This window comes from Gordonia sp. J1A (assembly GCF_055393515.1).
The window spans coordinates 3,080,828-3,196,170 of sequence record NZ_AP041607.1; the positions used below are offsets into that span (position 1 = coordinate 3,080,828).

The 115,343-nt window shown below is 66.4% G+C and carries 94 protein-coding genes, 9 pseudogenes and 2 other annotated features (2 of these 105 running past the window's edge); of the genes and pseudogenes, 36 read left to right on the forward strand and 67 right to left on the reverse strand.

Going from position 1 to position 115,343, the window contains the following annotated elements:
• The 10 genes from ACZ5QD_RS14385 to ACZ5QD_RS14430 form a co-directional block, all read right to left on the reverse strand.
• On the reverse strand, positions 1-85 hold the beginning of the coding sequence (locus tag ACZ5QD_RS14385; protein WP_003937322.1) for an integrase core domain-containing protein. It extends 476 nt beyond the left edge of the window; only the first 85 of its 561 coding nucleotides appear in the window; the start codon lies at positions 83-85; the stop codon falls past the left edge of the window.
• Between the two features lie 531 nt (positions 86-616).
• Positions 617-2,248: a long-chain fatty acid--CoA ligase gene (locus ACZ5QD_RS14390; protein ID WP_003937321.1), complete on the reverse strand. Its 1,632-nt coding sequence runs from the start codon at positions 2,246-2,248 to the stop codon at positions 617-619.
• A gap of 74 nt (positions 2,249-2,322) precedes the next feature.
• Positions 2,323-3,390: a BtrH N-terminal domain-containing protein gene (locus ACZ5QD_RS14395; RefSeq protein WP_003937320.1), complete on the reverse strand. Its 1,068-nt coding sequence runs from the start codon at positions 3,388-3,390 to the stop codon at positions 2,323-2,325.
• Between the two features lie 49 nt (positions 3,391-3,439).
• Positions 3,440-4,276, reverse strand: coding sequence for an SDR family oxidoreductase (locus ACZ5QD_RS14400; protein ID WP_003937319.1), 837 nt, complete (start codon positions 4,274-4,276; stop codon positions 3,440-3,442).
• The gene (locus ACZ5QD_RS14405) at positions 4,273-5,802 is read right to left on the reverse strand and encodes an aldehyde dehydrogenase family protein (protein ID WP_003937318.1); all 1,530 of its coding nucleotides are present in this window, start codon (positions 5,800-5,802) and stop codon (positions 4,273-4,275) included. Before ACZ5QD_RS14405 ends, ACZ5QD_RS14400 begins: the two co-directional genes overlap by 4 nt.
• The gene (locus ACZ5QD_RS14410; protein ID WP_003937317.1) at positions 5,799-6,524 is read right to left on the reverse strand and encodes a transglutaminase-like domain-containing protein; all 726 of its coding nucleotides are present in this window, start codon (positions 6,522-6,524) and stop codon (positions 5,799-5,801) included. Before ACZ5QD_RS14410 ends, ACZ5QD_RS14405 begins: the two co-directional genes overlap by 4 nt.
• Positions 6,521-7,981 carry a cytochrome P450 gene (locus ACZ5QD_RS14415; protein ID WP_003937316.1) on the reverse strand — a complete coding sequence of 487 codons (1,461 nt, stop codon included), beginning with the start codon at positions 7,979-7,981 and terminating at the stop codon, positions 6,521-6,523. The genes ACZ5QD_RS14410 and ACZ5QD_RS14415 overlap by 4 nt, the downstream gene beginning before the upstream one ends.
• Positions 7,982-8,052: 71 nt before the next feature.
• A complete protein-coding gene (locus tag ACZ5QD_RS14420; protein ID WP_003937315.1) occupies positions 8,053-9,255 on the reverse strand; it encodes an NAD(P)/FAD-dependent oxidoreductase in 1,203 nt (400 codons plus the stop codon).
• The gene (locus ACZ5QD_RS14425; RefSeq protein WP_003937314.1) at positions 9,252-10,640 is read right to left on the reverse strand and encodes a cytochrome P450; all 1,389 of its coding nucleotides are present in this window, start codon (positions 10,638-10,640) and stop codon (positions 9,252-9,254) included. The genes ACZ5QD_RS14420 and ACZ5QD_RS14425 overlap by 4 nt, the downstream gene beginning before the upstream one ends.
• Before the next feature lie 23 nt (positions 10,641-10,663).
• Positions 10,664-10,984: a 2Fe-2S iron-sulfur cluster-binding protein gene (locus ACZ5QD_RS14430; RefSeq protein WP_003937313.1), complete on the reverse strand. Its 321-nt coding sequence runs from the start codon at positions 10,982-10,984 to the stop codon at positions 10,664-10,666.
• Positions 10,985-11,104: 120 nt separating this feature from the next.
• Here ACZ5QD_RS14430 and ACZ5QD_RS14435 point away from each other — a divergent pair, with 120 nt between their 5' ends.
• Positions 11,105-12,106 (forward strand): helix-turn-helix domain-containing protein, encoded by a 1,002-nt coding sequence (locus ACZ5QD_RS14435; protein WP_008382041.1) that lies wholly within the window; start codon positions 11,105-11,107, stop codon positions 12,104-12,106.
• Positions 12,107-12,232: 126 nt separating this feature from the next.
• Here ACZ5QD_RS14435 and ACZ5QD_RS14440 read toward each other — a convergent pair whose 3' ends face one another.
• The 5 genes and pseudogenes from ACZ5QD_RS14440 to ACZ5QD_RS14460 form a co-directional block, all read right to left on the reverse strand.
• Positions 12,233-12,988, reverse strand: a complete 756-nt coding sequence (locus ACZ5QD_RS14440; protein ID WP_003937311.1) for an ATP-binding protein — start codon at positions 12,986-12,988, stop codon at positions 12,233-12,235.
• A complete protein-coding gene (locus ACZ5QD_RS14445; protein ID WP_008382042.1) occupies positions 12,985-13,323 on the reverse strand; it encodes a hypothetical protein in 339 nt (112 codons plus the stop codon). Before ACZ5QD_RS14445 ends, ACZ5QD_RS14440 begins: the two co-directional genes overlap by 4 nt.
• Before the next feature lie 60 nt (positions 13,324-13,383).
• Positions 13,384-13,773 (reverse strand): annotated as a pseudogene (locus ACZ5QD_RS14450) (ATP-binding protein); the annotation flags it as partial.
• A 32-nt stretch (positions 13,774-13,805) separates the two neighbouring features.
• Positions 13,806-15,028 (reverse strand): IS3 family transposase gene (locus ACZ5QD_RS14455; RefSeq protein WP_233500136.1). Its coding sequence is split into 2 segments (ribosomal slippage): positions 13,806-14,749 and positions 14,749-15,028, totalling 1,224 coding nucleotides; the frame shifts between segments, so codons are not numbered across the junction.
• Positions 14,626-14,759, reverse strand: a sequence feature (AL1L pseudoknot). (Overlaps the previous gene by 134 nt.)
• Positions 15,029-15,077: 49 nt before the next feature.
• Positions 15,078-16,124, reverse strand: a pseudogene (locus ACZ5QD_RS14460) (IS256 family transposase); the annotation flags it as partial.
• 25 nt (positions 16,125-16,149) lie between these two features.
• Here ACZ5QD_RS14460 and ACZ5QD_RS14465 point away from each other — a divergent pair.
• Together ACZ5QD_RS14465 and ACZ5QD_RS14470 are read left to right on the forward strand one after the other, a co-directional pair.
• A pseudogene (locus ACZ5QD_RS14465) lies at positions 16,150-16,416 on the forward strand (transposase); the annotation flags it as partial.
• A 69-nt stretch (positions 16,417-16,485) separates the two neighbouring features.
• A protein-coding gene (locus tag ACZ5QD_RS14470) for an IS3 family transposase (protein WP_371308121.1) occupies positions 16,486-17,651 on the forward strand; the annotation gives its coding sequence in 2 pieces (ribosomal slippage) (positions 16,486-16,770 and positions 16,773-17,651; 1,164 coding nt in all).
• Between the two features lie 40 nt (positions 17,652-17,691).
• Here ACZ5QD_RS14470 and ACZ5QD_RS14475 read toward each other — a convergent pair.
• A complete protein-coding gene (locus ACZ5QD_RS14475) occupies positions 17,692-20,733 on the reverse strand; it encodes an MMPL/RND family transporter (RefSeq protein WP_006896682.1) in 3,042 nt (1,013 codons plus the stop codon).
• A gap of 121 nt (positions 20,734-20,854) precedes the next feature.
• A pseudogene (locus ACZ5QD_RS14480) lies at positions 20,855-21,289 on the reverse strand (TetR-like C-terminal domain-containing protein); the annotation flags it as partial.
• Between the two features lie 53 nt (positions 21,290-21,342).
• On the opposite strand from ACZ5QD_RS14480, the gene ACZ5QD_RS14485 reads away from it, so the two are divergent.
• A protein-coding gene (locus tag ACZ5QD_RS14485; protein WP_464367261.1) for an IS3 family transposase occupies positions 21,343-22,589 on the forward strand; the annotation gives its coding sequence in 2 pieces (ribosomal slippage) (positions 21,343-21,625 and positions 21,625-22,589; 1,248 coding nt in all).
• Between the two features lie 28 nt (positions 22,590-22,617).
• Here ACZ5QD_RS14485 and ACZ5QD_RS14490 read toward each other — a convergent pair.
• Positions 22,618-22,812 (reverse strand): annotated as a pseudogene (locus ACZ5QD_RS14490) (TetR/AcrR family transcriptional regulator); the annotation flags it as partial.
• Between the two features lie 353 nt (positions 22,813-23,165).
• On the opposite strand from ACZ5QD_RS14490, the pseudogene ACZ5QD_RS14495 reads away from it, so the two are divergent.
• Positions 23,166-23,378: pseudogene (locus ACZ5QD_RS14495) on the forward strand (transposase); the annotation flags it as partial.
• Positions 23,379-23,384: 6 nt separating this feature from the next.
• On the opposite strand, the gene ACZ5QD_RS14500 reads toward ACZ5QD_RS14495, so the two are convergent.
• Positions 23,385-24,542: an IS30 family transposase gene (locus ACZ5QD_RS14500; RefSeq protein ID WP_006896665.1), complete on the reverse strand. Its 1,158-nt coding sequence runs from the start codon at positions 24,540-24,542 to the stop codon at positions 23,385-23,387.
• Between the two features lie 87 nt (positions 24,543-24,629).
• Positions 24,630-24,758: a sequence feature (AL1L pseudoknot), on the forward strand.
• On the opposite strand from ACZ5QD_RS14500, the gene ACZ5QD_RS14505 reads away from it, so the two are divergent.
• Positions 24,672-25,598, forward strand: a complete 927-nt coding sequence (locus tag ACZ5QD_RS14505; RefSeq protein ID WP_006896685.1) for an IS3 family transposase — start codon at positions 24,672-24,674, stop codon at positions 25,596-25,598. Its footprint overlaps the feature before it by 87 nt.
• 15 nt (positions 25,599-25,613) lie before the next feature.
• On the opposite strand, the gene ACZ5QD_RS14510 is transcribed toward ACZ5QD_RS14505, so the two are convergent.
• The 8 genes and pseudogenes from ACZ5QD_RS14510 to ACZ5QD_RS14545 all read right to left on the reverse strand — a co-directional run bounded on the left by ACZ5QD_RS14510 (position 25,614) and on the right by ACZ5QD_RS14545 (position 36,823).
• The gene (locus ACZ5QD_RS14510) at positions 25,614-26,015 is read right to left on the reverse strand and encodes a hypothetical protein (protein ID WP_006896686.1); all 402 of its coding nucleotides are present in this window, start codon (positions 26,013-26,015) and stop codon (positions 25,614-25,616) included.
• A complete protein-coding gene (locus ACZ5QD_RS14515; protein ID WP_006896687.1) occupies positions 26,015-29,425 on the reverse strand; it encodes a helicase-related protein in 3,411 nt (1,136 codons plus the stop codon). Before ACZ5QD_RS14515 ends, ACZ5QD_RS14510 begins: the two co-directional genes overlap by 1 nt.
• A 1,443-nt stretch (positions 29,426-30,868) precedes the next feature.
• Positions 30,869-31,246, reverse strand: a pseudogene (locus tag ACZ5QD_RS14520) (TniQ family protein); the annotation flags it as partial.
• A 63-nt stretch (positions 31,247-31,309) separates the two neighbouring features.
• Positions 31,310-32,020: a hypothetical protein gene (locus tag ACZ5QD_RS14525; RefSeq protein ID WP_223291355.1), complete on the reverse strand. Its 711-nt coding sequence runs from the start codon at positions 32,018-32,020 to the stop codon at positions 31,310-31,312.
• A gap of 480 nt (positions 32,021-32,500) precedes the next feature.
• A pseudogene (locus ACZ5QD_RS14530) lies at positions 32,501-32,872 on the reverse strand (TniQ family protein); the annotation flags it as partial.
• A complete protein-coding gene (locus tag ACZ5QD_RS14535) occupies positions 32,872-33,843 on the reverse strand; it encodes a TniB family NTP-binding protein (RefSeq protein ID WP_223259049.1) in 972 nt (323 codons plus the stop codon). The pseudogene ACZ5QD_RS14530 and the gene ACZ5QD_RS14535, both read right to left, overlap by 1 nt.
• 83 nt (positions 33,844-33,926) lie before the next feature.
• Positions 33,927-35,741 carry a DDE-type integrase/transposase/recombinase gene (locus tag ACZ5QD_RS14540; RefSeq protein WP_020173033.1) on the reverse strand — a complete coding sequence of 605 codons (1,815 nt, stop codon included), beginning with the start codon at positions 35,739-35,741 and terminating at the stop codon, positions 33,927-33,929.
• 377 nt (positions 35,742-36,118) lie between these two features.
• Positions 36,119-36,823, reverse strand: coding sequence for a TnsA-like heteromeric transposase endonuclease subunit (locus ACZ5QD_RS14545; RefSeq protein WP_306302654.1), 705 nt, complete (start codon positions 36,821-36,823; stop codon positions 36,119-36,121).
• Between the two features lie 196 nt (positions 36,824-37,019).
• Here ACZ5QD_RS14545 and ACZ5QD_RS14550 point away from each other — a divergent pair, with 196 nt between their 5' ends.
• Complete coding sequence (locus ACZ5QD_RS14550; protein WP_006896694.1) at positions 37,020-37,838, forward strand: hypothetical protein; 819 nt, start codon at positions 37,020-37,022, stop codon at positions 37,836-37,838.
• Positions 37,839-38,110: 272 nt separating this feature from the next.
• On the opposite strand, the gene dnaB is transcribed toward ACZ5QD_RS14550, so the two are convergent.
• Entirely contained in the window at positions 38,111-40,324 is a 2,214-nt protein-coding gene (gene dnaB, locus ACZ5QD_RS14555) for a replicative DNA helicase (protein WP_006896695.1), read from the reverse strand.
• A 397-nt stretch (positions 40,325-40,721) separates the two neighbouring features.
• Between dnaB and ACZ5QD_RS14560 the strand changes: the two genes are divergently transcribed.
• Positions 40,722-41,300: a hypothetical protein gene (locus ACZ5QD_RS14560; RefSeq protein WP_260868157.1), complete on the forward strand. Its 579-nt coding sequence runs from the start codon at positions 40,722-40,724 to the stop codon at positions 41,298-41,300.
• Positions 41,301-41,387: 87 nt separating this feature from the next.
• Here ACZ5QD_RS14560 and rplI read toward each other — a convergent pair whose 3' ends face one another.
• The 4 genes from rplI to rpsF all read right to left on the reverse strand — a co-directional run bounded on the left by rplI (position 41,388) and on the right by rpsF (position 43,099).
• Positions 41,388-41,837 (reverse strand): 50S ribosomal protein L9, encoded by a 450-nt coding sequence (rplI, locus tag ACZ5QD_RS14565; protein WP_006896697.1) that lies wholly within the window; start codon positions 41,835-41,837, stop codon positions 41,388-41,390.
• 20 nt (positions 41,838-41,857) lie between these two features.
• Complete coding sequence (rpsR, locus tag ACZ5QD_RS14570) at positions 41,858-42,112, reverse strand: 30S ribosomal protein S18 (protein ID WP_006896698.1); 255 nt, start codon at positions 42,110-42,112, stop codon at positions 41,858-41,860.
• Positions 42,113-42,152: 40 nt separating this feature from the next.
• Entirely contained in the window at positions 42,153-42,707 is a 555-nt protein-coding gene (locus tag ACZ5QD_RS14575) for a single-stranded DNA-binding protein (RefSeq protein WP_006896699.1), read from the reverse strand.
• 110 nt (positions 42,708-42,817) lie between these two features.
• Complete coding sequence (gene rpsF, locus ACZ5QD_RS14580; protein ID WP_006896700.1) at positions 42,818-43,099, reverse strand: 30S ribosomal protein S6; 282 nt, start codon at positions 43,097-43,099, stop codon at positions 42,818-42,820.
• A gap of 161 nt (positions 43,100-43,260) precedes the next feature.
• Here rpsF and ACZ5QD_RS14585 point away from each other — a divergent pair, with 161 nt between their 5' ends.
• Positions 43,261-45,264, forward strand: coding sequence for a GNAT family N-acetyltransferase (locus tag ACZ5QD_RS14585; RefSeq protein ID WP_006896701.1), 2,004 nt, complete (start codon positions 43,261-43,263; stop codon positions 45,262-45,264).
• Here the strand turns inward: ACZ5QD_RS14585 and ACZ5QD_RS14590 are convergent.
• From ACZ5QD_RS14590 to ACZ5QD_RS14600, 3 genes are all read right to left on the reverse strand, one after another.
• Positions 45,250-46,758: a glycosyltransferase family 87 protein gene (locus ACZ5QD_RS14590; protein WP_045539790.1), complete on the reverse strand. Its 1,509-nt coding sequence runs from the start codon at positions 46,756-46,758 to the stop codon at positions 45,250-45,252. The two genes, ACZ5QD_RS14585 and ACZ5QD_RS14590, sit on opposite strands and share 15 nt — an antisense overlap.
• Positions 46,758-49,016, reverse strand: a complete 2,259-nt coding sequence (locus ACZ5QD_RS14595; protein WP_006896703.1) for a transglycosylase domain-containing protein — start codon at positions 49,014-49,016, stop codon at positions 46,758-46,760. The genes ACZ5QD_RS14590 and ACZ5QD_RS14595 overlap by 1 nt, the downstream gene beginning before the upstream one ends.
• Positions 49,017-49,105: 89 nt before the next feature.
• Positions 49,106-49,498: a DUF5318 family protein gene (locus ACZ5QD_RS14600; RefSeq protein ID WP_045539792.1), complete on the reverse strand. Its 393-nt coding sequence runs from the start codon at positions 49,496-49,498 to the stop codon at positions 49,106-49,108.
• Between the two features lie 149 nt (positions 49,499-49,647).
• Here ACZ5QD_RS14600 and ACZ5QD_RS14605 point away from each other — a divergent pair, with 149 nt between their 5' ends.
• The gene (locus ACZ5QD_RS14605; protein ID WP_006896705.1) at positions 49,648-50,301 is read left to right on the forward strand and encodes a PadR family transcriptional regulator; all 654 of its coding nucleotides are present in this window, start codon (positions 49,648-49,650) and stop codon (positions 50,299-50,301) included.
• Positions 50,294-51,388, forward strand: coding sequence for an inositol-3-phosphate synthase (locus ACZ5QD_RS14610; RefSeq protein WP_006896706.1), 1,095 nt, complete (start codon positions 50,294-50,296; stop codon positions 51,386-51,388). Before ACZ5QD_RS14605 ends, ACZ5QD_RS14610 begins: the two co-directional genes overlap by 8 nt.
• Positions 51,389-51,617: 229 nt before the next feature.
• On the opposite strand, the gene ACZ5QD_RS14615 is transcribed toward ACZ5QD_RS14610, so the two are convergent.
• The 7 genes from ACZ5QD_RS14615 to ACZ5QD_RS14645 are packed head-to-tail and all read right to left on the reverse strand — an operon-like array spanning position 51,618 to position 58,675.
• Positions 51,618-51,890, reverse strand: a complete 273-nt coding sequence (locus tag ACZ5QD_RS14615) for a hypothetical protein (RefSeq protein WP_045539794.1) — start codon at positions 51,888-51,890, stop codon at positions 51,618-51,620.
• Complete coding sequence (locus ACZ5QD_RS14620) at positions 51,890-52,150, reverse strand: hypothetical protein (protein WP_006896708.1); 261 nt, start codon at positions 52,148-52,150, stop codon at positions 51,890-51,892. The genes ACZ5QD_RS14615 and ACZ5QD_RS14620 overlap by 1 nt, the downstream gene beginning before the upstream one ends.
• A gap of 16 nt (positions 52,151-52,166) precedes the next feature.
• Entirely contained in the window at positions 52,167-52,784 is a 618-nt protein-coding gene (locus tag ACZ5QD_RS14625; RefSeq protein WP_006896709.1) for a hypothetical protein, read from the reverse strand.
• On the reverse strand, positions 52,781-55,513 hold the full coding sequence (locus ACZ5QD_RS14630; protein ID WP_464367273.1) for an FtsK/SpoIIIE domain-containing protein: 2,733 nt from the start codon (positions 55,511-55,513) through the stop codon (positions 52,781-52,783). Before ACZ5QD_RS14630 ends, ACZ5QD_RS14625 begins: the two co-directional genes overlap by 4 nt.
• On the reverse strand, positions 55,506-55,985 hold the full coding sequence (locus ACZ5QD_RS14635; RefSeq protein WP_006896711.1) for a nucleotide exchange factor GrpE: 480 nt from the start codon (positions 55,983-55,985) through the stop codon (positions 55,506-55,508). Before ACZ5QD_RS14635 ends, ACZ5QD_RS14630 begins: the two co-directional genes overlap by 8 nt.
• Positions 55,986-55,996: 11 nt before the next feature.
• Positions 55,997-57,517 (reverse strand): Hsp70 family protein, encoded by a 1,521-nt coding sequence (locus tag ACZ5QD_RS14640; RefSeq protein WP_039867584.1) that lies wholly within the window; start codon positions 57,515-57,517, stop codon positions 55,997-55,999.
• A gap of 42 nt (positions 57,518-57,559) precedes the next feature.
• The gene (locus ACZ5QD_RS14645; RefSeq protein ID WP_006896713.1) at positions 57,560-58,675 is read right to left on the reverse strand and encodes a DnaJ domain-containing protein; all 1,116 of its coding nucleotides are present in this window, start codon (positions 58,673-58,675) and stop codon (positions 57,560-57,562) included.
• A 765-nt stretch (positions 58,676-59,440) separates the two neighbouring features.
• Here ACZ5QD_RS14645 and ACZ5QD_RS14650 point away from each other — a divergent pair.
• Together ACZ5QD_RS14650 and ACZ5QD_RS14655 are read left to right on the forward strand one after the other, a co-directional pair.
• Positions 59,441-60,496, forward strand: coding sequence for a DUF475 domain-containing protein (locus ACZ5QD_RS14650; RefSeq protein WP_045538198.1), 1,056 nt, complete (start codon positions 59,441-59,443; stop codon positions 60,494-60,496).
• A 58-nt stretch (positions 60,497-60,554) separates the two neighbouring features.
• On the forward strand, positions 60,555-61,754 hold the full coding sequence (locus ACZ5QD_RS14655; protein ID WP_222110765.1) for a cation:proton antiporter: 1,200 nt from the start codon (positions 60,555-60,557) through the stop codon (positions 61,752-61,754).
• 83 nt (positions 61,755-61,837) lie between these two features.
• Here the strand turns inward: ACZ5QD_RS14655 and ACZ5QD_RS14660 are convergent, their stop codons facing one another.
• The 7 genes from ACZ5QD_RS14660 to ACZ5QD_RS14690 form a co-directional block, all read right to left on the reverse strand.
• Positions 61,838-62,464 (reverse strand): helix-turn-helix transcriptional regulator, encoded by a 627-nt coding sequence (locus ACZ5QD_RS14660; RefSeq protein ID WP_375003304.1) that lies wholly within the window; start codon positions 62,462-62,464, stop codon positions 61,838-61,840.
• A gap of 132 nt (positions 62,465-62,596) precedes the next feature.
• Positions 62,597-63,637, reverse strand: a complete 1,041-nt coding sequence (locus tag ACZ5QD_RS14665; RefSeq protein WP_006896717.1) for a hypothetical protein — start codon at positions 63,635-63,637, stop codon at positions 62,597-62,599.
• Positions 63,637-64,842 carry a sensor histidine kinase gene (locus tag ACZ5QD_RS14670; RefSeq protein ID WP_006896718.1) on the reverse strand — a complete coding sequence of 402 codons (1,206 nt, stop codon included), beginning with the start codon at positions 64,840-64,842 and terminating at the stop codon, positions 63,637-63,639. The genes ACZ5QD_RS14665 and ACZ5QD_RS14670 overlap by 1 nt, the downstream gene beginning before the upstream one ends.
• A complete protein-coding gene (locus ACZ5QD_RS14675) occupies positions 64,839-65,486 on the reverse strand; it encodes a response regulator transcription factor (protein ID WP_006896719.1) in 648 nt (215 codons plus the stop codon). The genes ACZ5QD_RS14670 and ACZ5QD_RS14675 overlap by 4 nt, the downstream gene beginning before the upstream one ends.
• A gap of 5 nt (positions 65,487-65,491) precedes the next feature.
• On the reverse strand, positions 65,492-66,907 hold the full coding sequence (gene argG / locus ACZ5QD_RS14680; protein ID WP_006896720.1) for an argininosuccinate synthase: 1,416 nt from the start codon (positions 66,905-66,907) through the stop codon (positions 65,492-65,494).
• 322 nt (positions 66,908-67,229) lie between these two features.
• Entirely contained in the window at positions 67,230-68,678 is a 1,449-nt protein-coding gene (gndA, locus tag ACZ5QD_RS14685; RefSeq protein WP_006896721.1) for an NADP-dependent phosphogluconate dehydrogenase, read from the reverse strand.
• A 171-nt stretch (positions 68,679-68,849) separates the two neighbouring features.
• Positions 68,850-70,151 (reverse strand): TrpB-like pyridoxal phosphate-dependent enzyme, encoded by a 1,302-nt coding sequence (locus ACZ5QD_RS14690; protein WP_006896722.1) that lies wholly within the window; start codon positions 70,149-70,151, stop codon positions 68,850-68,852.
• A 36-nt stretch (positions 70,152-70,187) separates the two neighbouring features.
• On the opposite strand from ACZ5QD_RS14690, the gene ACZ5QD_RS14695 reads away from it, so the two are divergent.
• Positions 70,188-71,126 carry a quinone oxidoreductase family protein gene (locus ACZ5QD_RS14695; RefSeq protein ID WP_006896723.1) on the forward strand — a complete coding sequence of 313 codons (939 nt, stop codon included), beginning with the start codon at positions 70,188-70,190 and terminating at the stop codon, positions 71,124-71,126.
• Positions 71,127-71,161: 35 nt separating this feature from the next.
• On the opposite strand, the gene dinB is transcribed toward ACZ5QD_RS14695, so the two are convergent.
• Positions 71,162-72,373, reverse strand: a complete 1,212-nt coding sequence (gene dinB / locus ACZ5QD_RS14700; protein ID WP_464366900.1) for a DNA polymerase IV — start codon at positions 72,371-72,373, stop codon at positions 71,162-71,164.
• Positions 72,374-72,436: 63 nt separating this feature from the next.
• On the reverse strand, positions 72,437-73,063 hold the full coding sequence (locus tag ACZ5QD_RS14705) for a class I SAM-dependent methyltransferase (RefSeq protein ID WP_006896725.1): 627 nt from the start codon (positions 73,061-73,063) through the stop codon (positions 72,437-72,439).
• Positions 73,064-73,159: 96 nt separating this feature from the next.
• Between ACZ5QD_RS14705 and ACZ5QD_RS14710 the strand changes: the two genes are divergently transcribed.
• Both ACZ5QD_RS14710 and ACZ5QD_RS14715 read left to right on the forward strand, forming a co-directional pair.
• Positions 73,160-73,954, forward strand: a complete 795-nt coding sequence (locus tag ACZ5QD_RS14710) for an LLM class F420-dependent oxidoreductase (RefSeq protein ID WP_006896726.1) — start codon at positions 73,160-73,162, stop codon at positions 73,952-73,954.
• 64 nt (positions 73,955-74,018) lie between these two features.
• Positions 74,019-75,671, forward strand: a complete 1,653-nt coding sequence (locus ACZ5QD_RS14715) for a hypothetical protein (RefSeq protein WP_375003297.1) — start codon at positions 74,019-74,021, stop codon at positions 75,669-75,671.
• A gap of 27 nt (positions 75,672-75,698) precedes the next feature.
• Here ACZ5QD_RS14715 and ACZ5QD_RS14720 read toward each other — a convergent pair whose 3' ends face one another.
• Positions 75,699-77,108, reverse strand: coding sequence for a phytoene desaturase family protein (locus ACZ5QD_RS14720; RefSeq protein ID WP_375003295.1), 1,410 nt, complete (start codon positions 77,106-77,108; stop codon positions 75,699-75,701).
• Positions 77,109-77,161: 53 nt separating this feature from the next.
• Between ACZ5QD_RS14720 and ACZ5QD_RS14725 the strand changes: the two genes are divergently transcribed.
• From ACZ5QD_RS14725 to ACZ5QD_RS14740, 4 genes are all read left to right on the forward strand, one after another.
• Positions 77,162-79,183 carry a TPM domain-containing protein gene (locus ACZ5QD_RS14725; RefSeq protein WP_464366901.1) on the forward strand — a complete coding sequence of 674 codons (2,022 nt, stop codon included), beginning with the start codon at positions 77,162-77,164 and terminating at the stop codon, positions 79,181-79,183.
• A 147-nt stretch (positions 79,184-79,330) separates the two neighbouring features.
• Positions 79,331-79,771, forward strand: coding sequence for a MarR family winged helix-turn-helix transcriptional regulator (locus ACZ5QD_RS14730; protein WP_045538193.1), 441 nt, complete (start codon positions 79,331-79,333; stop codon positions 79,769-79,771).
• Positions 79,768-81,006, forward strand: a complete 1,239-nt coding sequence (locus ACZ5QD_RS14735) for an MFS transporter (RefSeq protein ID WP_045538192.1) — start codon at positions 79,768-79,770, stop codon at positions 81,004-81,006. The genes ACZ5QD_RS14730 and ACZ5QD_RS14735 overlap by 4 nt, the downstream gene beginning before the upstream one ends.
• A 45-nt stretch (positions 81,007-81,051) precedes the next feature.
• Positions 81,052-81,738, forward strand: a complete 687-nt coding sequence (locus tag ACZ5QD_RS14740) for an SDR family oxidoreductase (protein WP_062367440.1) — start codon at positions 81,052-81,054, stop codon at positions 81,736-81,738.
• 23 nt (positions 81,739-81,761) lie between these two features.
• Here the strand turns inward: ACZ5QD_RS14740 and ACZ5QD_RS14745 are convergent, their stop codons facing one another.
• A complete protein-coding gene (locus tag ACZ5QD_RS14745) occupies positions 81,762-82,157 on the reverse strand; it encodes a nuclear transport factor 2 family protein (protein ID WP_062367441.1) in 396 nt (131 codons plus the stop codon).
• A gap of 134 nt (positions 82,158-82,291) precedes the next feature.
• On the opposite strand from ACZ5QD_RS14745, the gene ACZ5QD_RS14750 reads away from it, so the two are divergent.
• Positions 82,292-82,633: a YnfA family protein gene (locus ACZ5QD_RS14750; RefSeq protein WP_006896734.1), complete on the forward strand. Its 342-nt coding sequence runs from the start codon at positions 82,292-82,294 to the stop codon at positions 82,631-82,633.
• 23 nt (positions 82,634-82,656) lie between these two features.
• Here the strand turns inward: ACZ5QD_RS14750 and ACZ5QD_RS14755 are convergent, their stop codons facing one another.
• Positions 82,657-83,847, reverse strand: coding sequence for an acyl-CoA dehydrogenase family protein (locus ACZ5QD_RS14755; RefSeq protein WP_062367442.1), 1,191 nt, complete (start codon positions 83,845-83,847; stop codon positions 82,657-82,659).
• Between the two features lie 71 nt (positions 83,848-83,918).
• Here ACZ5QD_RS14755 and ACZ5QD_RS14760 point away from each other — a divergent pair, with 71 nt between their 5' ends.
• Positions 83,919-86,072, forward strand: a complete 2,154-nt coding sequence (locus ACZ5QD_RS14760; RefSeq protein WP_464366902.1) for an FUSC family protein — start codon at positions 83,919-83,921, stop codon at positions 86,070-86,072.
• A 67-nt stretch (positions 86,073-86,139) separates the two neighbouring features.
• Entirely contained in the window at positions 86,140-87,195 is a 1,056-nt protein-coding gene (locus ACZ5QD_RS14765; protein ID WP_045537080.1) for a DUF2804 family protein, read from the forward strand.
• Positions 87,196-87,208: 13 nt separating this feature from the next.
• Here ACZ5QD_RS14765 and leuS read toward each other — a convergent pair whose 3' ends face one another.
• A complete protein-coding gene (leuS, locus tag ACZ5QD_RS14770) occupies positions 87,209-90,076 on the reverse strand; it encodes a leucine--tRNA ligase (RefSeq protein WP_045537082.1) in 2,868 nt (955 codons plus the stop codon).
• A gap of 128 nt (positions 90,077-90,204) precedes the next feature.
• On the opposite strand from leuS, the gene ACZ5QD_RS14775 reads away from it, so the two are divergent.
• The 3 genes from ACZ5QD_RS14775 to ACZ5QD_RS14785 are packed head-to-tail and all read left to right on the forward strand — an operon-like array spanning position 90,205 to position 92,223.
• Positions 90,205-90,723: an SdpI family protein gene (locus ACZ5QD_RS14775; RefSeq protein ID WP_006896739.1), complete on the forward strand. Its 519-nt coding sequence runs from the start codon at positions 90,205-90,207 to the stop codon at positions 90,721-90,723.
• Positions 90,724-90,727: 4 nt separating this feature from the next.
• A complete protein-coding gene (locus tag ACZ5QD_RS14780) occupies positions 90,728-91,714 on the forward strand; it encodes a bile acid:sodium symporter family protein (protein ID WP_006896740.1) in 987 nt (328 codons plus the stop codon).
• Positions 91,715-91,761: 47 nt separating this feature from the next.
• Complete coding sequence (locus ACZ5QD_RS14785) at positions 91,762-92,223, forward strand: hypothetical protein (RefSeq protein ID WP_464366903.1); 462 nt, start codon at positions 91,762-91,764, stop codon at positions 92,221-92,223.
• On the opposite strand, the gene ACZ5QD_RS14790 is transcribed toward ACZ5QD_RS14785, so the two are convergent.
• Positions 92,166-93,464: an MFS transporter gene (locus ACZ5QD_RS14790; RefSeq protein WP_101841505.1), complete on the reverse strand. Its 1,299-nt coding sequence runs from the start codon at positions 93,462-93,464 to the stop codon at positions 92,166-92,168. The two genes, ACZ5QD_RS14785 and ACZ5QD_RS14790, sit on opposite strands and share 58 nt — an antisense overlap.
• A 70-nt stretch (positions 93,465-93,534) precedes the next feature.
• On the opposite strand from ACZ5QD_RS14790, the gene ACZ5QD_RS14795 reads away from it, so the two are divergent.
• Positions 93,535-94,125 carry a YqgE/AlgH family protein gene (locus ACZ5QD_RS14795; protein ID WP_045537089.1) on the forward strand — a complete coding sequence of 197 codons (591 nt, stop codon included), beginning with the start codon at positions 93,535-93,537 and terminating at the stop codon, positions 94,123-94,125.
• Positions 94,126-94,138: 13 nt separating this feature from the next.
• Here the strand turns inward: ACZ5QD_RS14795 and ACZ5QD_RS14800 are convergent, their stop codons facing one another.
• The 5 genes and pseudogenes from ACZ5QD_RS14800 to ACZ5QD_RS14820 form a co-directional block, all read right to left on the reverse strand.
• A complete protein-coding gene (locus ACZ5QD_RS14800) occupies positions 94,139-94,546 on the reverse strand; it encodes an MBL fold metallo-hydrolase (protein WP_464367290.1) in 408 nt (135 codons plus the stop codon).
• 421 nt (positions 94,547-94,967) lie between these two features.
• Positions 94,968-95,321 (reverse strand): annotated as a pseudogene (locus tag ACZ5QD_RS14805) (MBL fold metallo-hydrolase); the annotation flags it as partial.
• A 254-nt stretch (positions 95,322-95,575) separates the two neighbouring features.
• Positions 95,576-96,211 carry a DedA family protein gene (locus tag ACZ5QD_RS14810; protein ID WP_464366904.1) on the reverse strand — a complete coding sequence of 212 codons (636 nt, stop codon included), beginning with the start codon at positions 96,209-96,211 and terminating at the stop codon, positions 95,576-95,578.
• Positions 96,212-96,267: 56 nt separating this feature from the next.
• Entirely contained in the window at positions 96,268-97,359 is a 1,092-nt protein-coding gene (locus tag ACZ5QD_RS14815; protein WP_006896746.1) for an aminotransferase class V-fold PLP-dependent enzyme, read from the reverse strand.
• A 32-nt stretch (positions 97,360-97,391) separates the two neighbouring features.
• Entirely contained in the window at positions 97,392-98,843 is a 1,452-nt protein-coding gene (locus ACZ5QD_RS14820; RefSeq protein WP_464367274.1) for a CCA tRNA nucleotidyltransferase, read from the reverse strand.
• 104 nt (positions 98,844-98,947) lie between these two features.
• Here ACZ5QD_RS14820 and ACZ5QD_RS14825 point away from each other — a divergent pair, with 104 nt between their 5' ends.
• From ACZ5QD_RS14825 to murJ, 3 genes are read left to right on the forward strand one after another with little or no spacing between them, the layout of a single operon-like run.
• The gene (locus ACZ5QD_RS14825) at positions 98,948-100,042 is read left to right on the forward strand and encodes an NUDIX hydrolase (protein ID WP_006896748.1); all 1,095 of its coding nucleotides are present in this window, start codon (positions 98,948-98,950) and stop codon (positions 100,040-100,042) included.
• 34 nt (positions 100,043-100,076) lie between these two features.
• Positions 100,077-102,662: a DUF6049 family protein gene (locus ACZ5QD_RS14830; RefSeq protein WP_062367476.1), complete on the forward strand. Its 2,586-nt coding sequence runs from the start codon at positions 100,077-100,079 to the stop codon at positions 102,660-102,662.
• Complete coding sequence (murJ, locus tag ACZ5QD_RS14835) at positions 102,659-106,309, forward strand: murein biosynthesis integral membrane protein MurJ (protein ID WP_062367448.1); 3,651 nt, start codon at positions 102,659-102,661, stop codon at positions 106,307-106,309. The genes ACZ5QD_RS14830 and murJ overlap by 4 nt, the downstream gene beginning before the upstream one ends.
• A gap of 4 nt (positions 106,310-106,313) precedes the next feature.
• On the opposite strand, the gene ACZ5QD_RS14840 is transcribed toward murJ, so the two are convergent.
• Positions 106,314-107,201 (reverse strand): sterol desaturase family protein, encoded by an 888-nt coding sequence (locus ACZ5QD_RS14840; protein WP_006896751.1) that lies wholly within the window; start codon positions 107,199-107,201, stop codon positions 106,314-106,316.
• A 121-nt stretch (positions 107,202-107,322) separates the two neighbouring features.
• Between ACZ5QD_RS14840 and ACZ5QD_RS14845 the strand changes: the two genes are divergently transcribed.
• Complete coding sequence (locus ACZ5QD_RS14845; protein ID WP_006896752.1) at positions 107,323-108,012, forward strand: TetR/AcrR family transcriptional regulator; 690 nt, start codon at positions 107,323-107,325, stop codon at positions 108,010-108,012.
• 27 nt (positions 108,013-108,039) lie between these two features.
• Here the strand turns inward: ACZ5QD_RS14845 and ACZ5QD_RS14850 are convergent, their stop codons facing one another.
• The gene (locus ACZ5QD_RS14850; protein WP_006896753.1) at positions 108,040-108,360 is read right to left on the reverse strand and encodes a hypothetical protein; all 321 of its coding nucleotides are present in this window, start codon (positions 108,358-108,360) and stop codon (positions 108,040-108,042) included.
• Positions 108,361-108,539: 179 nt separating this feature from the next.
• Between ACZ5QD_RS14850 and sigM the strand changes: the two genes are divergently transcribed.
• From sigM to ACZ5QD_RS14875, 5 genes are all read left to right on the forward strand, one after another.
• A complete protein-coding gene (gene sigM / locus ACZ5QD_RS14855) occupies positions 108,540-109,103 on the forward strand; it encodes an RNA polymerase sigma factor SigM (protein WP_006896754.1) in 564 nt (187 codons plus the stop codon).
• Between the two features lie 105 nt (positions 109,104-109,208).
• A complete protein-coding gene (locus ACZ5QD_RS14860) occupies positions 109,209-109,484 on the forward strand; it encodes a hypothetical protein (RefSeq protein ID WP_101841504.1) in 276 nt (91 codons plus the stop codon).
• Positions 109,485-109,638: 154 nt separating this feature from the next.
• Complete coding sequence (gene trxB, locus ACZ5QD_RS14865) at positions 109,639-110,583, forward strand: thioredoxin-disulfide reductase (RefSeq protein WP_006896756.1); 945 nt, start codon at positions 109,639-109,641, stop codon at positions 110,581-110,583.
• A gap of 48 nt (positions 110,584-110,631) precedes the next feature.
• On the forward strand, positions 110,632-110,967 hold the full coding sequence (trxA, locus tag ACZ5QD_RS14870) for a thioredoxin (RefSeq protein WP_006896757.1): 336 nt from the start codon (positions 110,632-110,634) through the stop codon (positions 110,965-110,967).
• A gap of 163 nt (positions 110,968-111,130) precedes the next feature.
• Positions 111,131-112,282: an N-acetylmuramoyl-L-alanine amidase gene (locus ACZ5QD_RS14875; protein ID WP_006896758.1), complete on the forward strand. Its 1,152-nt coding sequence runs from the start codon at positions 111,131-111,133 to the stop codon at positions 112,280-112,282.
• On the opposite strand, the gene ACZ5QD_RS14880 is transcribed toward ACZ5QD_RS14875, so the two are convergent.
• From ACZ5QD_RS14880 to rsmG, 4 genes are all read right to left on the reverse strand, one after another.
• Positions 112,237-112,998, reverse strand: coding sequence for a hypothetical protein (locus ACZ5QD_RS14880; RefSeq protein ID WP_006896759.1), 762 nt, complete (start codon positions 112,996-112,998; stop codon positions 112,237-112,239). The genes ACZ5QD_RS14875 and ACZ5QD_RS14880 overlap by 46 nt on opposite strands.
• Positions 112,999-113,109: 111 nt before the next feature.
• Positions 113,110-114,195 carry a ParB/RepB/Spo0J family partition protein gene (locus ACZ5QD_RS14885; protein ID WP_006896760.1) on the reverse strand — a complete coding sequence of 362 codons (1,086 nt, stop codon included), beginning with the start codon at positions 114,193-114,195 and terminating at the stop codon, positions 113,110-113,112.
• Positions 114,192-115,136, reverse strand: a complete 945-nt coding sequence (locus ACZ5QD_RS14890) for a ParA family protein (RefSeq protein WP_081598115.1) — start codon at positions 115,134-115,136, stop codon at positions 114,192-114,194. Before ACZ5QD_RS14890 ends, ACZ5QD_RS14885 begins: the two co-directional genes overlap by 4 nt.
• 71 nt (positions 115,137-115,207) lie before the next feature.
• Positions 115,208-115,343, reverse strand: partial view of a 16S rRNA (guanine(527)-N(7))-methyltransferase RsmG gene (gene rsmG / locus ACZ5QD_RS14895; protein WP_062367449.1) — the 3' end only. It continues 569 nt past the right edge of the window; only the last 136 of its 705 coding nucleotides appear in the window; its start codon lies off the right edge, out of view; it ends in the stop codon at positions 115,208-115,210.

Here is a 115,343-nt window from a genome sequence, read left to right on the forward strand (position 1 = left end):
GGTGGTCGTACGACTGCTCGTAGTCGGCCAAAGCGCGCTCGATCGCGGTGATCGCGTTCGTGCTGGTTCGCCGTCGGCGACACATGCCAGGGATGCTCGTATTTGCTCCAGTAGTCCCGGCAATCCGCGATACGCCACGTCCCGCCAGCGGTGGTCTCGAACTCACTGAAGTCCAAACGCTACACCTGATTCGGGCCGGTGGGCTCGGCGGCGAACGCAGCCTTGCGGCTGGCGGCAGCAGACCCTCGTCTCGCAGGCACCGCAGCACGGTCGCCTGCGACACCGGGTGCCCGTCGCAACGGCACATCGCCCACACCTTGCGATGGTCGAACCGGACCGCCGCCAGCACTGCAGGTGGGAATTTTCGCAGGTACCAGCAGGAAGTATCCAGGGCCGCCAAGTGGCCGCGATCGCGCGGCAGTCGAGGTTTGGCCTGCGAGGTTCTCGGCTGACTCAGCGTGGGGTATGTCGCACCACCCGGTCTGCGTTCGCGGCGTGACTGAAGAGAGGCGTGACCACTAAGGCCGGGCAAGGTACTCGAAGTCGGACTGTCCGCCGCGGATCCTAACCCCACGATGTGAGCAGGGACCCGTGCTCGATGATCTAGAGAGGATTCCTAGATTTCGACGACGGCAAGCTCTCCTTCGGCATGCAGGGAGCGCAGGCGCTTCTTGTCGAACTTGCCGACCGAGGTCTTGGGCACCTCGGAGACGAAGCACCAACGCTCGGGCAGCCACCATTTGGCGACCTTGCCAACGAGGAAGTCACGCAGATGGGCAGGTGTGGGCTCGCGCCCGTCACGTACGACGATCACCGCGAGGGGACGTTCCTGCCACTTCTCGTCCGGCACCCCGATCACAGATGCCTCGAGCACATCGGGGTGTCCGGCGAGCAGCAGTTCGAGCTCGACCGAGGAGATCCACTCCCCGCCAGACTTGATCACGTCCTTTGTGCGGTCGGTCAGCGTGACGAAACTGCGTTCATCGATCCGACCGACGTCGCCGGTGCGCAACCAACCGTCCTGAAACTTCTCCCCGTCATCCTCTTCGCCGATGTACGAGCCGGTGATCCAAGGTCCGCGCACCTGCAGCTCGCCGACGGCTTCGCCGTCGTGCGGGAGCTCATTGCCCGCGTCGCCGACGATCCTCAATTCCACACCTGGAACCGGACGGCCTTGAGTGGCTCGCAGGCGCCACCGCTCCTGCGTGTCGAGCGATGCCGGCGGACGCGCGACGGTGGCCAGCGGCGAGGTCTCGGTCATTCCCCACGCCTGGACAACCTGTACGCCGTACTTCTCCTCGAAGATCTCCATCAGGTGAACGGGCACGGCGGAGCCACCGCAGGCAACCAGGCCGAGAGAGGAGATGTCGTAGCTGGGGTTGGCCTCCACGAAGTTCAGCACGTCGTTCCAGATCGTCGGGACCGCGCCTGCGACGGTTGGCTTCTGGGCATCGATGAGCCGTACCAGCGGCTCGGCCTGCAGGAACCGGTCAGGCATGAGAAGGTCGGCACCTGCCATGAGGGCGGCATAGACCAGTCCCCAGGCGTTGGCATGGAACATCGGCACAATAGCGAGGATCCGGTCATCGCAGCCGACTCGCAGTCCGTCGGCGGCGCAGGCCGCCATCGAATGCAGGTAGGTCGACCGGTGGCTGTAGGCGACGCCTTTGGGGGTCCCGGTGGTACCGGAGGTGTAACACATGGCGGCTGCTGACTGCTCATCGAGGTCAGGCCAGTCGAACGTCTCGGGCTGAGCGGAGATGAACTCCTCGTAACCCACGACTGTGAGCCCGTCACGGTGCAGCGGGGTGAGGTCCACCCCCCCGGTCACGACGACGGTGTGCACACTGGTGATGTGCGGCAGCACGGGGGCCAGCAGCGGGACCAGGCTTCCGTCGAGAATCACGACCCGGTCCTCGGCGTGGTTGCCTATGTAGACGAGTTGATCTGAGGCGAGGCGTAGATTGAGAGTGTGCAGTACCGCGCCCATCGAGGGCACCGCACAGTAGGCTTCCACATGTTCCTGGTTGTTCCACATAAAGGTTGCGACGCGCTCATCGCCTGTGATCCCGCAACCGCGCAACGCGTTGGCCAACTGGGCGGACCGCCGTCCGATCTCGGCGAACGAGGCGACCTTCACGCTCCCGTCGGGCTGCAAGGTCCGCACGGTTGCCGAGCCATGCACACTCGAGCCGTGGCGCAGAATCGCCGCAGTTGTCAACGGGACGTTCATCATCGTGCTCTGCATAGCATTCCTTGTTGAGAGAGTTGCCTTCGAACACAGCGATCCGGAGACCGAGCGTCCGGGGAAAAGTGGGGCTGTCAGCGATCTGCAGCCATAAGCGAGCTTGAAGCAGACTCCAGGGACTCGACCAGGTCCAACTCCAGCTCTGGCAGCCGGCTAGCCGCCAAAGACATCCCGGCCGCGCGCGCTCGCACATCAACGTCGCGCCGGATACCGGCACGTGCAGTCTCGGTCCATGCCTGCGCACAACGGCTGGCGGAGACGGCGAGTTGAGCGGTGGCGAAGTCGCCGGTCAGGCGTGCGACATCCGCGCAGCCATCGGCGAGCAATCGGCGGAACAGCCCGCCGCCGGTACCTGCCTTCTCGATAAAAGCGCTCAGGCTGAACAGGAGGATCTCGAGGTCGTCTATCGGAAGATCGGCCCAGGTCCGAACGTCGGCCGCCAGCTGTACGACCGCAGCTAGGCCCTCGGCCCCGGCCGCCGCTGTCGTGAGATCGACGATCCCGGGCTGCGACGGGCGGCGCATACTGGCCGCGGACTGGCGAAATGCCTCTGCCGCTACTTCCGCCACGTCTGGCAGCGCGTCCGGCCAGATGATGCGGTAGGTGCAGTGGCGCGTCGGTTCCGGGAAAGACTTCGAGGACCGCGCCCGAGCCAGCGCATCGAGCGGGACCTCCTGCACCTCGGCGCGGTCATTGTCCACGACAAAAGCGATCCCCTCGGCCTCGTCGTGACCGATCACGACGATATCGTGGCGACTCATCCGCAACTGGACCCGCAGGTACGGCAACTCACCGATGTCGCCCCACACCAGACTGGGTCTGCCTGCTTCGATCTCGTCGAGAACCCATGACCATCCCTCGCGAGGATCGTCGGTCGTGAGAACGTGGACCTGTCCGCCGAGTCGGCGGGGTAGATCGACTTCGAAGTCGGCACCTCGTCCCACCAGGTACAGCGGTGGGACGAGGTCGCTCGACCGGAGGTAGGATAGCCCCACCGCGCCACCGAGCGCGAACACCAGACCTTCGTCGGGCGGTCCATCCCACCCCAGACCATGCCAGTGCAGAAGATCGCGCATCGCGCCAGAGCCGCAATGCCCCGCCATCCGATGCGGGTAGTCCTTGATCAGGGTTCTGCGGGGCATAGGAGTTCCTCTTCGGTGGATCGGCGCACGACGGGGTTCGAAGACTGGATCAGTTGCTCCGGATTCTGTCCAGGTAGGCCTGGCGTATCCTCATGTCGACGTCGTCGAGGAACACCGAGTCCGTGCCCAGGGCCGATCCGAGCCAGGTAGCCAACCGACCGGGGACGAACTTCATCGCGGCGACCATGCCGCCGGCGAGGCGGGTGACACGCACGAAAGAACGCGGATTCTCGATCAGATCGGCTGTCGCTCGAGCGATCTCCTCGGGCTCGGCGTTGCGCAGTCCCTTGGCCCCAGCCGTCCCAGCGACGAGCTCGGTGTTGGTGAACGTAGGCCGGACCGTGGACAGCTGGACCCCGGACTTGCGGTATTCCTGTCGTGCTGCCTCAGTGAACCCGATGACCGCGAACTTGGTGCCGCAATAGGTCGCCAGACCGGGTACGGCGAGCTCACCGGCCAGTGATGCGGTGTTGATGATGTGCCCGGCACGCCGCGGCAGCATCCGTTGGAGGGCGAGTTTGGTCCCGAAGATGACTCCCAGGACGTTGATCTCGACCTGCCGCCGGGTCACCGCGTCGGCTTCCTCGTGGGCGTGCCCGGTGGGCATGATGCCCGCGTTGTTGATCAGCACGTCGAGGGGGCCGAGGCCCCCCTCGACCAGGTCGAGAAATTCGCGGAACGAGTCGGGATCGGTGACATCGAGGCGGGTGACGACCTTCACCCCGAGCTCGACGGCGGCCTCTTTGGCACGTGCCTCGTCGACGTCGCCGATGGCGACGCGGTGGCCTCGTCGGATCAGCTCCTTCGCGGTCTGGTAGCCGATGCCGCGGGCTCCGCCGGTGATCGCCACAGTCTTGGCGGCAGTGTGGGGGATGTGCGTCGTCACTTGCTGTTCTCCTTGTTCAGGCCGAGGCGTTGCCACAGGCCGCGGCCGGCTGCCGCGCGCAATACTCTTTCGGCGATGGCCGCACGCCGGGAGGTGTACGGGTACCACGTGAGTTCTCGTGCCGGGACAGGAATCCGCGGCTCGGTCACCGCCTGGACCCGGCAGTACTTGTGCAGCCCGTAGGCACCGCCGAGCCGCGCACCGATACCCGATGCCTTCCATCCACTGTGCGGCAGTGTGGTGGCGAAGAGGTTGCTGAAGACGTCGTTGATGTTGACCGCACCCGCGTCCAGGCGTTTCGCAATGCGCTGTGCCCGAGCGTGGTCGCGGGTCCACACCGTCGCAGACAGGCCGTACGCCGAGTCGTTGGCCAGACGGATGGCCTCGTCTTCATCCGCGACCAGCATCACCGGGATCGTGGGGCCGAAGGTCTCCTCGGTCATGCAAGCCATCGTGTGGTCGACACCGACCAGGACGGTCGGAGCGTAGTAGTTCCCGACCGCACTCCGGGTTCCGCCGGCCAGGACCCGCGCACCCGCCGCCACCGCCTGGCTGACGTGGCGATCGGCGATCTCGACCTGCCTCGCAGTGACCATCGCACCCACGTCGTCACCTGTCGCCGCACCCTGGGCCAGGGAGCGCACCCTCTGCGTCAGCCGGGCCACGAACTCGTCGTAGATCTCAGCTACCACGTATACCCGCTCGACGGAGATGCAGACCTGCCCTGCGTTGAACAGACCGCCCCACGCGATCCCCTCCACCGCACGAGCAAGGTCGGCGTCCTCCAGCACTATCGCCGGATCCTTACCGCCCAGCTCCAGGCTCACCGGCTTCAGGTGCTCGGCGCAGCGGATCGCGACCGCACGCCCGGTGGCTGTCGAGCCGGTGAACTGCACGAAGTCAGCGGCGTCCACCACCGACGCACCCGCTTCGCCGGCACCCACAACATGGGCCAAGACCGGAGGGGCGCCGATCTCGTGCCAGCCCTCGACGACCCGCGCACACGTCAGTGGCGTCTCCTCCGAGGACTTCGCCAGGACCGCGCATCCGGCAGCCAACGCGGGCGCTGCATCCATGAGGAAGAGGGTGATCGGGAAGTTCCAGGGCGTGATGAGCCCGACAACCGGATATGGGTGGTAGGTCTTGGACAGCCGCTTCGGCAGACTCAACAGACTCGAGGACCTGACCTGCTCGCCAGCGAGAAACCTCTCGGCGTTGTCAGCGTAGTAGGTGATGAATTCGCACGACGCGGTCGTCTCCACGAGGGCATCTGGGCGCACCTTGCCCGTTTCGGCTTGCAGCAGATCGGTGAGCTCGTCGGTGTGAGCCAGGATCCAGTCCCGCCAGCGATGCAACCATCTGGCGCGTTGCCGCGGGCCAGCCTCGACCCACCCGACCTGGGCGCAGCGGAGGTCAGCCGCGACACCGTTCACGGTCTCGCGATCATCCACAGGGACGGTTGCGATCAGCCGGCCATCGGCTGGGTTGCACACGTCCAAGGCGTCCGCTGCGGTCGCCGTGCTCATCGGTCCTCCAGGGGTGAGTGGAACCCACCGGAGATCCCGTCGGGCTGGGTGCGGCTGGTGGGTGTGTCGGTGAAAGCGTCAGCGATCACGTCAGCGCGCTTGAACATCAACGGTCCATAGGTATGCCGAAGCTCGGTCAGGATCGCGTTCAAAGGCAGATCGTCGAAGATGCCGCGCTCGCGGACGTACTCCATATGCTGGGCTCCGTCGGCGGTGAAGGCGTGCAGGAGTGCGTCGCGATCACCGTCGAAATCCACCGGCGGCACACCGAAACGCGCACACAACTCGGTGTTGAACGCAGGCGTCGCCTTCAACCACCGGCCGTCGATGTAGAGACGGCTGTAGCCGTGATAGACGAACAGGTCTGTGCCGCCCATGAGCGCTCGCAGCGCTTCGGTCTGCAGGTGATTGCGGACGTCAGCGAAACCCAGCAGCGCCGGAATCCCTGCCGCTCGGCACACCGCGGTCAAGAGCACCGCCTTCGGGACGCAATAGGCGCGCCCGGACTCGAGGACGAAGCTGGCTCGATAGTGGGCGGGATTGTCCGACACCGTGTAGGGGTCGTACCAGATCTGGTCACGGACGGCGGTGAAGAGGCGATTGGCCTTGTCCCGGTCGGTGCTCGCATCCCCAACCGCGGCGGCGGTGAATGCCCGGACGGACTCGTGCTCGATGTCGAGGAAGTCGGTCGCCCCCAAGAACGCCACCGGTGCCGGATTCATCTGCGCTCCAGGGTGATCGGCAACCCGTCGACAGGAATGGGGAGCGAGGTGTTGTCCCATCTCACTTCATACTGGTCGGGGACCGACCAGGTGTAAGTGCGCAGCATGTGGTGCAGGATCGCCTTGACCTCGAGGGTGCCGAAGTGCAGACCAATGCACTTGTGCACTCCTCCGCCGAAGGGGATCCACCCGAAACGGTGATTCTGGTCCTCATGGCGCGGCTCGCTGAAACGGTCGGGGTCGAAGGTGTCGGGCTCGGTCCAGCACGACTCGTCGAAGTGGTTCACCGCAGGAGCCACGGCCACCAGGGTGTCCGCCGGGATGTGGCGTCCGGCAATCTCCACGTTCTCGATCGTCTTGCGCATCACGATCGGCACGGGCGCCACGAGGCGCAGCGTCTCCTTGATCACCAGGTCGAGAGTCGCCATCGAGTCCAGGTCGTCGATGTCGGGGCGGCGTTCACCGAGTCGGTCGGACTCGGCCCGAGCCCGTTCCTGCCAGGCTGGGTGCTTGGCGAGGAAGTAGGCGGCAGCGGTGGTGGTGATGGTCGAGGTATCGTGGGCCGCCATCATCAAGAAGATCATGTGGTTGACGACGTCCTCATCAGTGAACGCCTCACCGTCGGCCGTGCGCGCATGGCACAGCCCCGCAAAGAGGTCGTCTCCCTGGGCACTTCGAGCCGTCGGCAGATGCCGGGTGAAGTAGTCCTCCAGGAGCGTGCGCCCATGGACTCCGGCGCGCCACCGAGTCCCCGGCAGCGGGAAACGGATGATCGAGCTGGCTGCGCGCACGGTGGCCACGAAGGCGTCGTTGATGGCGTCAGTGTCCTCGCTCCCTCCCCGACCTGCCATGAAGACCTCCGTTGCGACGTCGAGAGTCAGGGCCTTCAACAGTGGGTAGATGCGCGTGGACCGGCCCGCTGTCCACCTGCGGATGCTGGTCTCCAGCGTCGGGCCGAGCTGGTCGACGTAGCCGGCGAGCCGGTCGCGGGTGAACGCCTCCTGCATGATCCGCCGATGCATCCTGTGCTCGTCGAAGCTCATCAGCATCAGGCCCCGGTGAAAGAAAGCATCGATGAGATAGGTCCACCCGTCCTGGGAGAACGACTTCGCCTTGGTCGTCAGCGCCTCCTGTGTGGCATCCGCGCCCGCCACCATCACGATTCTCGTGCCGAAGGCGCCCATCCACCAGACCGGTCCGAAGCGTTGGTACCTGGCCCGGGTGAAGTTGGAGCCGAACCTGATGTAGTCCAGGGTGTGACCGAGCAGAGGCATGCCCGCGGTCCCTCGGACGGGCTCGAGCCCCGACCCCGCCGGGGGCGGGGCGAGCTCACGAACAGGCCACTGGTCGCTGACCCCTAGCAGGGTCGCGTCGGCCCGACTCGGCAATGGTGCCAGGAATACCGACGAGAGCCGCTCACGACCCTTCGCCAGCGGGAGCTGGATGATGTTCGTCACTGACGTTCCTTTCCGAAATGTGGGCCCGTACTCGCTGTTGTCGTACCATCGCCGCCAAGGGACCGATCACCTCAGACAGAGCCTGCGAGCACCAGTTCGGTCCGGCCAATGGGGAGTCGCTGCGTGATGACCCGCTTGCTGAACATGAAGTGACGGGGCCGGTTGATGCAGTCGGCGGCGATGAGCTCGCCCGCACGCAGGTAGAAGCAGGTGAAGTCGCGGTCCCGGGTCGGGTCGCCGCTGAGGACGACTTCGTCGTACCCGGTGTTGAGACCGGCGATCTGGAGCTTGAGATCGTATTGATCCGACCAGAACCATGGAAGCGCCGCGATCATCTTGGACTTGCCGCAGACGGTCGCGGCCGCCACCTTGGCCTGCTCACCCGCACTCGGCACGGACTCCAGGCGTATGCGACGGCCGTAACGGGCCATGTCATGGCTGGCGCAGTCCCCAGCCGCCACGATGTCGGGGTCGCTGGTCCGGGTCTGGTCGTCGATCACGACGCCGTTGTCGACGACCAGACCCGCGGCGGCGGCGAGCTCGGTGTTCGGCTCAACGCCGATACCGACAATGACGAGGTCGGTGGGAATTGATTCGCCACTGGACAGGAACACCTCGCGGACCCTGCCGTCACCTGATAGAGCTTCGACCAGCGCGCCCGTCCGGATGTTCACGCCCTCCTCCCGGTGGATCCGGTCGAAGAACGCCGATACAGCGGGGGCGGTGACCCGTTCGAGGACGCGCTCGGTCGCCTCGAGTACAGTGACCTCCAGACCGAGCGCACGCAATGAGGCGGCCGTCTCCAGTCCGATGTAGCCGCCGCCGATGATCACAGCCCGACACCCGGGGCTGGTGGCCTCTCGGATCATCTCGACGTCCGCAGCGGTGCGTAGGTAGTAGACGCCGACCAGGTCGGCCCCCGGGATGGAAAGCCGTCGAGGGCGGGCCCCAGTGCACAGCGCGAGCTTGTCGTAGGGCAGCGCGTCGCCGGTGCTCAACACGAGATGACCAGCCGAGCGGTCGATCGCCTCCACCTTCGCATTCAGGAGTTGGATCCCCTGCTCGGTGTAGAATTTGGCGCTGCGGATCGCGAGTTCGTCGAGCGTGCTCTTCCCCGCCAGGTAACCCTTCGACAGCGGCGGGCGTTGATAGGGCAGCGCCGACTCCTCGCCGATGAGGACGATCTCACCGGTCCACCCTTCCTGGCGCAGACTGGCCGCGAGTTGGGCCCCGGCATGGCCGGCCCCGACGATGAGGGCCCGCTGCGAGGTCATGCGCTGGATTTCGGGGTGAGGCGGACCATCATCTTGCTGATGCCCCTCACGAAATTGGACTGCACGTACTCTGGCTCGCCGACGACCTCGATATTGTCGAAACGGGGAAGCAACTCCTCCCACAGGATCCGCAGCTGGAGCTCGGCCAGCCGGTTGCCCATACAACGATGGACGCCGAAGCCGAAGGAGATGTGGTTGCGGGCGTTGGCCCGGTCGATGATGAACTCATCGGGCCGTTCGAACACGCGCTCGTCGCGGTTGCCCGAGGCGTACCACATCACTACTTTGTCGCCCTTGCGGATGAACTGCCCGTTCAGAATGGTGTCGGCCTTGGCGACCCGGCGCATATAAGCCAGCGGGGTTTGCCACCGGATGATCTCCGAGCCCATGTTGGGGATCAGGTCGGGGTTTGCCTTCAGCTTCTCGAACTGATCGGGGAAGCGGTTCAGCGCAAGAACACCGCCGCTCATCGAGTTGCGGGTCGTGTCGTTGCCTCCGACGATCAGCAGCACGAGGTTGCCCAAGAATTCCATCGGGCGGTCGATCAGGTCCTTGGTGTTCTCGTTGCTCTGCAACATGGTGATCAGATCGAAGCCGGGTTCCTCCCCGGCAGCCATCCGCGCTGCCTTGTCGTGCCAGAGAGCGCTGAGACCTCGCGCCATGTCGCGCATGCCGGGGAACACCTCGTCGTTGTCCGAGGGCCCGCCGTTGGCTTGCTCCAGCGACGTCGCGAGATCTGACCAGTAGACGAGCTTGCGACGCTGCTCGTACGGGAAGTCCAGAAGGGTGGCAAGCATCCGAGCGGTCAACTCGATCGAGACGTTCTGCACCCAGTCGAACGGCTGATCCACGGGCAGGTCGTCCAGCACCTCCTGCACACGCGATCGAATCAGCCCCTCCATCTCACGCAGGTTCTTCGGCGCAACAACGCCTTGGACAGCGGCCCGCTGCGCGTCGTGGCGTGGCGGATCCATCGCGATGAACATCGCGATATCAAGGAAACGAGGCGGGGCCCCGATGACAATGAACGGCTCGGCGGAGAAGAGCTCGTGGTTCTTGTCCACGGCCACGATGTCGGCATGCCGCGTGACAGACCAGAACGGACCGAACGCACTGTTGGGCTGGTAGTGGACCGGCGCCTCGTTGCGCAAGCGCTCGAAGTAGGACTGCCAGCGCCCCTGGCGATAGAGAAAAGGGTTGCTGAGGTCGATGTCGGCGAGCTCGACGTCCTCGACCGGCGGGATAGGACTCTCGACGAAGAGCTTCTCTCCGTTCGTCCCGGTCACCCATCGCCGGGTCTTGTCATACAGATGCGCGCCCTGGATCTGCAGATCCATCGGGATGGTCGACTGAACCTTGGCGGTGATTGCTTCAGGAATCTTCATCAGGTCTTAACCGTTTCTCGCCGTCACATCTGGAATTCGGGTAGTTCGACGATCAAGCCGTCCCACGCCGCCGACGCCGCCATCTGGCAGGACAGCCGGGAGGTCGGCTGGCGCTCGGGGTTCATCGCGAGCATCTCCTCCTCCTCGGGACCCGAGAGGCCGACCTGCTCGGACCATTGCGGATCGACGATCACATGACAGGTACCGCACGCGGCTTCGCCTCCGCAGTCGCCGTCGATGCCGGGCACCGCGTTGTTGGTCGCGACCTGCATCAGCGACTGCCCTTCCTCGATGGGCGCCTCGTGCTTCTGGCCATCGTGGGAGACAAAGGTGACAACTGCCATAGCCAACTCCTGGATACGTCGTCTTCAATGTGAACTTGGTCAAAGTGTTGTCGAAGACGAGCGCGGCGGCTATGTTCGGCAGAGTCAGAAACTTGTGAATTCGGCTCAAAGGGGACCAGGGTGAACCTCAACGAGGAGGGTGTGCCTCCACTCATGTTCGCGCAATTGCTCGAGAGCCAAGCACTCGACTCAGACGCTGTCGCGCGGCTTCGCAACATCATGGCTCGCGAAGGAATCGACGAGACGACGTTGATCCAGCGGAACATCCAGGCCCCGATACGGTGGTTTCGCGAGGTGTACCCCGCACTCGATGTCGACCAGGCAACTACGCTCGGCTTCGCGTTCGCCGAGCAGGCTCAGTTGACGTCCTTTGGCCCGTTGAGCTTTCCTCTGGTCAGTGCAGGTTCGGTAGCCGAGATCGTCGAGCTGCTCACCTATCTGCCTTTGATCTCGACGGCCCTCAGCCCACAGTTCCACCCAAGAGACGAGGGGCTTACTGTGGGGCTCAGCGCACATACAGGCGATCCGGCCCTGAACTGCCTGGTCGTCGCGTACAGCGGGTCGGCGCTCCTGCGCCTGCTTGACATGCTCGCTGGCGATGTGCCGACCGTCACCCTCCATCTGAGCTGGTCGGCGCCGAACTTTCTGGCCAATCATGAGGACGCCCTAGCTGGGCGCCTGTACTTCGACGCTCCGACGTCATTCCTTCGTGTCCCCGCGGATACCCTCAACGAGGTATGTAGGTTCTCCGATCCCGTCGCCTATCGCCTCGCCATCGTTGATCTGCAGCAAACCCTCGAACAGCGAAGCAGAACCACGTCTTTCTCGGAGAAGGTGCGACGGCTCCTGGAGGAGGATCCCGGCAAACGAAGTAACGACTGGGTCGCACACGAGCTCTCGATATCCCGTAGCACACTCAAGCGGCGCCTGTCCGAGGAGGGGACCACCTTTCGCGAGTTGCGCGAATCATTCCTGCGTGATCGTGCGATGCTGCGGCTGCTCGACCGATCGATGTCGGTGAGTGAGATCGCTGCGGATCTCGGATACAGCGACCTCGCCAACTTCTCTCACGCCTTCAAGCGGTGGACTGGTCGCTCTCCACGCGAATTTCGGCACGAATAACCTACCCGTCCCGCCGCTGGTATAAAAAAGGCTGCGCGAAGTGGTGGACTTCGGATCAGCCTCGAACATGCACAGTGATCAGCGAGTCATATTGAGAATACTAGCTTGCCCGACCGCGGCGCCCAACTATCGGCTGTCCGCCAGATGTCGGCGCATGTTCGGCCCGTCCAGGGCGATGATCTCGGCGCCGGCGACGATCCGGTTGAGGATCGATTCGGCGATGACCGCGTCCTGGAGCGACTTGTACCAGTCCGGCGGATCGAACTGCGAGGTCACCAGAGTCGAACCTCGACCTTCACGAGCGGCCAGGATGTTGAGCAACTCGGCCGCGGTGTGCGCAGCCACCGGCGTCGTCAGGAAGTCATCCAGGACCAGCAGGTCACAGTTGTGCAGATCCGTCAGGAAATCCAACCGCCGCTGCGAGGTCGGTTCCAACACGGCGAGCCGGTTGGCCAGATCGTCGAGCCGGAAGAACCTCGCGCTGTAGTACTTTCGGCACGCGGCATTGAGCAGTGCCAGAGCCACATAGGTCTTGCCCACGCTGGACTGACCGAGCACGACAAGATTGCGGGTCGACTCGATCCATTGACAGCTGGAAAGCCGTGCGATTAGCTCCCGATTGAGGTTGCGGTCAGCCAGATAACGGATCTCTTCTACGCAGGCATCAGGGTTTGGCGTTCTGGAGGCCTTGAGTAGTTTCTGGGTCCGACGTTCCTGTCTGGCCGTGATCTCCTTATCCAGCGCGTGGAAGATCTTCTGGGAGAAGGTCCACTCGTCGCAGGCGGGATCGTTGGCCAGCTCGATGACGGTCTGCCCGAACGCGGTCATACGCAGCTGCGTGAACAACGGCATGTCCGCGTCGGTGAGGTGACGATCGATCACTTGGCCCCTCCCTCATCCGTCAAGTCGGCTCCGGTGGCTCCGGTCAAGGCAGAAAGGCTGAACTGCTCGGGCCCGGCCAGATGCGCCCCGGTGGTGTCGCGCTGTCCCGCCGGTGGCGCTACCGACGCAGCAGTCGCTGGTTCCGCCGCGGTGGTCGGTCGTGCGGCGGCCTGGGCCCGCAGCGCCGCCAGGCGTTGCTTGACCGCGGTGTAGGAGATCGCCCGTCGGGTCTGTTCGGAGACAAGTTGCCCGCAAGCCCGCTCGAGGAGTTGTTTGTCGCTCTTCCCCAGGGCGAGGATGTTCTGGCACGAGCGGTAGCCCTGGGCCTCTGTCAACGGCCAGTTTGATGTCCCCGCTGGTGGCCAGGTAAAAGTCCCCACCCTGTGCGGGATGTTCTAGGTGGGTGGTACCTCCGTTCGGTGTGTCATGCGGTAGGAATCGCCGTCGGTGATGACGATGGTGGCGTGGTGTAGGAGCCGGTCGAGGATGCTGGCGGCGGTGGTGTGTTCGGGCAGGAATCGTCCCCATTGTTCGAAGGGCCAGTGACTGGCGATCGCGAGGGAGCGGCGTTCGTAGGCGCCGGCGACGAGCCGGAACAGCAGTTGGGTGCCGGTGTCGTCGAGCGGGGCGAATCCGATCTCGTCGAGGATGAGCAGGTCTTGGCGTAGCAGGGTGTCGATGGTTTTGCCGACGGTGTTGTCAGCCAGTCCGCGATACAGGGTCTCCACGAGGTCGGCGGCGGTGAAGTACCGCACTTTGTGCCCGGCGTGCACTGCGGCGATCCCCAGCCTGAAGCGCCCTGGGTTTCGTTCCGTGGTTACACGGTCGCGGGCGCGGTCGTCGTGGTGTGAGTGTAGGTCGCTCCGACGTTCGCCGGGGTGCGGTAGCCGAGAGCTTCGTGGAGCCGGGAGGTGTTCCACCAGTGGACCCAGCCCATCGTGGCGAGCTCAACCTCGCTGACTGACTCCCAGATCCGCTTGGAGTAGATCAACTCCGCCTTGTATAGGCCGTTCACTGTCTCGGCCAGCGCGTTATCGTAGCTATCGCCGACGGTACCTACTGAAGCCGTAACTCCCGCGGCGAGCAGAGCGTCCGAATAGGCGAGCGAAACGTATTGACTACCCCTGTCGGAATGGTGGATCAATCCGCTTTCGTTCCTGCTCACCCCGGTGGACTGCAGTGCATGCTCCAGTGCGAGCAATGGCAGAGACTCCGTGTGGAGCGTGGGCGCGACCGCCCAGCCGACAATTCTGCGACTGAAGACATCGGTAACGAATGCGACGTAGCAGAACCCGGAGAGCATCCGGACGTAGGTGATGTCGGCGACCCAAAGCTGCTGCGGTCGATCCGCGACGAACCGCCGTTCAACGAGGTCCGGGCGCTGGTCATCTCCGTCTGCGGAGCAGGTGGTGACGGGCTTTCGACCTCGGCGAACGCCCTGCAGGCCGGCGATCTTCATCAGCCTCGCGACCTGGTCGCGACCGACGTTCCATCCTGCGTGGCGCATTGCGTGCCACATCTTCCGGACCCCATAGACGCTGTAGTTCGCCTGATGAATCCGCTGCACCTCCTCCGCCAGCATCTCGTCCCGAACGCTGCGAGCGGAGGCCGGCCTGTTCTTGGCAGCGCGGTATCCGCGGGAGGTGATGAACCCACATTCTGTCGCACTGAGGATGCGGCAGATGGCCTCGACCCCGAACTTCTCGCGATGCATGTCGACGAACGCGATCATTTCGTCGTGGGGCGGTCGAGTTCCGCTGCGAAAAACGCTGAGGCGGCCTTCAGGATCTCGTTCGCACGTCGCGCCTCGGCGAGCTCCCGCCGGAGACGGCGATTCTCCTCCTCGAGCGGCTCTCCCGGTCCGACCGGCTCGGTGGCGCCGTAGCGATTGCACCAGATCCGCAGCGTCTCTGTGCCGACACCGAGCTGCGGCGCGACGGCACGGATCGATGCTGCGCGAGGGCCGCCCTCGCGGGCTTGGCGGTCGTAGACCATGCGCACGGCACGCTCACGCAGCTCTGGACTGAACTTCTTGGGCATACTCCGATTCTCCTTGCTGAGACTCGGAACGGAACCCAGGGCGCTTCACGTTGACGGCTCGCCATTTCACTTGTGCGGCTTCGATGAGCTTGTAGGCCATCGCCAGTCCCGCGGCTCGGGAGCCGGGTCCCTTGGTCACCTTGGTCCGTAACCGCACGGTGGCGAAGGTCAACTCGATCGGGTTGGTCGTGCGCAGGTGGGTCCAGTGCTCGGCCGGGTAGTGGTAGAACTCCAGCAGCACATCAGCGTCGTCGACGATCTTGGCGACCGCTTTGGGATACTTCGCCCCGTAGGTCTTCTCGAAGGCGGCGATGGCCTTACGGGCGTAGCCGATGTCCTCGGCGTTGTAGATCTCCTGCATCGCTTTGATCGCATTCGGATGGGCCGACTTGGGCAGTGCGGCAAGCACATTGCCCTGTTTATGAAACCAGCACCGCTGCTCTCGGGTGTCCGGGAACACCTCGCGCAGCGCAGCCCAGAACCCCAGCGCCCCGTCCCCGACGGCCAGGTTCGGGGCCGCCATGCCGCGGCGTCGGCACGACCGCAATAGATCGGCCCATGATTCGGTGGATTCGCGGTACCCATCGGCCAGGGCGACGAGCTCTTTACGGCCGTCGGCACGCACGCCGATCATCACCAGCAGACACAGCTTCTCCTGCTCGAGCCGGACTTTGAGGTGGATGCCGTCGACCCAGAGGTAGACATAATCGCTGGTGATGTCGCGGTCGTCGAAGGCGGCCGCTTCCTTCTGCCACTGGCTGGCCAGTCGAGTGATCGTGGCCGCCGATAACCCCGCACCCGAGCCAAGAAACTGCTCCAGCGCCGGCCCAAAATCTCCCGACGACAACCCGTGCAGGTACAGCAGCGGCAACACCGCGCTGACCTCGGGGCTTTTACGTGCCCAGGCCGGGATGATCCCCGACGAGAACCGTTGGCGTTCACCAGTTTCAGGGTCGACCCGTTTGTCGTTGACCCTTGGTGCCCGCACCGGAACCGCACCGGCGGCGGTCATCACCTCCCGCGGGTTGTGGTAGCCGTTACGCACCACCAGCCGGCGCCCATCCTCATCGTGAATCGCCCCGGCGTGTCCGGAGACTCTGTTCGTTGGGAAGGATGGAGTCATGTCAGGAAGTGGGACGAAGAGGTACCCGGCCGAGATGCGTGAGCGGGCGATCCGGATGGTCGCTGAGATTCGGGCTGAGGATGACTCGGAGTGGGCAGCGATGGGCAAGGTCGCTGAGCTACTCGGGATAGGTACGCCAGAAACGGTCCGCAAGTGGTGTCGTCGGGCCGAGGTCGATGCTGGCCAGCGGCCGGGAACAACGACTGAGGAATCGGCCGAACTCAAGCGACTCAGACGCGAGAACACTGAATTGAAGCGGGCTAACGGGACTGCTGCACGTATAGGTGACATCTGATCTGGCTTGCCCGAGGGTGGGCCTGGAAGGATGACTATCGTGCCTAAGCCTTATCCGCAGGAGTTCCGCGACGATGTGGTCCGGGTAGCCCGAGACCGTGAACCTGGCGTGACACTCGCGCAGGTCGCGAAAGACTTCGGGATCCATGAGATGACCCTGGCCAAGTGGATGCGCCGCGTCGCCATCGACGACGGACACAAGCCTGGAACAACGTCGACCGAATCTGCCGAACTGAGAGAGCTTCGGAAGCGGAATCGGTTGTTGGAGCAGGAGAACGAGGTCCTGCGACGGGCTGCGGCATATCTGTCGCAGGCGAACCTTCCGGGAAAAGGCTCTACCCGCTCGTGAAAGAGCTCGCCGCCGACGGAATCCCCGTCACGGTGACGTGCCGGGTACTCAAGCTCTCCAGACAGCCCTACTACCGGTGGCTCAGGGACGCGGTCACCGCGGCAGACTGGGTCGAAGCGGAGCGGGCGAACGCCCTGTTCGACGCGCATCGTGATGACCCGGAATTCGGGTACCGCTTCCTCGCCGATGAAGCCGAAGCTGCTGGTCAGCCGATGAGCGGGCGGACGGCATGGCGGATCTGCTCGGCCAACCAGTGGTGGTCGAGCTTCGGCAAGAAACGTGGGAAGAACGGTAAGAAGCCGGGCCCGCCTGTGCACGACGACCTGGTCGAACGCGACTTCACCGCCGACACACCGGACCAAGTGTGGCTCACTGATATCACCGAGCATTGGACCGACGAGGGCAAGCTCTACCTCTGCGCGATCAAAGACGCCTGCTCGGGGCGGATCGTCGGCTACAGCATCGACTCCAGGATGAAGTCCCGTCTCGCCGTGACCGCTCTGGACAACGCTGTTGCCCGCCGAGAGGACGATGTTTCGGGTTGTATTGTCCATTCGGACAGGGGCTCTCAATTCCGGTCGCGGAAGTTCGTGTCCGCGCTCAACCGACACGGCCTGGTTGGGTCCATGGGCAGAGTCGGTGCCGCCGGCGACAACGCAGCGATGGAATCGTTCTTCGCGCTCCTCCAGAAGGACGTCCTGGACCGGCACCGCTGGAGCACCCGCGAGCAGTTGCGGATCGCGATCGTCACCTGGATCGAACGGACCTACCACCGACGCCGTCGTCAGGCCCGCCTCGGCCGGTTGACCCCGATCGAATACGAGACGATCATCAACACAGCCGCCTCAGCGGCATGACACCGAAACTGTCACCTGGTCGTGCAGCAGTCCCCCGGCTTTATGTTTGCTTTGCGGGGTGGGGTCGGTGGCGGCGTTGGGTGGGAGGGGTCGTTGGCTTTTGGGGCCACCAGCTTGCGTTGCCGAGGAGTGTGGCGATGGCTGGTACCACGATGGTGCGGACGATGAAGGTGTCGATGAGAAGGCCTACGCCGATGATGAGTCCGACTTGGGTCATGATGCCGATGGAACCGGCGATGAGGCCGAACATGCTGGCGGCGAAGATGAGGCCTGCTGAGGTGATAACTGAGCCGGTGTTGGTGACGGTGCGGAGCACTCCGACTCGGACGTTGTGATGTGATTCTTCGCGCAATCGTGAGACCAGCAGCATGTTGTAGTCGGCGCCGACGGCTACCAGGACGATGAACGCTAATAGGGGCACAGGCCAAGCGATGTCGGTGTGGAGTATGTGCTGAAAGATCAGGACGCCTATGCCCAATGCTGCGGTGTAGTTGAGTACGACGGTGCCGAGTAGGTAGATGGGTGCGACCAGTGAGCGCAGCAGGATGATCAGGATGATGCCGACGATGGCCAGGGTGGCCAGGGCCAGGAGGCGGAAGTCGTTGGTGAGCAGTCGTTGCAGGTCGGCGTTGATAGCGGGGAAGCCGGCGACGGAGACGGTGGAGTCGGTCAGGGTGGTGTTGGGTTTTGCGTCGTTGGCGACGGTGGCGATGGTGCTGGCCAGGCGCATGGCGTCCGCGCTGTAGGGGTCGAAGCTTGTCTGGACGGCGTAGCGCACGGTGTGTCCGTCCGGGGAGATGAATTGGCGCGCAACGTCGGCGAATTGCTGGTCAGCGAAAGCATCTTTGGGTAAGTAGAAGCCGGTGGCCGAGTCCGAGCCGCGGGTTTCGCGCGCGGTGGTCTGTAGTTGGGCGGCGAGCGTGGCCATGCCGGCGAGTTGTTGAAGGTTGCTGTCGACGAGTGCAGATACGCCTTCGGCGAGTGTTCGCGAGCCGGCGGCGAGTTGGGAGACCCCGGTCTGCAGTTGGGCGAGTTTGGTTGGCAGGTCTTGGGCCCCGATGGTTCCCAGCGTGGTCTCGAGGGTGGCGACGGTGGCGTTGAGTTGGTTGGTGACCGCGGTGAGGGGGGTGTCCATCTGCGCGAGCTGGGTGGACAGTGTCGTGATCTGGGTGAAGAACCCGCTGTCGCGGAGTGCGGCGAGATCGCGGGCTTGTTGGCGCAGGGTGCTGCATTGGGGTAGTTGAGTGCACAGCGCTGAGTTATCCAGTAACGGGAGCACTGAGGTGATTGTGGCTATGGCGGCTGATGACTGTTCGGCCAGGGCTGCTAGCTGAGGGGCGTTCTGCGCGGCTTGGTCGAGTTGGGGTGCGGCGGCGGTCAGTGTTTGTAGAAGTGGTTGGTATTGACCTATTTCGGCCCCGATGGTGGTGACTTGGTTAAGAATGCCAGCCAGTGGGGTGAGATTGGTGCGGATCTGTATGTCGAGTTGTTCGAGGCCGTCGGCGAGTTGGTCTGCACCAGAACGCAATTGTTCGAGGTCACCTTTGCGGGCTTGGCCCTCACCCACTGAGCCGGCCACCCGATCGCCGATCTGCCCGTTCTGCCAGGAGAGTTGGGCTTGTTCGAGTTTGGCTCCGGTCGGGCGAGTGACACCGACCACACGGGTGACGCCGGGGATCTGCGCAATCCGAGCTGCCATCTGATCAAGGTCGGCAAGTCCGTTGGTTGTTCTCAGATCGGTGGGCGAATCCACGACGACAAATTCCGCGATGGTGATGTCTTGCGGGAAGTGCCGGTTGAGCAGTGCGTAACCTTCGTTGCTGTCGGTGGTTGTGGGTTGACCGTCTCGGTCGTCGTAGGTGATCTGAATGCCCAGCGCGGTGACGCTCAGGATCGTCAATCCGACGAGGCTGACGGCCAGCAACGGCGCCGGGCGGCGTACGACGAGGACCGCGATGCGGTTCCAGTAGCGCCGCGTGAGGTCTTTGCGCGGGGCACCCCACCCCCATCGCGCAGCCCACAGCAGCACTGGCGGCAACAACGTGACGGTGGCGAGGAATCCGATGAGGATCGCCACTGCGCAGGCGGGGCCGAGGGTGGCGAAGACGCTGAGCTGCCCGAAGACCATGGCTAAGAACGCGAGAGCAACAGTGCTTGCCGACGCAAGGATCACCCGTCCGATGGTGGCGGTGGCATCGATGAGAGCGTCGGACGCGGCGGCGCCTTGGCGCAGCCTTTCGTGGTATCTGCTGATCACAAAGACCGAATAGTCCACACCGGCGCCGAGCAAGATGACGGTCATGAACGCAACGGTGAATTGCGAGACTGGCATGCCCAGTTCGCCTAACGCAGACATGACTCCGCGGGCTACGGCGAGACTGATACCGATGACCAGAAGCGGTAGCAACGCAGTGAACACCGACCGATAGACGATCAGCAAGATTATGGCGATCAGCACGACGGTGGCGATGGTGATGACCACCAGATCCTTTTCAGCGGTGACGATTTGGTCGCTGAAGGTCGCTGTTGGTCCGGTCACGTGGACTGTCGTGCTGGTGCCGGTAAAGACCTCTGCTGCGGTCTCGCGGATCGATTCCACAGCGTGGGCCGCCGTCGGCCCGCCGAGGCTGCCGCTGACCCCGACGGGCAAGTACCAGGCTTTGCCGTCTTCGCTGAGCGCTTGTCGGGCAGTGATCGGGTCGGCGAGCAGGTCGCGTACGGCCTGCACATCATCGCGGTCGGCGCGGAGCCGGACCACGAGGTCGTCATAGCGTTGGCGGGCGGGCTCGGTGAGTCCGGCCGGATCTTCCATTGCCACGAACACCGTGGTCTTCGCGCCCTTTTCGTCGAACGCCTCGCCCATGCGATCGAGCGCCTGAAACGACGGCACGCCCTTAGGAATTGGGTCCACCGATTGCTGGCGCACAACTGTTTCCAACTGGGGAAACAGCACAGCCAACACCACGGCAACAGCCACCCAGACGCCCGCTACCAGCGCTTTGTGCGACAAGACGAAGCGTCCCACCTGCCCCAGCGACCGGCTGTACTCACCGCGACCGGTCGATCGCCGAAGCTTCACCACTGCTCACGCATCCATCGCTGCGTTGGCATCGCACACCCTTCGACAAATGAATCAATCGGTATCACTACGCTACAGCATGTAGCGAAAGGAATGGATTGTTCGGCGACGCGGGACTATCGGATCAGCGGCGGTGGGCGGCGAGAAAGTCGTCGACAAGCTGTTCGCAGTCCGCGCCACTCATCGAGCGAAGGCCGGACAGCCGCGCGAAGACCAGCGGGCCCACGAGCTGGGTGATGGCCACGCCGGGATCGAACTCGTCGAGTTCCTTCTGGGCGGCGGCGCTCTGCAACACCTGATCGAACGGTTCCCGGTACTGCGCGATGACACGAGCGCGCAGCGGCGCGAGGGTGTTCTGCTGCTCCCCGGGCTCCTCCGGCACCATCGCCAGCCACGCCAAGGCGGTCAATTGCAGTGGCGCCTGCTCGATCAACGCAGCCTGAGCACGGACCAACCGCACCAAACTGTCGCGGATTGGTCCGTGCGCGTCAGGGACGTCGGCGTGGGGCAACAATCGTTCGAACGCCGCAGCCAACAAATCGGTGGTGCCGTCGAAATTGAATCGTCCCGGGTTTGATGGAGGCAGGTTTGACCGGAAGGGACACTTGTTTCATGCCTCGCCCATCGAAGTACTCGAAGGAGTTGCGGGACCGTGCCACGCGGATGGCCATCGATGCCCGTAGCGATCCTGCGACCGCGCCGGGTGCGTTGGCGCGGATCGCCAAGCAACTCGATATCCACCCCGAGACTCTGCGGAACTGGGTCCGCCGCGTCGAGAAGGGCCAAGCCGAAACCCCTGGCGTGGAGACGGTCTCCGATATCGAGAGGATCCGTCAGCTCGAGCGTGAGAACGCGGAGTTGCGGCGGGCGAACGAGATCTTGAAGACCGCGTCGGCTTTCTTCGCGGCCGAGCTCGACCGGCCACGCCGCTGATCGTCGATTTCATCGACCAGTACCGCCGTCGATGGCCCGTCGAGGCGATCTGCACCGCCCTCACCGAGGCCGGATGCGCGATCGCGCCATCGACCTACTACGCCGCCCGAGGCCGCGGTCCATCGGCCCGCGCCCTGCGCGACGAGGAACTCAAAGAACAGATCATGGACGTCTACGAAGACTCCGGCGGTATCTATGGGCGCCGCAAGATCCGCGCCGCACTCGCCCGCAAAGGGATAACGGTCGCGAAGTGCACGGTCGAACGATTGTGCGGTGACCTGGGAATCCGTGGGGTGGTGCGCGGGAAGTTCCCGCGCACCACGAAACCAGCGGCCGAGACCGAACACCCCGGTGATCTCGTTGACCGCGCATTCGCCGCGACAGCGCCGAATCAGCTGTGGGTTGCCGACATCACCTACGTCCGCACCGATGCCGGCTGGGTCTACGTGGCATTCGTCTTGGACGTGTTCTCGCGGATGATCGTCGGCTGGCAGACCTCGACCCGCATGTTCGCCGACCTGGCGATCGACGCCCTCGCGATGGGCTTGTGGCTGCGGCGTCGGACCGGCCAGGACATCACTGGCCTGATTCATCATTCCGACCGCGGAGTCCAGTATCGAGCGGTGCGCTACACCCAGGCCCTCGACGAGGCCGGCGCCGTCGCCTCAGTCGGCTCGCGCGGGGACTCCTACGACAACGCGATGGCCGAAGCCCTGAACTCGCTGTACAAGCACGAGCTGATTTACCGGAAGGGCCCGTGGCGATCGACGAACGCCGTCGAGATCGCGACTGCCGAATGGGTCCATTGGTACAACACCGCCCGACTGCACGGCGAACTCGATCACCGGCCACCGACAGAGATCGAGGACCTCTACTGGCAGCAGCACGCTGCTGCCGAGACTGAACCTGCACTACAGAACAAATGATCGGTCTCTAACAAACCCGGGACTTGACAAAATGCCGGTAAAACGTCGTTCGAGCCACCCGCGACATCCGGGAGACCGCCCCGACCGTGACTGCATCAACCCCGCCGGTCTTCAACAGGGCAGATGCCGCATCAACCAACCGGTTGCGTGAACGAACCAAACGCGGGTCTTTGTCATCCATCACGTCCTTGGACCGAGGACCCGCGTCGCGCCTGGCCGCCATCACCGCACCCACACTCCCATCCCCGAGACTGCTCTCGGGCGCCTGGCGATCTTGGTTCGCACGAAGTGCTACTGATAATAGCGAAAGTCGAGGAGTGTCCGCCGGGCTAGTCGTGCAATTCACCTGTTCGACACCCCGACCCGGCAGGAAGGTCGGCGCCACGGTGCCCGCCTCCGGGGTACCTTCGGCGAAGGGTTGGTAGATCAATTCGGGGCTTGGCGGCAGGGCTGGGGTGGGTACTGCTGAAGGGTGAATCGCCCCGGGTCTGGTGGAGGCTCTGAATCCACGGGAGGATGAGGAGCATGGCAGCACCGAGGAAGTACCCCGACGAGCTTCGGGAGAGAGTCACGAGGATGGCTGTTCAGTCACGGCGCGATCCATCGACGAGGTCGGGCACGTTCCGCCGTGTGGGCGAGCAACTGGGGATCAATCCCGAGACTTTGAGGAACTGGGTTGTGCAGGCCGAGGTCGACGAGGGGCACCGTCCCGGGACCACGACCAGCGAGTCCCAGCGCCTGGTCGAGCTGGAGAAGGAAGTGCGTGAGCTGCGCAGGGCGAACTCGATGGCGGATTCAAGCGGTGGGCGCAAGAAGCTCTGCGAGCTTCTCTGATGGTGTCAGATAGCCCAGAGTCTTGCGCGGTCGGCTGTTGAGGCTGTCCTGGATCGCGTCCAACTCCTCGCGGGTGACGGCGCTCAGGTCGGTGCCCTTGGGCAGGTACTGACGCAACAGGCCGTTGGTGTTCTCGTTGCTCCCGCGCTGCCAGGGCGAGTGGGGATCGCAGAAGTAGATCGGGATACCCGTGGCAGTGGTGAACGCCGCGTGCTGCGACATCTCCGCGCCCTGGTCCCAGGTGATCGTTCTGGCCAACGAGGACGGTAGTTTGCTGATCGCGGCGCGCATCGCTGCCTCGACCTGCTCGGCTGTCTTGCCATCTGGGAGGTGCAACAGCAGCGTCATCCGCGTCGATCGCTCGACGAGCGTCCCGACCGCGCTGCGGCTGCCCTCGCCAAGGATGAGGTCGCCTTCCCAGTGTCCGGGCACGGCGCGGTCGTCGGCTTCTGCGGGGCGTTCGCTGAGCATCACCATGCCGGGGATCCGGCCGCGGCCGTCAGTGGTGCCGCGGGGCTTTCGGGCCGCTCTTCCGGACCGTAGACACCGCGCCAACTCGCGGCGCAACTCGCCTCGGCCCTGGACAAACAGGGACTGGTAGATCGTCTCGTGGCTCACGCGCATCTCCGGATCATCGGCGTGATCCAACCGTAGGCGCGCCGCGATCTCCTCGGGGGACCACAACTGCTCCAGCCGGCTGGAGACCTCCTCGAGCAACCGGCCTGACGCGAGCTTGAAAGACTTCGGCCGACGAGCTTGATCGCGAGCGCGTTCGTGCGCATGCCATGCCGAGTAGCCGCAGCGACCACCGCCGCGCTTCACCTCGCGGCTGATGGTCGACACCGCGCGCCCCAGGTGCTCGGCGATCGCGGTGAAGGTGTCGCCACGATTGATCCCCACCAGGATCTGCTCGCGCTCGTCAATCGTCAGGCAGCCCTGGCGTGGCTCCCAGCCGAACGGCTTGGCGTCGGCGTGCCTGCCGGTGCGGGCCATGATCCCGACCATCGGCGCGCTGCAGCCGATCTCCTTGGCGATGTCGACCAGCCGCCAACCCCTCGCATGCAGCCTGAGTGCCAGCCGCTTCTGCTCCCGACTGAGATGACCGTGCTTGCCCTGCATCCGGATCCTCCTGTGATCAGTGACTGCCTCATCTCACAGGACTCGTTGCACTGACCGCTTGAATCCGCCGATCCTGAGGTCGGCCTCGGCTTTTTTCGCGGCGGAGCTCGACCGCCCACAGCGTTGATCGTGGAATACATCGACCAGTACAAGCATGAGTTCGGCGTCGAGCCGATCTGTCGGACGCTGACCGCAGCGGGCACGCAGATCGCGCCGAGCACGTACTACGCGTTCAAGACCCGACCACCCTCGAAGCGAGCACTGCGCGACGAGGAACTGCTGATCGAGATCCACCGCGTCCACTCGGCGAACTTTGGCGTCTACGGGGCGAAGAAGGTCCACGCCCAACTGCGTCGCGAGGGCGTCGTCGTCGCGCGCTGCACGGTCGAGCGGCTCATGCGCGTTGCGGGGTTACGAGGGATTAGCCGAGCCAAGGGCCCGCGCACCACGATCTCCGGTCGCGGCCCGGATAGTCGGCCTGACCTGGTCGATCGCGACTTCACTGCAACCGCTCCGAACCAGTTGTGGGTCGCGGACATCACCTACTGCCGCACCTTCGTCGGCTGGGTGTATGCCGCGTTCGTCATCGACGTGTTCTCTCGCCGCGTGGTCGGCTGGCAGCTCTCGAAGTCGCTACGGACCGACCTTGCGCTGGACGCGTTGGAGATGGGCATCTGGACCCGCGATCGCGCAGGCCAGTCGGTCACCGGGCTCACGCACCACAGCGACAAGGGCGTTCAATACGTCGCCATCCGCTACACCGAGCGTCTTGCCGAGGCTGGCGCGGCCGCCTCGGTCGGTTCCACCGGCGACTCATACGACAATGCCCTGGCCGAGGCCTTCAACTCGCTGTTCAAGGCCGAGCTGGTCCGCAACCGCGGGCCCTGGAAGAATATCGACGACCTCGAGATCGCGACCGCGGAATACATCGACTGGTTCAATCACCGGCGATTGCACGGCGAGATCGGCATGATCCCGCCCATCGAGCTCGAGGACACCTATCATCACAACCACCCCGCACCGGTACCCGCCGACGCGGCACTTGCGAGCCTCTGACAAACCCGGGGCGATTCAGTCTTGATCGACCCGCTTGGGTTCGACACCGGAATCCATCTCTGACTCCGCACACCGGAGCACAACGGCCAAGACCTCTGCGACAGCGGGGCCGCTCTGCGCGCTGGCGGGCGGCGAGACGCCCGCCGGGGCGAACGGCAACGTCATCATGCGAATGGCCTCAAGCGTTCCCAGAGGGTCGTAGCCAGCGAACCCCTCGACGAACTGCGTCGCCGCATCATCGATGCGCCGCTCAACCTCCGCTGCAGGGTCGGTCGCTTTCGAGACGTCTGAAAGCAACCCAGCAGTATCGAAGGCGCGCTCCAGCACTACCTGAACGTGTTGGTCGGCGTGCCCGGCTTTAGTAGCGTCCTGGCGGCGCTTCTTGTTCCGCCGTTTTCGGGAGGACTTGGATGCCATCAAAACGGCGCCTTCCCTTTTGCCCACTGCTTGGACCAATCGCCTCGGATGCCGGTGGCGTTGAAGTCACCGAGGTCGGTGGTGGCGAATGGGTTGTCGAGGTAGCGGACCTCGTCGTGCTGGGCGCCACGCGGGTCGACGCGGACGAGAGCGAGGCGGTAACGCGGGGCGGCGTTCTTACCAACCATCACCTCGTTGTGGGTGACGAAGAAGTCGGTCGCTCCTTCGATACGCGCTTTGACCTCGATGCGGTAGGTGTCGCCTTTGGCGTCTGTGGAGAGGATGTCGAAACCGGGATTGTTGAAGGCCTGCTCGACGGGCTTGCGTCCGAGTTCACGTTCACGGGCCATCACCAAGTCGACACCGCGGCGTTCGACCTCTTTGGTCTCCTTCGCGTGGATGGGCGCGGTCGCGGGTAGGTCGGTCTCCAGTATCCCGACGGGGAGCACCAGTGCTGCGGTGACGATGCGTGGTGGCTTGGTCGACATAAGCTGCTGGTGGTCAAGCAGTGCGAGCCTCTTGCGTAGACGGGCGTCGAGTTCGACGGCTTTACGATTCAGGCTCTCCGATGATTCTTTCGGTTTCTCACCGGCGCGTTCCTTTTCCGCCGCGACGGCGGCATCGAGGATGAGGCGGTCGCGTTCACCTTCGAGCCGCTTGATGACCAGGTCACGTGCCTTACTCAACTCCGCGAGGCGCCTCGGCTGAACGTCGTCGAGGTAGTCGGGGAGTTGGTTGGCGATAATCCAGCTCGTGGTTTTGTCTTCAGCACCTGCCAGCCACGGGAGGGTGCGGGCTGTATCGGTGACAGCGTTCTCGGGTGCCGCCACGCAGTCCAGGTAGGGCGCGGGGCCGGCAGGCGTCACGGTGCCGAAGCTGTCGACGTATGCGTAGCCGAAGCGGCGTGCGACGGACTCTCCGGTCGCGTCGGCGACCTCTTCGATCACGCCGACGAGCAGGTGTGTCTCCTCCAGCGTCGAGGAAACCAAGATCGTGCCTCGGTTGAGGGAACCACCGAACTGTCGCACGGACTCGTCCATGACCGCGTCGTGCAGCGGATGATCCGGGGCGAGAAGGTCGGCGCGGCTGAGTTCGTCGGCGTGGACCTTGCCAAGATCGAACGTGACTCGGTCGTACTTGGTTGCGATCGGCCCTGTGCCTGCGGCGCGTATTTGCTGGGGCACGTTCGCGATCTCGTAGCGACCCTGTTCGCGCCTCACGATGCGGCCGCCGAGGCGGGCGAAGGCGGCCTTGAATGCCATCTCGATGTAGTGCGGTTGAAGGCGGCGGGCGCGTGCTTCGTCCATTGCCGCGCGCAGTGCATGCAGGTCGGCCTCGGCCAGGTTCTCCGACGCCAATGCCCGTTCGTCGAGGAGATCCTTGAGTCCATCCCCGACCGACGCGTCGATGACCTCATGCATTTTAGCCTTGACGTCGGGGCGCTCGCCGTGCTGGATGGCATCGAGCAGGAGGTTGCGCAGCGGGGTCTCGGTGAACGCCTCGCCGAGGACGTCGAAGACTTTGCCACCGTATGTCTGACGCATCTGGTCGAGCTTCTCCAGCAGGCGGGTGAAGACTTCACCCTCGCGGGTGTTGGAGGCTACGAGGTTCCAGAGTCGGCAGACCTCTTCTTGGCCGATGCGGTGGATGCGGCCGAAGCGTTGCTCGATGCGGTTGGGGTTCCACGGCAGGTCGTAGTTGACCATCAGGTGCGCGGCCTGAAGGTTAAGCCCCTCTCCAGCGGCGTCGGTTGCGATGAGGATTTGGACGTCGCGGTTCTTGGTGAACTCCTCGGTGATCACGCGCCGCTCACCTCTGCGGACGCCACCGTGGATCGCCTTGACCGAGTCGGGCTTGCCGAGCAAAGAGCCGATCTTGGACTGGAGATAGTCAAGGGTGTCGCGGTGCTCGGTGAAGATGATGAACTTCCGTGGCCAACCGTTCGAATCGGTGACCAGCGCATTGTCCTGGAGGATCGTGGAGAGTTCGGTCCACTTGCGGTCGGTGCCAGCCTCGCGGACCTTCTTGGCGGTCGCAATCAGATCGGCGAGTTCGACAAGTTCTGCGTTGAGCTCCTCGACGGTCTGGGCGGCGGTGGCCGCGTCCATCACGTCTTCCTCAAGCTGCTCCAGTTCTTCGGCGTTGTATTCATCTTCGTCGAAGTCGCCCGAGCCGATGACGTCGTCGGGTTCCTTGTAGGTGCCGTTGAGGATCTCGGTCTTCTTGCGCTCCAGCCGTTCGGTGCGGCGGACGAGGCTCTTGTAGATCGCCTCAGGGCTGGAGGCGAGTCTGCGCTGAAGGACAGTCAGGGCGAATCCGACAGTGTTCTTACGCTTGCCGCCAAGCCTGTCGGCACGGTTCATGCCCTCGCGGACGTAGCGAGTGACGTCCTCGTAGAGGCCCTTCTCCCGCTCGGTCAACTCGTAGGGCACAGTTTCGGCGATGCGTTCAGGGAAGAGCTTCTTACCTTCGAACGTCAGCAGGTCTTCCTTGACCATGCGCCGCATGATTCCGGTGACGTCGACAGACTTCTTCTGCTTGCCCTCGAACCGATCGCGGTCGAGCAAAGTGAGGAAGAGCTGAAAGTCCTCTTCCTTGCCCGAGTGTGGAGTCGCGGTCATCAGCAGGAGGTGGCGGGTAATTTGGCCGAGCAGCTCCCCCAGCAGGAAGCGTTTGGTCTTCTCCAGCTTCCCGCCGAAGTAGTGCGCTCCCATTCTGTGTGCCTCGTCGACGATGATCAGATCCCACTCCGTCTCCTTCAGTTGGGCCTGGAGTGCCTCGTTGCGGGAGAGCTGATCCATGCGTGCGATCACGAGTGGGTTCGTTTCGAAGACGTTGAGGTTGATGTTGGCATCGATGAGCTGGTTGGTCAGCAGGTCGAACCGCAGCCCAAACTTGAAGAACAGTTCGTCCTGCCACTGCTCGACCAGTCCACCGGGAGCGATGATCAGGCACTGCTTGACGTCGTCGCGGAGCAGCAGCTCCTTGATGTAGAGGCCGGCCATGATCGTCTTGCCGGCACCGGGGTCGTCGGCGAGAAGGAACCGAAGCGGGGTCCGCGGTAGGAGTTCGCCGTACACCGCGCGAATCTGGTGCGGCAGCGGCTGCACGTCGCTCGTGGCGACGGCCAGCATTGGATCGAAAAGGCCGGCCAGCGAGATACGTTGGGCCTCGGCGACGAGCTTGAAGTCGCTGGCGGTGGCGTCAAACGCGCGGCTACCGCTGGTGGCGACGCTGAGGTTGTCCTGGTCCTTGCGGAACACAACCTGTTGGCCAAGTCCACCTGAGCCGTTCTGGTAAGTGAGTGCGAGTGCGTCCGTGCCATGCCATTGAGCAGCGATGACAGTGATCACCTCTGCGGGAATGAGACCCTCGACTCGCAGACCGGGCTTCAACTCTTCAAGCTGCACGCGTGGACCTCCTCATTGCCAGCCCTCGAACGCTACCCGCCGATACTGACAGGTTCGCCATCGCCAGGAATTCAACGAGACCAAGCCGAGTGGCATTGCCAGGCCTTCGAACGCTTGCTGAGAAGCTGTCGAAGACTTCGCTGAGGTGCCGCCCGACGCCCGTCACCTCGAGTTCCCATCGGCGAGTTCGCGCAATGCTCGCCCCAACTCCTCCGGAAGCGTGTCACGAAACACCCGATAAGCCGCCTTCGATTGTCGGGTCACCGGCGGCGGCCACGCCGGGCTGGTGTCCAACCCCCCCTGAGCAACCTCGCACCACATCCATGTCACCGCGTACGGGAGTGCGGCCGCGCGCCTCCTCGGACTCGCCGACCGCGCCCAATCGGTGAACCACGTGTCGGGCGTACTCGCGAGCTCGATGACTCGTCGCTCGAGCGCCCGAAAATCCCGTCGACGCGATAGTTCCCTCGCTGCCGCGCTGGCGGCTGCCGCGATCTCTGAAGGACTCGCGGCCAGTCGCGTGCTCGCCGCTCGCGATGTCCGTCTGCCAATGTCCGGGTCGAGTTCGATACTCGCTGCAGCAGTGGACCACGTCGACCCTGGCCGTTGTGCGCGCGCAATACACAGGGAGGCGTACAGCCGCCCCGTGCTTTCCTGCGTTGTCAGCATCCCAGCGAAATGACGACGGTAGGTGTGCTCATCGAGGAGTTGAGGGATCGCAGACAGCGGCAGATCGATCAACGCGTCGTGATGATCGATCTGCAGGCCGACATGGCGGCGGGCTGAAAGCACCTGGACCACCAGCCAGCTCAACACCGGACTCTTTGCCGCGCGATTGACGATCCATCCTCTCGGGCCGCCCGGGACGTCCGGGATCAGATCGAACCACTCGGCCAACCGTGCGACGGCGTCCGCACTCTCCGGACTGGACAGAATCCCATCCGCCTCCGCCAGTGCTTCACCGCGGGTGACTGCACTTGTCGGCGGCTGAATACCCCACCGAGGCCCTCGAAGCTCAGTTGTGCGACCAGCGGCTTCGGCTTGGAGATCTCCGGCCCATTCGACGAAACCCCTTGCGCGAGACCGGGATGCGAGGTGAAGTAGAAGAGTGGTTAAGTTTCGGACTTCTGCGAGGTACGCGGGGGGCGCGAGAGCGCCATCGAGAACGCTCGTTTCTTCGCCTTGGATAGCGGCCGTAACCCGTGTTGCGGTCCGAATTGCACCTTCGGATGCAGCCGTCGGTTTCTCTCTCAGGATGGAGTGTCGGCAGGGAGCCGAGAATCCGAGCGGATTCCCGCACGGCTGGTGTTCATCGAGCCGAGGACGCAGCGGACTGTGGTGTCGCGTTCGAAAGCGCCGGCTACATCTTGAACACTCAGCGACCAGGTAGACGCCGTGGTCGGGACACACTGTCGACACCGGTAGCTTCCACGACAGCTGCCAGATTCCGTCGTGCGATAGGCAGAGTGGGCATAGTTGCGTCCCATGCTGCGGGAACCACCCCTGGCAAACGATGGCGCGGTAGCTCGCCCGATCGAGCGGGTCGAAGCCGTCGAGGTTGAGTGGCGCGCCTCCGTCGTAACGCAACAAGGTCGAATTCTCGACGGCCGATGCCCCCAGCCCAGTGAGATCCACTATTCGGCCGACGAGCTCATCGCTAGGCCGGACCAGCATGAAAGCCGTCGAGACCGACGATCCGTCCCGGTTCTCCTTGAGCATGCGGACAAGACTCTTGGTCGTCAGATCGTTCACAAGTGCAATCCGCTCGAGGTACGAATCAAGCGACTCGCGTGGATCGATTGCAACTCGAGCGGGGAGCATTAGCTCAGAGGCTCCATCGCCGTCGCGGTTTGGTAGCGCCCGCAGTGGGCGAGCGACTGGAAGTCACGCGCCCACACGAGTCCGGTCCTCTTCTGAGACTCGGTCCGAATCCACCACACCGAAGTCTCCACTCCCAACCTGACGCACAAGATCTTCGTCGGCGACGCAGATCGCTTCGGCGGCACTGCGGAGGATGAGACGGCCTTCGGGGTTGAGCGCAGCGTCAAATGCTTTCAGGTGTTCGGCGTCTGGCCATGTACGCGGGCTATCACAGGTTGCATCGAACCACATCCAAGATGCGGCGAGCCGGGCGCAGCCATCGAAGTTCCGGGCGGCTGCGGGCAGGGTGCCGACCAGGTCCGGCGGGGCGGCTTCAATCCGTCTTAACGCGTCGCGGCGCTCACGGTAGTTGACGAGCTCGTCGAGGCATAGAGCTCGCGCCAGATTCATCGCATGGGCAATGTCGCTCTCGCGGTGGAAGATCGGAGTCCATTTCGGCCACGCCCCTATGCAAATCGAGTAGCTACCAGCTTTCGTCAGACGGTAGGTCGGCTCGTCGGCAAGGCTCCAATGATCGCGCAACCGAACACATTGACTGAGAAGTAGCGCGACTCTGGAACGCCACAACCACTGGGCGGGGTCGAGCACGAACGGTTCGCCTTCTTGCCGGTAGATCCCTGGGATGTGGTCAAGCGTCAATTGCGTATGGCCAAGCGCCAGCCGCATCAGATCTTCGCCGCGTGGATGGCGGACTGAGCTCTTCGGTAACCGCATGGTCTTGACAGTCTTCGCGCCTGTGCGGAGTACCCGTCGAGTGAAGACCTGCGAATCGGGTATTTCAGAATTCTCTGGTCGGACAGGAGTGGGACGTGGATGTGGAGATACTCGTGGTGTCAGCCACGTTCGCTGTTCTTCCCAGGCCATTGCGATGGCCAGTGCACGAACGGCAGGAGATCGCGGTAGCTCTTCCTCGGACTCGTGACTCGTCGCAAGATCTGCCGTCGCAGTGGTCACCAACTGAGCATCAGCTGGGATCCAGTGTGCAGATCCTCGACTGAGCCGACGAGCCACCGAGGGTAGTTCCGCACGGAGACACTCAAGTCGGTCGAGTGCATCGAAGTCAGTCGTAGATCTGTGTGCAGCGGACGAGACCTCCTTGCAGACCGACAGAATCCGATTGGGAACTCTGGTCAACTGCGCAGTGCCACTACCGGGCATCCCGATGAGGTGCCCGCAGTAGAAGCAGACCGGAGACAGAGCCAAAGCCCACTCTCGCCGTGCCACTCCGTTTGGGGCGCAACGGCAATGCTGACCCCACTCACTTGCCAGCCAGCCTTCCTTCGCGAGCACTCGACTATGGCAGTCATCAAGGGTCATCGCCGAAATGCGCGAGAATGGCTGGCGCGTCAGCGTGGCCAGGTGCCGCAGAATCGGCTCGTAGTCAGACGCTGATCGCGATAACTGACTTCGACCAAGGATCTTGGTGACGGTGGTGCAATTCGCCGTCGCCGCGCGCAATACGAAGGACTCCAGCGATTCATCGTCGGCTGGAATCGGTCGAGCAGGCAGATAGCCGATACGAGGCTCTCGCATGGATAGCCCCCTTCCGTTGTCTGCCGGTGACATCACACCCTGCTCTGCTTGCTGCGGCGCCGAAGATCGATTTCCGCCTCTGCTGCGTGCGCTCGTTTACTGAGGCGGACTTCCTTCAGGTGTTCTGGGTTGATCGTGTGCGTGCCGTCGGCGATCGCTGCAAGTGTCGCAATGCGGAGGAGGCGTGTCGCGTCACCGACGTAGCCCTGAGATCGCTTCCAGATGGGCCCCGCGAGCTGTGAAGTGAGAAGCCCTTCGCTTGCCCGAGGGAGATGCGGAAGGAGATAACCTTCCAGCCCGTAGAGCAGTTGCTGCCACGCGTGTTGCTCCTCCGAAGTCTCGATTCCGTAAGGACTGAAGCTCATTGGCTGGAGGCGGCCGATAAGCTGGGCATCGCTCATGGCTTCACTGGATTCGAGGTCTGTCCCAACCAGAATTAAGCTGGCGTTGAATTCGCCGAGCTCGGTGTTCATGTACTTCACGTGATCGAGGACCTCCCGGCCGCCCTTCCAGTTGGTACGCAGTAGATGGAAGTCGTCGATGAGAAGGGTGCGCACGCCGTGGCGTGCCAATGCCCTGACCGCGGCGGTTGACGTCTGGTGGGCGGCGCCGCTGGCGGATAAGCGGAAGAAGTCAAGGACTTGGGAGTTGAATCCTTTGACCATCGAGCCAGATTGCAGGTTGACCCAAACGACGGGGCATAGGTCTGCGTCGATCGTTGGCTGAGGGTTCCACGTGGGCAGTTCTGCAGGGCCTTTCGGTGCGCCTACGATCCATTCCACGTATTTCCTTGTGGCCCAGCGGCGGACCGCCGTGCTCTTCCCGAGCGTGCTTGCGCCTGTGACCGACGCTATTGCCTTCGCACCGGGGCCCGTTTCAGAATTCTCCTGCACGATCTCAGTGAGTCGGTCTGCGACTGCGCGGGTCTCGGCCGTTTCGACGTAGAGTCCATTCATCCATTGACGCAGCGCATCGACCGCCCGCGAGCGGTCCTCGGATGTCATCCTGTCCCAACCAGCCGACGTGTACAGAGGTGGTTCTGGCAACTCCGTTTTGGTGCAAGCCAAATGCCAAGCGAGAGAGTCCATCAGGAGTCGGCCCGCATCGTCGGCCACGGGACGTCGAGGATGTCCAAGGGAACGTCGTCCTGGGGTGAATCGGTATGGGGCGTCTTGGTGCGTGCTTCGTTGCCGCCCGACTGAGTGGCTTCGTCGCGGGTTGCACCTTGGGCTGCCTGAGCTTCTTCGTGGTCTTTGCGCGATTGTTCAACTCTGCGGTGCGCGGCTGACAGTTTGGCAGTCCAGTCAGTTGGAACGGGCCCAGAGGTGAGTTCCGTGAGCTCGTCGAGGATCTGCCGCTGCGCTGAGCCCCGACTCAGAATGTGGTTGCCGCCGCGTTCGCGGACGCGCCGCCTAACAGCCTGAACGATCGTATCGGTCATCGGCGCGTCAGTGAAGAAAGATCCTCGCCACGCAACGGGGCGTACACGGCCGGTCTCGGGGTGCGGGAACCAGATGCTCGACAAGTCGTGCGGGTCGACAAGAAAGGGAACCTTGTTGTCGTCGTCCCTGAACTGGCCCCGTGCGACATTCCGAAAATCATCGAGCAGCTTGCCGTCGTAGACCATCTCAGCAAACTCGACACCTGCGACTCCGACTGTGCCCCACTTGACCGGAAGCATCTGATAGATCATGTCTGCACGCTGCGGTACGTCGATACGGCCGGTGACGTCGAGCATGATGTCCCAGAGCTCCAAAGGACTGGTGCGAGCGGTGGGCTCACCACCGATAACCAAGCCTGTGTGCCACGACCGGTGGTAGTCCAAGGCGACGAATCGCCGAAGGTGTTCTTCCAGTTCGGCGGCCGTGACCAATGCCTCCTCGGCGACCAATCGACCGCGCTCCGAGGTATTGCGACCTTTGTAGCCGGGGAGCTGTTGAACGGCCCGTTGTAGCGTCTCGTGCCAGCGTTCAACGTGGGGGTTGTCCGTTGGCTTCTTCCCGCGACTGAGCAACAAGTCAATCCCGAAGTCGCGCAGAATCGCGCGGAAGTGATCGGACACGAAGATCGAACCGTGGTCGGCGCGGATCGCGTCCGGCATGACGCCAGGGATGTGGTGCTCTCCTTGAAGCGTAGTGAAATCGGGTGCAACACTTCTGCGCCCAACGTTGACCGCGACATCAGAAGCGTCGACGACTTGGGGCAAACCGGCCCAGCGCCAGTGACTGATGGTGGTGCCCTCCACCATCATCGAGAACGGGCGGCAGATGTCGTAGAGAAGTAGCCCGGCATCGATTCCATCGGCGCTCTTCGGCACCACGCGCAGTGCGAGGACCACTCTGGTGGCGACGTCGATTGCAGTGAGGATTTCGACGCTGAAGGGTCGCCCGAGAAGCGGGTCGTATACGAGGTTGTCCGCCCTCGTGGCGTCGATGGCGACTATTTGCCCAGGCCTGATTGCGGGGAAGTGCTCTTTGCCCGACACGCGCTGTAGCGACCGGCTTCTCTGGGTGCGGGTTGTTGCGCCCGCGCCCCGTTTGAGGTGCGCGAGATACTCTGCCGTCAGACGCTGCGGCGTGGAGACATCCACGTGCCCTGCACGCTTGAGCTCAACCTTGATCCGCCGATCAAGCTCGCTGATGTTGGCGTCCGCCCGATCTCCGTCCAGGGTGGCGAAGACCAACTCAGCAACAGTCCGATAGCGCTCATCGATTCGCTCCCACGTCTGTTCGCGACGCAGGGATCTGGCATCGAGGAGCCCGAGTAGTCCGTCGCGTTTCCATGCACGCACCCAGTTGCGGATGGTGCTGTCGACCGGAGCCGATCGCTTGATCTCACCGTTCGCGATGCGGCGTTGTAGGGCACGATCTCCCACAGCTTCTTGCTGCAACGCGACCGCCATCGCGCGACAGCGCGCCGCCTCGGAGACGCCGAAGCCTTCGCCGAAGGGTGGGCGCGGTTCGCCATCGCGCGCGAGTTCGGCGTGACCGTCCCGGTAGCCGGTCAGTATCTCATGCACGATTTCAAGTTTGTCGAGGGCGGCTCGGCGCGTTTCCTCAGACAGGCCATCCCAGTACGGGCGGAGCGCCGGTCTGATTGGCGCTACATCGCCATCGACCACGACTCGCACCTCTGCGAGTTCGGGCCAATCGACGTGCAAGGAATCGCCGACGCTGGTGCGGAGGTCTACGCCGGCCGCTGATACCGCTGTCACCAGACCGGTTCCCCACTCAGTCAGAAGTCGGCCACCGACCTCAACCACTGTGCGACTTGTGTCCACTACGCCACCAGTCCCGCGCGCACTGGCGTTTCCATCGTCAATCGCTTCGAGAGGTTGGTATCCAGCTCACCGGACCAGACCATGTGCCAGACCACGGCGATGGCCTCCCCGTTTCCGGTATCCAGACGAAATAGGGAGCCCAGAGTCGCGGCGTCGTTACTTGCTTCCTTCCCGATCTCGCCAGCCACCTGGTCATACCAGGAAGGCCTTCGGCGGTAGCCGTGCAGCCACAGAAGGTTTAGGCGTTCTACGCGGTCGAGTCCGTTGAATACCTCGTGACGCCATCCCACATTCGCGCAGGCGGCCTCGACCATTGCGACCTGAAGCTTGAATTTGTCGTCCATCTTGTGCGGCAGGCGTGCATTCCAGAGCGTTACCGCCCCGGTGTCGTCAAGGCTGAGTAAGTCGGGCGTGTTTTTCGCCGAGGACGATCCGCCCCGCTTCAGCTGACACGGTTGCGGTATCAGCGCGACGATATCGTTGAGCCGGTCCAGGCGTCGCAAGAGGTCATGCTCGAGGCCCGACTCGAGTTCTAGGTGGTCGCGCATGGTCAGTGAATACGCAGTGACAGGTATGTGCCGGTGACGTTCCGAGGATCGAGGCTTGCGAATCGGAACTACACGTGCGAGATCCGGCGGACCGTCGGACCGCCAGTTCAACACGCGGGACACCTTGTCGCCAGCGAATCGGAACCGCCACGTCACCGCCGCGCGGGAACTCTCGGTCAAGTGACACCTCCGCTTCCGCAGGAATTAGCACCAAATCTAGCAAGAAATCGAGGTCGAAGGGCTACTAAGGGAGCAAGTCGACAATCGGTCAGCGAGGCATTTCGGGTGATAGGCCGACGTCTCCTTCGCCCCATCAGCGGTCCGTGTCGGAAGGCTGCGATAGGTTGCTCCCATGGCCAAAGGCAATCAGGTCGCTCCGTCGACGAAGTTCGAGCAGACGCTGCAGGCATCGGCTCAGCTGCCGGGTGTGCAGATCAACCGGGAGGCCTTCCTCCGCAGAGAGCTGAAGCGATACTGCACCGACGAGCAGATCAAACTCGCTATCGCCACAACACCGGCCGAAGCAGGCGTAACACCTCAAGTGATCGACAAGATCGCCAACAGCGTGATCAAGTTCGAGACCGGCAAGGTGACGACACTTTCCACGGCAGCCGGCATCCCTGGAGGCCTCGCAGCGATCGGCACGGTCCCGGCTGATATCGCGCAGTACTATGGGCACCTTCTTCGCGTCGTCCAGAAGCTCGCCTACATCTACAGCTGGCCGGAGCTCTTCGACGACAGCGCCGACGGAATGGACTCCGCGACCGAAAGCATGCTCACGCTGTTCATCGGCGTGATGTTTGGCGTGAACGCGGCCCAGGCCGGCGTGGCGCAAGTCTCGAAGTTGATCGCAAGTGAAGTGGCCAGGAAGCTGCCGCAGAAGGCTCTCACCAAGGGTGCGATATATCCGGTGGTCAAGAAGGTTGCAGGGCTCCTGGGCATTCAGATGACCAAGCAGGTCTTCGCCAAGAGCGCAGCCAAGGTCGTGCCGCTGGTAGGCGCGGTTGTCTCGGGAAGCCTGACCTTCGTCACGTTCATGCCGATGTCGAAGCGGCTCCAGAAGCACCTCGCAACCCTTCCGCTGACCAAGCCCGGTCACGGAGTCACCGAGCAAGCGTCGAATCCGCCGAGCACATCCCCAAAACCAGCACCAACGTCATCTGCGAATTAGACGAGCTCATCCCACAAGCCAATCGCCGATAGCCTGCCGCCAGCCGCCGGTCACTTCAGCCCCTTCGTCGCCCGGTTTCACCCGCGCACTCGGCGATTTCCAGGAATAGATTCCCCGGCAAAATTAGCAGGAAATCATACCGAAACGCGGGCTACGGGCAACGCTCGCCTGACCATGTTTGCCCTAGTCAGGGCGATTCTTACGCCGTGATCAGGCTTGTTAAACAAGCGGGACCACCTTGCTAATCTTCGCTGCATCTCGACACGCGCCGCTCAGCCTCGCGCCATGTCGACGAACCGAGACAGGTGCAACTGGTGCGCCACCGTGATCGTCGCAGTGGGCCCGTTGCGGTGCTTACCGACGATGATGTCCGCTTCACCCGCGCGCGGGTCGTCGCGTTCGGTCGAGTCGGGACGGTGCAGCAGGATGACCATGTCGGCGTCCTGCTCCAGCGATCCCGATTCGCGCAGGTCGGAGACCTGGGGACGCTTGTCGGTCCGCTGTTCGGGGCCACGATTCAGCTGGCTGATCGCCACCACGGGCACCTCGAGCTCCTTGGCGAGCAGCTTGATTGATCGCGAGAACTCCGAGACCTCTTGCTGACGTGATTCGACCTTCTTGCCCGACGTCATCAGCTGCATGTAGTCGATGACGACGAGCTTGAGATCGTGCTTCTGCTTCAGCCGTCGGGCCTTGGCCCGGATCTCCATCATGGTGAGGTTCGGCGAGTCGTCGATGAACAGCGGCGCCTCGGTGATCTCGCCCATACGGCGCGCCAGCCGGCTCCAGTCGTCGTCACTCATGTTGCCCGACCGCATGTCGCCGAGCTTCACCTTCGCTTCGGCCGACAGCAGTCGCATGACGATCTCCGTCTTGCTCATCTCCAGCGAGAACATGGCCGAGGTGAGCCCGTGATGAATCGACGCCGAACGGAGCCAGTCCATGGCGAGGGTGGAGTTGTGAGTCGGCACCATCGCCTCACCCGCCAGGTACAGGTGGCTCATGTTGTCGACTTCGACGCACCGCACCGGGACACTCGGCACCGAGCGCACCGACACCACCCGCCGCGCCCGCACGCTGCTGCGCAGTTCCTTGTGTCGCTGGGCCTTCTCGAAGACGGTGAACACGTCGTCGGGCGCGTTGAGCCGGATCCAGCCGCTGCTGGCCCGGCGGAAGGTGTAGCCGAGGCCCGCGGCGAGATCTCCGACCACGGACGACATGTGGTTGGTGGCCGCGGGCACGGTGATCCAGCCGTCGTCGTCCACACGCGCGCGGGAGTCCAGGATGCCCGCCAGCAGCGCGCGCCGCTGCGGCACCGAACCGCGCAGGTACTCGTGCGGGATGCGGCCGCCCAGATCCGTCATCAACGTCATGACGTCGACCGGACCCTCGGCCTCGATCCGCGCGCCGATCTCCGGGTCGTCGTACGCCATTCCGGCCAGCGCGCCGACGGTGTACGGGCCGTAGGCCAGCGGACGGTACGGCAGTTCGAGCGGCGCGGCGTTGGCGATGCTGGCGCGGCCGCCGTAGATCTGGAGCTGTTCGGTGGTCAGCAGCCGGTCCTCGCCGTCGACCTCCACGGCCCACTGATGCTGTTCATCGGCGACGATCACACCGCCGTCGTCGAACTCCACCGCATAGCAGGGCCGGCGGGTCATCACCTCGGTCGCGGCGACGACGGTGGTCGGACGACCGTCGGCCCCCAGGAGCAGGTCACCCTTCGCGACCCGGCCCATCGTGGTCCACCCGCTCGGAGTCGGCAGCGGCGTGTCGAGCGCCAGCGCCTTGCCGACGCCCGGACGCGCCGCCACGATGATCATCTGACCGGGATGAAGACCGTTGGTCAGCTTGTCGAGGTCGGCGAAACCGGTGGGCACGCCCAACGACAGTCCGCCCCGCGACGCGATCGAATCGAGCTCGTCGAGCGTGGGCTGGAGCAGTTCCTCCAGCGGCACGTAGTCCTCGGTGGTGCGACGCTCGGTGACCTCGTAGATCTCCGCCTGCGCTCGGTCGACCACCTCGGCCACGTCCTGGCCGTCGGCCCCGGCGTAGCCGTACTGCACGATGCGGGTACCCGCCTCCACGAGCCTGCGCAGAATCGACTTCTCGCCGACGATCTCGGCGTAGTAGCCGGCGTTCGCCGCGGTGGGGACTGTCGAGATCAGCGTGTGCAGGTACGGCGCGCCGCCGACCTTGCGCAGTTCGCCCTTGCGCTCCAACTCGGCGGCGACGGTGACGGCGTCGGCGGGTTCGCCGCGGCCGTACAACTCGAGGATCGCGTCGTACACGGCCTGGTGAGCGGGCTTGTAGAAGTCGCCGGGACGGATCCGTTCGAGCACGTCGGCGATCGCGTCCTTCGACAGCATCATGCCGCCCAGAACCGACTGCTCGGCCTGCTGATCCTGCGGTGGCTGTCGTCCGAACTCCTCCGTCGGAGGTTCTGGCGGGAGATCGGGCTCGCGCCCGAGGTCGGCCTCAATAGCCACTCACACACCCCCTGGTACAGCAACGACAACCGGTGATTTCCGCAAGGGAAACCGAACACTTCAGAAAGGTTAGGGCCAGGGGCGCGATGCTGCCAACCACCCCCTGTGGACAGGGCTGTGGAGCCCGTGTGGACAACTGTGGACGTTGCAGGAAGACATGTGCACAACCCTGTGGAGCAGGTGGGGAAATGTCGTGGAATTCACGTCGTAACCCCAGGTCAGAGCTTGTTGACGAAATCCACAGAACCCGGCTGCGGAATCACCGGCGTGTCGGCTTGCGCCACGCCGAAACACCGTCCAGCAGCACTTCAGGTGATCCACCGTGCACCCGAATCCGCGGTCGCGCACCCGGTGCGATCCGCCCGATTCCGCGCGCCGGACGGGCTGTCGTGCTCAAATGGGAAACGTGCGTGTGTCCCATCCTGCGCGAGCGAGCATCCGGGCGACTGTCGTCGCCGTGATCGCGCTGCTGGCCGCGTCGGTCCCCGCGATCGCACACGCGGCACCGCGGGCGTCGGACTTCGACTTCTCGCCGTACCGCTCGGTGAACGCCGACGACTACCGCTCGGTGGCCTACGTCGACAACGGACGCCACTACTTCACCGCGGGCGGCTGGCGCTGCCAGATCGGTCCGCAGGCGAATGCGATGGCCTGCCGGGGACGCCCCGCCACCGCGCCGCCCGGGACGATCGGCGTGGCGGTCAGCGGCGAGAGCCAGGGTCCGTACTGGGTGCGCAAGGGAACGTCGTTCGAGCTGGGCCCGGTGAGCGGCTACCGGCCCCGCGTGCTCCCGGTAGGCAGCCGGATCACGGTCGCGAACGTCACCTGCGCGGCGCCTCGTGCCGGGGTCGTCGCATGCCGGAACTGGAATCTCGGATTCCTCCTCAGCCGCGCCGGCCATCGGTTCCTGTACCCCGCCGGCGATACCGCGCACTCCGCGAACCCGAAACGTCACCCGCAACCCGCACGTCGGTGACGACGGTGTCGGATGCGAGCGGCGCACCGGACCGACGTCAGAGGCCGGCCACCCCGTGGGGTGACCGGCCTCCTTCGATGCTCTACGTCAGCTGACGACGGCGAGGCTCAGCTTGGCCTCCACCTTCGGGTGCAGCTTGACGACGACGGGGTACTCGCCCAGAGCCTTGATGTGGCCCTTCGGCAGCTCCAGGCTGCGCTTGTCGACGACGGGGCCGCCCGCAGCGCGGATGGCGCCCGCGACGTCCGACGCCGAGACGGAGCCGAACAGCTTGCCCGAGTCGTGGGTCTTGACGGTCAGCGAGACGTTGTCGAGGCCCTCGAGAGCCTGCTTGATCTCGTTGGCGTGGTCGAGGTCGCGCACCGCGCGAGCCTCCTGCGAGCGGCGGATGCCCTCGACCTGCTTCAGCGCACCGCGGGTGGCGACGATCGCCAGTCCGCGAGGCAGCAGGTAGTTGCGGCCGTAGCCGTCACGCACCTCGACGGTGTCGCCGGCCTCGCCCAGATTCTCAACCGATGCGGTCAGGATCAGCTTCATTGTCTTCTGTCCTTTCCCGCTCAGCGTCCGGTCGACGTGAACGGCAGCAACGCCACCTCACGCGAGTTCTTCACGGCCACAGCGACATCGCGCTGGTGCTGCACGCAGTTGCCGGTGACGCGACGCGAACGGATCTTGCCGCGGTCAGAGAGGAAACGACGCAGCAGCGCGGTGTCCTTGTAGTCGATGACGGTCTTCTTGTCCTTGCAGAAGGTGCAGGCCTTGGCCTTCGTGACCTTCTCCACGCGGGGCTTGCGGCCCTTTTGCTTTGCCATGTATTGCTCCAGTCAATGGTCTCCGGGTGGCGGCCCGGAATCAGAAAGGTGGTTCGTCGTCCCCGCCACCGAAGCCGCCGCCCGCTGCGGGCGCACTGCCCCACGGGTCGTCGGCCGGCTGGCTCGCGGCCTGCTGGGGGCGTCCGCCCTGCGGTGCGCCGAAGCCACCGCCTGCGTTTCCGCCACCCTGATTGCCGCCGTATCCGCCGCCACCGCCGTAGTTGCCGCCACCACGCTGGGTGCGGTTGACCTTGGCGGTCGCGTAACGGAGCGAGGGACCGATCTCATCCACTTCGAGCTCGACGACGGTGCGACGTTCCCCTTCACGGGTCTCGTACGACCGCTGCTTGAGCTTGCCCTGCACGATCACTCGGGTGCCCTTGGTGAGGGACTCGGTCACGTTCTCGGCGGCGTCGCGCCAGATGCTGCAGCGGAGGAACAGCGCTTCGCCGTCTTTCCACTCGTTCGTCTGACGGTCGAACGTCCGCGGAGTGGAGGCCACCGTGAAATTGGCGACCGGCGCACCGGAAGCGGTGAACCGCAGTTCCGGATCGGCGGTCAGATTTCCGACGACCGTGATGACCGTGTCCGTCATGAGACTCCCCTAATCGTGTCGAAGAACGCTGACTGGCGCGCCCTGTGAAGTGGTTGACACCACCCTAGAGGCGGGCACCGACAATGTCAGCGTGCTCCGCAGGCTGTGGATTACTTGCGCAGGACCTTGGTGCGGAGCACCGACTCGTTCAGCTTCAGCTGACGATCGAGCTCGCTCACGGTCGCCGGAGTCGCGTTCAGCTGAACGACGGCGTAGATGCCCTCGTTGTGCTTCGCGATCTCGTAGGCCAGGCGGCGCTTGCCCCAGATCTCGACGTCGTCCACCTTGCCGCCTTCGTTGCGAACAACGTTGAGGAAGGTATCCAGGGATGGGGCGACGGTGCGCTCGTCCAGGCTCGGATCGAGGATCACCATCAGTTCGTAATGACGCATAAGACCACATCACCTCCTATGGGCTTTCGGCCACGGACGGTCCGTGGCAGGAGGGTCGCCTGCGTCGGCAACCTGTCAAAGATACATGAGAGCGGACTGACCTGCGAAATCACCGCCGGGCCGCACCGGCGGACGTCACCGGGCTGCACTAGGCTCATCGCATGCCATCGGCCCGCAATGCCTTCGCCGCCAAGCGGCTTCACTTCGGTGAGACCGCCGTGATCCTCGTGACCGCGATGCTGTTCACCGCCGCGTCGGCCGCGGCCTCTTATGCGACGAAGGTGCGCTGCACCACCCCGACGTCGGGCGCCAAACGCGAATGGCTCTACGGCAGCCCGTACGACGTCGTCCCCTGCTACTCGGATCTGATGACGATGTGGCACGGCCGCGGCCTGGCCGACCACGTCTTCCCGTACATCCACGGCGGGATCACGCCGAGCGGCGAACTGTTCGGCGGCGTCGTCGAGTACCCGGTGCTGTCGGGACTGATCATGTGGTTCAGTTCGCTCGGCGCCCACACCGACCGCGAGTTCCTCTGGCACAGCCTCGTCATTCTGTTGCCCTTCGCCTTCATCACGACGATCCTCCTGGCGCTGATGACGCGCTGGTGGGTGCTGCTCTGGGCCGCGACCCCGCCGCTGATGCTCTACGCCCTGCACAACTGGGAACTCCCGGTGGTCTGCGCCGCGGTAGCCGGTGTGGCCGTCATGGCCTGGGGCGGCTCCGCGGATCCCGCGACCGGCCTGCGACGCTGGTCGGTGCGGACCACAGCGATCGTGGCGGCGATCCCGCTCGGGGTGGGGTTCTCCCTGAAGATCTATCCCGGACTCTTCGTTCTGCCGTTGATGCTCTACGTCCTCACCCGTGGAGAGAAGACCGATCGCAGGCCGCGGGGGCTCGACTGGGCCGGTGCGGCCTATGTGGCGCTGTCGGCCGTGGTGACGGTCGCGGTGACGCAGGTCCCGTTCATGATCGCCGGCTACGAGGGATGGAAGGCCGCAATCGACTTCCAGAGCAAGCGCGAGGCGAATCTCTCCACCAACTCGATCTGGTACTGGGGGCTGCGTTTCCTGACCGGCGGTGAGACCTCGACCTACAACAGCATCGTCGACGTCGCGTCACCCCTGCTGATCATCGGCTCGTTCGCCCTCGCCTGCTGGCTCGGGTGGCGCGTCTATCGGCGCGACGGCGTGTTCCCGTGGCTGGGCGTCAGCGCCGCGATGCTCGCCGGATTCATGGTCTTCCACAAGGTTCACTCGCCGCAGTACACCCTCTGGATCCTCCCGTTCTTCGTGCTGCAGCGGGTCCGCTGGTGGCTGATCGCGCTGTACCTGGTGGCCGACGCGGCCCTCGATCTGACGATCTTCCACCTCCTGATGAACTACTCGGCGACCACACGCGCCTGGGTCCTCGCCGGAGTCAACTTCGGCGTCTGGACCCACGCCGTCCTGCTCGTGGCGCTCATCTTCGTGTTCGTCAGAGCCCGGCCCCGCGAGCCGCTCGCCTCGTATCTGACCGGCGGTGTGCCGCCGAAGGGACCGCTCACCCGACTCGCCGTCGCCGATGCGGCCGGCGCCCGCAGCTGGCTCGGCGCGCCGACGCTGGCCAACCGGCACGTGACCCTTCGACCGCTCGTGCCCGCGGACGCCGAAGCGCTCGGCAGGGTTGCCGGCGATCCCGAACTGTACAAATGGACCGGCGACCTGCCGCGCGACACGGCAGCTGCCGCGGCCTGGATCACCGCGGCGCTCTCGGATCCGCGGCGCATACCGTTCGCCGTCCTCGACGCGCAGGGACGGCTCGTCGGCACCACGAGCTTCTACGACGTCGACTCCGCGAACCGGTCCCTCGCGATCGGCTACACCTATTACGGCCCCGCGGCGATGGGAACCGCGGTCAATCCGGCGGCCAAACTCCTGCTCTGCGAGTACGCGTTCACCGTGTGCGACGCGGTGCGGATCGTGTGGCACACCCACGCCGAGAACGCCCGTTCGCGCGCCGCGATCACCAGACTCGGCGCGGTTCCGGAGGGCGAGCTGGGAAAGCACCGCCGATTCCGCGGCGGATGGCGGACCACCGCCCAGTTCGCGATCGTCGACGACGACTGGCCGGCCTCGCGGGATCTGCTCGCGGCGCGGCTCGGAGCTCGATCAGACGCTCGGTGACCCGGTCGCGGCTTCGCCTGCGACCGGCGAACGCATCAGCCGGGACGATGAGGGTTCGTCGTCGTCGACGCGGAGCAGCTGCCACACGACCACCGCGCACAAGCCGACCAGAACCGCACCGCGAAGCGTGTTGACGGCGTAGAAGACGTCCGGCGGAAGCCATTTGCGGCTCGGGTCCAGGAACAGGCCCATCCGCGGAATCCAGACGAGCGCGTCGAAGGTCATCCACGCCAGCACCGCGCTCGGGTACGGGACCGCCAGCACGGCGAGCGGGACCAGCCACAGCGACGACTGCGGTGTCCATTCCTTTCCGAACAGCAGGAAGCCGGCCACCAGCAGGAACATCAGCTGCGCCAGGGTCGGTTCGCCGCTCGCGCGCAGCCCGATGTATGCGACGGCGGCGACCACGGCGATCAGCAGCAGCAGGACGATGCCGTTGAGCAGGGCCGTCGACGGGTTCCATCCGGTCGCCATCGATATCAGGCGGTACAGGGTGTCCGGTTCCACGCCGCGGTCGCGCCAGACACGGAAAGCCTGGCTCCATCCCGTCGGGTACAGGATCATCAGCGGCAGATTGATCGCCAGCCAACTCGCCGCCGCCGCTCCGACGACGACCGCCAGCCTGCGGAGCTCTCGCTGCCGGACGCACAGGACCGCGATCGCGGGCAGAAGCAGAAGCGGATACACCGCCGCGGCCGCGCCGAGGCCGGCGAAGACACCCGTCCAGCCGGGGCGGCCGCGCGTCCAGCACAGCATCGCCACGGCGACCATCGCGATGGCGATGACGTCGGTCGAGGTGAAGGCGTGGAAGAACAGCAGGGGCGAGAGCGCCATCAGCGCGCCGAGCCACAGTCGGCGGCGGTCGGTCATCATCGTGGCCCACACCGCGAGCAGCCAGAACAGCGACAGCAGCACAGCGCTGATGTTGAAGTAGTTCACCACGTCGAGCGTCTTCGGCAGCCCCAGGGTGTCGGCCAACAGGCCCCAGCCCCGCGCGGCCTGGGCGCTGACGTACATGAACAGCCCAGTCAGCGCCGGCTCGGCGAGATAAGCCTTGGTCTGGGCGCCGTCGCCGTCGCTCTGCGTCCAGTGGGTGCGGTACGGGAAGGCGCCCTTGGCCAGGTCGGCGGGAGTCAGCTTGTCCTGCTCGTACGACGCGACCAGATCGGAGTAGCACAGGCCGACGAACTGCCGCTGGTTGTCCCAGTTCAGACGCACCTGACCGGGTGCGTCCTGGACGGGCGCCTGCTGGATGCAGCCGGCTTTGCCGAACCAGCTGATCGACAGCCCCACCAGGGCGAGCAGGAGGACCACCCGCACCGGCGTCCAGGTCCGACTGCGACCGACGGCGGCGTGCAGTCCGACAGGCCCGCCGATCGAGTCGCTGGCCGCCGCCAACTGGGGGCTCGACCACGACGGCACCACACGCTCGGTCTCCACCCGCAGATCATCTGCGAGCGGTTCCGGCGAGTCCCACGTCGGCTGCTGCGTCACTACGTCGCGGGCACCGGTGCTGCTGGAGCGAGTTGCTGATCGGTCGGATTGCGGCCGCGATTGTTGTTCGCGGTCCCGTTGCCGTTGCCGGTTCCGTTGCCCGGACCTGTTCCGGTTCCGTCGTCACCGCCGGTGCCCGGCTCCTGGGTGGGCGACTCATCGTCACCGCCGCCGATCGGGATCGTGACGCCCGGAGCGATCACCACGTCGCCGTTCTCGTTCTGCCCGGGCAGACGCGGAAGTCGAGGACGCTCGCGGGTGGTCTGAGTCTCGGTCGGGGTGTAGGTGGTGGGCGGCGGCTCATACGGGACGCCCGCCTGTCCGCCGACCGCCTCGGGGGTCGGGAACTGCTCGATCGGCTCGCCCTCCAGGGCGGCGTCCATCGAGGCCTTCCAGATCTGAGCGGGCAGTCCGCTGCCGTAGATCGACGATCCGGAGTAGTTGCGCAGCGGCGCACCCTTGTCCGTGCCGACCCAGGTGGCCGTCGACAGCTGCGGCGTGTAGCCGGCCATCCACGCGTCCTTGTTGTATCCGGTGTCGCCGAGCTGGGCGGTACCTGTCTTGGCCGCCGACGGCCGCGGCCCGTAGGTCGAGTCGTACAGCGAGTTGCCGTTGGAGTAGGCCGCGATCGGCATCATCGCCGAGGTCACGTTGTCCGCGACGGCCTCCGAGACCACGCGCTTGCCCTTGTCCTTCTGGCGTTCGAAGAGCACGTCGCCGGTCGAGGTCTCGACCTTCTGGACGAAGAACGGGTCGCGGTGGATGCCCGACGCGGCGAGCGTCGCGTAGGCCGAGGCCATGTCGAGCACGCGGGACGGGTACTGGCCCAGGACCACGCCGCCTTCGCTGTGGCCGTTCTTCTCCTGCAGGGTGTGCTGGATGTCGCCGAAGCTCTCGGCGATGCCGAGCCGGTGCGCCGTGTCGGCGACCGCGTCGGCCTGACCGTTCAGGTCCATCATGAGCCGGTAGTAGACGGTGTTCAGCGACATCTTCAGCGCGGTGGCCAGGTTGCAGCTGCCGCAGCTCTCGCCGTCGGAGTTCTGGACCACCAGGCCGCCGGGCGCCTCGTACGGCGCCGAGCTGTAGTACTTCGAGAGCGGGATGTCCTGCTCCAGGGCCGCGACCAGCGCGAAGACCTTGAAGATCGAACCGGTCTGCAGGCCGGCCGAAGCGTAGTCCCAGCCCTGTCCGTCCTCGCCACCGTAGTAGCCCTGGATGCCGCCGGTCGCGGGATCGATGGACACCGACGCGGTGCGCAGGTTCTTCGGCTCGCCGTCGAGCTTGTTGCGCGCCGCGGAGACCAGCGCCTTCTGCACCTTCGGATCGATCGAGGTGGTGATCTTCAGACCGGAGGTCTGCACCTGCTGCTCGGTGATGCCGAGCTTCTCGAGTTCGGCCAGCACCTGCCGTTTGATCAGGCCGTTGGGTCCTTCGTTGGCCTCGGCCGTCTGATCCTTGACCTTCGCGACCTTCGGGAACTTCTGCGCGTCGCGGTCAGACTTGCTGAGTGCGCCGATCGAGACCATGCCGTCGAGCACGTAGTTCCAGCGGCTGACCGCCAGATCCGGGTTCACCGCGGGATCGTAGATCGACGGACCGCGGATGATGCCGGCGAGCAGCGCCGACTCCGACGGGGTGAGCTTCTTGAGCGGCTTGTTGAAGTACGCGCGCGCGGCGGCGTCGACGCCGTAGGCGCCGCGGCCGAAGTAGATGGTGTTCAGATACGCCGCCATGATCTCTTCCTTGGACCACTGGCGGGACATCTTGGTGGCGATCGCGAGTTCTTTGAACTTGCGCTTGTAGCTGACCTCGTCACCGACGATCGCGTTCTTCACGTACTGCTGGGTGATGGTGGAGCCGCCGCCCGCACCGGACTTGCCGAAGGCCTTGCCCAGCACGGCCCGGGTGAAGCCGGAGGTCGAGAAACCCGCGTTCGAGTCGAAGTCTCGGTCCTCGGCGGCCTTCACCGCGTCGACCATGGACTGCGGGATGTCCTCGTACTTGACGTCGGTCCGGTTGCCCTCGGGTGGCACGATCTTGGCGATCGTCCCGCCCTTGCTGTCGGTGATGGTGGCGACCTGGTTCTGCTTGATGTCGCCCGGCGACGGCACGTCCACCGTCAAGTAGGTGAACAGGAAGGCCACCACCAGGAAGACGGCGACCAGCGGCACTGCTCCGGCAAGAATGCCCAGCGTCCACGCCGTGGCCTTCACCGCCGTCGATTTCTCCGACGTCGCAGCACCTTTACCGCTGGTCATCGCTCACCCACTTCTCTGCGCTGTTGCGCGGACGAAACTAACACTCTCAACTGTGACGTATGGCTGCGGCTGCGCCAACTCCGGTCACATCACTTGGCGACCCGGCGACGCCGTCGACCGGCGCCCTCGGGCAATCCGGCAACGTACGACTGCACGAGATAGTTCCACCGGCAGGTACGGCAGACTTCGACGACGTGAACCGTGAAGGCGCCGGCACTCCCGTCGAGGGCCTCGATCTCGCCCGCCGAACGAGCCGAGCCGTGGATGTGTCCGAGGTGCTCTCCGAACACCCAGGACACCACCGTGACCTGCTCTTTCCGGCACACGGGACAGACCTCGTCGGTCGGCTTTCCGTGGAACTTGGCCGCCCGCAAGAGGTAGGGGTCGGCGTCGCACACCTGGGACAGGGCCGTGCGGCCCGTCCGCACACGCGCTAGGCACTCGCGTCGCGCGAGTGCGTAGTCCACGATCTGCCGCTGCACGTTCCCAAGCCTAGACGCGAGCCCGCCACGACTGCCCTGTGATGCAGATCAAGCCGCTGCCGTACTCGCAAGTTCACTGCGAGTTATATCGATGCGATACATTAGATGCTGCATCAAGGCGCGATAACGCATCGAAAGGGGGCCGAGTCATGCTCGAAATGGCGATTCTCGGCCTGCTGCTCGAATCGCCCATGCACGGGTACGAACTGCGCAAGCGGCTCACCGGGCTGCTCGGCGCGTTCCGCGCGTTCTCGTACGGCTCGCTGTATCCGACCCTGCGCCGCATGCAGGCCGACGGGCTGATCGCCGAAGACGAGCCCGAGACCTCCACGGGAACCAAGGTCCGCCGGGCACGCCGCGTCTACCGGCTCACTCCGGCGGGCGAGTCGCGCTTCACCGAGCTGGTCGCGGACACCGGCCCGCAGAACTACACCGACGACGGCTTCGGTGTGCACCTGGCCTTCTTCAGCAGGACGCCCGCGGTGGCTCGCATGCGCATCCTCGAGGGCCGCCGCAGGCAGGTCGAGGAACGCCGCGAGGGTCTGCGCGATCTGCTCGGCCGTGCGACGCGCTCGAACGATCACTACACGCGCCAGATGCACGAGCTCAGCCTGGAGACCTCCGAGCGCGAGGTCCAGTGGCTCAACAAATTGATCGCCGACGAGGCCTCCGGGTCTGTCGGCACCCCGGATTTTCGTTCCTCGTCGTCGGAGACGACGACGCAGGACGAAGTAGGAAAGAACTCGGCGGCACAGCATTCCGCCGTACCGCTGCAACAAGAAGGAGATCCCGACCATGGGTGAAACCAACAAAGTGCGCGTGGCCATCGTTGGCGTGGGTAACTGCGCCTCATCCTTGGTTCAGGGCGTTCAGTACTACCGCGACGCCGATGAGAACGCGACCGTCCCCGGTCTGATGCACGTCAAGTTCGGCGATTACCACGTCCGTGACGTCGAGTTCGTCGCCGCTTTCGACGTCGACGCCAAGAAGGTCGGCTTCGACCTCTCCGAGGCGATCGTCAACAGCGAGAACAACACCATCAAGATCGCCGACGTCCCGCCGTTGAACGTGACCGTCCAGCGCGGCCACACCCTCGACGGTCTCGGCAAGTACTACCGCGAGACCATCACCGAGGCCGACGGCGAAGGCGTCGACATCGTGAAGGCCCTCAAGGACAACGACGTCGACGTCCTGGTCAGCTACCTGCCGGTCGGTTCCGAGCAGGCCGACAAGTTCTACGCTCAGTGCGCCATCGACGCCGGCGTGGCCTTCGTCAACGCCCTGCCCGTCTTCATCGCCTCCGACCCCGAGTGGGCCGAGAAGTTCCGCGCCGCGGGCGTCCCGATCGTCGGCGACGACATCAAGAGCCAGGTCGGCGCGACCATCACCCACCGCGTCATGGCGAAGCTGTTCGAGGATCGCGGTGTGGAGCTCGACCGCACCTACCAGCTGAACGTCGGCGGCAACATGGACTTCAAGAACATGCTCGAGCGTGAGCGTCTGGAGTCGAAGAAGGTCAGCAAGACGCAGGCCGTCACGTCGATCCTCGACGGCCCGCTCGCCGGCAAGGTCTACGACAAGAACGTGCACATCGGCCCGTCGGACTACGTCCAGTGGCTCGACGACCGCAAGTGGGCCTACGTCCGTCTCGAGGGCCGTGCCTTCGGCGACGTGCCGCTGAACCTGGAGTACAAGCTCGAGGTCTGGGACTCCCCCAACTCGGCAGGCATCATCATCGACGCCGTCCGTGCCGCCAAGATCGCCAAGGACCGCGGCCTCGGCGGCCCGATCCTCCCGGCCTCGGCCTACCTGATGAAGAGCCCGCCCGAGCAGATCGCCGACGACAAGGCGCGCGCGCAGCTCGAGGCGTTCATCATCGGCGCCGAGTAGGACGTCGGTACTGACGAATCGAAGGCCCGGCACTCCCCCTCGGAGTGCCGGGCCTTCGTCGTCTTCCGGGCCGTCGGGTACTACGGTGACGGTGTTCGATTCCTTCCTCTGGGGTCTATGTGCGACCTGCGCGGACTTGTCCGGTCTGGACTGCGGCGATCGTGAAGGAGCGGACAGGATCCCGGATCCGCGGCGTGCGGAGATGGCTTCGCGACGTGAATCTCGCCCCTCAGTTCAGCGATTCGAGGTGCCGCGCAAACTCTTCGGCGGCCTTCTTGGTGTTGTGCAGGTTCACTGACAGCCTGTCGATGTCCTGGTTCGCCTGATCGAGCGCGTACGAGAGTTGTCCGATCGGCCCAGAACCGCCGCGGCCGAGGACCGCCTGAACCTGTCTGATGTTGCGGTTCAGGGACTGCTTCAGACCGGCGGCCTGCCGATTCGCGTCCTCCGACTTCCGTGCCAGCTGTTTCACCTGGCGGGTGAGTTCCTCGTGTTTCGACATCAGAGCCTCCTGGCGATGTCTTCGGCCTGCCGCATCGCAGCGGCGATGCGCTGCTGCAATGCATCCAGGCTCACCGAACTGGCCTGCAGAGCATTAACCATCCGGTCGTCGGCCTTGGTCGAGGTCGAACCGGCGACCCTGCGGACCTCGCTCGACAGGTTCCGGACTTCCCCGTGCTGGCTGCGAATCAGCCGTTCTAACTGCTGCAACGTCGAAACCGCCTGCATGACCGCCTGTCGTTCAGCCTGTACTTCACTCATGAAGCCTCCATTGTCTCTAAAGAATCAGGACCAGCACGATGATGAGAACGATGAGCGTCCCGACCGCGCCCGCCACGATCGCACCCGTACGGCTCGGTGCCGGCGGTGCGGGCAGCGGATCGGTGGCCACCGGCTTCGCCACGCGGGTCGGCTCGTGCCGTCTACGCTCGTCGACCGCACGTTCCCGTGCCTCGGCGAGCTTTCGCTCGCGCTCGGCCTGTTTCGCCGTGAGTTCTTCACGTCGCGCCGCCCGGTCGGCCTCGTCTCGCGCGATTCGCTTCTTCGCGCGCTCGTACCCCTCCACGACCGACGCGTGCTTCTGGAGGCGGCCGACGACGAGTTCGAGGTCGGCCAGCACCACGTGCGCGTGTCTGGCCTGCTGTGGAACGGCCGCGGCCGGCACCCGATCGAGCCCGATCGTCCGCGCCGCCGCATCCAGCTGCTCGGACAGTGCGTCGCGCCGCCCGTCGAGCCCGGCAAGGCACTGTTCGCGGTCTGCAGCCTCCACCGCCACGTTCCGTTCCCGTTCCTGGAAGAGGTGATCCGACCTCCGCCGCTCGTCGATCAGCTCTCCGTCGATCGCCGCGAGATCGTTCACCGCCCCCAGATACCGGTCCCATGCCGTGTCCGTCATATCGGGATGCTCACCTCCGTCTTCTCGATACCGTTCTGCGGCAACGCAGCCGGATCGAACGGAACCAACAGATCCTGCCGACCGCTGCTCCTGTCGACGACGACGACGCGCGGTCCGCTGAAGTCCATGCGCCCGGTGCCCGGCGCCAGCAGGTCGGTCTGCGATCCCGGTTCGGTCAGGACGATCGTCCGGAAGCCGTCGCGAAGTTCGCCCGCCGTCCTCGCGTCGTATGAGCTCATCGAGCGGAACCTGATCACGAAGAGCATGCCGCAGGCAATCGATCGCTTGATGAAGCGCTCCACCGCCTCGATCGGACGCGGGTATTCGTCTGAATCGACCAGCGACGCGATGTCGTCGGGGTCGTCGAGGATGATCACCCGCTCGATGCGGCTGCTCGGCACCGCCGTCCGCGCTGTCAGGGTACGCAGGAAGCTATCCGCCTCTTCCGCTGAGATCCGCTGGATTCCCGCTTCGTTCGCCCACGGACCGACGTCATCGAGCCCAACGCCCGAGCTGTCGATGACGGTCCACTGCGCGGAGGCGAGATCGGACGCGCGAATGGATGCGTGGATCGACGACAGCACCGCCCTGGTGCGGTCGAGGTCGTCGCCGATCAGCGCGACGTTGCCGAGTCGGCCGCGCTTCAGCGAGAATCCCTGCGCGGTTCCACCGACGCTGATCGGGACTCCGACCGTGGCGATCTCTCGATCGTCAGCTGGGATCCACTCGGCGTAGGCGGAACTCACGAAGGTGCTGGGACGCCGGGGAGTGAAGCCATCCGCCATCGCCCGGCTGAACAGTTCCGTCTGCAGCCGGTCCAGGTAGGCGGGATCGGCCCACACCACCGAACCGATCCGATTGGCCGCCAGATGTCCGAGATCATCGTTGAACACCGCCTGACCACGCCCGTGCAGATCTCCCGCGGCGAGGTTCCCCGCACCGAGGATCGTCTCCGACTCGTGTTCGGTGTTCCGCAGCGAGATCCGGTTGTGGAACTGACCGAAGATGGCGTCACGCTTGAGCGCGAGCGCTTGGATACCAGACAACGTCTGCGATGCGAGCACCAGGTGGACCCCGTAGGCGCGGCCCTTCCGAGCGAGGTGTTCGATCAGCTGCACCGCTCGTTGCGCGACATCATCGTCCGGTTCGAAGAGCACCTGAAACTCGTCGGCCACCAACACCAGCCGCGGCATGTCCCGACCTGTCAGCGCCCGATAGTCCGCGAGCGAAGACGCGCCCGCGGACTTGAAAGCGTCCGCCCTGCGGTCGAACTCGGAGGCGAGATGCTCCAAAACTGCCACTCCGTACGCTCGATCGCTCTCCAGGCCGAGGGAGTCGACGTGCGGCAACCAGGTCTCGTCGCCGATCGGTGCGAGCCGCGCGAACTCGACGCCCTCTTTGAAATCCAACAGGTGAAAACGAACCTCCCGCGGCGAGTACCGGCTCGCGAGACCGTAGATCAAGCAGAGCAGCAGGTTCGACTTTCCCGTGCCGACGGCGCCGCCGATGAGCGCGTTCGGCGCGGGCGGATTCGCACTCCGGAGTTCCAGGCCGCCGAGTCCGCCGGGCATTCTCGCGAAGATGCCCGATAGCCCGTCGTCGCCGCGATCGGACCATCCGGCATCGATCTCGGCGAGGACCGCCTCCAAGGTCATCGTCCCCTGCGCCGCGGCCTCGATCGCTTCGGCCCTCGCGTGGATCAAGTTGTTCCGCGCCGCTGGGGTGGGCGACGGATCAGCCCGAACCGTCAATCCGGGCACCGCCGCGAACGAATCCGACCGGATCTCGCCGGCCGCGTCGACCCGGACCAGCCCGCGGTCGACGTCGACCTGTGCCCGATCACTCACGCGGATCGGGCCATCGACGTACCCCGGGCTCGCGATCAGCAGAAACACCCCGCGCCCCGCCGCCGATTCGACGATCCTATTGAGATCGTCAGCGGCGGTCTCGGTGACTCCGCTCGGTGCGTCGAGCAGGACCGCGAGTTCGAGACGCCCCGCCTGCGACAGCGGCAGGTCCCGATGATCGGCCGCACCCGCCGTACTCATCGTCTCCGCGGCCCGGCCGATTCTGTCGATGAGCCCGGACAACAGCTTCCGCAACCCGTCCTCGGTCTGGATCGCGGGCGGGTACCCGATCGGATCGGTGTCGCGGAACAACGACGTGAAGCCGAGGATCCCACGGAGCATGGGATCGAACACCGAGACCCGCAGGGACTCCGGCGGCGCCGACAGCGCCAGTCTGAGCACGGTGTCCGCGATCAACTGCTCGGCACCGCTGCCACCGACGACCCACCCGGAGACGCCGATCAATGGAAGAAGCGCCGGCGCACCACCCGGGAGGGTGCCGACCCGGACCGCCGACGGTACCGCCCGCGCCGGCTGCGGCACGCTCAGCGCCCGCGCAGCCCATCCGGCACCGGCCGCACCGGGCGCGAGTTCCTCGGCTGCGGCCCGCAGCGCCGCCCCAACAGCCCGCGTCCGCCGCACGGCATCAGCCTGCAGCTGCGCCTCCGCCTCTTCCTTCTCGCGCCGGAGTCGACGCCGCTGCGCCGCCAGCTCGTCGTCGAGCGTTGTCCGCGTGATCGACAGCGCGATGTCGATCTCCCCGAGGAGCCTGCCGGCTTCGGCTGTGAGGCCGCCGGCCTCGGCCATCGTCGCGGCCATCGCGTCGGTGAGGCGGCGACGAGCGTCCTGCTGATCGTCACGGCCGGTACCGCCACTAGTCATCCGCCGCGCCGTTCTGTCCAGGAGCCCTCGGTCCCGCGGCCACGACCACGCCCGCCGGGCGCAGCACGCGACCGTCCAGTTCGAAACCGCGGACGGTGCGTCCGGTGATAGCGCCTTCGGGGGCGTCGGCGACAACGACCGACTCGATGCGATGTCTCCGCGGGTCGACATCTCCGTCGACGCCGATCTGCTCGACCCCGAAGTCCTCCAGGATCTGGATCACCTCGTCTCGAACGGACTCTGCGAGCGGGTCCGCCTCACCGTCCCAGTTGTCGACACGGTCGATGACATTCATCAGCCGGGTGGCGACGGGCCGGAGCACTCGCCCTACCAGCAGGGTCTCGTCGAGCGCCGACTTGGCCCGCAGCTCCCCGAGCAACTCCTGGCCACGGTTGTCGTTGAGGAGCCGTCTCCGGAAGAGCTCCGTGAGGTCGTCGAGCCGCTTCGAGACATCGGCGAGCGTCTGATCCACCGGTTCTCCGATCATGTGAACTGCGCGGACGCGACCAACTCGCGCGCTTGCGCCATCCGCTTGGGATCCATCTCGCCGGGACGCTTCACTTCCATCTCGCCGAGGTTGATCCCTTCGGTCAGATCGATGACCTGGACGTGAATGATCCCGTCGATGTCCGCCGAGAAGATCACCCGCACGCCACTGCCCGCTGCACGGCCCGGCGGAACCTTCAGCATGCTCTCACCGAGACTCTTGACCTGCGCTTCAAGCACCCCGTCGACGTCATGCGACACGATCTGCAGCCTGATCTCCTGCTGATTCTCGACGGGTAGGCCGAAATCATGCTCCGCCTGAGCCGGAATGGACGTCTGCGGCGGGATCAACTGGGTGTAGGCAAGCTGTGAGGCGGCGTTGAGCGCCAGCACCCCGACACCTTGCGAGATGACATCCGAGAAGTCGATGCTGCCACCGGCCGGCATGTCCGGCGCCGCTCCGGCCCTGTCCGCCGACACCTTGTCGGCGACGATCGCCGCACCGAGCGCCACCGCCTGATCCGGGTGGACCGACTTGTCCGGAGTCTGACCGGTCAACCGTTCCACCAGATTCTGGACCATCGGCATACGAGTGGATCCGCCGACCAGAAGGACCTTGTCGATCGCCGAGTACGAGACCCCCGCCGTCTCGACCGATTCGTCGACCAGGAACTCCGTCGTCTTGAGCAGGAACGACGCCGCCGACTCGAACTCCTGCCGTGTCACCTGAACTTTCACGTTCTGACCCAGGGCCGAGATGAAGACGGTCGCCTTCTCCGCCTGCGACAACCGGCGCTTGGTGTCTTCGACGGCATCCATGACCTGCAGATACTGGTCGGTGGGAATCGGCTGACCGGTCTGCTCCTTGAACTTCTCGTTCACCACACCGAACAGGGCGTTGTTGAAGTCGAAACCACCGAGGTTGCGGTCGCCGAGCGAGGCCAGGACGGTGAAGTCATTGTTCTGGCAGCGCAGCACCGTGACGTCGAAAGTGCCGCCGCCGAGGTCGTAGACGAGGAGGGTTCCGGAGAATCCCGAACCGACTCCGAAGCTCAGAGCCGCTGCGGTCGGCTCGTTGATCAACTGCAGCACGGTGAGGCCGGCGATCTCCGCGGCCGTCCGCGTCGCGTTGCGGTGTTCGTCCTCGAAGTACGCGGGCACCGTGATGACCACGTCGGTGATCTCCTCGCCCAGGACGTTCTCGGCGCTGGCGACCAACTTGGTGAGGATCAGAGCGGACAGGTCCTCCGCGCGGTACTCGTTGTCGTTGCTGTCCGGAACGAAGACGAAGTCGGTGTTGCCCATCTGGCGCTTTATGAGCGACGCCACATCGCCTTCCGCCTTCGCCCGCATGTTCTCAGCGCAGACGCCGAGGGAGACCTCCTCGCCGTCGAAGTACAGCACCGACGGCGTCGTGTAGTCGCCGTCGTCGTTCCGGATCACCTCCGGCGCCCCAGCCTCGATGGCTGCCACCGCGGAGTACGTCGTCCCGAGGTCGATTCCAACGGCTCTACCCATGTCCATGAACCTTTCGTCGCAGTCGGTACCCAGCCGGCCAGGTCAGCCGATGTATCCCTGCAGGTAGCCCTTGCGCAGGTCGTCACGGTCGTTGGCCTTGTATCGCGGCACCCAGCAGGTGAAGTAGATGCCCGCACCGGCCGCGACAGCGAGGAGCACACCGATCACCGTGAGGCCGATGATCGCGCCGATGACGATGCACAGGATCGGGGAGGCGAGGATCAGCGCCTTCTGACCCCATCCGTCGCCGGGGACGCTGAAGACCTGCTCCTCGCTGGTATCGAGGAAGCGGCTGATCTTGTCCAGTTCCTTCGCCATCTCCGGATCTCGGTTGTGCGCCATCGCCTCGGCGATCAACGGTCGCATCTGCTCGATCTCGGACTTCGACGTGATCATGTACTGACCGCGCCCGTTGTATCGCGGGATGCTCTCCGCCTTGAGTGCGAGGAGGGTTGCGTAGTAGTCGAAGACGATCTGCGCGCCCTGGAAGCGCTGCAGGTGCTGCCGGATGAAGTCGAGCGCATCGTCGAGCTGCCCGTTGTCGGACATGACGTTGGCGACCGCCACCATGTACTGCGGCGCGGAAGGATCCAGCTGCATCGACACTTGGTATGCGTTGATCGCATCCTGGAACTGCGCCAACTTCTCGAAGATCATGCCCAGCTGGAAGTGGTACTCCGGGTTGTTGGCCTCGATGGTGGTCGCCTGGCGTGCCTCGTACAGAGCGTCCTGAAGGTTTCCCAGACCGGCATTGGCGCGAGAGCGGAGACCCCACGACTCCGCGCTGTTGCCGATCGAGTGAGTGGCCTCGCGAGCCGAGTACGCCGCAGAGTGGTAATCGCCTCGGCCGAGCTCCTCCCGCGCCCGAGCCACCCAGTCCGTGCCCTCGCCCGCCGCCTGCTGCGTCTGCGGCTGCGCGACGCCGGCGGTCTGCAGTTCGCGGTCATAGGCCGCGCGGCGCTGCGGATCGAGCAGCGTGTCGCTGGCCTCACGAAGCCGCGCCATCCACGTCTCCGCCTCCTGCCGAGTACTGAGGTCCGGAGAGTTCGTCGCTTTGCGCCACAACCGCAGTTTCGATTTCAAAGCCGCATTGATGGTGTCATCGTCGGCATCGCGCGCGATCTCGAGCACGGCATAGAAGTCAACACTGACTGCCATCAGGAAATTCTCCTCAAATTCGAGATACGACTTCCGGTTCGCATGGAGAATCCGGTAAATCAGATACGCGGTCGATGGTATTCGGCCATCCCAGACCGTGTCAGTCGTACATTGCGAGTAACCGTTTCTGGTGGACCGAACCGCGTGTCCCCATTTCTGGGGTCAGACGTTCAATCCAACTGCCAGGTAAAATGGGCGGGTGTCGACCATTCGGTCGACACCCGCCCATTCTTCCGATTCGTCAGTTTCCCGCGCCGCAGTGCGGACAGTTCACCGTGACCCGGTTCCACGACCGCTTACCCCAGAAAGCTCGGCTGCAACTCCGGCATCTGTGCGGTTCCGTGAAATCGCCTGACCGCGACGATGATCCAGTCTCTGCCATGGTCGTCAGCTCTTGGACGCAACCGAACAGCGCGGCAAGTTCTTGCACTGATGCACGCTCCGGTCGTTCACATTAGCCTCTTTGCAGTATGCACAACTGCAGTTGCACTGAGCCATTCTCAATTCTCCTTCTTCGGTGTCAGGCAAGCATATTTTGAAAGCTCGGAAGATTGCGTCGGCCAAAGCAATTAATTTCTTACCAGGCATGCCACCGCGTGTCCGAGCCCGATTGCTGGACTGAGTGCCGCAAGTTTCATGAGTGCCTCCTGACTCGAACAGTCAGTCAGTTCCCGTTTCCCCACGGCCTGGCCGGCTCGCCTCCGGGAAGCGCCAGCGACGCCTCGCCCGGGTACCGTCGCCTGTCATGAAGGTTGGGATCCCCGCGTGACTCTTCGCATCTTCGGAATGTCGTTCGTCGTCTCGATCGCGGCGCTGGTCGCCGCGTTCCTGTACGGCGGTTCGACGGCCGTACTGCTCACCCTGATCCTGGGTGTGCTGGAGGTCTCGCTCTCCTTCGACAACGCCGTCATCAATGCCACGGTCCTGCAGCGGATGAGCGACTTCTGGCAGCGGATGTTCCTCACGATCGGTGTCATCATCGCCGTGTTCGGCATGCGCCTGGCCTTCCCGCTGGGGATCGTCTGGCTCACCGCGGGCCTCGACCCGGTCGACGCGCTTCACCTCGCGCTCAACCCGCCGACGGACGGCTCGCCGACCTACGAGAGCATCGTGACCGCGGCGCACCCGCAGATCGCCTCGTTCGGCGGAATGTTCCTCCTGATGCTGTTCCTCGGGTTCCTGTTCGAGGACAAGGAGCTCACCTGGCTGTCGTGGATCGAGCGGCCCCTGCTGCGCATCGGCCGGCTCCGCGAGGCACCGGTGGTGGTGGCGTTGACGATCTTGGTGCTGGCGGCCACGCTCGTCGCGCCGGATCACGATACGTCGACGGTGATGGTTGCCGGCGTCCTCGGCGTGATCACCTACATCGTGGTCAACGGGCTCGGCCGTCTCTTCCACATCGAGACCGAGTCGGGGGACGGCCCGACCGCACTCGCCAAGGCGACGGGGCGCGCGGGCTTCTTCCTGTTCCTCTATCTGGAGGTGCTGGACGCGTCGTTCTCGTTCGACGGCGTGATCGGGGCCTTCGCCATCACGGCGGACCCGATCATCATCGCTCTGGGTCTGGGCCTCATCGGCGCGATGTTCGTGCGGTCGCTGACGATCTACCTCGTTCACCGGGGAACCCTGTCTGAGTACGTCTTCCTCGAACACGGCGCCCACTGGGCGATCGGCGCGCTGGCGCTGCTTCTGCTGTACTCACTCGGCACCGAGGTCCCCGAGACGGTGACCGGTCTCATCGGCCTGGTGCTGATCCTCGCCTCCCTGGCGACCAGCATCGTGTACCGCCGACGGAACCACACCGAAGGTGTCCACATCTGAGACCACCGCAGACGCCGCACCGTCTCCCGCGCGTGTCACCGCGTTCTAGAATCAGCCGGTGAGCCCCACCGCGACCACCGTGCTCGTCGTTCCCCTCCTGGTCTTCGCAGCGCCGCTCCTGGCGAGATCCGTCTCTCGTTGGGCAGCGGTTCCGGTGGTCGTCTTCGAACTCGGCCTCGGCGTCGTGGCCGGGCCTGCCCTGCTGGGCTGGGTCGGTGAATCGGAGCTGTTCGGCCGGCTCTCCGACTTCGGTGTCAACCTGCTGTTCTTCATCGCGGGAACCGAGATCACCCGGTCGGCGGTTCGCGGACGCACGGCTCGGCGCGCCTGGCTCGGTTGGCTGATCAGTATCGCGGTCGGGATCGCGGCGGGCTTCGCTGTCTCACCCGGATTGGGCGCTGTGATCATCGGGATCAGTCTGGCGTCGACGGCTCTGGGAACCTTGCTGCCGATCCTCCGCGATTCCGGTGACCTCACCACTCCGTTCGGCGTCGCCGTCGGAGCGATCGGCGCCGCGGGCGAGTTCGGGCCGATCATCGCCATCTCGCTATTCCTCGGCGGCCGCTCGTTCGGTACGGCGAGCGTGGTGCTCTTGGTCTTCGGCGTCATCGCGGCGGCCGCCGTGATCCGGGCGCGCCGCACCTCTCATCGCCGCCTGCACGCCTTCGTCGAATCGACCCTGCACACGTCGGCGCAGTTCGCCGTCCGCACCGTGCTGGCCATTCTGGCCGTGATGATCTTCCTGACCGTCCAGCTCGGCATCGACATGCTGCTGGGCGCATTCACCGCGGGGATCGTCTGGAAGCTCCTCATCCGAGATGCCGACGAACAGACGCAGCGGTCGGTGGAGGCCAAGATCGACGCCGTCGCGTTCGGCTTCCTCGTCCCGATCTTCTTCGTCTACACGGGTGTGAAGTTCGATCTGCAGTCGCTGCTCGATCATCCGCTCGCCTTCGCCTGGATCCCCGTCGTCCTGGTGGCTCTGCTCCTGGTCCGCGGGCTGCCCTCGATGCTCGCCGCACCCGAGGGCGCCGGCCGCCGCGAGCGAATCGCCACCGGGCTCTACGGCGCCACCGGCCTTCCGATCATCGCGGTCGCCACCGACATCGGTGTCCGCCAAGACGTCTTGACCGGCACGCAGGCAGCGGTCCTCGTCGGCGCCGGCGTGCTGTCGGTGCTCCTGTTCCCGCTCGCCGCGAGCGCACTGCGCCCGGGGTCGGTCGAACGGAGTCCGGCGGCGTCGGTGGTCGAAGAGTGAGACGCCGCTAGTCGCGGGGGTGCCTGACGCCGCCCGTCGGTCATCGAGCCCGTCGGCTCTTCACTCCAGTCGAGGCCCGCCCCTCACGCCACCTCGACCGCGGACGCGGCCGGCTCCGATTCGGGAAGCACGCCGTCGAGCTGAATCCAACCGTCGGCGACCATCCGCAACAACAGGTGGGTCTTGTTCGCCACCGGCAGCCCGGCGTCGTCGTACCTGGCCGAGACGCGCCGATAGTGAGTGCGAACCGTGCTGGCGGCGACGAAATGCCGGGTCGCGGTCTCCTCGACGGTCGCACCCATCACATACGTGGTCAGGATCTCCCGTTCCCGCGCCGACATCGGAGTCCGGCCGGACGTCGGGCCCAGCGCTCTGGTCAGCAGGAGGTTAAGACGGTGGTCGATGTCTGGGCCTTCAGTGACATGATGAACGCCGGAGCGGATATCGGCCTTCTCGACCGTACCGCCGACGACGATGACGCGTCCGGCCATTGAGCGGCCGAACCGACGCAGCGCGAGACGATCGCCGGCTCCGACCACCACGACGCGCGTCGCCCCCGCCAGGAGTCCGGCCGTGTCGACAGCGACCACCGGATACCCGAACCGATTCATCCACACCATGAGCACTTCCCGCTGCCACGGATTCTCACTCCACACCCCGACCGACTGGCCTGTCCCCGACTGCCGCGCCACTGCCCCGGAGCCCGTCATTCTCCTCGCCTCCTCGCCGATGTCCCGCCGCCATGCCTTCCCTTCGGACGGTATGGCGACATCGGCGCACGAGAAAGACCCCAATTCCTCTGTCCTCCTAAGAGGCGACAGAGGTCAGGCCTGCTCCCGGGGTCAGTCGCTGCCGACCAGACGACCTTCGCCGTCGTACTCCTCGCGGACGACGACGTCGCCGGCGACCTGCAGAACAGTCGCCACCACGCGACGCCGCGGCGGCAGGATGCGAATCGTGACGGTCCCCGCACGAGCCGCGGCGAGCGCGGTGACGGCACCGCCGATCACCCGCTCGCGGACGTCATCGTCCGCACCGACGAGCCCGTGATCGTCGAGCAAGATCACCTCCACCCCTCGACGTCGTGCCTGCCGCGCCGCGTCGGCAACACTGCGGACGTCGAATGTCGGCGCCCGCAGCGAATCACGCAACCGCGCCTCGACCAGACTGCACTCATCGCGTTCGTCCGCCGAGAGCGGCGCCGCGTCGACGAGCCGCTCGAGCAAGGGGCGCGCTTGGTCGTCGAGTCGGCCGAGTTGCCGGTCGCGTTCGTCGAGGACCGCGCGCCGCGCGGCCTCCGCAGCCGCGGCCTCGGTGCCGGCCCCCTGCATCAGAAAGATCTCGCGCGCCGCCGGCCGGATCGTGATGGCGAAGAAGGACGACATCACAAGCGGCGCCAGGTTGATCAGCGAGATCGAGATCCCGTACCCGGCGCCTTCGCCGATGCCGACGGCCCACAGTGCGGTCGCGCCGATCGCCACCAGCATCGAGAGCCACGCGACGCCTGTGCGGCCGCGTACACAGAGGTAGGTGCACAGCGCCGTTGTCGCCGACAAAGGCCAGAAGGTCAGGATGCGCACCCCTGGATCGTCGACCACCAGCAGCACCGACACCGTGGCCACCGGGCCGGCGGCGGCGACGACTGCCGTCACCGACCGCCGTAACGGATCTCCCGGCACCTGGATCAGTGCGACTGCCGCAGCGCTCGTCACCCCCCAGGCGACGATCTCCGCCAGCCATCCGGCCACCCCGCTCCCTGCGGGGCGCGTCATCACTCCCACCAGCGCAAACGTTCCGATGAAGACCGCCACGAGCGCCTTCGCGGCGGCGGTCCGCAGGCCCATCAGATCACCGATATCACCGCCGGCCGGAAGTTGCTCCATCAGCGTGTCCATCCCAGTCGGACGGTGGTTCCGGCGCCGGGCGACGACTCGATGGCGGTCGAACCTCCCGGGACCCGGTCCATCCGGGCCCGGATGCTGACCGCGATGCCGAGTCGATGGGCCGATACCGCACCCGGGTCGAAACCGACGCCGTCGTCGGTCGCCGCGATCCTGATCGAATCGGCGTCCACTCGGCCACGCACGGTGCACCGCGCATCGGCCCCGGCGTGTCGGCGACTGTTGCGCAGGGCTTCGGCCAGTGCCGCGCTCACCGCACGCACCGCCTCGCTCGGCAGCTCCGCCTGTGCGGCATCAGAATCGGCAGCGGGTGCGTCGACGGCGAACTCCGCCCTCGGGTCTGCCTCGGTAGTGGTCGCACGCAGGTGCACCACGGCGGCCTCGAGGCCGAACGGACGGTCGGTGGGCAGTCCCGAACGGATCTCGTCGAGTTCGGCGAGGGTGGCGGCCGCCAGCCGCGGCACGTGCTCCTGCGCCCCGCCCCGGGAGGCGGTCAGCAGGGTGGACATCACGCTGTCGTGAATCAGCGCGTCGAAGCGTTCGCGTTCGGTGTCGCGGGCCCGCTCGGCTGCGGCGGTCGCGGCCGCCGCATGGGCACGATCGGTGGTCTCGTCCAGAATCCTCCCGGTGCGCAGCGCCATCACGGCCGCACCGACGAATAAGCTGCAGAACATGATTGCGAAGGCGATCTCGGGAGCGAGCTGTCCCGGATCCACTTCGCCGCGGATCACGAAGTTGATGAGCTGCACGCAGACGCAGCCGAACACCATGTGCGCAAAGGCCGCCCAGGCCGGCCACGCCAGCACCGCGGCGATGCTGGCGAGCCCGGGAAACGCCGCCAGCCATACGCCGTCGCCGGCCGGGACGGTGGTGCCGTCCCAGGCGATCGGCCAGGTGAGGACCGCGACGAAGAAGCTGAGGGCGGCGACGGCCGCCGTCGCCCGCGTCCAGCGCGGCACGCCGATCAGAGCGGTCACTCCCAGCGTCAGGCCGGGGACGAAGACGATCGCGCACATCGCCGGCGTCCACCAGGAGCTCATCAGCGGTGCGAGCTGGAGGATCGCCGGCAACAGGAGGATCAAGTACCCCACGTAACCGACCGCCGCGAACAACGCGAACATCCGCCTGATCCGGTCCAGGTTGTCGTGCCGCCGCTCGGGAGCGGCGTATCTGACGGCGCCGCTCACTGGTCGCGCTCGGGGATCGGCAGCAGTCCGTCCTCGACGGCCCGCTGATAGAGATCCACCTTGGTGCCTGCGGGCCGACCGGCTGCGGCGTACTTCGCCCGGATCCGCGCGACGTAGTCGTTGACCGTCTCCGTCGACAACCCCAGCATGCGCCCCACCCGGTCGGCCTTCTCCCCCGAGGCGTACAGCGAGAGCACCTCCTGCTGCCGAGGACTCAGGCCGGTGGCATCGAGGTCGGGGTCGCCGTCGACGGCCGCCGCCCACTCGGTGGTGATGACCGGGTTGCCCTCCGCAGCCGTGGCGATCGCCTCGACGACCCGCTCCACCCGGGCGGATTTACGCACGATGCCGAGCACCCCCGCCTTCGCCGCCAGACGGACCAGGTACGGGTTCTCCGCACCGGTGTAGACAAGGACCGATAGACCCGCGTCGTGCAAGGCCTCGATGTTGGCCGTCGGCGACGACCCGTCGGCCAGCCGCAGATCCAGCAGCACCAGGTCCAGGCAGACCTGCTGCGCGAGCAGCCCTTCGACGGTGTCCGACGACGCCATCAGCGACAGGCCGACGTGGCCGTCGAGCATCGCCCGGACCCCCAGCACCATCGACTCGTGATCTTCGACGATCCCGATCCGTTTGGCGGCCATGAGCGCTAGTCGACGCCGGAATCGATCGCCGCGCGGTCGAGCGACTCGGATGCCGCGTCCTCCGGCTGGCCGCCGGCGATCGCCTGCGCACCGCCCGCGGACAGCTCGCCGACCAGGTCTGCGGTCGCGCCACCGACGATGCCGAGCTGCGCGTACTGCTCCAGGCGCGCACGCGAATCGGCGATGTCGAGGTTGCGCATGGTGAGCTGGCCGATGCGGTCGGACGGACCGAACGCGGCGTCGCCGACGCGCTCCATCGACAGCTTGTCCGGGTGGTACGAAAGGCCGGGTCCGGTGGTGTTGAGGAAGTGGTAGTCGTCGCCGCGGCGCAGTCGGACGGTCACCTCGCCGGTGATGGCCGAGCCCACCCAGCGCACCAGCGACTCACGCAGCATGAGCGCCTGCGAGTCCATCCACCGGCCCTCGTACATGAGGCGACCCAGGCGACGGCCCTCGTTGTGGTAGTTCGCGACCGTGTCCTCGTTGTGGATCGCGTTCACCAAACGCTCGTAGCCGATGTGCAGCAGTGCCATGCCCGGTGCCTCGTAGATACCGCGCGACTTGGCCTCGATGATGCGGTTCTCGATCTGATCCGAGACGCCCAGCCCGTGGCGGCCGCCGATCTCGTTGGCCTTCAGGACGAGAGCGACGGCGTCGTCGAAGACCTCGCCGTTGATGGCGACCGGGCGGCCCTGCTCGTATCGGATGGAGACGTCCTCGGTGGCGACCTCGACGTCGTCCCGCCATGCGGCGACGCCCATGATCGGCTCCACCACGTCGAGACCGTGGTCGAGGTGCTCGAGGGTCTTGGCCTCGTGGGTGGCGCCCCAGATGTTGGCGTCGGTGGAGTACGCCTTCTCCTGGGAGTCGCGGTACGGCAGATCGCGTTCGGTCAGCCACTGGCTCATCTCGTGGCGGCCGCCGAGCTCCTCCACGAACTGGGTGTCGAGCCACGGCTTGTAGATCCGCAGGTTCGGGTTCGCCATCAGTCCGTAGCGGTAGAACCGCTCGATGTCGTTGCCCTTGTAGGTGGAGCCGTCGCCCCAGATGTCGACGCCGTCCTCCTTCATGGCGCGGACCAGGAGCATTCCGGTCACCACGCGGCCGAGCGGCGTGGTGTTGAAGTACGTCTTGCCGGAGGTGCGGATGTGGAAGGCACCGCACTGCAGTGCGACGAGGCCCTCCTCCACGAGCGCGGCGCGGCAGTCCACCAGGCGCGAGATCTCCGCACCGTACTGACCCGCGCGGCCGGGCACCGAAGCGATGTCCGGCTCATCGGCCTGGCCGAGGTCGGCGGTGTAAGTGCAAGGGATAGCGCCCTTTTCGCGCATCCATGCAACGGCGACGGAGGTGTCCAGACCACCCGAGAACGCGATTCCGACGCGCTCTCCCTTCGGCAACGAGCTCAGCACTTTCGACATATGTCCAGCTTAAACAGTACTTCGGCCGCAGTCACAACCCGGTCCCCTCCGGTGGTCGAGGCAAGCGCAGCGATTCGAAAACCGCTAGAACGAGCTGGGATCGGCGCCCCGGGTGATCCGCCGGCAGGCGAAGCTGTCGCGATGACCTGTCCACCGTTGATGCGCAGGATCGCTTGTGGGCGGTCTGAGACAACGAACGGGATGTGGGCATAGCGCACCGGCAGCACGCATACCGAGACCGCTGTGCCAAGTTCAGGACGCAGACGGGCCTTCGAGGGAACATTGCCCTCGAAGGCCCGTCTAGTGACTGATCTTGGAAGCGCTACGCCTCGACCTCGCTGCGATCACCGCTCCAGAGCGTGTGGAACGAGCCGGGCTTGTCGACGCGCAGGTAGGTGTGCGCACCGAAGTAATCCCGCAGCCCCTGGGTCAGAGCGGCCGGCAGCCGCTCGGCCCGCAGCGCGTCGTAGTACGACAGCGACGACGCGAAGGCCGGCACCGGGACACCCATCGCAGTCGCGGTGACGATGACCCGCCGCCAGCTCTCCACCGAGTCCTCGACCGCGTCGCGGAAGTACGGAGCCAGCAGCAGCGCGGGAAGCTCCGGATTCTCGGCGTAGGCCTCCCGGATGCGGTCCAGGAACTTGGCCCGGATGATGCATCCTCCACGCCAGATGGTGGCGAGCTTGCCCGGATCCACGCTCCAGCCGTACTCGGCGCTTCCCGCCGCGATCTGGTCGAAGCCCTGCGAGTACGCCACGACCTTCGACGCGTACAGCGCCTTCCGGATGTCTTCGACGAAAGCCGCCTTGTCGGCCGGGGCCTGCGCGCCGGTGGTGCCCGCGACGAGCCCTCGCGCGCTCTCGCGCTGGGACGTCGAACTCGAGAGGGCGCGCGCGAAGACGGCTTCGGCGATGCCGGTGGTCGGGATGCCGAGGTCGAGTGCCGACTTCACCGTCCAGCGGCCGGTGCCCTTCTGGCCCGCGGCGTCGACGATCACGTCGACGAGCGGCTTGCCGGTCTCGGCGTCCACCTGCGACAGCACCTCGGCGGTGATCTCGATCAGGTAGCTGTCGAGGGTGCCGGTGTTCCATTCGCGGAACACGTCGGCGATCTCGGCGACCTCCATGCCGAGCACGTTGCGCATGAGGTCGTACGCCTCGCCGATGAGCTGCATGTCGGCGTACTCGATGCCGTTGTGCACCATCTTGACGAAGTGGCCCGAACCGTCGGGACCGATGTGCGTGCAGCACGGGACGCCGTCGACGTGCGCCGAGATCGATTCCAGCAGCGGACCGAGCGACTCGTACGACTCGGCGGGTCCGCCGGGCATGATCGAGGGACCGTTGAGAGCGCCCTCCTCGCCGCCGGAGATGCCCGCGCCGACGAAGTTCAGGTTCCGCGCGGCCATCGCCGCCTCGCGGCGGATCGTGTCGGTGTACAGCGAGTTACCACCGTCGATGATGATGTCGCCGGGCTCCATCAGGTTCGCGAGTTCTTCGATCACGGCGTCGGTCGGGTCGCCGGCCTTGACCATGATGAGGACGCGGCGCGGCCGCTCGAGCGCGCCGACGAACTCCTCCATGGTCTCCGTGCGGATGAAATCGCCCTCGTCGCCGTGCGCCTCGATGAGCGCATCGGTCTTCGCGATGCTGCGGTTGTGCAGCGCGACGGTGTGCCCGTGCCGCGCGAAGTTGCGGGCGATGTTGGAGCCCATCACCGCGAGCCCGGTGACGCCGATCTGCGCCAGACGCTGTCCTGTTTCGACCATGAAGTTCCTTCTCTGTCTCCCGGTCGCGCCGTGCGGCGACCCGGCAATTCCACCACTCTCAGTACTACCGTCCCGATTGTCTCAGCATTCGTCGAACCGCAGGAGTCGGGACGCGCACGGACCGCATCGGGCCCGCCCGTCCGGATCCGGAACCGGCGGGCCCGACAGCCGTCAGAAGGAGCCGTTCAAGAACTCCGCGTAGGCGGGCAGATCGAGCTGACCGTGCCCGGAGAGCCCGATCACGACGACCTCCTCCTTGTCGCTGTTCGCCACGTGCTCGGCGCACGCGGCGATGGCGTGGGTCGACTCCGGGGCGGGCACGATGCCCTGGGTGCGCGCAAACGTGATGCCCGCGCTGAAGGCGGCGCGCTGGTCGATCGCGACGCCCTCCACCAGACCCAGCTCCACCGTGTGGCTGAGCGCGGGCGCCATGCCGTGATAGCGCAGACCGCCGGCGTGGATGGGGTCCGGGACGAAGTCCATACCGAGCGTGTGCATCTTCAGCAGCGGCGTGAGGCCCGCGACGTCGCCGTGGTCGTAGCGGTACTCACCCTGAGTCAGAGACGGACAGGCCGACGGCTCGGCCGCGACGATCCGCGGATCGGAACGGCCGTGCAGCTTCTCGCGCAGGAACGGGAAGGACAGGCCCGCGAGGTTCGATCCGCCGCCCGCGCAACCGAAGACGACGTCGGCGCCGCCGGGCTCCACCGCGTTCAGCTGGTCGACGGCCTCGAGGCCGATCACGCTCTGGTGCAGCACGACGTGGTTCAGCACGCTGCCGAGCGCGTAGCGGGTGTCATCATTCGCGGCCGCCACCTCCACCGCCTCCGACACCGCCATGCCGAGGCTGCCGGTGGTGTCGGGGTCCTTCGCCAGCATCGCGCGTCCGGCCTCGGTGAGGTCGGAGGGACTCGGGTGCAGCGTGCCGCCGTAGGTGCGGATGAGAAAGCCCCGGTACGGCTTGGAGTCGTACGACGCCCGCACCTGCCACACCTCCACGTCGAGACCGAACTGCGCGCCCGCGAACGAGAGAGCGCTGCCCCACTGACCTGCGCCGGTCTCGGTGGTGAGCTTCTTGACCCCGTCGATGCTGTTGTAATACGCCTGCGCGACAGCCGAGTTCGTCTTGTGGCTGCCGACCGGGCTGACGCCCTCGTACTTGACGTAGATCCGCGCCTTCGTGTTCAGCGCCTCCTCGAATCTGCGGGCGCGGAACAGCGGCGACGGCCGCCACATCTGGTAGATCTCACGAACCGGCTCAGGGATCTCGATGTAGGCCTCGGTGGAGACCTCCTGGGCGATCAGACCGGCGGGGAAGAGCGCGGCCAGATCGTCGGGCCCGACCGGTTCCTTGGTTCCGGGGTGCAGGTGCGGCGGAATCGGCTCGTCGAGCTCCGCGGCGAGGTTGTACCAGTGGGTGGGCACGTCCACTGTGACCAGATCGGGGTTGGACGCGTCAACATTGCTTGTCATGCAGGTCACCATAATGTGCGCAGTAGGCTGCACGTCATGACGGGCATCAGGTGGGTGGCGGACGGCTTCGGCGGGCTCGACGACTTCCGGGCCGTCGCCTGCGAACCCGCAGCTCCCGGCCCCGGACAGCTCACCGTCCGCGTCACGGCCGCCGGAGTGAATCCCGCCGACCTCAAGCACACGCTCAGGGCCTCCGACCCCGCTCTCCTGCCGCTGCCGATCGGCTACGAGATCGCGGGGGTGGTGACCGCCATGGGACCGCGGACCCGCGCCGGGTCCGGGGCGGTGTCGGTGGGCGATCGCGTCGCGGCCTTCCGCGTGCACGGCGGCTACGCGTCGGCGATCACCATCCCCGCCGAGAAGGCCTTCGTCCTGGCGGATGCGGTGCCCGACGACCAGGCCGCGGGGCTGCTTCTCGCGGGGTGCACGGCGGCCGAGCTGCTGTCGCGGTCCGGTGCGGTGTCCGGCGAGACGGTGCTCCTGCACGGCGCCTCGGGCGCAGTCGGCGCCGTCTTCCTGCAATTGGCGCGTCGAGCCGGGGTCACCGTCGTCGGCACGGCCGGTCCCGGTCGGTCGGACGCGGTCGCACGGTTCGGCGGTATTCCGGTGACCTACGGTCCCGAACTGGCTCGGCGCGTCCGCGACGCCGCACCCGGTCCGGTGGTCGCAGCGCTCGACGCGGCCGGAGGCCCAGAGGCGACGGCCGCGTCACTGGAACTGGTGGCCGATCGCGATCGGATCCTCACCGTCGTCGACCGCGAAGCCGCGCGCGAGTACGGCTTCGACGCGCTCTCGGGCGCCGACCCCGCCAGCGCGGCGTTCCGGGACGGTGTGCGCGGCGAACTCCTCGATCTGCTCGCGGCCGGCGAGCTGACGGTGCCGATCGCGCGCACCTTCCCGCTCGATCGTGCGGTCGAGGCGCTGCGGCTGGTGGCCGCCGGGCACGCCGGCGGCAAAGTGGTCTTGATTCCGTGAACCCATCAGACCGTGACCCCCAGACCGGGGCGCCGTCAATCCGGCAGCATCGGGCTCTCGGGCAGATGTGGACGACCCACTAGCACTCCCCGCGTCACCGCACCCTTCCCGAATCTCGACCGCAGCGAGTCGATGGCCAGGTCGAGGTCGCCGGCGTGGTCGGCGCCGTCGAGCGGTAACGCGAGCTGAACGGCGCCGTGATCGGCGAGGTTGGTCAGCGACAGCCCGATCAGCGTGCAGCCGCGCTCACGAATCAGCGGCATCGCCTCGTCGAGCAGACCCCGCGCCACCGCGAGTACGATATCGGTGCGGTCGGTCGGTTCGGATAGCGTCCGCGACCGCGTCACTCGCTCGAAGTCGTGGAAGCGCAGACGCAGCACCACCGTTCGCACGAGCCGCTGCGCCGACCGGAGACGGCGGCCCAGGCCGTCGACGATCGCGACGAGTGTTGCTTCTATATCCGCCTCCGACCGCCACCGACGACCCAGCGCCCGTTGAGCCCCGATGGAACGTCTGCGTCTGCCTGTCTGAACGCGCCGTGGATCGCGAGCCATCGACAGTGCGTACAGGTGCCTGCCCGGGCCGCGACCCAGGAGCATCGACAGCCGTTCCTCGCCCAGCGACGCGATCTGGCCCACGGTCTCGATCCCGGCCTCGGCCAGGCGTTGCTCGGTCTTGGCGCCCACGCCCCACAGCCGTCGCACGGGCAACGGGTGAAGGAAGTCGAGTTCGCCTCCCGCGGGGACCTCGAGCAGACCGTCCGGCTTGCCCACCGCGCTCGCCACCTTGGCCACGAACTTGGTGCTCGCGACCCCGACAGTGATGGGCAGGCCCACCTCGCGGCGCACCCGCTCCCGCAGCCGTGCCGCGAGCTGAACGGGCGATCCGGCGATCGCGTGCATGCCGCCGACGTCGAGGAAGGCCTCGTCCACGGAGATGCCCTCGATAAACGGCGAGAAGTCGGAGAAGATGGCGAAGACCGCGCGGCTGGCCTCGGTGTACGCCTCGAACCGAGGGTGCACCATCACCGCGCGAGGACAGAGCGCTCGGGCTTCACGACCGGCCATCGGCGAGCGGACACCCATCGCCTTGGCCTCGTAGCTCGCCGCCACCACCACCCCGCCACCGACCAGCACCGGACGGCCGCGCAGTGACGGGTCGTCGCGCTGCTCCACGGACGCGTAGAAGGAGTCGAGGTCGGCGTGCAGGATCGATGCCTGCTTGCGTGTGCCCGCTTCCACTCTCATACCGCGAGGGTCTCACCGGGGTCCGACATCTCCCAGCCGCGGCACCACCGACCGGCGGAAAGCTCAGACCCGGCGCATACGGAGGACCACATCCCGCACATGATGGCCGCCGCCCGCCGGGATGCCGCGGTCGCGCGCCTCGTCGGTCACCACTTCCCAGCCCTCGCCCAGCAGACGTACCATGTCGCGGGGCCAGAGGAACCCGTCCGGGCTCCGCCCGTGCGCGCGCATCCCCTCGGGGTCGTGCATCACCACGAGCAGCGTGCCGCCGGGCCCCACGGCATCGGCGATCTTCTGCAGGACCGCGACGTCGTCGCTCGCGATGTGGAAATAGCTCAGGGCCACCAGGTCGTACGTGCGGTCGAACTGATCTGCGGTGACGTCGAACGGCAGCCAGGTGATTGTTTCACGTGAATCAGTCGCGGCCGCACGCTTGAGAGCCACGGTGGAGATGTCTGCTCCCACCACCGTCCAGCCGTGGTCGGCGAGCCACCGGGCGTCGGCGCCTTCGCCGCACCCGAGGTCGAATGCCGAACCGGCAGGCAGATCACCGACTTCCGCGATGAGCGCGGGGTTCACGTTGGTGGTCCACAGCCGGTCCGACGACTCGTAGAGTTCGTCCCACTCGGCCGCGGAGACGGGATGACGGGGAGCCTGCTGCTGATCGTGGTCGTGCTGATGTTCACTCACTCCTCGACGCTCCCACAATCACCGGCCACGCCGCGACGCGGCTTGCGCGCGCGGCAAGAACCGGCGCCGCGGCGGACCGCACGGCACACTGGAGCCATGAGTCACCCCATCCGAATCGGCGTCCAGCTCCAGCCCCAGCACTCACCGGAGTACTCCCTCATCCGGGACGCAGTGATGCGTGCCGAAGACGCGGGAGTCGACATCGTCTTCAACTGGGACCACTTCTTCCCGCTGTCGGGCGACCCCGACGGCGCCCACTTCGAATGCTGGACCATGCTCGGCGCCTGGGCCGAGCAGACCTCCCGCGTCGAGCTCGGCGCTCTCGTCACCTGTAACAGCTACCGGAATCCGGAGCTGCTGGCCGACATGGCGCGCACCGTCGACCACATCAGCGGCGGTCGTCTCATCCTCGGCATCGGCAGCGGCTGGTTCCAGCGCGACTACACCGAGTACGGATACGACTTCGGCACCAAGGGCAGCCGACTCGACGCCCTCGGTGCCTCCCTGCCGCGACTCACCGAACGGCTCGCGAAGCTGAATCCCGCACCCACGCGCCATATTCCGCTGCTGATCGGCGGCAGCGGCGAGAAGAAGACACTGCGGCTCATCGCCGAACACGCCGATCTCTGGCACGGGTTCGTCGACGTCGAGTCCTATCGCCACAAGTCTGGTGTCCTGGCTCGGCACTGCGCCGACGTGGGACGCGATCCGGCCGAGATCGAGCGGTCGGCGGAGGTCCGCTTCGACGGCGACGTCGGCGCCATGCTTCGGTTCGCCGACGACATCACGGCCGAGGGCGTCACCCTCCTCACGGTCGCCACCGGCGGACCCGACTACGACCTGACGGCGGTCCGGGAACTGGTGCGCTGGCGGGATTCGCGCACCGCATAATCGGTGCCGGCCCGATGGGCCGAAGCGGACACCGCCCGGGACGCGCCCGATATAGTCCGGATTCATGACCCGACCCCGGAACCGGCTCTCCCGAATCCGTCTGGCGACGGCGCTCTCCGGCATCGTCATGACGATCGTTCTGCCACTGTCCGGCGCCCCGGCCGCGCACGCCGGACCGGCGTCGTGTGTTCCCTTCGGCACCGCACAGATTCCGCCGGGCGTTCCGTCCACCGGTGATCGCACCGGACTGACGACCTTCGCCGAGTACACGGGCAAGCAGGCGCCGTCACGCGTGGACCTGCGGACCGAGAAGACTCAGTTCAATCGATTCTGGGAGTTCGCACTCACCGACGCCGGCACGCTGGTGACCCGGCCGCGTCCCCCGCGGTCAGCAGCGGACAGCCGCTGGCGGACGGTCCCCCTGCCGTCCTGCCTGCGCGGACGGCTCGTCGCGATCTCACTGGACGACGACGAACTGGTCGGCGTGGATCGAGAAGGCTGGATCTACACCATGGACAACGTGACCCAGTCCCCTCTGCTGTGGAACTGGACCTCCGCGTGGGGCGCCATGCTGTGGACGGGGCCCGGCCGCAAGCTGCCGGACGACCGCCGCGGCGGCTGGGCGCTCAGCGTGACCTCGCCGTCGGACAACCGGGCGTACCTGGATATCGCCGGCCGCGTCCACCCCTCCGGTCAGGCGAAGATGACGATGATCCCGGCGCTCACCGGCGACGGCAGCCGGATCACCTACGCCGATCCGTGGCTGCCCAACGACGACAGCTACGAGATCGGCAGCCCGCTCGGCGGCCGGTTTCAGTCCGTGGCCCTCTCGGCCGCCGGATCCACCACCTTCGTCGTCAACCGGTACGGCGACATGTTCACGCGCACTTTTGATTTCGACTCTTCCGGATCGGATTCGGTGTTCTTCCGCTACAGCTGGGACCCGCAGACCGGGAAGCCCAGCGCCACCAACCTGACGGTCGAGGCCTTCGATCGGTCGACCGCCGCGGTCCAGCTCCCCGCACCCGACTGGACACGCCAGCCCAAGATTCCCGGCGAGATCACCTCCGCGATCACCGTGATCTCCACCGGTCCTGGCCCCGAGAAGCGCGAGCTCCGGGTGGAAGGCCGGAGCAATGGCCGAACGGGCTTCTGGCACAAGGACCTTCACGCCTCGACATGGACGTTCACCCCGACCGGCAGCACGCTGCAGGGCCGGCTCCTGGAGAACTCGCCCGGCGATCGGTCCGCGGAGACGCTCGCCCCCGAGAAGCCGTGGAATCTGTCGGCGTCCCTCCCCTCCCGCTCCGCGCTCGTCGACGGGCAGACACTCATCGATATCGGTATCCCGTACAGCGTCATCGACCCGCGGATGCTCGACGAGGTGGGACTCACCGCGGCGCCGTCCGGCTACCGACTGTCGGTGTCGAGTTTCCATCCCGCGGTCACCACTCGGCCGGCCACCGTCACCACTCCCGACGGCCATCGGATTCCGGTGCTCCTGCACACCGCCGACGGTATGCGGATGACGCCCGGGCACGTCGGCCTCACCCGCACCCCGCGCCATCTGGTCGGCGCCGTGGAGATCCCCCGCGAGGCCTTCGCGAATCGCGACCGGGACCCGGAGCTGCGCCGCTTCGTCGACACGTGGATGCGAGGCAAGTCGATCGCCCCGATCACGCTGAGCGCCACCACCACCGACCTGGTGGTGCGCTGAGGCATCGCACGGGTCCGCGACGCCGGATCAGCCGTCCCGGAGCGCCGTCTTCGCCGCGCGGTAGCCGGACATACCGTGGACACCGCCACCCGGGGCCGTCGCCGACGAGCACAGGTACACGCCGGGTACCGGAGTCCGATGCGGCCGCGCCGACAGCACCGGTCGTGCCAACAGCTGCCGCAGATTGGCTGCGCCGCAATTGATGTCGCCTCCGACGCAGTTGGCGTTGTAGTCCTCGTAGCCGGACGCGGTCGTGACGATCCGACCCTCGATCGTGTCGGTGAAACCCGGTGCGCACCGTTCGATCTCGGCGACGATCCGGTCGGAGACGTCGCTCCCGCAGCCCGCGGGGACGTGGCAGTACGCCCATGCCAGGTGAGTTCCCGCCGGCGCACGCGAGGGATCGACCCGCGTGGGTTCGCCGCCGAGCACCCACGGTCGGTCGGGCACCCGGCCGGCCGCGACGTCGGCCTCCGCGCCGCTGATCTGCGCGCGGTCGCGCGCGATGTGAAAGGTAGCCGTCGACAACAATTCCTCGGCGCCCGCCCCCGACCAGGGAATCGGCTCGCGCAGCAGGAAGTCGACCTTGCAGACACCGCCGCCGTACTCGAAACGCTCGAGACGCCGGACATACCGGGACGGCAGCCGCTCCCCCATGATCTGCACCAGCGCGCGGGGCGAGACGTCGAAGAAGACCTGCCCGGCGGTCGGCAATTCGCGAGCCGAGCGCACTCGCCGGCCGGTCTCGATCCGCCCGCCGTTGCCGAGGATGATCGCGGCCAGCGCGTCGACGACGGACTGGGATCCGCCGGCGGCAACGGGCCAACCCGCCTCGGCCAGCGTTCCCAGCAGAAGTCCGGGGGCGGCCGAACCGAGCGCGTCCGAGGGCCGGATGGCGTGCGCGGCCACCGCCGCGAACGCGGTGCGCACCCGTTCGGTACGGAAAGCCCACCGGACCAACGCGTCGACGGGCATCAGGGCCTGCGGACCGAAACGCGCCATTCGCGGCAGATGCCGGGGAAACGCGGGCATCCGTAACGCGTCATGCGCCGCCCCGGTGCCGAGCGCGACCGTCCGACGCCACGCCCGGGCATCGTCGCCCAGCTCACTCGCCCGTCGCACCGGATCGCGGTACACGCCCAGGGCATCACCTCGCGAGAAGACGTGGGCGAAAGAGACTTCCGGCACCAGCCACTCGACCCGGTCCGCCAGGCCGAGTTCGGCGAACGCCGGCGACGCGTACCCGGTCGGATGGACGGCCGCGCAGACGTCGCGCCGAATTCCGGTTCCGAACGCCTCGTCAGTCCGCGAACCGCCGCCGATCGTGTCCTCCGATTCGATGACCAGCACCGATCGGCCCGCACGCGCCATCACCGCTCCCGCGGTCAATCCGTTCGGACCGGAACCGATCACGATCGCGTCCCATTCGTTACCCACCGTGCCCCGTTCACCGACCCAGAACCGTCAGACTCACAAGCTAGATTGAGTCCATGGTTTTCGCGAGCATCCAGCGTCTGATCCGGGCCCGCCTACTCATGGTGACGGTCTCGGCTCTCGCGGTCCTCGCGGCACTGCTCTTCACCGGGGCCGGCAGCGCTCGGGCTCAGGCGCCGCTGCGCATGGCCGATCAGGTGGTCGACACCGCCGGCGTCTTCAGTGAGGCCGACCACGACAAGATCGCCTCCGCGATCGACGCTCTCTATAACGACCACAAGATCCAGATGTGGGTGGTCTACGTCGACTCCTTCGACGGCATGAAGGCGGCCGACTGGGCCCGCCAGACCGAAGACCTCAGTGATTTCGGCGACCGCGACGTACTGCTGGCGGTGGCCACCGGGGACCGCGGCTACCGGCTCACCGCGCCGGCCGCGATCGACGGTCTCACCCAGGACGAGATCAACAGCATCGCCACCGACACGTTGGTCCCGGATCTGAAGCGGGGACGGTGGGCGGCGTCGGCGCTCGACACCGTCGACGAGATCGACGCGGCGGCCGGCGATGAGTCCCACGCCGGAGCGATCGCCGCGGGGGTGGTCGGCGGCGCGGCCGTGATCGCGGGCGGCGGCTTCCTCTACCTCCGCAGGCGGCGACGCCGGGCTCACGCCGCGCACGTGGACGATCTGCGTGAAGCCGGCGACTCGTTGACCGTCGACCAGTTGTCCGAGCAGCCCCTCGAAGTACTCCATGCATGGTCGCGGGAGGTGCTCACCGACACCGACAATGCCGTCAAGACCAGCGCCGACGAACTCGTCCTCGCGATCGACGAGTTCGGTGAGGCGGACGCCGCGCCGTTCACCGCGGCGCTCGGCGCCGCCCAGCGCGCGCTGGCGTCGTCGTTCGCTCTCCGTCAGAGATTGGACGATCACATCCCGGAGACCGCCGACGAGCAGCGGTCGATGCTGGTGCAGATCATCACCTCGTGCTCGGACGCGGATGCGCTGCTGGACGAGCAGGTGGAGAAATTCGACGCCATGCGCAACCTGCTGATCAACGCCGAGGAACGGCTCGACGAGCTGACACGGCGGATCGTGGAGACCACGGCCCGCCTGCCCCGATCCGAAGCCACCCTGGCCGAGCTGACCGAGCGGCACGGCGGAACCGTGGTCTCCTCGATCAGCCAGAACGTCGCCCTGGCGCGTGAGCAACTCCGGTTCGCCGAGGACAGCACCGATCAGGGCCGCGAGGCGATCGCCCTGCCCGCCGGACAGCAAGGACCCGTCGTGGCCGACATCCGGTCGGCCGAGGGAGCGCTGGAGACCGCCGCCAAACTGCTCGACGCGATCGACTCGGCCGACGCGACCCTGGCCCGCGCTCGTCACGGCCTGTCGCCGCTGACGGCCGATGTCACGGCCGCGGTGGCGCAGGCCGAGGGACTGCCGGCTCCCCCATCCGATCTCACGGCTGCGATCGGGAAGGCGAAGACTGCGCTCGCCACCGCGGACTCGGAGGCCGACACCGACCCGCTGGGCGCCTTCGCTGCCCTCTCGGAGGCCGACGCGGATCTCGACGCCGCACTGGCCGCCGCAAATCGGACCGCCGACGAGACGTCGCGGCGCACCCAGCTGGTAACCAATGCGCTCGAGACGGCCGAAGCCAAGACGCAGGCCGCGGCCGACTTCATCGAGACCCGGCGCGGAGCCGTCGGCTCCGTCGCCCGGACCCGCCTGTCGAGGGCGCAGCAACTCGGCGCCGAAGCGGTTCGGCTCTCCGACACCGACCCCGACCGGGCTCTGGAGCAGGCGCGGCAGGCGTCCCGGAACGCCGACGAGGCGCTGATGGCGGCACAGAACGACGTCGTCGCCTGGCAGGACCAGCAACGGGCGGCCGGCGCGGCCGACCGGACCGGTCCTCCGATCGCCGGTGCCGTCCTCACCGGCATCCTCGTCGACAGCGTTCTGCGCGGCACGATGCGTCCGGGATCGTTCGGCGGCTACAGCTCCGGCGGACGCAGTCCCGGTTCCTACGGCGGGTCGTCGAGTTCGGGCCGCATCGGGACCGGCGGTCGCTTCTGACCGGCGTCGGTCCGTCTCACTCCGGTGGTCGAGGTATCCCGGACGTGTGACGTTCCCCATTTTCCTGACGTGAACTCCCTGTTCACACGGCGATCGATGGCTCCGCGGTCTTTTATTTAGGCTTACGAAGTATTAGGCTTACGAAGTATGACCGATGAGAACGCCCCCGACCTCGCCTCAGGACTGCGGCACACGGTGACGCGGTTGTACCTGACCCTGCGACGCAACTCGCCCATCAGTGAGCTCAGCGCCGCCCAGGCCTCGGGACTGGCCTCACTCGTGGACTACGGGCCGATGAGGATGGGCGAGTTCGCCGAACGCGAATCGATCCGGATGCCGACCGCGACCGCACTGATCGACGGCCTGCACCGGGGCGGATACGTATCCCGCGAACCCGATCCCGACGACCGCCGGGCAGTGATCATCGCAGCCACCGACACCGGCTCCGAGATCGTCAGCGACATCCGGACCCGTCGAGACGACAGTGTCACGCGCGCACTGCAGACCCTGTCCGACGATCACCGCGCAGCCCTGGCAGCCGCCCTGCCCGCCCTGCGTGAACTGCAGACTCGAATGGAGCTTTCATGAGCACTGACTCCCACTCCCTCACCGCGGCCTTCAAAGGGCAACCGCGGACCGTCTGGGTGACCGCGTTCGCCGCGGTCATCGCGTTCATGGGGATCGGCCTCGTCGACCCCATCCTCAACACCATCCGCGAGGCGCTCGGCGCGCCCGAGACCAAGCTCACGCTGCTGTTCGGCGTCTACATGGGCGTCCAGGTGGTGGCCATGCTGCTGACCGGATGGTCCGCGTACCGGTTCGGCCCCAAGCGGACCCTGACCACCGGACTGGTGTGCATCGTCATCGCGGCCGGCCTGTCGACCTTCGCCGGAAACATCGACCAACTCATCGCCCTGCGCGTCATCTGGGGTCTGGGCAACGCACTGTTCATCGCCACCGCGCTCGCCTTCATCGTCGGACAGGCCACAGGCGGCCAGCAGGGAGCGATCCTGCTGTACGAGGCCGCACTGGGAGCGGGACTGGCCGTCGGTCCGCTGCTCGGCGCCGTCCTCGGAGAGTGGACGTGGCGCGCACCGTTCGCCGGCACCGCACTGCTCATGCTCGCGGGCGCCGTCCTGTGCGCCGTCATGCTCCCCGCCGACGGACCTCGTGAACAGCGGCAACCGGTCAAACTCCTCGATCCGATCAAGGCGCTGAAGAACCGCAGCCTGCTCATCAACTCGATCGGCTCGGCCTTCTACACCGGCGCACTGTTCACCGTCATCGCCTGGGCACCGATCGCGATGGGCCTGCGCCCCATCTACGCCGGAATGGTCTTCTTCGGATGGGGTCTGCTGACCGCGCTCTCCGGCGTCTTCGTCGGGCCGCGCATCGCCTCGGCCATCGGTGCTCGCGGCGGCGTCCTCTCCGCCATCGGCGCCTACCTGGTGACGATGGTGCTCGCCGCGATCGGCGTCGTCGATCATCAGGTGTGGCTGATCGGTCTGGCCGTGGTGCTCTCGGGCATTCCCTCCGGTGTGCTGAACACGCTGTTCACCGGGGTCGCGATGTCGGCCGCCGACGACTCCACCCCGCGGTCGGTGGCCAGCGCCGGATACAGCTTCCTGCGCTGGATGGGCGCCGCCGCCTCTGCGGTGATGGTCGCCTACCTCGCCGAGTGGTTCGGCATGGCCGCCCCGTTCTGGTTCGCCGCAGGCTACTGCGCGGTGGCCGTGGCCGCCCTGGTGCTCGCCGGAGGCAGCAAGCCCGACGAGCACACGGTGGACCCGGAGGCCGTCCTGGTCGGCGCCGAGGAGTACTGAGCCGAGAGACGTCATGCAGAGCCGGCATTCAATAGGATCGACGGTATGCCTACCGCTTTGATCACCGGTGCCAGTCGTGGGGTCGGTGCGCAGATCGCGAAAGCGCTCGCACCGACCCACGACTTGATTCTGGGCGGCCGCGGGTCGGCCGAACTCGACCGTGTAGCAACGGAATTGGACGGCGCCGTGACTCTTCCGGTGGACCTCACCGATTACGCCGCCCTGGAAACCGCTCTGGAGACCGTCACCCGTCTCGATGTGCTCGTTCACAGCGCGGGAGTCGCGAGCAGCCTCGAGGCCCTCGCCGACACGCCCGTCGAGGAATGGCGGCAGGTGATGGATGTCAACGTGATCGCAGCCGCCGAGGTCACCCGACTGCTGCTCCCGGCGTTGCGGGCCGCCGACGGACACGTCGTCTTCCTCAACTCCGGCGCGGGAATGAACGTGCGGGCCAATTGGACGCCCTATGCCGCAAGCAAATTCGCGCTCCGGGCCCTGGCCGACGGGCTGCGCGCCGAAGAACCCGCACTCCGGGTCACGTCCATCTTCCCCGGACGCATAGACACCGATATGCAGCGCGACATCGTCGCCTTCGAGGGCGCCGAGTACGACCCGTCGAAGTACCTGCGCGCGGAGACCGTCGCCGCGGCGGTGGCGTCAGCGGTGAACGCGCCGGCCGACGCCCACCCCACCGAAGTGGTGCTCCGGCCGCGCGGTCCGCGCAACCGATAGCCGGCGTCGGCCGACCGTCCGACCTACAGCTGCTTGAGGTCCGACTGCTCCCACACGGCCCGCATGCCGGCGATCTTGCCGTCGGCGTCGAAGACCATGATGTCGACCGGGGTGATCTCGAACTTCATCCCCGCGGTGCCGGTCACGAGCGTGAACTCGAAGACCGCGGTGTCGCCGGCGATCTTGGTCCACTTCAGCGTCGCTTCGCGGCTCTCGAGGCCGGTGATGATGCTGTAGAACTCGACGAGCTCGTCACGCGTGCTGCGCACCGGTGCGCCGATCGGGTCCTCCACCGTCGCGCCGTCGGCGTACAGGTTCACGATGTCCTCCGCCGACCCCGAGTTGAGGCCGTCGATGTAGGCCTCGACGGTGGCCGCGATCTTGTCGGAAAGTCCGGTTTCCTGCTGCTCAGCAGTCATTTCCACTCCCTGAATTGAAACATGTTCTAGTGGGAAGGTTAACAGGAGCGCCCCACTGGCGCGAGGGTCCGCGAAAGATTGCCGCGACCGCGTCCGCGAGCCCCGATCCCGGTCCGCTGGCATGATCGACTGCCATGACCGTCGCCCGTTCGCTCATTCTGTTCGCGCTAGCGGCCGTCGCCGAGATCGGCGGGGCCTGGCTCGTATGGCAGGGCGTGCGCGAACACCGCGGTTGGCTGTGGATCGGTGCCGGAGTCGCCGCACTCGGCGTGTACGGATTCGTCGCCACATTGCAGCCCGACGCCGAGTTCGGCCGCATCCTCGCAGCCTACGGCGGCGTCTTCATCGCGGGCTCCCTGCTGTGGGGGATGGTCGCCGACGGCTACCGGCCCGACCGCTGGGACGTCATCGGCGCGCTCATCTGCCTCGTGGGCGTCGCCGTGATCATGTACATGCCGCGCGCGGTGGACGGTTAGCCCGGGGCACAGCCGTAACAGGTCTACTTCAGCTCGGCACTGGTCTTTCCGAGCACCCGACGGGCGATGATCAGCTGCTGAATCTGCTGTGTGCCCTCGAAGATGTCGAGGATCTTGGAGTCGCGAGCCCACTTCTCGAGCAATTCGGTCTCGGAGAACGCCGCCGTGGCACCGATCTCGACGGCCTTGTTGGTGAGTTCGGTGACGGTGCGGCCGGCCTTCGCCTTGGACATCGACGCCTCGGTGGAGTTGGGCTGCTTATTGTCGGCCATCCACGCCGCGCGCAGCGTGAGCATCCACGACGACTCCCAGTCGGACTCGAGCCGGATGAACTCGGCGACGGCGGCGTGCTGAGCGGCGACCGGACGGTCGTAGTCGACCTCGTGACCGGACTCTTCGAGCATCCGGCGCAACTCCTCGAGAGCGGCCCGCCCGAGGCCGACGGCCATCGCGGCCACCACCGGCCTGGTGTTGTCGAACGTCTGCATGACGCCACCGAAACCCGTCTTCACCTGGATCTCCGGCGTGCCGAGCAGGTTCTCGGCCGGCACTCGAACGTCCTCGAACCGGACCACCGCGGTATCGGACGACTTGATGCCGAGCTTGTGCTCGAGCCGCGCGACGGTGACCCCGTCGGCGTTCATCGGCACCACGAAGCTCTTGATGGCGGCGCGGCCGACGCTCTTGTCGAGCGTCGCCCACACCACGACGTGGTCGGCGCGGCTTCCGGCGGTCACGAAGATCTTCTCGCCGTTGATCACGTACTCGTCGCCGTCCAGGACGGCGGTGGTGGAGACGGCGGCCGAATCCGATCCGAAGCCCGGCTCGGTGATGGCCATGGCGGCCCAGACATCGGCGAAACGCTCGAGCTGCTCGTCGTTCGCCACCGCGGCGATCGCCGCGTTTCCGAGGCCCTGGTACGGAATCGACAGCATCAGACCGACGTCGCCCCAACCGAGTTCGCGGGCGTTGAGCACTGACCGGAGGTTGGCGCCGTTGACGGTCTCCTCCGCGGACTCGTCCGCCTTGTCGGCGTCCTTATCGCCCCCGCGGGCCTGTTTGGCGATCTTCCCGAGCTCGTCGAGTTCGACGGGGTACTCGTGCTCGGCCTTGTCGTACTTGCGGGAGATCGGCCGGAAGATGTGCTCGGCAGCGAGACGGGCGCGCTCGACCGTGGAGTTCAGCTTCTCCGGGAGCTCAAGGTTGATAGCCATGGCGCTACCTTACTACTGAGTAAGTTCGTTGCCAAGCGTCTGCAGTCTCCCCGTTTCGGCACAATCGTGAAATGGTCCGATTCACGGCGAATCCCGTGCGTGCACTCGCCGGGACCGATCCCGGCCGTACCCGGCTGCTCAACGCGAGCGGGGTAGCGGTGGCTGTGCTGATCAGCACCGGGTGCGCCTGGCTGATCGTGAACGCGACCCACGCGGACGGCGGCTACCTGGCGGTCGGAGCGTTTCTCGCGATGCAAGCGGGTCTGAGCGTGCGCGACGCCACCGCGCCGGCCCGGCTCGTCACCACGGCCCTGTTGGTGATTCCCGTGGTCGGCGGCCTCGCCGGCACCACATTGCTCGCACACAACAGGTACGTCGAGATCGCCGCCTTCGTCGTGATCGGCGGCGTCGCCACCTGGATGCGACGCTTCGGTCCGCGCTGGTCGGCGGTGGGAATGATCGCGTTCTTCTCCAGCTTCTTCGCGTTGTTCCTGCGGCCGACGGTCGACGATCTCGGCCCGCTGCTGCTCATCGGCGTCGGCGCTGTGGCGGCGAGTCTGATCGTCAAGTCGACCATACTGCTGCACGCACCAGACCGGTCGCTGCGACTGCTGATGCGCCAGTTCCGCGGCGCCGGGGACGCGGCCGTGCGCGCGGCGGAAGGCTCCGTCGGCCGGCCCCGCGCGACACTGCAGGCCCGGCTCGACCGCCTCGGCGACGTCGCCATGGCGATCACCGACTGGCAGAGCCAATACGACACCGCCGCCCGCACCGGATTGACAGCACACGAACTGGCCCGGTTGGTCTTCGACGCCCGCACCGATCTTGTGCAGGCATGTCTGCATCTGGCGCAGGTCCCAGAGCCGAACGCCGACCGGGAACTGACCGCACTGCTGGACGCCATGCATCGCTTGCTGGACACGGACCTGCCGGCGTCCGAGCGGTCGGCCGCGTCCGCCCGCGCGCGCCGGACGCTGGAGGCCGTCGATCCCGACGTCCCCGGGCGATTCGCGGTCGCGCTCCTCGCCCGCGCGGTCGAATCGCAGATCGCTCTGCGCGAGGCGCTCGAGTCACCGCATCCGGCGGCGACTGCCGAACCCGACACGGACGTCTCGAGCGACGAGCCGACGGACGCCGAACCGGCGGTCGCGCGCGATGCCGAGATCGCTGAGGCTCCAGACGCCGGAGGCGGTCCGCATCGTTTCTGGCACGAGTGGACTCCGACCACGCGGATGGCCGTGCAGGTGATGCTCGCGGCCACCCTCGCCACCGTCGCCGGCGAGGCCATCTCGGCGTCACGCTGGTACTGGTCGGTGCTGACGGCGTTTCTGGTGTTCGTGGGCGTCAACACCCGTGCCGCGATCCTGACCAGGGCCTATCGCCGAGTGATCGGCACCGTCTGCGGAGTCTTCGTCGGCTTCGGCTTCGGCATCGCGATCGACGGCGCGGAGTTGCCCCTCATGCTGCTGTGCGCGGTCAGCGTCTTCTGCATGGTGTACCTCGGGCCCCTCAATTACGCGGTGATGGCCTTCTTCGTCACCGTCCTGCTGTCGTCCATGTACGGCCTTCTGGGGATCCTCAACCGGCACATCCTCGAACTGCGGCTCGAGGAGACCCTCACCGGAGCGGTGATCGGCGTCGCGTGCGCCTTCCTGATCTTCTCCAGCAGTTCCCGTCCCGAGCTGATCACCCGCATCCGCGCATACTTCGCCTCGCTCGAGGAGGTCCTCACCCGATCCGGCGACGTCCTCATCGGCCACGGGCCGACCACGGCGGTGCTCGACGCGGCGCATCGGCTCGACACCGATCACCGCGAACTGGAGACCTTCGTCTCGTCGATGGCGGTCTCCTTCGCAGGCGGTCAACGCCGCACCCTCCGTCGATCGGCCACCGCGCTGCTCAAGAACGCCGGTGTTCACGCCGACCGGCTGGCCCAGGAATCGGTGATCCTCGGAAAGGAGGGCGGTACCGCGGCCTTCCACGGCGACGCCGCCGACGCGGTGCGGCGCGGCATCGACGCAGTGGTCGCCCAGTCGGACGCCGCATGCCGCTCGTTGCTGCACCGCAGACGCGACAATACGGCCAAAAGCGAGGCGTCCGAGACCTTCGACGCCGTCCGTCGGGTTCCGTGCCGACCGCATACGCCGCAGTATCGGGCCATGCTGGCGCTGTCGAATCTGAGCATCACCATGGCGAACATCGAACGACTGCGGGAGCGCGACTGACGCCTCGACCTCGTCATCGGGTCGCGGCTTTTGCCACGAATCGGCGACTGCGCGATCATCGGTGACCATGACACTGTTTCCGCCCGTCGCCACCGAACCGCCCGCGTCCCTGGTGACCCGCGGCCGATACAACTTCGGCACCTACGACGGCCCGATCGCCGACATCAACCCGCTCGACGCCGCCGGCTCCGGTCCGCTCGCCGGCACCCGGCGCGCCGTGCGCAACCTCGGGTTGAAGGAGTGGGAGGCCTTTCAACTCGGGGACGACGACCTCTTCGTCCTGGGTGCGGTCTACAACGCGAAGACCCTCGGTCTGCTCCAGGTCCTGGTGGTGGACAAGCACGCGGCGACCATCCGGCGCTGGGAGACCAAACTCCCGTCGCCGCTGCTGACGGTCGCGCGGGGTCTCGACGGCACCGTCTCCGAGGGGGAGTTCGCGGGACTGGAGATCGAGATCGGAAACCAGCTCCCCGGCGGCCGAGTCACCGTCGACGCGACGCACCGCGGCACCGCGCTGACACCCGAACTCGACCTGCACATCACGGGCGACTGCGCGACCGGTGCGGCCGGTCATCTGGTGATCGTGCATCCCTTCGACGAGAACCGGGCCCTGTACTCGCACAAGGCGATGATGCCCGCGTCGGGCTCGCTGCTGATCGGCGGAGCCGACGTGGGTCTCGCCGACGGTCGCGGCTTCCTGATCCTCGACGACCACCACGGCGACTACCCCCGGCCGATGAAGTACGACTGGGTCACCGGTGTCCGGCGCACGCCCGCCGGCGTGGTCGAGGGCTTCAACCTCACCGACAATCAGGTCCGCAATCCGGGTGTCTACAACGAGAACGCCATCTGGATCGGCGATCAGGTGCACCGCCTGCCCGCGGTCACCGTCGACCGCCCCGACGGCCCATGGGGCACCTGGTACATCCGCGACTCGGGGGGCGCGGTGGACGTGACGTTCACACCCACCGTGCAGTCGACGATGCACGTCGGACCACGCAAGATCCTCGCCGAATACTACGCGCCGTACGGGTGGTACGAGGGCACCATCCACGCGCAGCATGCGACGCTGAGGGTCGACGGCATGTTCGGCGTGGGGGAGTCCAAGCGCATCTCGGTGTGACCGTCGAGCGCGGTCAGGGAACCACGTTCACCATCTTGCCGGGCACATAGATCACCTTGCGCGGCTCGCCGTCGAGCAGCGCGGCGATCTTCGGGTCGGCCAGCGCGGCGCCGACGACCGTCGGCTCGTCGGCGTCCGCGGCCACCTGGATACGGCTGCGGACCTTGCCCTTGACCTGCACCGGGATCTCGATGCTCTCCTCCACCAGCCACTGCTCGTCGACCTCGGGGAAGGGTCCCCGCGCCAGCGAACCGTCGTGGCCCAAGCGGCTCCACAGTTCCTCGGCGAGATGGGGAGCGAGGGGAGCGAGCATCAGGACCAGCGACTCCACCGTCTCCCGCGGCGCGCCGCCGGGGTAGTTCTTGGTGAGGAAGTTGGTCAGCTCGATCAGCTTCGCACCGGCGGTGTTGGTCCGCAGGTTCGCGAAGTCGTCGCGCACGCCCTCGATCGTCCGGTGCAGCGCCTTGTTGGCCTCGTCGGACGGCGCCTCGTCGACGACGCGGACTCCGCCGGTCTCCTCGTCCACCACCAGGCGCCAGACGCGCTGCAGGAAGCGCTGCGCACCGACCACGTCCTTGGTGGCCCACGGGCGCGACTGGTCCAGCGGACCCATCGACATCTCGTAGACGCGCAGGGTGTCGGCGCCGTAGTCACGGCAGATGTCGTCGGGAGCGACGGAGTTCTTGAGCGACTTGCCCATCTTCCCGTACTCCTGCGTGACCTCCTGGCCCTGGTAGAAGTACTTGCCGTCCCGCTCGGAGACCTCCTCCGCCGGAACGTAGACGCCGCGCGAATCGGTGTACGCGTAGGCCTGGATCATGCCCTGGTTGAACAGCCGGCGGTAGGGCTCGCTGCTGGTGACGTAGCCGAGGTCGAACAGGACCTTGTGCCAGAAGCGCGAGTACAGCAGGTGCAGGACCGCGTGCTCGACGCCGCCGATGTACAGGTCGAGGCCGCCGGGATCGTCCGGCCCGTGGATCGCCGGTCGCGGACCCATCCAGTATGCCTCGTTCTCCTTGGCGCACAGGGTCTCGTCGTTGGTCGGGTCGATGTAGCGCAGCTGGTACCACGAGCTGCCCGCCCACTGCGGCATCACGTTGGTGTCGCGGGTGTAGGTCTGCAGACCGTTGCCGAGATCGAGTTCCACGGTGACCCAGTCGGTGGCCTTGGCCAGCGGGGGAGACGGCTCGCTGTCCGCATCGTCGGGATCGAAGGAGACGGGCTGGTAGTCGGCCACCTCCGGCAGCGCGATCGGCAGCATCGACTCTGGCAGCGCGTGCGGGGCGCCCTGGGCGTCGTACACGATCGGGAAGGGCTCGCCCCAGTACCGCTGCCGGGCGAACAGCCAGTCGCGCAGTTTGTACTGCACGGTGCCGGTGCCGGTGCCGTCGGTCTCCAGCCGCTCGATCATCGCGGCCTTGGCCTCGTCCACACCGAGCCCGTCGAGGAAGCCGGAGTTGATCAGCGGACCGTCGCCGGTGAACGCCGACTCCTCGATGCCCTGCTCCGAACCGATCACCTCGAGCAGCGGCAGCCCGAAGGTGCGCGCGAATTCGTAGTCGCGGGTGTCGTGCGCCGGAACGGCCATGATGGCGCCGGTTCCGTACCCGATGAGCACGTAGTCGGCGATGAAGACCGGCACCGGACGACCGTTGACGGGGTTAGTCGCGAACGCACCGGTGAAGACGCCGGTCTTCTCCTTGTTCTCCTGACGCTCCAGATCGCTCTTGGCGGCGATCGACGCGCGGTAGGCCGCGACGGCCTCGGCGGGCGTTGCCGCGCCGCCGGTCCATCGCTCGTCCACCTCGTCGGGCCACTGGTCGGCGACGATCTCGTCGACCAGCTCGTGTTCGGGCGCCAGGACCATGTAGCTGGCACCGAAGAGGGTGTCGGGCCGGGTGGTGAAGACCTCGATTGAGGCGTCCGTCCCCGGGACCGGGAACTGAACCTGCGCACCGCGCGAGCGGCCGATCCAGTTCCGCTGCATCGTCTTGACCTTCTCCGGCCAGTCCAGCAGCTCGAGATCGTCGAGCAGGCGGTCGGAGTATGCGGTGATCCGCATCATCCACTGACGCAGGTTCTTCCGGAACACCGGGAAGTTGCCGCGTTCGCTGCGACCGTCGGCGGTGACCTCTTCGTTCGCCAGCACCGTGCCCAGGCCGGGGCACCAGTTCACCAATGAGTCACTGAGGTACACCAGGCGGTACTCGTCGAGCACCTCGCGACGCTCGGCGGCGCTGAGCGCCACCCAGTCGCGTCCGTCCTCGAGCTCGCGCGAACCGTTCTCGAACTCCTCGATCAGCTCCGAGATGTGACGCGCCTTCTTCGCCTCCGGATCGAACCAGGCGTTGTAGATCTGCAGGAAGATCCACTGCGTCCACCGGTAGAAGTCGATGTCGGTGGTGGCGACGCGGCGGCGCTCGTCGTGCCCGAGACCGAGACGGCGGATCTGCTGCAGGTACCGCTCGATGTTCGCCTCGGTGGTGGTGCGCGGATGAGTGCCCGTCTGGACGGCGTACTGCTCGGCCGGCAGGCCGAACGAGTCGAAGCCCATGGTGTGCAGGACGTTCTTGCCGGTCATCCGCTGGTAGCGGGCGAAGACGTCGCTGGCGATGAAGCCGAGCGGATGGCCGACGTGCAGACCGGCGCCCGACGGGTACGGGAACATGTCCTGAACGAACAGCTTGTCCTCGGCGTCGGGGGAGTCGCCGGAGAAGTGCGAGAAGTCGCCCGCCAGCGGGCCGACGGGGTTCGGGGCGGCGAAGGTCTGGTTCCGCGTCCAGAACTCCTGCCAGCGCGCCTCGATCTCGCCGGCGGTCTGCGCGGTGTACCGGTGGGCGGCGCTGTCGGCCGGACGATTCGTCGAATCAGCAGAAGTCACCCGACCAGCGTAAATCCTCGCGTCCCGGTGCCCAAAAGCGACCAGTGCCCACCGCGAAGTGAACCCGCCGCGGCCCGCTCGCCGTTATCCATTTCGCCCGGACGACGAGCCCGTCGTACAGTGACCGTGTGTCTATCGCGTCCACCGTCGTCTCAGTTCTCGCGCTGGTGCTTGCGGCCGGATGGCTCGGAGTCGGCGTAGCCGGCCTGACCGGTGCGCTCCGCCGCAACCGCTGGCTCGGTGTGCGTTCTCCGGAGACGCTGCGGTCGGAGGAGACCTTCGCCGTCGCCAACAAGGTCGCGGCGCCCGGCTTCCTCGGGGCCGCTCTGATCCTCGCCGTCACCGGCGGTCTCGGACTCGCCTTCGGCGGCTGGGGCCTGCTGTTCGCGGTGTTCGGCATCGTGGTCGCGGTCGGGGTGATCTCGGCGGTCGGGGGCATGGCCATCCAGGCCGCGCAGAGCGTGCCGGTGCCCGACGCGGGCGGGTGCGGCTGCTGTTCCGGCGCCGCCGATACGACGGCGGGAGGCTGCTCGGAGACCGCGGGCGACGACGACGCGGCGGCCGCGGACTGCGGCGAATCGAGCTGCGGTACGTGCGCACTGAGCGGCATGTGCCTGTCGGAGGACAACCCGCACAACGCCGGGTAGCTCGATGCGCAGACTTCTCGATCGTTCCCCGATCGACGGTTTCGTCCTGTCGATACTGCTCGCGGTGGTCGTCGCCGCGGTCTTCCCGGCGCGGGGCGCCTTCGCCGACGTCATGGACTGGGTCGTGACCATTCTGATCGGACTGCTGTTCTTCCTCTACGGCGCCCGGTTGCATCCGCGGGAGGCCCTCGACGGTCTCACCCACTGGCGGCTTCACCTGACGATTCTGAGCTTCACCTTCGTCCTGTTCCCGATCATCGGGCTCGTTCTGCTGCCCGCGCTGACACCGGTCATCGGCGATCAGCTCGCACACGGCGTGCTGTACCTGACCCTGGTGCCTTCGACCGTGCAGTCGTCGATCGCCTTCACCTCCATCGCCCGGGGCAACGTCGCCGGCGCGATCGTGAGCGCCTCGGCGTCCAACCTCCTCGGCGTCTTCGTGACGCCGCTGCTGGTGGTACTGCTGATGAGTTCGGAGGCCGGCGTCCACATCACCGCGGCGTCGGTCACCAAGATCGTGCTCGAGATCCTGGTCCCCTTCATCGCCGGTCAGCTGTGCCGGCCGTTGGTGGCCGGATTCCTGACGAAATACGCGGCACCGACGAAGTACGTGGACCGCAGTTCCATCGTGGTGGTGGTCTACGTCGCCTTCAGCGAGGGCGTGGTCTCGGGGATGTGGTCGATCGTGAGCGTCTGGGACGTGATCGCGGTCTGCCTGCTGTCGCTGGTGTTCGTGATCGCCATGCTGGCTCTGACCGGCTGGTTGCCCAAACGTCTCGGCTTCTCCCGTGAGGACACGATCGCGATCCAGTTCTGCGGGACCAAGAAGTCACTGGCGACGGGACTTCCGCTCGCATCGGTGATGTTCGCCGGAAGCGCCGTCGGCTTCATCGTGCTGCCGCTGATGATCTTCCATCAGATCCAGCTGATCCTGTGCTCGATGCTGGCCAGCCGTTACGAGAAGCAGGCACTGGCGGTCACCGAGGCCTGAGGCGGCGTGTCCCGGAACCGGCGTCGCCGCCGGTGCGTCCAATCGGTATGGACACCGCCATCGAGTACTGCTTCGGCACCGGACACGCACCGCCGACGCACTGGTGGACCGCGCCCGACCTCGACCTCGACGGTGACGACCGGCTCGATGCCGTCGCTCTCGACTTCGACGGCGACGGTCGTAGCGACGATGCGATGTGGGATACCGACGGAGACGGCGTCGCCGATCTGGCAGCCCTCGATCTGGACGACGACGGCGTCCGCGAGAGCTTCTACGCCGACGGCGGCGGGGGGCTGTGGGAGACGGCCGCGGACCCGCCGCCCGATACCGGCGCCGTCTCCGCCCGGCCTCCCGCCGAGACACCGCTCGACACCGACGGCGACGGCAGACCCGACACCGTCCTGCTCGACGGCGACGGCGACGGTTTCGCCGATGCCTACCGGCGCGTCGGCTACCGGGCCACCGGCTCCGACAGCAGTACGGGCGGAGCCGATCCCTCGGCCCGCTGACCGGACCGCCAGACGCCGGCGGCGGCGACGGCGTACAGCGCCGCACCCGCGAAGATCAGCTGCACACTGAAGCCGGTGGGCGGAATGACGAGTGCGGCCACGAAGATCGCCGCCACGAAGGCCGTGTTGAACAGCGCGTCCTGCACCGCGAACACCTGCCCGCGATAAGAGTCGTCGATGTCGCATTGCATCGCGACGTCGCCGCAGAGCTTGATCGTCTGTCCGGCGAGACCGACCAGCAGCGCCGCGATCAGCACCGGGACCGGACGGACCGAGAGCAGCATCAGTTCCGCGAACGCCCCGATCAGCAGGGCCCAGACCACTGTGCCCCGACGCCCGGCGCGCCGGACCGACACCGGCGTCGTCCCGGCCGCGATCAGCGCTCCGACAGCGACGAAGGCGCCGATCATGGCGATGGCCCGAACGTCGGCGCCGAGAGCGTCTCCGAGTTCGGTGTTCCGCACCAGCATGAGGAACATCAGCGTGTTCAGCCCGAACACCAGCCGGTGCGTCCCGATCGCGCTCAGCACGATGGCGACACTCGGCGTGCGCACCACGGCGCCGAGTCCGTGCGAGAGCCCCCGGACCACCGAATACGCCGCCGTGTGACCGACTCCGTCCGGATGGTCCGGTCCCAATTGACGAACCGCGAACCTGGTGGCCAGCAGCGCCGAGCACACGGCGAAGACCGCTCCCGCGAGCAGGGTGGCGCCCGAACCGCCGTTGTCGGCCCCGAAGATCATCCGCAGCACCCCGGAGACACCCGCTCCGGCCGCGAGCATCGCGGCGCCCACCGTCGTGAACACCGCATTCGTCTCCACGATCAGTTGCGGCGGCGCCACGTGCGGCAGGCTCGCCGACAGGCCCGACGCCACCAGCCGGCTGCAACCGGTCACCAGCAGCGCCGACAGCAGGACGACGGGTTCGGCGGTGTCGGTGCTCATGGTGATCGCCACCACGACCACAGCCGCGGCCCGCAGCAGGTTGACGAAGACGAGCACGCGTCGACGATCCCAGTGGTCGAGCAGGGCGCCGGCGAAGGGACCGAGGAGCGAGTAGGGGAGCAGCAGCACGGCGAAGCCGCCGGCGATCGCCATCGGATCGGTGTGCCTGTCGGGGTTGAAGAGGATCGAGAAGGCCAGCGCGGCTTGGAAAGCGCCGTCGCTCAGCTGGCTCAGCAGACGGACCGCGAACAGCCGGAACAGCCCCGGGGCATGCGTTACCGACTGCAAACTCTTCACCAGTCGAGTTTACGGCTCATCTTGAGCCGGGGTGGCGGCGTCACCGGGCGCTGAGTGTCATTATTGAGGTGTGTCCGGCGCCGACTATCTGACCGATCAACCCGAGGTGAGTGCGGGAAGCCTGCTGATAGCGTCCACCGCTCTCACCGGGCCGACGTTCGCCCGCACGGTGATCTACGTGATCGAACACGATGAGCAGGGCACTCTCGGCGTGGTTCTGAACAGGATGTCGGACGCCGCGGTGTACAACGTGCTGCCCGCGTGGACCGAGCTCGCCGCCAGTCCTCGCGCGGTCTTCGTCGGCGGTCCCGTGGCGACCTCGTCGGCGCTCTGCCTCGGAGTGGCGAAGACCGGCGTCGACGTCAGCAAGCAGCCGCGTCTGCACCAGGTGCTCGGTCCGGTGGCGATGGTCGACCTCGACGCCGATCCGGACGAACTGGCACAGGTGCTCACCGGCGTCCGGATCTTCGCCGGCTACGCAGGCTGGGATGCCGGTCAGCTCGACGAGGAACTGGCGGAGGGCAGCTGGATCGTCGCCCAGGGCCTGCCCACCGATCTGCTGGCCGAACCCTCCGTCGACGTATGGCAGCGAGTGCTCGCCCGGCAGCCGTGGCCCCTGCCACTGCTGTCCACCTACCCTCGCCATCCCGAGGAGAACTAGGGCAGGTCGCCGGTCACCGCTTCGCCACCGGAACGACCATCATGTCCTCGCCGACGGTGACCCGGCCGTCGTATCCGCGTTGGGCTTCCTCGGTCCATACCTTGGGGTCGATCGTGCGTCCCCCGGTTTCTTCGATGTGTGACAGGACCAGAGACGGCACGTTCGCCTTTTGGGCGATGGGACCGACTTCGTTCACGAAAACGTGAGACTTGCGGTGGTGATCGATCACGTCCTCGGTGAGCCCGGCATCCGGCGGGATGCGGAGTGCCTCGTGGACGAGAACGTCCGACGAGTTCGCCAGCCTGATGAGGTTCTCCGAGTGTCGAGTGTCGCCGGAGAACGTGACGGCGCCGTGGTCGGTGTCGAATCGGAAGGCGAAAGAGGGAAACACCGGGCCGTGTGGAACGAGCGTGGCCGTCACCTTGACCCGATCGTCTCATCACGGTGAACGGTGCCATGTCGGGGGCAGTGTTGTCCCACCGCGCACCGGTTGCCGCCGGGATGGCGATCTCGTGGATGTCCGGGATGTCGTGGGGGTCACGGAAACCCGCATCGCGCATGAGGACGTTGCTGTTGTATGCGAAGGCCTCGTGGAGCCTGTCTGTCATCTCGCGGGTTCCGGGCGTCGGACTCTGCGGGGCGACAGTGGTCACCCGCCGGCCACCCAGCGCTTCCGGAAGCCCTCCGGCGGATCCGGGTCCGTAGACCGGGATACCGGTCGGGACGACGTCTCCGTTCTTCTCGCCGGTGGTACCGGCCATCATGAAGTAGTTGTAGTAGTCGGCGACATGGTCGGCGTGCAGATGGGTCAGGAAGACTCCCGCCATTTCCCGGTAGTGCAGTCCGGACCTCTTGTACTGCGTCACCGAGCTGCGACCGCAGTCGATCAGGTAGGTCTTCCCGTCCACCACCAGGGCCGTCGAGATGCCCACTCGCTCGGTCGCCGGCGGCGGTCCGGCCTTCGTGCCGAGCGGAACGAGCGTCAACTTCGACTGCTGCAGATCGGGTGGCATCGCCGTCGGCGTCAGCGAACTGGCCACCGGTTGGGTCGATCCGCATGCGGCGACCAGACCGGCCCCGGTAAGCGCCGCCCCGCCTGCGAGCGCGGCGCGGAGGAAGTTCCGGCGGCCGAGATTCGACGAAGCCTTCTCGGCCACAGGCCGGCTGTCGTGCTCGTGATGTGAACCGCAATTCATTGCGGATTCCTTTCGATCAGTGGCGAAGAGAGACGGCGTGAGTCACAGCGGCGTCCGTGCGTCGCGGGCGTGCTGTGCCGGGCGGACGAGGAGGGCCTCGACGCCGTACTGCCGCCCATATGATGTGTACCCGGTCACAATTAGAATAGTCAATAGACTTTCTAAAGTTTCCGATGTTTTCGATGTTGCGGCGCGGTTCCGCATCACCGCTGAGCCGGGTGACCCACCGCCGAGTTCCGATCGTCAGCCATGTCTTAGCCGCCGCTGCCCCGACGGCGTTCGGCCCGGCCGGCCCGGACGCGGCGGAAAATGAGGAATCCGAACGCCGCGACACCGACGGCGACACCCACGATCAATGCGACCTCGGCGCCCAGAGTGGCGCCCACGCCGTACGAGACCAGCAGCACGGTCATCGTCCAGCTGATTCCGCCGATCGCGGAAGCGAGAGCGAATCGGGTGTATCTCATCCGCCGGGACCCCGCGAGCAGTGGCGTCACACTCCGGACGTATCCCACCCAGCGCGCCGAGGCGATCGCCAGGACCGCGTCGCCCGACTCGGGCGCCCGATAGCCGGAGGCGATCGCGCGGCGGACCACCTTCCGGCCGAGCCGCGTCCGGGCCAGCCGCGGGCCGGTGGCCACGCCCACCGCGTAGCCAGTCGAGTCGCCGGCGATGGCCGCCACGGCGCAGACCGCGATCAGCACACCGATGACGGGCTTGCCGACGGCCGCCACCACGCCCGCGGCGATGAGCACCGCCTCGCTCGGGGCCACCAGTCCCACCACCGCGACCGCCGTCTCGAGATAGACGACCCCGCCCGCGATGAGGTAGACCGCCCATGCCGGGGCGGAGTCGACGAGATCGGTCAGCCGATCGGTCAATGTGTGCATATCCGCGCTTTTCGGGGCGAGACCGCGCGTGACGAGCGGCCGAATGGTCCGGCGGCTCAGTACCCCATGGTCCGGATGGCGTTGGCGAGCTGATCCAGCTGTTCCGGGCGCACATCGAGGTGAGGGCTGATCCGCAGCAGCGAATCCTCACCGGCGAGGGGCGCGCGCCAGGAGTCCGCCGCCGTGACCAGAAGCCCGATCTCCCGCAGTCGGTCGCGCGCGGCCTGCACGTCGGCCGGTCGCCATCCGGGCGGCGGCGCCAGGGTCACCAGTGCCGAAGGCTCGTCGACCGGCTCCATGACCTCCCAACTGCCGATCCCGTGCAGTCGTTCGCGCGCGATCCGTCCGATACCGGCCAACTCGGTGTACACACGCTGCTGTCCGATGTCGAGGAACTCGGCGACCGCCGTCGAGAGTGCCAGCTGACCGGCGATGAACGATTCCGACGGCAGCAGTCGCACGTCGATGCGCGAGTCGGGCCGGATGGCGATGAATCCGACGCCCCGGGGTCCGGTGAGCCACTTGCGCGAGGTGCCGTAGACCACGTCCGCGCCGGTCACGGTGGGCACATGCCCCACCGACTGCGCCATGTCGACGATCACCGGAACGCCCGCGTTGTGCGCCACCTCGACGATCTTCGCCACCGGCTGCACCAGTCCGCTCGCCGAACCGATGTGGCAGACATGGATGAAGTCGGGCTGCTCGAACTGCAGCATGTTCTCCAGCGAGTCGACGTCGACGTGCCCGTACACGTCGCCCTCGGGCATGGTGCGGACCGCGAAGTCGCGGCGTTCGAACTCCAGCAGGTTGGGACCGAACTCATTCTTCGCGACCCATACCGTGGGGGAGAGCGGGAGCGCCATGGTGTTGAGCAGCGCACGCAGCGCCGACCGCGCGCTGTCTCGGAAGACGATCTCCTCGGCGCGATGGCCGATCAGCGAGCCCAGTGCGCGGCGGCCGGCTTCAAGGGCCTCTGCGCGTTCGTCGGCGGCGATGTAGGAACCGTTCCTGGCCTCGCGGATCAGGTGTTCGTGCAGAGTCGTGATGACCGCGTTCGACGAACGCCCGGCCGAGGCGGCGTCGAGATGCCCGATCGAGGGTTCCACTCTCGCTGCATGCCACTGTTCACCGAGTTCGCTGCAGTACATGCCTTGAATCTACCCTGTGGCTCCGGGCCCGATCAGTCGCCGTTGCGGTCCGCCCACCATGCGCGCAGAGCCGCCTCGGCGTCCTCGCGGCTCATCGGCCCGCTGTCGAGCCGAAGCTCCTTCAGGTACCGCCAGGCCTCACCGACCACCGGGCCGGGCGGGAGACCGAGCAGCTGCATGATCGCGTTGCCGTCGAGATCCGGTCGGACCCGATCGAGGTCCTCGGCCTCCCGCAGCACGGCGATGCGGTGCTCGAGATCGTCGTACGTCTCCTGCAGACGCCGGGCGCGGCGCTTGTTGCGGGTGGTGCAGTCGGCGCGCACCAGCTTGTGGAGCCGGTCGAGGAGCGGACCGGCGTCGTTGACGTACCGGCGAACCGCCGAATCGGTCCACTTGCCGTCGCCGTAGCCGTGGAAGCGCAGGTGCAGGAAGACCAGTTGCGAGACGTCGTCGACGACCGCCTTCGGGTACTTGAGCGCCCGCATCCGCTTGCGGACCATCTTGGCGCCGACCACCTCGTGGTGGTGGAAGCTGACGCCGCCGCCCTCCTCGTGCCTGCGGGTGGCGGGCTTGCCGATGTCGTGCAGCAGCGCGGCCCAGCGCAGAACCGGGTCGGGGTCGCCGGTCTCGAGGTCGATCGCCTGCTTGAGCACCGTGAGCGAATGCTGGTAGACGTCCTTGTGCTGGTGATGCTCGTCGATGGTGAGCTTCATCCCCGGGATCTCGGGAATGATCAACTCGGCCAGACCCGTGTCCACCAGCAGGTCGACGGCCTCGATCGGATGCTCGCCGCAGATCATCTTGTCGAGTTCCACCCGGATCCGCTCGGCGGTGATCCGCTCGATCTGCCCGGCCATCTCACCGATGGCGCGGCGCACGCGGTCGGAGAGCCGGAAGCCCAGCTGTGAGACGAAACGCACGCCGCGCAGCATTCGGAGGGGATCGTCATTGAACGACGACTCCGGCGCGGCCGGGGTGTCGATGACGCCGGCGAGCAGATCCGCCATGCCGTCGAGCGGATCACAGAACTCCTGACCGCCCCCCGGGAGCAGCCGGACCGCCATCGCGTTGATGCGGAAGTCCCGGCGGACCAGATCGCCTTCGAGCGTGTCGCCGAAGGTCACGACGGGGTTCCGGCTCTGCTGGTCGTAGATGTCGGAGCGGAAGGTGGTGATCTCCACCGTCTCGCCCCCGCGCGCGGCGCTGACCGTGCCGAACTCGATGCCGGTGTCCCATACCGCGTCCCCCCAGGTCGAGAGGATCTCGGCGATCGTCTCGGGCCGGGCGTCGGTGGTGAAGTCGAGATCGCCCGCCAGTCGGCCGAGGACGGCGTCGCGCACCGAGCCGCCGACGAGGTACAGCTCGTGCCCGCTCTCGGCGAACCGGTCCGCCAGCGGAGTCAGGACGTCGCCGAGAGAGTTCAAGGTCACCGCCGCCGACGCCAGCAGTCGCGTACGCCGTTCGGAGCGCTCGGCGGCGCTCATCTGTCCACGTGGCGCTGTGTCGGTCATGGGATGACAGACTACCGACTGCCGACCCGCTCAACCTGTTCGGCTAACACCCGGTTACGAGCGGCTAGCATCGGGGTGTGTCCGCTGAACCCTCGCTGCAGCGCCCGGACGTCGATTCCGACGCTCCGGTGTCCGAGGGTGCCTCCGGGCCGAACGGCTCCGGCTCTCAGGATAATGCGGCGCAGGCCGCGGGCGGAAGCACCCAGGCCGGACGTTCCCGGCACAATCGTCGCGGCAGACGCCGGCGCGGCAGGCGTTCCGGACGCGGAGGCGGGCAGCAGCAGAACACGGACTCTGCGGCCGAAGCGGGGTCCGGCGAATCGGCGAAACCGAAACCGGGACCGCGAAACGCGGGGTCGAAGGGCAACGGCGGCGCCAAGAACGCGGCGCCGAAGAACCTCACTTCGAAGGCAGGGTCGCAGCAGAGCGCCGACGACGGGCGGACCAAGCCGTCCGATCTCGCCAGCCGGGCGCGCCGCAGCGGGTCCAACAGTCCCGCGGCCATGCCCCGCACCAAGCGCCGTACCGCACGCAAGCCCGAGGCCGAGGGCGGACCGCGGCTGCACACGGTCCGCGAGACGTCGGCCGGCGGCCTGGTGCTCTCCGACATCGACGCTCCGTTCGGAGAGCTGTCGGCCGCGCTGATCGGCCGCATCGACAGGCGCGGGCGCATGATGTGGTCGCTTCCGAAGGGGCATATCGAGACCGGCGAGACGGCTGAGCAGACCGCGATCCGGGAGGTCGCCGAGGAGACCGGCATCGAAGGCACCATCGTCGCGCCGCTCGGCAAGATCGACTACTGGTTCGTCAGCGAGGGTCGCCGCATCCACAAGACGGTGCATCACTACCTCCTGCGATTCACCGGCGGCGAGCTGTCGGACGCCGACTACGAGGTCAGCGCCGTGGCGTGGGTCCCGTTGAGCGAGCTGCCCCGTCGACTGACGTACTCTGACGAGCGACGTCTGGCGCGGATGGCCGAATCGGTGATCGCTGATCTGCAGAGCGACCCACACCGGTTGGCGCAGTCAGAAGCCAGCTGCCTCCGCACCGAGCCGAACGACTATGAGAAAGCCGCAGCCGCACGCAACCAGCGACGCAACGAGCCGCCGCCGGCGCCGAAACCTCGTCGACGCCGGCGGCGCCCGCGTCGCACCGCATCCGGTGACAGCTGACCGAATCCCGTCGCGGCGTTCGTCACTTCTGTTCGTGCTGTCGGCGGTCGCCGTCCTGCTGGCCCTGACCGTCGGCGCAGTGCCTGTGGCGCACGCTGATTCGGCTTCCACCTCGTCGTACGCCACACTCGGACTGACCGAGGTCACTCCGACCACCGTCACCAGTTCCACCGGCGATCGTGTGACTGTCCGCGGTCGCGTGGTCAACACCGCGGGCAAACCGATCAGCGACGTCAGCGTGCGGCTGCAGCGCGGTCACGCGCTCACCGAGTCCTTCCAGCTGCGCAGCTCACTGACCTCACCCTCGGCCGACTACTCGGTGAGCAGCACCTCGCGGCACGTCACCGGCACCCTGGGAACCGGCGAGTCGGCCGATTTCACCATCTCGGTCCCCGTGAACGGCCCCACCGGTCTCGATCTCACCGAGGCCGGGGTGTATCCGCTGATGGTCGACGTGATCGGCACTCCGCGCGACGCGGGCACCGTGTCGATCGCGGATTCGCGCACGCTGCTCCCGGTGCTGTCGCTGCCCGCCAGCCGCACCCGCGCGCAGAACTACGTCGACCCGGCCACCGGTGCGCCCGGCGCTCCACTGCTCGGCCGGGACGGATCGATCGCGCCGAACACCTCCCGCCCCGCACCGTTCACGATGATCTGGCCGCTCGCGGCCGCACCGCAGGAAGCCGCGGGCATCCTCGGCGGCGGCACCGCGGAGCTGCGGCTCACGAGCGACGCCCTGGGCCATTCCCTGCAGCCCGACGGCCGCCTCGGGATGTCGTTGCAAGCGCTGGAGCAACTCGCGGGCACCGCGTCCTCCGACACTCCGCCGACCGTCGGCCCCGGAACCACCGAACCGGCGGCGAGTCCCGACGACCCGGTGCGCGACTCGACCTGTCTCGCCGTCGACCCCGACCTGCTGCTCACAGTCACGAGAATGGCCGACGGCTACGTCGTCACCGACGATCCGGCAGACCCCGAGGCCCGCACCCACGACGGGCAGGGCGCCTCGGCGGCCAAGTCGTGGCTGCGCGGCCTCACGCAGGTCGCGAGCCGAATGTGCGTCACCGCACTGCCTTTCGCACAGGCCGGCCTCGACTCCCTCCGCACCGTCAACGACGCCGGGCTCGCGCGGCGCGCCGTGCTGAATCCGTACGACACCGTCGATGCGATCCTCGGCGTCAAGACCGTGCGCGGTCTCACCATTCCCGCCACCGGAACGCTCACCGACGCCGGCCGCGATCTGCTGTCCGAACTCGGCGTCACCTCGGCGGCCATCGCAGCCACGTCGCTGACTCCTCTCGGCGCCGACCGCGCACCCACCTCGGGATCGGCGTCCGGCCGTTACCGGAGCCAGGCGACGCATCTGCAGAGCTACGACATCGCGATCAGCGCGGCCATCGGAGGCGCCGGGCTCACGCCGGTGGTGCCTGCGATCGTTCCCAACTGGCAGCAGCCGAACCTCTCGGGCGAGTCGGCGGTGAGCCGCAGGCAGGCGGCCGCCGCCGCCCTGGCCTTCCCGATGCTTGACGCTCCGGCGCCCACCGCGTCGGCCGAAGCGGATTCGACCAGGCTCCCGACCACCGGGCGGTCGGCGTTCATCATGCCGCCGACCTATTGGTCACCGACCGTGCAGGACGCACAGGCACTGCACGACACCGCCGAGCTCATGCTGTCTTCGGGCACCGCCCGCCCGGTGCCGCTCGCGACCGTGGTGGACGAGCTGCCTGCCGCCGCCACCCCCGCCGAACTCGACGTGCCCGGCGACATCTCGCCCGACGCGGCGGCGGGATACCCGATCACGCAGAGCGACGCCGAGACGGTGCGTCAGCGGCTGGACCGTATCGACCACATGCAGGCCGCCCTGGTCGGAAACGCCGAGACCGTCACCACGCCGGCCGAATACCTGGCGCCCTTGCGCGACGACCTGCTGCGCGCGGTGTCGAGCGCGTCGACCACCGATAACGCGGTGGCGCGCGGCCAGCGCACCGATCGGCTGACCGCGGTGGGCATCACTCTCGGCAACATGCAGCAAGCGGTTTCCCTGCTCGATCCCAGCGGCCGATACACCCTGGCCTCCGAGCGGAGCCCGCTGCTCCTGGTGGTCCGGAACGATCTGGCGCTTCCGATCCGGGTACGGCTGGACATCGACGCACCCAGCGCCCTGGAGGTGGGCGACGTCGGCACCGTCGAGATCCCGGCCGCCGGAACCCGGCAACTCCAGATCCCCACCCACGCGTCGAGCTCGGAACCGGCGACGGTGCACATCTCGCTGGTCACCTCCAGCGACGTGCCGCTGAGCACGCCCATCGAACTCTCGATCTACGCGAACGCGTACGGCAAGCCGCTGTTCTGGATCACCGTCGGTGCGGCCGTCATCTTGATCCTGCTGACCGCACGCCGGCTGTGGCATCGGTTCCGCGGCGAGCCCGACCCCGCCGACGAGGACCGGCCGGAGCCGGACGAGGAGGACCTGGAACAGGCGACGCTGAGCTATCAGGACAGACTTGAGGCGGAACGGGCCGCGGATGGGCAACTCGACGGCGAGTTGCCCGGAGAACGCGCGGCGGGGGACTCTGGGCCGTGGGACAGTGGGCCGAGGGACAGCGGGGAGCGTGAATGAGCAATCGTCCGAACCAGCGCACCGGAGATCCGCGCGACGCCGGGCCGGGCGCCGCCAGGGCTGAGCCGGCGGCGGTGAGCCCCGGGGCGGCGAACGGCGGCGGAGCGGACGCTCCGGCGGTGAAGCCCGACGACTCCGACGTCGGCATCATGCGCACCGGCGGCTCCATCGCCATCGCGACCCTGATCAGCCGGATCACCGGATTCATCAGGACCGTCCTGGTCCTGGCGATGCTCGGCGGCGCGGTCGCGTCTGCCTTCCAGGCCGCCTACGTGCTCCCGAGCATGATCGCCGAAGTGGTCCTCGGCGCGGTGCTGACCGCCATCGTCATCCCGGTGCTGGTGCGCGCCGAGAACGAGGACGCCGACGGCGGCGCCGGCTTCATCAACCGCATCTTCACCCTGACACTGGTGCTGCTCGGCGTCGCCAGTCTCATCGCGATCGTCGCGGCGCCCCTGCTGACCCTGTTGAACGTCGGCGACGGCCAGGTGAACCGGCCGCTGACCACCGCACTCGCGTATCTGCTGCTGCCCGAGATCCTCTTCTACGGACTGTCGGCGCTGTTCATCGCGATTCTGAACATGAAGGGCCTGTTCAAACCCGGTGCGTGGGCGCCGGTCCTGAACAACGTCGTTCAGATCACCACGCTGGTGCTGTACTGGGCGATGCCGGGCGAGATGACGCTGAACCCGGTCCGGATGTCGGAGCCGAAACTGCTCGTCCTCGGCATCGGCACCACGCTCGGCGTGGTGATGCAGGCCGCGATCCTGATGCCCTTCCTCCGCAAGGTCGGCGTCCATCTGAAGCTCGAGTGGGGTATCGACGCCCGGCTGCGGCAGTTCGGGGGCATGGCCGTCGCGATCGTCGCGTACGTCCTGGTACTGCAGGTCGGGCTCGTGATCACTTACCGGATCGCCGCCCACGCCACCGCGTCGGGAATCTCGGTGTACGCGACCCACTGGCAACTGCTCCAGCTGCCTTACGGCGTCCTCGGCGTCACCATCCTGACCGCGATCATGCCGCGTCTCTCGCGCAACGCGGCCGCCGACGACACCGACGCCGTCATCGATGACATGTCCCTCGCGACACGACTGACAATGATCGCGCTGGTACCGACGGTGGCCTTCATGACCTTCTTCGGCCCGGCCATCGGCATCGCGATCTTCAATTTCGGCAAGTTCGACGCCGATACCGCGTCTCAGCTGGGGTCGGTGCTGTCGTGGGGCGCGTTCACGTTGATTCCGTACGCGATGACCCTCGTGCAGCTGCGTGTGTTCTATGCGCGCGAGGACGCCTGGACCCCGACCCTCATGGTCGTCGGGATCACGGCCGTCAAGGTCGCGTCGTCGTATCTCGGTCCGGTGATCTTCGACGATCCCGAGCTCATCGTCCGGTGGCTCTCGCTCTCCAACGGTCTGGGCTATCTGGTGGGCGCGATCGTCGGTCAGATGCTGCTGCACAAGCGCCTCGGCATCACCCGGCTCTCCGACGTCACCCGCACGACATATCAGGCGATCGGAGTCTCGCTCGCCGTCGCACTCGCGGTGTGGCTCGTCGCCGATCTCACCGGGCTCGACGAGATGTCGACGCAGGCGGGCAAGATCGGCTCGGTGGTCTATCTCGGATTCACCGCGATCATCGTCCTGGGCGTCACCTACCTGCTGCTGACCGCACTGAAGATCCCCGAGATGGTCACCATCAGCAACACGGTGCAGCGTCTCCTCGGACGGTTCATTCCGGCACTCGCCCCTGCACCCACACCGTCGGCCGACGACTCCGACTCGCGGACGATGACCATCCAGATCCCGCGGATCACCTCGGACGATTCGGTCCCGTACGCTGGTCAAGTAGACGTCCGTCGCCGGTTCGATCGAGGCACCGCGACGTGGCAGGAGTATTCGGTGTTGTCCGGCGGGGCGGTGGGCGAGACCATGGTCCTCCCGGTTGTGGGAGGTCCCGGTCCTCGACCTCGGCCCTACGGGCCACCACGTCAACGAGGAGTTCCGCCGATGGGCCAGAACGGCAACAAGGGCGGCCGTCCGACCGGCCCGGCCGCCGGTTCGCCGACTGGTCCGTCCAGTGAGGCCACCCGCATCATGGGACCGCCGCGCGGACCTCGCCTGGTTCCGGGCGCCGCCATCGCCGGTGGGCGCTACCGCCTCCTCGAGAAGGAGGGCGGAACCCGCGGCCTGGAGTTCTGGCGCGCCAAGGACACCGGACTCGACCGCGAAGTCGGCCTCACGTTCGTCGACCCCGAACAGAAGGCGCCGCCGATCCGGCCGGGCGACCGCGACGACGACACCGGTCCCCGCGCGATTCTGAATCGCACCCGTCGGCTCGGCCAGCTCCACTCGGCCGGCGTGGCCCGGGTGCTCGACGTGGTCCGCAGTGCTTCCGGCGGCGTGATCGTCACCGAATGGATTCACGGCTCCTCGCTCAAGGAGGTCGCGGCCACGTCGCCGTCGGCGATGGGTGCCGCGCGCGCGGTCCGGGCTCTGGCCGCGGGCGCCGAAGCAGCGCACCGCACCGGTGCGACTCTGTCGATCGACCACCCGGACCGGATCCGCGTCAGCACCGACGGTGATGCGGTCCTCGCCTTCCCGGCGGTCATCCCCGGTGACGACCGGACCGGCGACGTCCGCGGTCTCGGAGCGGTCCTGTACGCGCTGCTGCTCAACCGCTGGCCGCTCGACGCCGCCACCGGTGCGGTCGCGACAGCGGGTTCCGCGCCGGTCGGCGGGATTCCGCCCGCCGAGCCCGATCCCGAGCATCCGTCGCGTCCGATCGCACCGCGCGCGGTGAAGCCCGAGATCCCGTTCGAGATCTCGGCCGTCGCCTCGCGCGCTCTCGAGGGCGACCGGGGCATCCGCACCGCGGCCACCGTCCAGCACGTCCTGGACCAGGCGACCGTGGTCGATCTCAAGACCGACATGATCCCGCGCGTCGAGTCCCGGGAGGCTCCGGTCTCCGTGGCGCCGCTGTCGAGGACGCGCAAGGAACGCCTGCTGGGCGAGGGTGAGGCGGGTCGCCGCAACACCGCGCTGCTGGCGGGCGCCGGTCTGTTCGTGCTCTTCCTGATCGTCGCCGTGGTGGTCGCGATGACCAACGTCTTCGGCGGCTCGGGCAACACCGAGTCCGATATCGACTCGATCCTGCCGAGTGAGAGCGCATCGGCGACGTCGGCACCCGCTCGCACTCCCGCGGCTCCGGCGGTGAGCCTCAAGTCGGTGACGCTCCTGGACGTGTCCGGCGAACCGCCCGACTCCGCACCGAACATCCAGAACGTGCTCACCGGCACCCCGCCGGCCTGGCGGACCGACGCCTACCGTGGCAGTCCGCAGTTCGGCGGTCTCAAGTCGGGGATGGGGCTGCTCTTCGCCACCGGCGGCGACAACACCGTGCGATCGGTGACGATCACGACCACCACTCCCGGCTTCCAAGTGGAGCTGCGGACGTCGGACCAGAGGTCTCCGACCAGCCTCGATCAGACCACGCAGGTCGGCGGCGGAACCGTGGACTCCAAGTCCACGACGATCAAGGTCGACGAGCCGGCGTCGGCGCCGTACTTCATCGTCTGGCTCACCACTCTGCCCGTGGGGCCGAGCGGCGACTACCAGGCCGTGATCTCGAAGGTCAGCGTCTCCTGACGGCTCACGACGAGACCTTCTCCGGAGCCGGCGCCCACCCGGGCGGACCGAAGACGTAGCCGAGCTTGGCGCGCAGAGACGGGGCCTCGCGGACGTCGCGGGCGATGTTCACGTACTCGTGCGTCTGCAGGGTCCAGATGTTGTAGGTCTCGACGGGCTTGGTGAGCCCGTAGTGCGGCCGGTCGAGTTCGGGCTGGAACGAGCCGAAGAGCCGGTCCCAGACGATGAAGGTGCCGCCGTAATTGCGGTCGAGGTATTCCGGATCGCTGCCGTGATGCACTCGGTGGTGCGAGGGCGTGTTCATCACGAACTCGAAGGGTTTCCACATCTTGTCGATCCGCTCGGTGTGGATCCAGAACTGATAGACGAGGTTCAGCGAGTACACGGCGAAGACCACCGCGGGCGGGAAGCCGAGCAGGGGGAGGGGCGCCCACATGATGATACCCATGCTGTTGTTCCACTTCTGCCGGAGCGCCGTCGCGAAATTGAAGTACTCGCTGGAGTGGTGGGCTTGGTGAGTGGCCCAGACCAGGCGTACCCGGTGGGCGATCCGGTGCTCCCAGTAGAAGAGGAAGTCGAGAGCGATGAAGCCGATCACCCAGGTGTACCAGGCGTCGACCGGCAGATGCCACGGCGCGACGTACGCGAACAGCGCGCTGTACCCGAACAGAGCGACGAACTTCCAGAAGGCCGACGTCCCGATCGAGACGAGCCCCATCAGGATCGACGTCCGCGCGTCCCTGCGCTCATAGGAGCCCTTGGGCGGCCGGCCGTCGCCGTCCTCCCGCTCCAACTTGGCCGCGGCGTAGGTCTCCAACAGCAGCAGAACCGCGAAGAACGGGATCGCGAGCACCGTCGGCTCCCGCATCGGTTCGGGCAGGAAGTCCAGCAATCTCCACCCCTCCAGAACGCACGGACGGATTGTTCTCGTCCGATTTATTTGACACAGTACCGTGTCAGATATGCGGTGCCAACCCCTGGCCCGAATCGCCTCGGCGGTAGAATCTGATTCGATGAACAAAAACAGTGGTGGGCGAACATACGGGGGTGTGTCCGCCGCGGAGCGACAGAAACAACGACGATCCGCGCTCGTGGAAGCGGGTGTGGAGTTGTTCGGCACCGAGGGATACGTCAACGTCTCGGTCAAGAAGATCTGCGACGAAGCCGGTCTGACGCAGCGGTACTTCTACGAGTCGTTTCCCGACCGAGTGAATCTTCTTGCAGCGGTGTACCAGCGTTGCGTCGACATCGCTCGCAGCGCGACGATCGCGGCGGCCACCGAGGTCATCGATCGCGCCGGCGTGGCCGACGGACCGGTTCCGGCGGCTGTCATCCCGATCCTCGCCGAGGAGGCATTGGGCGGCTTCATCAACAGTCTCGTGGAAGATCCGCGGCGGGCGCGGGTCATCCTCATCGAGGTGGTCGGCGTGGCACCCGAGATCGAGAAGTTGCGGCTCGGCGCCATTCACGACTGGGCCGATCTGATCGCCGGATTCGCGAGCAACGGACGGCCGACCACTCCGAAGCAGAAGCTCGCGGCCATCGGCCTCGTCGGCGCCATCACGCAGTTGCTCGTCGACTGGCAGATGGCACTGACCGACCCGATCAACGAGCAGGCCGGCCCCGATCTGTTCCAGGTGGACTCGGTCCACGATGTGGTCACCGAGATGTTCGTCGCCACCTACGACAAGATCTTCGGCTGAGCCGGCCGCCGTCGCACCGGGCGACGGTCAGCGGTTCGCCGTGAGACGCTCACGGATCCGTGTGCACGCGTCGTCCAGTTCCGCGATCACGAACAACCACTCCGAACCGTCACCGAGGGTGAGACACAGACGATCGGCCTTGCCGCCGGAGAGCAGCCTGCCGGTTCCCGGCGCCGACCCGACGGCTGCCACGAACTTCAGCGCGACCGAGAAGCGCGCGCCGGCGGCTCGCTTCGACTTCGGCTCGAAGACGACGTGCGTCTTGGTCAGCGCCAGCTCACCGGGAACGGCCATCCGGCCCATCGATCGGGCGGCCCGCCAAGCGGCCAAGGGCTTGTCGTCGCTCATGAGACCAGCCTAGTAAGAGCGGCGGCGACAACGGCACCGAGGCGGACAGAGCCTCGAGAACACACTCTGATGTGCATAAGTCGGCTTCACCGCGCGATTCGTCCACAGGTTCGCCAACAACCATCCACAAAGTGAGGAAAAGCTCGAATCCGGCACTGTTTCGCGCTTAGTGTCGTCGCATGACTCGGGGGATCATCGATCAGAAGACCGATGCGCACTTGCTTCGCGCACACATCGGGGGCGACGCCGGAGCGTTCCGCGAACTGTACGAACGGCACCGGAATCATCTCTGGGCCATCGCCTTACGCACCACAGGCAATGAGGACGACGCCGCGGACGCGATGCAGGACGCGTGGATCTCCATCTACCGCACGGCCACCTCCTACCGAGCCGACGCATCAGTGTCGAGCTGGTTGCACAAGATCGTCGTGAACTCCTGCCTCGACCGCCTGCGCCGCATCCGCTGTCACGAGACCATGCCCCTCATCGAGTTCGAGTCGGCACTGCTCGCCGACGAACGCGACTACACGGTCGGGATCGACGTCGGACTGTCGATCGGCCGAGCTCTCGACGTACTGCCGCCCGACCAGCGGGACGCCGTCATTCTCGTCGACTATCACGGATACTCGATCCGCGACGCCGCGGCGATCCTGTCGGTGGCCTGCGGGACGGTCAAGAGCCGCTGCTCCCGCGGCCGGGCCAAGCTCGCGATGGTTCTCGAGTATCTGGACGATGACTGTTAGGGCTCCGGCCGACTCACCGGAGATCATCGCCGGAACCGATTCGTCGGCACGTGCGTCTAAGTAGTGTGGATGGCGACGACGGACGATAGGCGATTCTCAAAGATCATGGTTCCTTCAGCGAAGCACCGGGCGGGCCGCCCCGCGCCTGAGCCGCCGTACTCGACGGAGCTGCTGGCGGATCTGCACGCGGACGCACTCGAGCCCGAAGTCGCCGCACACGTCCGGAGTCGGCTCGCCGCCGATCCGCACGCCGCTCAAGTGCTCGCCGCGCTCGATCGCGTGCAGACGGAGCTGCGAGAACGCGGGCAGTCGGCGGCGCCGATGCCCGATGCGATCGCGGCCCGTCTCGATTCCGTGATCGACCGACTCACCGGTGGCTGAACCGTCGCGCCGAACGGCTCCTCGGTGAGGTGCGCCGCACCGGAACGCACACGCGGGAACATCGCGCCATACTCTGGTGTTGACTGATGCGTCTGCCCGGCGTCATCGCACGATGCAGGCCGCACCGAGCGGACTACGCGACAACGGAGGATTGATGAGCGACAACCAGAACCAGATCCATGACGTGATCATCGTCGGGTCGGGGCCTGCCGGCTACACGGCGGCGATCTACGCTGCCCGGGCCGAACTGTCGCCGTTGGTCTTCGAGGGCATCTCCTTCGGCGGCGCCCTCATGACGACGACCGAGGTCGAGAACTTCCCCGGCTTCCAGAAGGGGATCCAGGGTCCCGAACTGATGGACGAGATGCGCGAGCAGGCGCTCCGCTTCGGAGCCGACCTGCGCATGGAGGAGGTCGACGCCCTGCGGCTCGAGGGCGAGATCAAAGAGGTCGAGGTCGCCGGCGAAGTCCACCGGGCCCGCAGCGTCATCCTCGCGATGGGGGCGGCGGCACGTTATCTGAACGTCCCGGGCGAGCAGGAACTGCTCGGCCGCGGTGTCTCCGCATGCGCCACCTGCGACGGCTTCTTCTTCCGGGACCAGGACATCGCGGTGGTCGGTGGCGGCGACTCAGCGATGGAGGAAGCGACCTTCCTGACCAAGTTCGCGAAGTCGGTCACGCTGATCCACCGCCGCGACGAGTTCCGCGCCTCGAAGATCATGCTCGAACGCGCTCGCGAGAACGAGAAGATCCGATTCATCACCAATGCGACCGTCTCGGCGGTCAAGGGCGAGAACACCGTCACCGAACTGGAGCTCACCGACACCGAGACCGGAGAGGTCCGGACGCTCGACGCGACGGGAATGTTCGTCGCGATCGGTCACGATCCGCGAAGCGATCTCGTCAAGGGACAGGTCCAGCTCGACGACGACGGTTACGTCAAGGTCGTCGGCCGCACCACGTACACCAACCTTCCCGGCGTCTTCGCTTGCGGCGATCTCGTCGACCACACCTACCGACAGGCGATCACCGCCGCCGGCAGCGGCTGTTCGGCCGCTATCGACGCCGAACGATGGCTCGCCGACCAGGCCCACGCCTGACCGAACCTCACGCCGGCCATCCGAGCCGACGACCATTCAGGAGGAAGAATGTCTGAGAACACCGTTGCAGTCACCGACGCGACCTTCGCCGGCGACGTGATCGAGGCCTCCGGGTCCAAGCCCGTCCTCGTCGACTTCTGGGCCACCTGGTGCGGCCCCTGCAAAATGGTGGCTCCGGTGCTCGAGGAGATCGCCCGCGACAACAGCGACAAGCTGACCGTCGCGAAGGTCGACGTCGACCAGAACCCGAACGTCGCCCGCGAGTACCAGATCATGAGCATTCCCACGCTCATGCTCTTCTCCGGCGGTAAGCCGGTCAAGACCATCATGGGCGCCAAGCCCAAGGCGGCTCTGCTTCGCGAACTGTCCGACGTCCTCGCCTGACATCGCTGCCGATCGGCCCACGCCCGCACCCGGGCCGTGGGCCGATCGTCACAGAACGGCGCGATCATTTGTCGCGCCCGGCGCTGGCTGAGAGAATGGTGCGAGTCTCGGATCAGCAATGCCTCGGTCCGGGTCGGCGGTATCGAGAGAGTGGGAAGTACGTATGCAGGTGTTGCGTCTGGGGGACCACGGTTCTGCGGTAGCCGAGATCAGGGCCATTCTGGCCACCCGTGGATTACTGCCCGACGCTGCACCCACCCCGCCGTCCACCACGCAGGGCCCCTGGTCGCCGCCCGAGGCGGTCTTCGACAAGGCCTGCGACCGTGCGGTGCGCGCCTTCCAGCAGGAACGCGGACTGATCGTCGACGGGATCGTCGGATACGCCACCTACACCGCCCTGCGCGAAGCCTCGTACCGTCTGGGCGCCCGCATTCTGCTCTACCGGCTCTCCGCGCCGATGACGGGCGACGACGTCGCCACGCTCCAGTCGCGCCTGCAGAATCTCGGCTACTACCACGGACTGGTGGATGGAATCTTCAGCGAGGTGACGCACCACGCCGTCTGCCTGTACCAGACCGAGTACGGTCTCTCGTCCGACGGCATCTGCGGGCCCGCGACGCTGCGATCACTGGAACGTCTCGGCACCCGCGTCACCGGCGGCTCGCCGCACGCGATCCGCGAGGAGGAGCACGTTCGCAAGTCCGGTCCGCAGCTCACCGGTAAGCGAATTCTGATCGATCCCGGCGACGAGAGCCCCATCGGGAACGAGAACACCCTGCTCTGGGATCTGGCGGCCCGTCTCGAGGGCCGGATGTCCGCCGCGGGTATGGAGACATTCCTGTCGCATGACGCGAAGACGACCCCGACCGACGACGACCGTGTGCGGGTGGCCAATCTCGCCGATGTCGACCTGATGATCTCGTTGCGAACCGGCCATTACCCGAACGAGAAGGCCAGCGGGCTCGCGACGTTCTACTTCGGCAACACGCACGGTTCCTACTCCACGATCGGGCGCAATCTCGCCGGGTACATCCAGCGGGAGATCGTGGCACGCACCGGCTTCCTCGACTGCCGCAGCCACCCACGGACCTGGAACATCCTGCGCTCCACGCGGATGCCGGTCATCGTGATCGAAGCCGGCTACATCACCAATCCTCACGACGCCGCGCAGCTGAGCGACCCCGCCATCCGCGACACCATCGCCGAAGCCGTCCTGGTCGCAGTCAAGCGGCTGTACCTGCTCGGTGAGAACGACCGGCCGACCGGAACTTACACGTTCGCCGAACTGCTTGCGGCAGAACAGGTCACCGGCTGACTGATCGGGTCCGCCAGCATTTCCGCCGGCGGGGTCTCCACCAGTTTCCGGAGCGCACGCTCCACCTGGCTCTTCCAACCCAGGCCCTCGTCGAGTTCGAGCCTCAGACGCGGCAGGTACGGGTCGTCGGCGACCACCTCGAACCCGAAGTCCGTCAGCAGTCGGGTCGGCAGAATGCACCGGCGGCACACGTCAGCGGCCAGGCCGCTGCCGAGAAGCAACGTCACCAGATCCATCGCGAGGGACTCGTCGTCGCCGCTGAAACCGAACGCCTCCACCGCGCGCACTCCGCGCCGGACGAGGTCGGCCACGACGGCGTCGAGCAGTGCCGTCGACTCGCTCTCGAAGCCCGGTTCCATGCGAATCGTAGTGAGTAGAACGGCATCCGCACCGACCGGGGCGGTGGGGAAGTGCTGCGCGCGGGGCACCCGTCCCGGCGGGGAGTAGAAGGCGGCACCGACGACTCGTCCGGTCGTGGGTTCCACAGCGACCTGACAGCACACACCCCATTCCAGCAGCAGTCCCGACAGCCAAGCCTCTTTGTCGAACTCACTCTCGGGTCCGGCGGAGTCCGTGCGCTTATCACCTCCGGTGATCACCGTGTCGATCGCGGGCGACCCACCGGTCCGATCGACCTCCCAGAAGACGCAACGACGGGAATGCAGCGGCAGAGTCTCGAAGTCTTCGAGCTCCAGTGGCACCACAGACAGACCCATCGCTGCGGTCTCCTCCTTCTCGCGGCGGAAGATCGTCAAGGTTTAGCGCCACACATGGACGCCGTCACAGTGACGAAACAGCCACGTATTCTCGTATACCCCTTTGCGGGACTACTTTTCGGTCTGTTCGGCGATCACATTGACGATCCGCTCCAGATCGTCGACCGATCCGAATTCGATCGATACGCGTCCCTTCCGCTTACCCAGGCTCACCGTCACCTTGGTATCGAGACGATCGGACAGCCGGTTCGCCACATCCTGCAGCCCCGGCATCTCCATCGGCTTCCGCTTCTTCGCGGCGGGCTTGTCGTCGACGCCGTCCCGATTCGCGAGAGTGACTGCTTCCTCCGTGGCTCGGACCGACAGTCCCTCCGCGACGATCCGCGCCGCCAGTGCCTCCTGTGCGTCGGCACCCGCTTCCAGAGCGAGGAGTGCGCGAGCATGCCCGGCGGAGAGGACACCGGCCGCAACCCTGCGCTGGACCGGAATCGGGAGCCGCAGCAGCCGGATCATGTTGGTGATCACCGGGCGTGATCGACCGAGCCGAGTGGCGAGCTCTTCGTGTGTCACGTCGAACTCTTCGAGCAACTGCTGATAGGCGGCGGCCTCTTCGAGTGGGTTCAGCTGTGCTCGGTGAATGTTCTCCAGCAGAGCGTCTCGGAGCAGATCGCCATCCGGGGTCTCCCGAACGATGGCCGGGATGGTCTCCAGGCCCACATTGCTGCCGGCGCGCCACCGTCGTTCGCCCATGATGAGCTGATAGCGCGCGCCATTCGCGCCGGGGGAGGGGAGCTCCCGCACCACGATCGGTTGCATGAGACCGAACTCCCGAATCGAGTGCTCGAGTTCGGAGAGCGCCTCCTCGTCGAAGACTGTGCGCGGCTGCTTCGGGTTCGGCTCGATATCGCTCGGTGCGATCTCACGGTAGACGGCGCCGATCTCGTCTGCTCCACCGCTCGCGGAAGAGGCCTGTGACGCTGAGGGCGCGGGACCGGTCGGCGCGAGGAGATCCGACGATGGCTTCTCCGCCACCGCAGCACCGACCTTCGGTGATCCGCCACCGATGACGACGTCCGCGGCGGCGGAACCCATCTTCGTGGTATTCACACCGTGATCGTCATCGCTCGGCCCCGTAGGAATCAGTGCTGCCAGACCTCGTCCCAGACCTCCGCGACGTTGAGTGTCTCGCTGACTCATACCGTTCCTCCTACAGCAGCGCCTCGCTCCGCCAGCTCACGGGCGGCGTCGAGATAACTCATGGATCCACGTGAACCCGGGTCGTACTCGATGATCGTCATACCGAAGCCCGGAGCTTCGGAGACCTTCACACTGCGGGGAATGATCGTCGACAGCACCTTGTCGCCGAAGTGATTCCGAACCTCCGCAGCCACCTGATCCGCGAGCTTGGTGCGGCCGTCATACATGGTCAACAGAATGGTCGACACATGCAGTTCCTTGTTCAGATGTGCCTGGACGAGTTCGATATTCCGCAGCAGCTGGCCCACGCCCTCGAGCGCGTAATACTCGCACTGGATCGGAATGAGGACTTCACGGGCCGCGACCATCGCGTTGACCGTCAACAGCCCGAGCGACGGAGGGCAGTCGATCAGCACGTAGTCGATCTCGAGCTCGGCCAGCACGGCCGGATCGAGGGCATTTCGCAGGCGACTCTCGCGCGCTACGACGGAAACCAACTCGATCTCGGCGCCGGCGAGATCGAGAGTTGACGGCACGCAGTACAACCGATCGTTCGCCGGCGACTTCTGGATCGCTTCCCGCAGCGGCACGTCGTCGAGAAGCATCTCGTATACAGACGCGATTCCCGGCTTGCGATGGTCGATGCCCAGGGCCGTACTCGCATTACCCTGCGGATCGAGATCGATGACCAGGACCCCGAGGCCGTGCAGCGCGAGGCCGGCCGCAAGGTTCACGGCGGATGTCGTCTTTCCGACTCCACCCTTCTGGTTCGCGATAGTCATCACCCGCGGCTGTGGCGGTCGGGGGAGCCTGCCGGTGCCGCCGGGGGTCAAAACCTGGCTCGCGCGGGCTGCTGCGGTCGCTATCGGGGTGTCGTCGTAGCTCTGCACTGGCGGTACTGGTGGCGTTTCACGTGAAACGCTGGGCTCGTGGTTGGGCACCCCGGAACTCCTTCGGTCAGTGCTTCCATTGTGCGCCCTCCGGCGAAATGACACCAATTCTTGAGCCTCCATCAGTTCCGGCGGGCAGCCCGACGGGCCGCCCGCGCATCACGTGCTGTCTCATTCCGCCGCCCGACTATCAACGTGGTCGGCGTCTCCAGCATCGTCCCGCATTGAGCCACTGCCAGATCCCGGATCCCGGACCTC

Bases quoted from the DNA above. Each gene is read 5' to 3' on its own strand.
- ACZ5QD_RS14390 (WP_003937321.1), bottom strand. From the start codon at position 2,248: ATGCAGAGCACGATGATGAACGTCCCGTTGACAACTGCGGCGATTCTG.
- ACZ5QD_RS14395 (WP_003937320.1), bottom strand. From the start codon at position 3,390: ATGCCCCGCAGAACCCTGATCAAGGACTACCCGCATCGGATGGCGGGG.
- ACZ5QD_RS14405 (WP_003937318.1), bottom strand. From the start codon at position 5,802: ATGAGCACGGCGACCGCAGCGGACGCCTTGGACGTGTGCAACCCAGCC.
- ACZ5QD_RS14410 (WP_003937317.1), bottom strand. From the start codon at position 6,524: ATGAATCCGGCACCGGTGGCGTTCTTGGGGGCGACCGACTTCCTCGAC.
- ACZ5QD_RS14420 (WP_003937315.1), bottom strand. From the start codon at position 9,255: ATGACCTCGCAGCGGGCCCTCATCGTCGGGGCCGGCCATGCCGGGGCC.
- ACZ5QD_RS14425 (WP_003937314.1), bottom strand. From the start codon at position 10,640: ATGAAGATTCCTGAAGCAATCACCGCCAAGGTTCAGTCGACCATCCCG.
- ACZ5QD_RS14430 (WP_003937313.1), bottom strand. From the start codon at position 10,984: ATGGCAGTTGTCACCTTTGTCTCCCACGATGGCCAGAAGCACGAGGCG.
- ACZ5QD_RS14500 (WP_006896665.1), bottom strand. From the start codon at position 24,542: ATGCAGGGCAAGCACGGTCATCTCAGTCGGGAGCAGAAGCGGCTGGCA.
- ACZ5QD_RS14510 (WP_006896686.1), bottom strand. From the start codon at position 26,015: ATGGCATCCAAGTCCTCCCGAAAACGGCGGAACAAGAAGCGCCGCCAG.
- ACZ5QD_RS14525 (WP_223291355.1), bottom strand. From the start codon at position 32,020: ATGCGGTTACCGAAGAGCTCAGTCCGCCATCCACGCGGCGAAGATCTG.
- ACZ5QD_RS14535 (WP_223259049.1), bottom strand. From the start codon at position 33,843: ATGACATCCGAGGACCGCTCGCGGGCGGTCGATGCGCTGCGTCAATGG.
- ACZ5QD_RS14540 (WP_020173033.1), bottom strand. From the start codon at position 35,741: ATGGCGGTCGCGTTGCAGCAAGAAGCTGTGGGAGATCGTGCCCTACAA.
- ACZ5QD_RS14550 (WP_006896694.1), top strand. From the start codon at position 37,020: ATGGCCAAAGGCAATCAGGTCGCTCCGTCGACGAAGTTCGAGCAGACG.
- ACZ5QD_RS14560 (WP_260868157.1), top strand. From the start codon at position 40,722: ATGGGAAACGTGCGTGTGTCCCATCCTGCGCGAGCGAGCATCCGGGCG.
- rplI (WP_006896697.1), bottom strand. From the start codon at position 41,837: ATGAAGCTGATCCTGACCGCATCGGTTGAGAATCTGGGCGAGGCCGGC.
- rpsR (WP_006896698.1), bottom strand. From the start codon at position 42,112: ATGGCAAAGCAAAAGGGCCGCAAGCCCCGCGTGGAGAAGGTCACGAAG.
- ACZ5QD_RS14575 (WP_006896699.1), bottom strand. From the start codon at position 42,707: ATGACGGACACGGTCATCACGGTCGTCGGAAATCTGACCGCCGATCCG.
- rpsF (WP_006896700.1), bottom strand. From the start codon at position 43,099: ATGCGTCATTACGAACTGATGGTGATCCTCGATCCGAGCCTGGACGAG.
- ACZ5QD_RS14585 (WP_006896701.1), top strand. From the start codon at position 43,261: ATGCCATCGGCCCGCAATGCCTTCGCCGCCAAGCGGCTTCACTTCGGT.
- ACZ5QD_RS14595 (WP_006896703.1), bottom strand. From the start codon at position 49,016: ATGACCAGCGGTAAAGGTGCTGCGACGTCGGAGAAATCGACGGCGGTG.
- ACZ5QD_RS14605 (WP_006896705.1), top strand. From the start codon at position 49,648: ATGCTCGAAATGGCGATTCTCGGCCTGCTGCTCGAATCGCCCATGCAC.
- ACZ5QD_RS14610 (WP_006896706.1), top strand. From the start codon at position 50,294: ATGGGTGAAACCAACAAAGTGCGCGTGGCCATCGTTGGCGTGGGTAAC.
- ACZ5QD_RS14615 (WP_045539794.1), bottom strand. From the start codon at position 51,890: ATGTCGAAACACGAGGAACTCACCCGCCAGGTGAAACAGCTGGCACGG.
- ACZ5QD_RS14620 (WP_006896708.1), bottom strand. From the start codon at position 52,150: ATGAGTGAAGTACAGGCTGAACGACAGGCGGTCATGCAGGCGGTTTCG.
- ACZ5QD_RS14625 (WP_006896709.1), bottom strand. From the start codon at position 52,784: ATGACGGACACGGCATGGGACCGGTATCTGGGGGCGGTGAACGATCTC.
- ACZ5QD_RS14630 (WP_464367273.1), bottom strand. From the start codon at position 55,513: ATGACTAGTGGCGGTACCGGCCGTGACGATCAGCAGGACGCTCGTCGC.
- ACZ5QD_RS14640 (WP_039867584.1), bottom strand. From the start codon at position 57,517: ATGGGTAGAGCCGTTGGAATCGACCTCGGGACGACGTACTCCGCGGTG.
- ACZ5QD_RS14645 (WP_006896713.1), bottom strand. From the start codon at position 58,675: ATGGCAGTCAGTGTTGACTTCTATGCCGTGCTCGAGATCGCGCGCGAT.
- ACZ5QD_RS14660 (WP_375003304.1), bottom strand. From the start codon at position 62,464: ATGACGGGCTCCGGGGCAGTGGCGCGGCAGTCGGGGACAGGCCAGTCG.
- ACZ5QD_RS14665 (WP_006896717.1), bottom strand. From the start codon at position 63,637: ATGGAGCAACTTCCGGCCGGCGGTGATATCGGTGATCTGATGGGCCTG.
- ACZ5QD_RS14675 (WP_006896719.1), bottom strand. From the start codon at position 65,486: ATGGCCGCCAAACGGATCGGGATCGTCGAAGATCACGAGTCGATGGTG.
- argG (WP_006896720.1), bottom strand. From the start codon at position 66,907: ATGTCGAAAGTGCTGAGCTCGTTGCCGAAGGGAGAGCGCGTCGGAATC.
- gndA (WP_006896721.1), bottom strand. From the start codon at position 68,678: ATGGTCGAAACAGGACAGCGTCTGGCGCAGATCGGCGTCACCGGGCTC.
- ACZ5QD_RS14690 (WP_006896722.1), bottom strand. From the start codon at position 70,151: ATGACAAGCAATGTTGACGCGTCCAACCCCGATCTGGTCACAGTGGAC.
- ACZ5QD_RS14695 (WP_006896723.1), top strand. From the start codon at position 70,188: ATGACGGGCATCAGGTGGGTGGCGGACGGCTTCGGCGGGCTCGACGAC.
- dinB (WP_464366900.1), bottom strand. From the start codon at position 72,373: ATGAGAGTGGAAGCGGGCACACGCAAGCAGGCATCGATCCTGCACGCC.
- ACZ5QD_RS14710 (WP_006896726.1), top strand. From the start codon at position 73,160: ATGAGTCACCCCATCCGAATCGGCGTCCAGCTCCAGCCCCAGCACTCA.
- ACZ5QD_RS14715 (WP_375003297.1), top strand. From the start codon at position 74,019: ATGACCCGACCCCGGAACCGGCTCTCCCGAATCCGTCTGGCGACGGCG.
- ACZ5QD_RS14725 (WP_464366901.1), top strand. From the start codon at position 77,162: ATGGTTTTCGCGAGCATCCAGCGTCTGATCCGGGCCCGCCTACTCATG.
- ACZ5QD_RS14730 (WP_045538193.1), top strand. From the start codon at position 79,331: ATGACCGATGAGAACGCCCCCGACCTCGCCTCAGGACTGCGGCACACG.
- ACZ5QD_RS14735 (WP_045538192.1), top strand. From the start codon at position 79,768: ATGAGCACTGACTCCCACTCCCTCACCGCGGCCTTCAAAGGGCAACCG.
- ACZ5QD_RS14740 (WP_062367440.1), top strand. From the start codon at position 81,052: ATGCCTACCGCTTTGATCACCGGTGCCAGTCGTGGGGTCGGTGCGCAG.
- ACZ5QD_RS14745 (WP_062367441.1), bottom strand. From the start codon at position 82,157: ATGACTGCTGAGCAGCAGGAAACCGGACTTTCCGACAAGATCGCGGCC.
- ACZ5QD_RS14750 (WP_006896734.1), top strand. From the start codon at position 82,292: ATGACCGTCGCCCGTTCGCTCATTCTGTTCGCGCTAGCGGCCGTCGCC.
- ACZ5QD_RS14755 (WP_062367442.1), bottom strand. From the start codon at position 83,847: ATGGCTATCAACCTTGAGCTCCCGGAGAAGCTGAACTCCACGGTCGAG.
- ACZ5QD_RS14760 (WP_464366902.1), top strand. From the start codon at position 83,919: ATGGTCCGATTCACGGCGAATCCCGTGCGTGCACTCGCCGGGACCGAT.
- ACZ5QD_RS14765 (WP_045537080.1), top strand. From the start codon at position 86,140: ATGACACTGTTTCCGCCCGTCGCCACCGAACCGCCCGCGTCCCTGGTG.
- ACZ5QD_RS14780 (WP_006896740.1), top strand. From the start codon at position 90,728: ATGCGCAGACTTCTCGATCGTTCCCCGATCGACGGTTTCGTCCTGTCG.
- ACZ5QD_RS14785 (WP_464366903.1), top strand. From the start codon at position 91,762: ATGGACACCGCCATCGAGTACTGCTTCGGCACCGGACACGCACCGCCG.
- ACZ5QD_RS14810 (WP_464366904.1), bottom strand. From the start codon at position 96,211: ATGCACACATTGACCGATCGGCTGACCGATCTCGTCGACTCCGCCCCG.
- ACZ5QD_RS14815 (WP_006896746.1), bottom strand. From the start codon at position 97,359: ATGTACTGCAGCGAACTCGGTGAACAGTGGCATGCAGCGAGAGTGGAA.
- ACZ5QD_RS14820 (WP_464367274.1), bottom strand. From the start codon at position 98,843: ATGAGCGCCGCCGAGCGCTCCGAACGGCGTACGCGACTGCTGGCGTCG.
- murJ (WP_062367448.1), top strand. From the start codon at position 102,659: ATGAGCAATCGTCCGAACCAGCGCACCGGAGATCCGCGCGACGCCGGG.
- ACZ5QD_RS14845 (WP_006896752.1), top strand. From the start codon at position 107,323: ATGAACAAAAACAGTGGTGGGCGAACATACGGGGGTGTGTCCGCCGCG.
- ACZ5QD_RS14850 (WP_006896753.1), bottom strand. From the start codon at position 108,360: ATGAGCGACGACAAGCCCTTGGCCGCTTGGCGGGCCGCCCGATCGATG.
- sigM (WP_006896754.1), top strand. From the start codon at position 108,540: ATGACTCGGGGGATCATCGATCAGAAGACCGATGCGCACTTGCTTCGC.
- ACZ5QD_RS14860 (WP_101841504.1), top strand. From the start codon at position 109,209: ATGGTTCCTTCAGCGAAGCACCGGGCGGGCCGCCCCGCGCCTGAGCCG.
- trxB (WP_006896756.1), top strand. From the start codon at position 109,639: ATGAGCGACAACCAGAACCAGATCCATGACGTGATCATCGTCGGGTCG.
- trxA (WP_006896757.1), top strand. From the start codon at position 110,632: ATGTCTGAGAACACCGTTGCAGTCACCGACGCGACCTTCGCCGGCGAC.
- ACZ5QD_RS14875 (WP_006896758.1), top strand. From the start codon at position 111,131: ATGCAGGTGTTGCGTCTGGGGGACCACGGTTCTGCGGTAGCCGAGATC.
- ACZ5QD_RS14880 (WP_006896759.1), bottom strand. From the start codon at position 112,998: ATGGGTCTGTCTGTGGTGCCACTGGAGCTCGAAGACTTCGAGACTCTG.
- ACZ5QD_RS14885 (WP_006896760.1), bottom strand. From the start codon at position 114,195: ATGAGTCAGCGAGACACTCAACGTCGCGGAGGTCTGGGACGAGGTCTG.